Consider the following 113,935-nt stretch of genomic DNA (forward strand, 5'->3'; position numbering starts at 1 on the left):
GGCCGCCCGCAGGGTGCCGATGGCCTCGCGGGTCCAGCTCCGCACGACCTCGTGGCCGCGCGAGAGGGTCTCGGCGTCCGGGTCGTTGCCGTACAGGAACGGCGCCCACATGGCGAGCGGCCACTCGTTCACCAGGTCGACGAAGTAGATCGCGTCGCCGAGGCCGGCGCGCTCGATCGCCGAGAGCGTGACGTCCCAGACGCCGGCCAGGTCGGCCGCGGTCCGGATCCTCGAGCGGGCGTCGAGCTCGTCCTTCCTGAACCAGGAGGACAGCGCCACCCGCAGCCCCCGGGCCGCGCACGCCTGGATGAACTCCAGCAGCTCGGGCAGCACGCGTACGGAGACCGGCTCGGTGGCCCCCCACGCCTCGAAGTGCCACACGGGCAGCAGCCGCCAGGTCCGCTCCGGGCCGGCCGCGACCAGATGGGGGAAGGCGTCGATGCGCACCGCGTCGTAGCCCCGCTCGACCAGCTCGTCGAGCGCGCGGTCCCAGTCCTGGTAGCCGGCGCCGTCCCAGCGCCGTTCCAGCCAGGAGAAGTCCCACATGGTGATCGCTAAGGGGCTGTGGGTCAACGTCATAGTCTCAACATCCGTCCCGACGTTGGTCTTACCAGATTGCCCGAGCTTCCCTGGTGGATACGGTCTTGTCAAGCTCTTGTTAGTCGCTGGTCTGACCAGATATGGTCCTCGAATCATGAGCATCCGAGCCGCCGGCCTGGAAACCATCCGATGCCCGATTCAGCCCAACGTGCTCCTGGTACGGCTGCACACCGACGACGGCCGGACCGGCCTCGGTGAGTCGTTCTTCGGGGCCGAGGCGGTCGAGGCGTACCTGCACGAGACCGTCGCGCCGCAGCTCGTGGGCGCGCCGCTGCCCAGCCCGGAGCGGCTGCGCCGGCTGCTCACGGGACACGTGGGCTTCCAGGGCAGCGGCGTGGAGACCCGCGGCAACGGGGCGATCGACATGGCGGTGTGGGACCTGCTCGGCAAGGCCGCGGGCCTGCCGGTGGCCGCCCTGCTCGGCGGGCCCTACCAGGACAGCCTGCCGGTCTACAACACCTGCGCGGGGCCCTCGTACGTCAAGGACGAGCCGCGCCAGGCCGTGTCCAACTGGGGCCTGGCGGAGGCGTCCCGGTACGAGGACCTGCGCGGCTTCCTCGAACGGCCGGGCGAGCTGGCCAAGGACCTGTGGGACGAGGGACTGCGCGCCATGAAGGTGTGGCCGTTCGACGAAGCGGCCGAGCGCACCGGCGGCATGCGGCTGGAGCGGGACGACTTACGTGCCGGCCTGCGGGTTCTCGACGAGATCAAGAACGCCGTCCCCGAGATGGACGTCATGGTCGAACTGCACGGGCTCTGGAGCCTGCACGCCGCGCTCGGCCTGGTCGGAGAGCTCGAGCGCTTCGCCCCGTACTGGGTCGAGGACCCGTTGCGCTCCGACGGCCACGCCTCCTACGCCACGCTGCAGTCCGCGACGTCCGTGCCGCTCGCCACCGGCGAGACGCTGACCGGGCAGCGTTCGTTCCGCGCGCTGCTGGAGCGCTCGGCGATCCGCGTCGCGATCGTCGACATCGGCTGGACGGGCGGGCTGACCGAAGCCCGCAAGATCGCCGCGCTCGCCGACTCGTACGACCTGCCGTTCGCGCCGCACGACTGCACGGGGCCCGTCTCGTTCGCGGCCTGCGTACACCTCGCCCTGAGCCAGCCCAACGCGCTGGTGCAGGAGAGCGTGCGCGCGTTCCGCCACACCTGGTACGAGGAGCTGGCGACCGGCCTGCCGCCGGTGGAGAACGGCCGGGTGAGCCTGGACGGACGGCCCGGGCTGGGCGTCGAGCTCGCCGAGGGCCTCACCGGGCGTCCAGGCGTGACGACCCGGCTGACCGGGACGCGGGCATGAAGGCGCTGCGCTGGTACGGGCGCGGCGACGTCCGGCTGGACGACGTCGAGGTGCCCAGGCCCGGCCCCGGCGAGGTGCTGATCGCGGTCACGCTCTGCGGCATCTGCGGCAGCGACGTCGAGGAGTACCACGCGGGCCCGATCGTGGTGCCCGTGTCGCCGCACCCGCTGACCGGCCGGGCGGCGCCGCTCACCCTCGGGCACGAGATCGTCGGCGTGGTGGCGGAGCCGGGCGCGGGCGTCACCCTCGCGCCCGGCACCCCGGTCGTGCCCGACGTCGTGCTGGGCTGCGGCCGGTGCTGGTGGTGCGCTCGCGGGGAGTACCCGCTGTGCGAGCGCGGGGCGGCGCTCGGGCTGCAGGACGACGGCGGGCTGGCCGAGTACCTGGTGGCGCCGGCCGATCGCTGCGTCCCCCTGCCCGGCGGCATGCCGGCCGAGGTCGCCGTCTTCGCCGAGCCCGCCGCGGTCGCCGTACGAGCGCTCGACAAGGCCGGTGACGTGTCCGGCGCCGTGGTCGCGGTCGTGGGGGCCGGCGCGATCGGGCTGCTGGTCGCCCAGGTGGCCGGGTGCCGCGGCGCGGCGGCGATCGTCGCGGTCGACCCGGACCCGGGCCGCCGCGCGCTGGCCGGCTCATGCGGACTGGTCGTCGCCTCTCCCGGCGACGCCGCGGACGCGGCCGTGCGCGAGCTGACCGGCGGGCGTGGCGCCGACGTCGTGGTGGAGAGCGCGGGAACCGCCGCCGCTGTCACGGACGCGGTGTCGCTCTGCCGGCGCGGCGGCACCACCGTCCTGCTCGGCGTCACGCCGGAACCGGCTGCCCTTCCCGCGCTGGACGTGGTGCTGGGGGAGAAGCGCGTCGTCGGATCGGCCTCGCACCGCTGGGACACCGACGTGCGCGGGGCGGTCGCCCTGCTGCACGGCGGGCGCGTCCGCGTGGATCAGCTGCCGGTGCAGACGGTCCCGCTGGCGGAGGCCGTACGGCGGGGGCTGGCCGACCCGCCGCGGGGCCTGCTGAAGACCATCGTCGAGGTGGTGCCCGTGCGCGGCTGAGGGCACCGCCCGCCCGCCGCTGTCACGGGCGCCCTGCCGCCCCGCCCGCCGCTAGTGCTCGATGCTGGCGTTGAAGTGTGCCAGGCCCTCGGCGAAAGCGGCCAGCTCCTCCGGGGTCCAGTCCTTGAGGACCGTGGCCAGGCCGTTGAGCCGGTACTCGCGTTCCCCGGCGACCCGCCGCAGGCCCTCGTCGGTGATGCGGAGCTTGCGTGCCATCCCGCCCTCCGGGTCGGGGATGCGTTCGGCCAGGCCGTCGCGGAGCAGGACGGCGGTCTGCCGGTTGACGGTGGAGGTGTCTAGGCTGAAGGCCTGCGCGAGCTGGCCGATCGACATCGGCCCCTCGGCCTCGAGCCGGCTGAGCAGGATGTAGCTGCTGCCGCGCTCGAGCCGCCGTTCCTGGACAGGCGAGGCCGTCGCCGCCAGCTCCTTGTAGCGGCCGATGAGCATGAGCTCGCGCTCGATGTGAACGATCTCCTCGCGCACGAGTCCCTCCCCACCGCGTCTCGAAGATCCCTCTATATAGGGAACTGTAGGATACACACTGTATGCATCGTGCATATCCACGCGAAATTCGGAGAACTCATGAGTTCGACGCGCGCCGCCCAGCGCAGCGGAGCGATCATCAGTGTGCTGGCCGCGGCCGGCATCACGGTCTCGCTGATGCAGACCCTGATCGTCCCGCTCATCGCCACCCTGCCGGAGCTGCTGCACACCACCCCCGCCAACGCCTTCTGGGCCATCACCGCGACCCTGCTGGCCGGCGCGGTGGCCATGCCCGTCTCGGGACGGCTCGGCGACCTGTACGGCAAGCGCCGCGTCATGATGGCCAGCGCGCTCCTGCTGGCCGTCGGCTCCCTGGTGTGCGCGCCCGCCAACTCGCTGGCCCCCATGGTGATCGGCCGTACGCTGCAGGGGCTCGGCATGGGCGTGATCCCGCTGGGCATCGCCATCATGCGTGACGTGCTGCCGGCGGAGCGGCTCGGCTCGGCCATCGGGCTGATGAGCTCCTCGCTCGGTGTGGGCGGCGCGCTCGGCCTGCCCGCCGCCGCGCTCGTCGCCCAGTACGTCAGCTGGCACGCGCTGTTCTGGGCCGCGGCCGGGCTCGGCCTGCTGATGAGCGTCCTGATCATGCTGATCGTGCCGGAGTCGCCGGTCAAGTCGCCGGGACGCTTCGACTTCGTCGGGGCGGCGGGGCTGGCGGCCGGCCTGGTCCTGCTCCTGCTGCCGATCTCCAAGGGCAGCGACTGGGGCTGGACGAGCGGCACCACGCTCGGGATGTTCGCCGCCTCGGCGGTGATCCTGGTGCTGTGGGGATGGTGGGAGCTGCGCAGGCCCGCGCCGCTGATCGACCTGCGCACCAGCGTGCGCCGCCAGGTGCTGATGACCAACCTGGCCTCGATCGTCATCGGCTTCGCCATGTACGCGATGTCGCTGATCACGCCCCAGCTGCTGCAGCTGCCCGCCGCCACCGGGTACGGCCTGGGCCGTTCGATGGTCGAGGCCGGCCTGTGGATGGCGCCGTCCGGGCTCATGATGATGGCGATCTCGCCCGTGGCGGCGCGCCTGTCCGCCGCGCGGGGACCCAAGACGTCCCTGCTGCTCGGCACCGTCGTCATCGCCGCCGGCTACCTCATGGCACTCGGCCTCATGGGCCACGCGTGGGGGGTCCTGGTCTTCTCCGCGGTGGTCGCCGCGGGGATCGGCTTCGCGTACGCGGCCATGCCGTCCATCATCATGAGCGCCGTGCCGCTCACCGAGACGGCCGCCGCCAACGGGCTCAACAGCCTGATGCGCTCGATCGGCACGTCCTGCGCCAGCGCCGTGCTCGGGGCGGTGCTGGCCAACCTGACGATCAAGTTCGGCCCCGCGACGCTGCCGTCCGAGGCAGGCTTCCGCGCCGGCTTCATCATCGGCGGCGGCGTGGCCCTGCTGGCGGCGCTCATCGTCCTGGCCATCCCGGGCCGCCGCGCCGCCACCCACCCGGCGGCCCCGGGCCGACCCGCGGACGCCGGCCAGGAAGTCCGCGCGCACTAGCCAGCAGGCGCGCAGCGCGTACCGGCCCGCACTCCCTCAGCTCAGAGGCGCCGGTGCGGGCCGGCCGGTGCCGTTCCCGGCGCTCTCGGGCGGAGTCAGGAAGTCCTGGAGTTCGCGGTGCCGGAACTGGTACGTGGCGCCGGTGACGCGCAGCAGCCGGGCCTCGCAGGCCCAGTCGAGAAAGTCCCACAGCCGCAGCGGAAGCAGGCCGCGCATGACCGCGACGACCAGCCCGATCATGGTGCGGGTCCAGGCGAGCGCGCCGAACGACAGGCCGAAGGTCACGCCGCCGATGAGCGCGCACGCCAGTGACTCGACGACGTCCTGGTTCATGACGAACACCAGGAACGCGGCCACACCCCCGGTGAGGCCGAAGGCCAGCCCGATCGTCAGGTTGCGGTGAAGGGCCTCGCGCGGATGGGCGAGCTCCGCGTCCCTGCTCCAGCCCCCGGTGGTGATCTTGAACAGCACCCCGAGCGCGAAGGCCAGCACGAAGGCGCCGGTCACGCCAACGGCCAGCGGCACCGGGCCGGCGTGGGACAGCCGCAGCGGCGCCAGTCCGGTGAGCGCGCCGCACAGTCCGAAGCCCACCAGGGTGACGAGTTCGGCGCGGACCACCCCGGACACGGTCGTGCGCTCGGCCCCCCGCCGACCGGCGGCGGTCAGCCCGATGACCGCTCCGAGCGCCAGCCCGCCGGTTCCCCCCGCGGCGACGGCGAAGACGGGACCGAAGACGCGCCCTCCGGTCAGCAGCAGCCCGGCCAGGCCACCGAGCACTCCGACGGGGAGGCCCGCCAAGGCGCCGAGCAGACCGCCGGTGAGGCGCCGCCGCCGAGGGACATTGCTCCGCCCACCGGCGGCGGCCGGCCAGGGCGACAGCGACAGGCCGGTCGCGACGGCCACCCAGCCCGCCATGAGGGCCAGGGTGAGCAGCTGCTCCGGGTCGGGTCCGGCACGCAGGCCGCCAGGGCTGTCGACCGCCGAGCCCGTCCAGAACGCCAGCATGGCGATGACCGCGAAGATCGCACTGCACAGGCAGTGCAGCGCCCGGACCCGGCGCCGCCCGCCGATCGGCCAGAGCAGGTGGGGGACGATGTCGATCGCCGTCAGGCCGGGCGGCGGCCGATCCTCCTCGGCGGTGCGGGTGGCCTGCCACCGCAGGTGGGCCGCGAGGTGCACCAGCCACGACCGCACCTGACGAGGCTGGTACGGAGTGCCGTGGGCGGTGCGGGGCGTGAGGCCGGTCGCCGCCGGCACGTACGCCTCCAGCAACCTCCGGCCGATCGACACCGCTCCCTCACGCGGGCCGGTGCGCGAATCCACGCGGAGCAGCTCGACGGGGTCGGCGCCGGCCTCCACAGCGGTGGCGGTCAGCAGCAGCCGCCAGGGTGTGGCGAGAGCGGTGTGCACCGCCTTCCCCAGCGGTCCGGACAGTGCCGCACGGATGTCGTCGCGGTGCTTCTCGCATGGATGGCCGTCCGGCCAGCGGGCGCACAGGTACGTGCTGATCTGTTCGGTGGTCAGGCTGTGCAGGTGGATCCGGGCGGCGCCGTCCAGCTCGGCCCCGGCCGCGCGCAGCTCGGCGTGGCGATCGGCTCGGCAGGTCACGACGACGGCCCCCGGCCGCCGCCCGGACAGGTCGCTGTACCGGTTGAGCTCGGTCAGCAGTCCGATCGCCCGGCGCGGCGGGCCCATCGACGGCTCGGGGTCCAGTTCGTCCAGTCCGTCCACCACCGGCAGCACCCGGCGATCACGTACCAGCCGCAGCGCGTCCTGGAGCGCGAGCCCGAAGTCCTGCGCCAGCTGCTCGGCCAGCCATGGTTCGAACGGCCGCCCCAAGGTCCATCGGGCCGCGTTCAGGCGCACCGGCACCATCCGCGGATGGCCGGGCCGTCCGTCGGCGGTCACGAAGGGCTCCAGGAGTTGCAGCACCAGCTCGATGGCGAGCACCGTCTTGCCCGATCCCGACGCGCCCACGACCAGCAGGCGCTGCGGGCGCAGGCCGGTGAAGAGACGGCCGATCGAGTGCAGGTCGTCCGCCACCTCGCCGGGTGCGTCGTCGCGACGGATCGAGCCGGCGTGCAGCGCGAAGGAGACGGGCGCAAGGTTGTAGCCGCCCAGCAGCCCCTTCCGCGCCCTGTCCTCCTCCCGGAGCACCCGCCGCGTCAGCAGCTCGAGCGCGTGATCCGGCACCGGCTCCGGCATTCGCTCCTCGGCGCCGGACGGTGGGGGAGTGGCCGATCCGGCCAGGGCCGTCCTGGCGGCCCGCCAGCGTTCGAGCTCTCCGGGAATCAGCTCGGCCGGAAAGTCGCAGGAGCGTAAGCAGGCGGTGACGAAGGCTCGCACGAAATCCCACCGGGGCAGCCGGTCGGTCTGCCGCAGGACATGCGAGGTCGTGCTCTTCGGCAGCGCGTCGACCATGGCCCCGTCCGGGGTCACCGTCTGGCCGCCGAGAGAGCGCATCCTGCTCAGAGACGGCTGCCCCGCCCACTGTCTGAGCTGGACCAGTGATTGGACGAAGTCCGTCACGCTGCCGGCCTGGGCGGGATCGGGCTGGGAGGGACGGTCCGCGATCACGGGCGCCCCGTCCTCACCAGCGACCACTCGAAGCTCGCCCTGCCGCGGTGCGGCCACCGGCCGTCTAGGAACCGGCCCTCCAATGTCTGGACATGGCGTGACTCCATCAGGAAGTTACGTGCCTCGTCGGCCTCGACCAGCTCCCGGCCGACCGCGATCGGGACGAACCCGTGCCGGGGGATGTAGACCCACCGGCCGCGATCCCAGTCATAGGGGTCGAACCAGCGGTGGCGCACCGTTCCGGAGATCCGCACCTCCTGCCCGTCCCGGGTCAGGACGAACGAGCCCTGCGAGCGCAGCAGGCTCACCCTGCTGACGTAGAACAGCTCCGTACCGATGAACGCGTTGATCCGCGCGTCCCAGTGGTCGTGCAGCCACGTGGAGGCGCCGTCACGCAGCTGTCCCGCCTCCCGGGCGAGCTGTCGTTCGAATCGGCGCTGGTTCCTGCGCTCGGCCCTCTTGATCACTTTGAACGAGCGCAGCCAGCGCAGGGACATCGTCCTGGAGGCGCCCGCGCCGTCCATGAAGTGTTCCAGGAAGTCGGAGGCGAGCGGGTGGAACTGCCGGCCGCCGTCGATGATCGAACGGAACAGCGCGGCCAGTTCCGGGACGGGCCTGCCTGTCCGTCGCCGGAAACCTCGAAGGAACATGCTCGCTCTCTCCGTGGTGGGGGCCAGAGTCACGGACACGTCTCGCGATATTTCTCCTGCGGTACCAAATTCTCCCATTCCTCCCGGGTGAGGGAGCGGCCCGCGTTGGCGCACGCGGCGGCCACCAGATCGGGGGGCGTGCGGACGTTCCACAGCCGCGCTGTCCTGTCGTTCGACACCGTGGCGAGGGTCGTCCCGTCCCGGCTGTAGGAGAGCGCGGTCACGCCCTTGGTGTGGCCGGTCATCGGGGTGCCGAGCCGCCGGTAGGTCCGCAGGTCCCACAGCTGCACGTCCCTGTTGGACATGCCGGTGGCGAGGATCTCGCCGTCCGGGCTGAAGGCGAGCGTGTTCGTCGAGCCGTCCTCGGTGATCAGGCCGATGCCGACCGCACGGCGGCGCGGCACGTCCCACAGCCGGACGCTGGAGTCGGAGGCCGTGAAGGCCAGCCTCCGGCTGTCGGGGCTGAACGCCATGGTGTTGACCAACCCGGCCTGGGGCGCGTACGACGGGCCCTGGATCTCGCGGCGGGTGGCCACGTCGAAGAGCCGGACCCGGTTGTCGAAGCCCGCGGTCGCCACAGTCGCCCCGTCGGGGCTGATCGCCATCGCCGTGATGAGGTCGGTGTGGTCGGGGACGGTGATGCGCGGCCCGGTCTCAGCGCGGCGCGCGAAGTCCCAGAACACGATGGACTTGTCCTTCTGGGCGGCGATCAACCGGCCGTCGGCGCTGATCCTGACGAACGAGAACCCCCTTTCATGGACGATCTCGCGACGGCTCGCGACGTCCCAGAGCCGCAGGCCGTCCGCGCCTGCCGACAGGAGCGTCCGCCCGTCGGGGGCGAAGTCGAGCTGGTACACCGCAACGCGAGGGCTCTTGGGGTGCAGCGGGGGGCCGAGGCGACGCTGGGTGGCCACGTCCCAGAGCTGGATCGCGGGGTCCTTGTCGTCGGGCATGCCGGTGGCCAGAATCCGCCCGTCAGGGCTCAGCGCGACGGCGCCCAGTGCGGGCATCGTGGTCCCGAGCTGCAGGTGGGTCCGGGCGTCGGCCAGCCGTGCCACGCCGTCGGCGCCGGCGGCGGCGATCAGCTGCCCGTCCGGGCTGAACGCCACACTGTTGACGCTGCTGTAGTTGTCCCTGAGCACGAGCAACTGCTGCCGGCCGGCCGTGTCCCACAGGACGGTACGGCCGCCGCTTCCGCCGGTGACGATCCGGGTGCCGTCCGGGCTGAAGGCGATCGAGTAGTAGCCGTCGGTGTCCTTGAGCAGCCCTGTCTGCTTGTGCGTGGCCGTGCTCCACAGGCGCCCCGTCCGGTCCGCGCCCACGGTCGCGAGCATGGCGCCGTCCGGGCTGAGAGCGACCTTGCCGACGCCCCAGCGGTGTCCGATGAAGGGGGCGCCGATCTGGCGGGACGTGGCGGTGTCCCAGAGGCGTGCGGTCCTGTCCTCGCTCGCCGTGGCCAGGATCTTCCCGTCCCGGCTGAAGGCCACTCCGTGGATGATGCCGGCAAGGCCGGGCCTGTCGTCGCGGCGGCCCATGGGAGCGCCGTGCGGACGGTGCGTGGACACGTCCCACTGCTGGACGACGCCTCTGAAGTCGCCGGTCACGAAGGTCTTCCCGTCCGGGTTGTACGCGATCGCCGACACGACGTCCGTATGGTCCAGCGGGGGGCCCAGCTCGCGACGGGTGGCCACGTCGTAGAACCGGACGAGGTTGAGACACACCGCGGCCAGCGTACGGCCGTCGGGGCTGAGGGCCAGCTTGACGTCCTGGCACTCGTACTTCCGATGGGTGATCGGGGCGCCGAGCTGCCGCCGCGTCGCCGCGTCCCAGAACCGCACGATGCCGTCGTCGCTTCCCGTCACGATGGTGGAACCGTCGGGGGTGAACACCAGTGCCGTCAGAGGTCTTGCGTCCGCGCTGAGTTTCCCCCGGGCGGTGCGGGTCGCCGCGGACAGCACGCGGTTGCGGGCCTCGTCGGTCTCGGCGATCCGCCAGGCCGCCACGGCGAGCATCGAGGCGAGGGGGACGTCGCCGGTGACCTCGCTCTGCGCCGCGAGCTGGCGGGAGCTCGCCCGCCTGCGCTGCCAGTCGGCGTCGTTCGCGGCGTTGACGGCGGCCCCGGCCGCGATGAGGGCGAGCACCGACAGCATCGCGAGGCCGGCCATGACGAGACGACGGCGGCGGCCCGCTCGCCGCACCTCCCGCGTGGAGGCCGCGAGGAAGCGCTCCACGGTGGGGCCGGGCGGCGGAAAGCTGTCGGGGTCGCGCTCCCAGCGGTGCCGGGTGTCGTCCACGGCGAGCAGCCGGGCGCCCCGGTAGAGGAAGGCGGGGTCGCGGTGGTTGTCGGCCCACTGCGCGGCGTCCTCGACGAGCTGGTCGTACACCGCTTGCGCGGCGAGGTCGGGTTCGAGCCACTGCCGCAGGGTCGGCCAGGCGGTCAGCAGCGCGTCGTGGGAGATCTCGGCGGCGTCCTCGTGCAGGGTGAGCAGGCGCCGGCCGGCGAACGCGGACAGCAGCGCCTCGACCTGGTCCCGCCGCTCCGGGGAGTGTGCGGCCGCGGCGGCGTGGATCTCGGCCAGCGTCGCCCTGCGCCGCGCCACCCGCCCTCCCGCGGTGATCAACGTCATCCGCCGGAAGAGCCTGAGCGCGGTCTTGCGCTCCTCCGGCGGCAGCCGCCCGAGGACCTCGTCGGCGGTACGGCGCACGGAATCGAGGACCCGGCCGGATTCCTCGTAACCCCGGACGGTCAGGGTGCCGTCCTCGCGTCTCTCCCAGGTGTTGCGCAGAGCCTGCGAGAGCAGGGGCAGGGCCCCGGCCTCGTAGCGATCGCCGGCCGTCCGGTCGGCGCCCAGCTCGCCCAGGATGGTCTCCACCAGACCGGGCTCGATCTCCAGGCCGCCCGCGGCCGCGGGGCCCGTGATGGCCAGTCGCAGGTCCGACTCCGTCATCGGCTCGACGATGACCTGGCCGTCCTGGATGGCCTCGGCGAACTGCGGGTACGCGGCGCAGCGCTCCCAGTAGTCGGCGCGCACGCTGATGATCACTCCGGCGCCGCGCGGGCCCTCGGCCATGGTGTCCAGGGCCCTGACGAACGCCTGGCGCTCCTGCTCGTCGGCCACCAGGGTGAACAGCTCCTCGAACTGGTCGACCACCAGCACCAGACGGTCGTCGGGTGAGAGAGCTCCGGACAGGACCCGCCGTGGATCGTCCCGCAACTGCTCCTCGACAGTTCCGGCGCGCCCGCCGAACGCCTGCGTCCACGCTTCGGCAAGCGCGTGAAACGGCTTCGCGGTGGGTGTGACGATCAGGCGCGGCCAACGCCGTGATCCGGCGACCGGCAGCCTTCCTTCGGCCAGCGCCGGTATCAGCCCCGCCCGTAACAGCGACGACTTGCCCACACCGGAGGCGCCCGAGACCAGCAGGATGGATCCGTGCTCCGCCCAACGCCGTCCCAGGCGTTCGAGGAGGCTCAGCGTCGCCCGTGCGCGCCCGAAGAAGAGCCCGGCCTTCGCCGTGTCGAACGGCGCAAGGCCTTGGTAGGGGCACGCATCGTCCGGATGGCCGCCCTCCTCCCGCTCGTCCATGGCGCTCATTCTGGCCAACCGCGACCACGCCCATCAAACGTCTTCCGCGCCGCAAAGCCCGCCTGTACCGTCCGATTTCGTCCAATGCCGTCCGACCAGTGGCTTGAACGGCGCGAACCCGGATTCGATGGGCACCTGTCTTCGCCGCAGGGCGACGATGAGGACGGGGGTGTCGATCATCAACACAACGAGGGGACCGGCCCCGGCAATGGCGGGCTGCCGGCCCTGGGCAGGGTTGCCGGCCGTTTTCCCGCCGGCGGAAGTCGTGCGGGAGCCCGATGCGGAGCCGCCTGTGGAGCCGCCTGCGGGGGCGCTGCTGCGCGGGTGGCGGAAGCGGGCCTTGCTGACCCAGGAGCAACTCGCCGAAAGAGCCGGGCTCAACGTCCGGACGGTCCGCCGGCTGGAGAGCGGCAAGCCCTGGCAGCCTCGCACCAGGTCGATCCTGCTGCTGGCAGAGGCGCTGGAGCTGGACGGCGAAGAGCAGGCGACGCTGGTCGCCGTCACCCGCGGCCTGCCGGTGCCTGCCCACCGTGGTGATCCGGAGGAGACCGGCCCATCGTCGGTGGCGCGGACCGTTCCCCGGCAGTTGCCCGCCGATGCCGCGACGCTGGTGGGCCGGAGGCGCGAGCTGGCGATCCTGGAGACTGTGACTGCCGTCTCCATCGACGGTATGGCCGGAACGGGCAAGACGGCGCTGGCCGTGCGCGCCGCCCACCGGCTTGCGCCCCGATATCCCGACGGGCAGCTCTTCGTGAACCTGCACGGCCACGCGCGCTCGATGGCGCCGGTCGAGCCGGGCGAAGCCCTTGCCCGGCTGCTCCGCACGCTCGGCGTGCCCGGCGAGCACATCCCCCGGCACATCGATGACCGTGCCGCGCTGTACCGCAGCGTGCTGGCCGACCGCAAGACGCTGATCGTGCTGGACGACGCGGCCGACGAGCAGCAGATCCTTCCCCTGCTGCCCGCCGGCTCGAACTGCCGGTTGATCGTCACCAGCCGCCGCCGCCTCACCTGCCTGGACGGCGTCCGAAGCCTGTCACTGGAGACGCTGCTGCCGGTGGACGCGGTCGCCCTGTTCACCCGCATGGCCGGGCGGGAGCGGGTCACGGGCACTCCGGTGAACGTCCTGACCGAGGTCGTGCGGCGCTGTGGGTCGCTGCCCCTCGCCGTCCGCATCGCCGCCGCCCGGCTTCGGGCGCATCCCATCTGGAGCGTGCGGCACCTGCTGGACCGGCTGACGGACGACCCGCTGGCCGAACTGGAGGCCGGACGGCACAGCGTGACCGCCGCCCTGGACCTGTCCTACGAAAGGCTCTCCGCTGAACAGCGGCACGCGTACCGGGTGCTGGGCTCGCGCACCGGCACGGACTTCGGCGTCGACGCGGCCGCCGCGCTGCTGAACACGACCGCGCGACAGGCCAGGCGGCTGCTGGACCAGCTGGCGGACGCCCATCTCGTGCGGGAGGCCGCCCCCGGCCGATACAGGCTCCACGACCTGGTCCGCCGCCATGCCTCGGCCGTTCACGTGACGAGCCGATTCCCGCCTGTGCGGGCGGCCTCCGACACGATGACGGCGGGCACGTCGTCGCCGCGGTGATCGGCGGTCAGGCCGCCGACCAGCCGCCGTCCACCGGGACGAGCGCGCCGTTGATGAACGAGGCGGCGTCGGAGGCGAGGAAGACGGCGGCGTCGGCCATCTGCTCGGGCTGGGCGATGCGCTCGCCGAGCGAGAGCACGGGGCCGAGCCGGGTGGCGCCGACCGGGTCGAAGGACGCGTTCGTGGCGATGTTGGTCATGGTGGGACCGGGCAGGATGGCGTTGCAGCGGATGCCGTCGTTGGCGTACGCCCAGGCCACGCTGCGGGTGAGGCCGACCACGCCGTGCTTGGACGCGGTGTAGGCGGCACCGGCGGCGCCGCCGCGGATGCCGGCCTCCGACGCGGTGTTCACGATCGCGCCGCCGCCCTGGCGCAGCATGTGCGGCAGCACCGCGTGCGTGACCAGGAACGTGCCGGTCAGGTTGACCCGCAGCACCCGTTCCCACAGCTCGAGGGGGATGTCGGCGGGCAGGGCCATGGTGTCCATGATCCCGGCGTTGTTGCAGAGCACGTCGATGCGCCCGTACGCGCTGATCGCGGCCTGGACCAGTGCGGCGACCGAGGTCTCGTCGGCGATGTCGGCGCCCACCGCGACGGCCCGGTCACCGAGGTCGGCGGCGGTCTGCTCGGCGCTTTCGGGATTGACGTCACAGACCACGACCCGGGCGCCCGCCTTGGCGAACGCCACGGCCATGGCCCGGCCGATCCCGGACCCCGCTCCGGTGACCAGGGCCACCTTGTTGTCGAAGGTGCTCAACGAGTCCGTCCTTTCGATCGGCGGGTGCCGAGCCCCGCCCTTGTGCGGCGCAACCAACCGGACAACTTTGTCCGGTTGCTACCATAGCCGCTGTGCCGGACACCCGTCGATCGAACAGAGGGCCGAGCGCCGCCGCGGAGAACCGGGCGGCGCTGATCGCTGCGGCGCGCGAGGTGTTCGCCAGCTCTGGATACAACGCGCCGCTCAGCATGGTCGCCCGCGCGGCGGGGGTCGGTCAGGGCAGCCTCTACCGGCACTTCCCCGACCGCATCAGCCTCGCGATGGCCGTGTTCGAGGACGGTGTCACCCAGCTGGAGGCGCTGGCCGCCGAGCCCGGCGCCACGCTCGACGACGTGCTGACCCTGATGACCGAGCAGACCATCGCCTCGACCGCGTTCATCGACATGGTCACCACGCCCCCGGCCGACCCCGACCCCCGCATCCTCGAGGTGCGCGACCGCGTGGCGAACCTCCTGGCAGGCATGCTCCCCGCCGCCCGGCGCGCGGGCGCCGTCCGCGACGGCGTCACGGCCGAGGACCTCGTGCTGGTCGTCGGCATGCTCGCCGGAGTCCTCGCGAGGACCCCGGCGCCGCGCCGGCGCGTGGTCGCCGGACGGGCGTGGGCGCTGCTCCGCAAGGGGATGGAGCCCTGAGGGCGGGCCTCGGCTAGCATCCGCTGCGGAGACCGGCATCAGCGGAACGGTGGTGACCGATGACAAGCGTGCGGCGTCGATACGTGGACACCCGGTTGGGCCAGATGCACCTCGCCGAATGCGGGAGCGGCACACCGGTGCTCTTCCTGCACCAGACCCCGCGGTCGTGGAGCGAGTACATCCGCGTGCTGCCGATCGCGGGCGGCCGCGTGCACGCCATGGCCATGGACACGCTCGGCTTCGGGCAGTCGGCCCGTACCGGCGAGTTCAGCATCGAGCGCTTCGCCGACGGCGTCGAGGCGGTGCTCGACGCGCTCGGCCTCTCCCGGGTCGCCCTCGTCGGGCACCACACGGGCGCCGTGATCGCGCTGGAGGTGGCGGCCCGCGACCCGTCGCGGCTGTCGGCGCTGGTGCTCTCGGCGATGCCGCACGTCACGCCCGGACGCCGGGCCCGGCTGCGCGACCTGCCCCAGGTCGATCACGTGCGGCCGGCGGCCGACGGCGCGCACGTCACCGAGCTGTGGCGGCAGCGGCGCGGCTTCTACGACGCGGGTCAGGAGGACGACCTCACGCGGTTCGTGATCGACGCCCTGCAGGTGGTGGAGCGCCTCCAGGACGGTCACGCCGCCGTGGGCGCGTACGAGATGGCGTCGCGGCTGCCGCTCGTACGTACCCCGACCCTGCTGCTGTGCGGGGCGGACGACGCGTACTCGCTGCCCGACCAGCCGGCCCTGGCGCGGGCGCTGGGGTGCGAGCTGAAGGTGATCGACCGCGCCGGCGTCTGCCTGCCCGAGCAGCGGCCGGACGCGTTCGCCGAGGCCGTGCTGTCGTTCTTGGCTCAGTCCCGCGTCTAAGGGGCGCTACGGGGACAGGAAGTCGCGGACGAGCCGGTCGTAGCGGGCGCGATCCACGTTCCATGCCTCGGTGTGCCCGCCCTGCGCGAACGGCTCGAACTGGATCTTCCAGCCCAGGCGCCTGCCGGTGGCGACGAGGTCGTGCGCCTCCTGGATCGGGTGTTCGGTGTCGGGCACGGTGTGGATCAGCAGGAGGGGTGGCCTGATCTTCGGCGGGTAGCGGATCAGGCTGAGCCGGTCCGGGTCGACCCCGGTGCGCCACTCGGTGACCTGGTCCGACAACCGCGCCACGAAGGCGGGCAGATGGAAGTTCTTGGCGCCCTGTTCGCCGGTCATCCGCACGTCGATCATGGGCGCGTCCATGATGACCCGGTCGACCAGGTTCGCGAGCGATGACCTGCCCAGGAACTGCCCGATGATCTGGCCGCCCATCGAGGTGCCGTACAGGATGAACCGCCGCGCCCCCATCGTCTGTGCCTGGCGTAAGGCGGCCTCCAGGTCGCGCCACTCCGAGTCGCCCAGGTGCAGCAGCCCGTCGGGCGAGGGCGGCGCCCCTTCGTCGTTGCGATAGCTGATGTCCAGGAAGGGCAGCTCGAGCCCGTGCACGACGGGCAGGATCTTCAGCTCCGCCTTGCGCCGCCCGTTCTGCCCGTGGACGGCGACGACCCAGGTGGCGCCCTTGCCGGGCACGTACCAGGCGGGCGCGGGCCCGAGCTCCGTGGGGACCATGATCTCGGTGTAGCCGATCCCCCAGGCGACCTCGGGATCGCCGGGCGGAACGTCGCCGAACCAGCCGGGAGTGCCCACAGAGGGGGTCGGACCTCGCAGCACCTTGCGCGTCACCCGGCCCGGGACGCGGGACACGACGTCGCCGAGCATCGAGTACGCGCCGCTCCACTCCAGCCAGTACGTGCCGGGCTTGCCCGACTCGGGCGTCTGCTCCAGCGTCACCAGGTCGCCCTGCACGGTGAGCACCCTGGTGTTGCTCGTGCCGTAATGGATGACCTTGATCCCCTGGTCACTGCCGAACCAGGCCCCGTATCCCACCGCCGCGACCAGGAGGATCAGGACCGCCCCGCCCGCGATCCACGCCCTGCGCCGCCGGCGGGGCCGCCGCTCACTTTCGGACGCCATCGAGAACCCTCCGCGCCGTACGCTCGCACAACCCGCGAAAACCGTCTTCCTCCAGGCCGATGCGGCCACCGAGGTAGAGCTGGACGAGCCCTTGGATGGGCGACGTCAGCGCCAGCGTCACCTCCAGCGGATCGTCCTCGCGCAGCAGCCCCTCGCGCATGCCCTCCTCGACCAGCACGACGAGCATGCTGAACGGCGACCCGCCGCCTTCGAAGTCGTCGGGGAAGCGCCGAGCCCGCCGGCGGCGCTCAGTCATGAGGAACCCGTACAGATGCGGCCGCCCCAGGGCGAAGTCGAGAAAGTCCTGCAGGAGGCCGAGTGCCCGGTCCTCCCACGAGCCGCCCGTGACCCGGGTTCCCCAGCCTTCGGCCAGTTCGCGGAAGGCCCGGTCGGCCACCGCGTCGAGAAGCGCCTGGCGACTCGGATAGTGCTTGTAGGTGGCCATCGGGGACAGGCCGACCATGTCGGCCACCCGCCGCATGGTCACGGCCCGAGCGCCCTCGCTCACGAGAACGGACTGCGCGGCGACGGCGATCTTCTCCGCTGTGTTGGAAGCGCTCACGGTGTACACCGTAAACCCTGAAGGTGTACGTCGTACACCTCTCGGCGACGGCGAACTCGGAATCCGCTGCAGCGTCACCGAGAAGCCGGTCGGCGTTCAGGAGGCGACGTCGCGCCGGACGGCCTCCGCGGCTCGCTTGATGCCGGCCGTCCAGGACGTCAGTGCCGCCTGCAGCTTGGCCTCGCCGAAGAACAGGCCGAGCAGCGGCCCGGCCATGGACTCGCTCACCTCCAGGTCCGTGCCGCCGTCGGCCCGGCTCAGCAGCAGGTGCCGGTGGACGGCTCGGGCTCCGAAGCTCACGCCCGTCCACGTGAGCTCCTCATCCCGGCGGACCACCGCGAATCGGGACTGGATCTTCGCCTTGCCGTTGACCCACGAGAACGACGTGTCCGGCGCGACCGCGCCGCCCAACCGCACGTCGTGGATCGCCGGGTCGATACGGGACCAGGCGGCCGGGGTGGCCAGCACGTCCCAGACCGTCTCGACCGGCGCGTCGATGGCGACGTCGCAGCGGGCGCGCACCGCCGCCCGTTCGTCGATGCGGCCCTTCTTGGCGTACTGCTCGTGCAGGTCGTCGAGTGCCGGGCCGGTGTACAGCAGCGACTTGACCATGGTGTGACCTCCAGGGGAGTAACGGGGGGAATGTTCAGCCGGCGGTCAGCAGGCCGAGCGGGCGTAACAGGCGGTCGACCGCCGCGCGCCCGGCTTCGAGCGCGGCCTTGAGCGATTCGCCGTCGCGGGTGAGGCGACCGATGCGGGGGGTGCCGGGTCCGGGGCGTAGGGACAGGACCGCCGGATCCGCCTGGGCCTGGCCGCCGATGGGCAGGCGGGACACCGGCGGAGCCGACTGATCGTGTCGAGCGAGCACCGCGTCGTCGTGCAGCAGGCGGTGGGCGCGCGTGAGGTAACTCCGGTGCAGCTCCGCGGGATACCCCCGCAGAACGGTCGCGGCGATCAGGCGCGCTCCGTAGGACGGCCGCGCCCTGCGGCGGGCGGCCGTCCCGGGCGCGGCGGGACGCGACCGCAGGACCAGGACGTGGCTGGCGCCCTGCGCCAGGGCGGTGCGGTACGGGATGGACTCGGCGAGCCCCGCGTCGTAGTAGAACCGCCCGGCCAGCTCGACCGGCGGACCGGCGAGGAACGGCAGCGCGGCACTGGCCCGCAGCGCCAGCCGCAGTTCGACGGGACCGGTCAGATAGGGGCGCAGATCGGTGGACCGCCCGGTGTGGACGTCGGTGGCCAGCGGGTGGTACTCGACGGGATTGGCCAGGACGGCGCCGAAGTCCATCCGGGCCACCTCGCAGTACAGGTGCTCGACCAGGTTGCGCACGTCGACCATCGGGCGGCCGCGCAGGAGGTTGGACGGACGGATCATCGCCTTGGCGTAGCCGGGTTCGGCCCAGCCGGTCAGGTGTTCGGGGGTGCCGCTGAGCAGCCAGGCCCCGGTGATGGCTCCTGCCGACGCTCCGTAGACCCCGTCGAAGGCGTGCGCCACCCCGCTCTCGTGCAGGGCCAGGGCCATGCCGGCGGAGATCGTGCCACGCATGCCGCCGCCCTCGATGGCCAGGGCCACCCGGTAGCCGTCCTGCCGCTGCCCGGGACGGCTGCCGCGGCTGACCCGGTCGGCCAGGACGCGCAGCACCTCATGCCCGCCGGTCACGGTGTCCTGGTCTCTTCGGACAGGTAGGCCCGAGCCTTGGCCCAGATGCCGCGGTCGGACCGGGTGGTCGTCCACGCGGTGGACCTGAGCCGGCCTCGCCCGCGGTAGCGCCGCACGATGGCGACGTGCTCCGGTAGACCGACGAACCCGCGCAGGGCCTGCTCGTCCAGCCAGATCGACACCGAGCCGCACCTGCCGCGCAGCGGCTCCGTCCAGAGCCACATGCCGACCGCGCCGGGCAGTTCGGGCCAGGCCCGGCGCAGGGCGAGCCCGGCCCGGTAGACGCCGGGCAGGTCGCGCAGCCGGTCGGCCTGGAAGTCGGTGACGCTGACCAGCACCGACCCGGTGGTGTCGGCTGCCTCTCCAGGCGTCCAGCGGCTCGTCAGCATGGCGCTGCCCACGACGGGTCGCGGCCCAGCAGGCCGAGCAGCCGCTGGAAGTCGGGGGCGTCGTCGGGCACCGGAACCCTGGTGTCGAACGCGGCGCCCGGACCGCGGCTCTTCGGCGTGTCCGGCCACCGGGAGGCCATCGCCAGCGCGGCCGCGACCAGCTCGGGGTCGGGCCGGTAGAAGGTGTCGATGCTCGTGGCGACGTCCCATCCGTGCACGAGGCAGTCGACCAGATGCATGCTGATCGCGACCCGCCCGGGGAAGACGCCGAACTCGCCGATCTCGACCTGGCGGTCGTAGAAGTCAGGGGCGGCGAACGCCTTGGTGACCGCGGCCGCGGAGTCATGGAAGGCGCCGAACGGATCGCCGCCGAGGTCGCCGCCGTCCCGGACGGACCGCTGCGCCGGCGGGTCCGCGGCGGCGGCGAAGCCGTGGTTCTCGACCACCATGTGCCGCAGCAGGTCGCCCAGGTTCCATTCCGTGCACGGCGTCGGCCGGTCGAGGTCCGCGGCGGCGACCTGGGCGATCGCTCTTCCGGCGAGATCCAGCGCGCACCGATGCAGGTCCCGGAGGTCCACGGCGGGGAGTTCCGTCATCATCCACCTTTCTAAGTACGAACGTTCGTGCCGAGAATAGGAGCGTGCTTGGCCAATGGTCAAGCGGCTATCGTGAACCGAACGTTCGTGCACGGAGGGGTGGAGATGCCGGGAAGGCCACGGGACGAACGGACGCGCAGCGTGATCCTGCGCAGGGCGGCGGACATCGCCTCGCAGGACGGGCTGGAAGGGTTGTCGATCGGCCGGCTGGCCACGGACCTCGGCGTGAGCAAGAGCGGCCTGTTCGGTTACTTCGGCTCCAAGGAGGAGCTGCAGCTCGCCACGATCCGCGCCGCGACGGCCGTGTACGTCGAGGAGGTCGTCCAGCCCGCGCTGACCGTGCCGCCGGGCCTCGGCAGGGTGCGCCGGCTGTGCGAGAACTGGCTGAGCTACTCGCAGCGGCGGGTCTTCCCGGGCGGCTGCTTCTTCTTCGCCGTCAACGCGGAGTTCGACGCCCGCCCGGGCCGGGTGCGGGACGCCGCCGCCGCGGCGAGCCTGGAGTGGACCCGCTTCGTGGCGCGCGCCGTCGACGACGCCCGCCAGCTCGGTGAGCTCGCCGGCGACACGGATCCCGACCAGCTCGCGTTCGAGCTCATCGCGTTCATGGAGACGGCCAACGCCGTCTCCCTGCTGCACGACGACCCGAAGGCCTACGAGCGGGCCAGAACCGCCATCCGCCGGCACCTCGACACCGCGAGCACGAATCGGTGAGGCCCGCCGGCGGGTGCGGGCCGCCGTCATAGCCGCACGCGTGCTGATCGGGCCGGGCGGGCACCGCTGCCGCCGGCCGCGCGACGTCCTACACCGAGGCTGCCTTGGAGCGGGCGCGCCCGGTGAAGCGGGCGGCGTCGATGACGGCGCGTTCGTGGGTGCCGGTGCTGATCACGTCGTGCCCGTCGTCGGCGGCCACCTCGAACCGCAGCCGCCGCCCCTCCACCCCGGTCAGCCGCACGCGGCAGGTCACCTCGAGGCCCGGCGGCGTGGCGGCCGCGTGGCTGAGGTCGACGTGCGTGCCGACCGTCTGCTCGCGCGGCCAGTCCAGGTACGGCACGACGGCCTGGACGCACGTCCACTCGATCAACCCGACGAGGAACCCGGTGGCGAACACCGGCGGCATGACCGCGAACTCCGGCGACTCCGGATAGAGCGCCGCGACGATCTTGCTCTCCGGCACCCGGAACCGGAACGTGTGCTCGAGGCCCGGCTTCAGCTCATGCATGCTCTGCTCCGATCATCCTGGCCGCCACCTGCTTGGCCCTGCGCATCGCCGTACGATCCCCGTCGACCACCACCCGCGCGTTGGCCCCGTCGATGAGAAGGAGCAGCCCGAAGCCGACCTCCTCCGGCCGCGGCAGGCCGGCCTCGGCCGCCAGGCGGGTCAGCGTGGAGCGCAGCCAGTCCTTGTAGGCCGAGATGACCTCGCGCGCGGGATGGCCCGCGTCGGGCAGCTCCACCGCCGCGTTGGTGAACGGGCAGCCGCGGAAGCCCTCCTGGCCGTGCCCCTCCGCGAGCCAGTCGAAGACCGCCAGCAGCCGCTCCGCTCCGCGCGCCGCGCACTGCTGGAGGAACGCGGTCATGGCCGCCTGCCGCGCGGCCCGCCGCCGGTCCAGCACGGCCGCCACCAGCTGCTCCTTGGAGCCGAACTGGGCGTACAGCGTGGGCTTGGACACCTGGGCCCGGGCGACCAGCGTGTCGACGCCGGTCGCGCGGATGCCCTCGGCGTAGAAGACCTCCGTGGCCACCTCCAGCAGCCGCTGCCCGGCGGCGCTGAGCTCGCGTTGATCGCTCACGTCCCCGATACTGACAGGTCAGTAAAGTCGAGGCAAGGACTCTCAGAGCTGATCGAGGCGGCGGTTCAGGAACCGGCGCTCGGCCTCGGTCGTGGCCAGCGCGAGCGCCCTCTCGTACGCCGCCCGCGCCCCCTCGATGTCGTGCAGGCGCCGCAGGAGCTCGGCCCGGGTGGAGTGGAAATAGCGGTAGCCGTCGAGGGGGAGCGCGTCGACGATCGCCAGGGCCGCCTGCGGCCCCTCGACCTCGGCGATCGCCACCGCGCGGTTGAGCTCCACGACCGCGGAGCCCGTCAGCTCACGCAGCCGCTCGTAGAGCGCGGCCACGGCCGGCCAGTCGATGCGCTCCTCGGCCTGGAGCGCGGCGATGGCCGCCTGCACCGTGTAGGCGCCGCGAGCGCCGAGCGCGAGTGCGCGGTCCAGCAGCGCCTGGCCCTGCTCGATCTGCGCGGTGTCCCACAGGCCGCGATCCTGCTCGTGGAGCAGGACGATCTCGCCGTCCCGGACGCGGGCCGCCCGCCGCGAGTCGTGCAGCAGCATCAGTGCCAGCAGCCCGGCGGGCTCGGGTTCGCCGGGGATGAGGTCGAGGAGTGTCCGGGCCAGCCGGATGGCCTCGGCCGTCAGGTCGGCCCGGCCGTCGCCGTACCCCTGATTGAAGATCAGGTAGAGCACCGCGAGCACCGCGCCCAGCCGGGCGGGCAGGCGGTCCTCGCGGGGGATCGCGAACGGGATCCCGGCCGCCCGGATCTTGGTGCGGGCGCGGGAGAGCCGCCGCTTCATCGTCTCCTCGCTGACCAGGAACGCCCGGGCGATCTCCGGCGTCGACAGGCCGCCCAGCGCCCGCAGGGTGAGTGCGACCTGGGCCTCCGTCGCGAGCGCCGGATGGCAGCACATGAAGAAGAGCTCGAGCCGTTCGTCGGGAATCGACGTCCCGTCCATCGCCGCCTCCTCGCTGGGCTCCGGCCGTTCCAGCTGCCGGAGCTTGTCCGCATGGGTACGGTCGCGGCGCAGGCGGTCGATCGCCCGGTTGCGCGCCGTCACCGCGAGCCAGGCCCCCGGATTGTCCGGGAGCCCGTCGCGGCTCCAGCGCTCGGCGGCGACGGCGAACGCCTCCTGCGCGGCCTCCTCGGCGACGTCGATGTCGCCGGTGTAGCTCACCAGGGCGGCGAACACGCGTGCCCACTGGTCGCGGAAGATCTCCTCGAGCACCGGCTAGAGCTCCACCAGGGGCCGCACCTCGACCGAGCCGCCCAGGCGGGTGGCCGGGATCCGGGCGGCGAGCTCGAGCGCCTCGTCGAGGTCGCCGGCCTCGACGATGTAGAACCCGCCGAAGATCTCCTTGGTGTCGGCGAACGGCCCGTCGGTCACCAGCGTCTCGCCGTCCCGGACCCGTACGGTGGTCGCGGTCTCGGCCGGCTGCAGCTGTTCGCCTCCGAGCATGCGTTCGTCCTTCATCAGCGTGACGTACTCGGCGCTGATGGCGGCGCGCTCGTCCGCGCTGAGGCCCTCGTAGGCCTCGGGACGTTCGTTGATGAGCAGTGCGTATCTCATCGGTGGTCTCCTTGTGCTGGTTCGCGGCGGTAGACGAGGCGGACGGCCTGGCCCACCCGCTCGGCGGACTCGAGGCTCAGCCCGGCGGGCCGCCCCGGCCGCTCGAACAGCCGGCGTCCCTGGCCGAGCACCGCCGGGAACACCAGCAGGCGGTATTCGTCGATCAGGTCGTGGGCTCTCAGCAGGTCGACGACGCCGGCGCTGCCGGCCACCACGATATCTTGGTGCTTCTTCCGCTCGGCCACCTCCTCGACCAGGTCACCCCGCAGGAGGGCGGAGTTGCTCCACTCCTCGACGCGCTCCAGCGATCGCGAGACGACGAGCTTGGGAAGGGCGTTCAGCTTCTTGGAGAACTCGTCGTCCCTGGAAGGCCAGATGCGGGAGAAGAGCTCCCAGGTGACCCGGCCGAGCAGCATGGCGCCGGAGTCCAGCACCTCCCCGAGGGCGAACTTGTCGCCGGCCACGGACTCGGGCCCGTAGCGGAACGCCCATCCTCCCCACGGCGTCCCGCCGCTCCCGTCCGGGTCCTCGACGACCCCGTCGAGCGAGACGAACTCGATGACGATCACTTGGCTCATGGTCTCGAACCTTCCTTGTAGCCGGTCTTCGGCGACAGGACGAGCGAGACCGCCTCAGGGGGACAAGTCGTTGATGTGACTCCGGTCACAGATCATCCGGATGGCTTTACCCGGGAGCGGCTGCCCGGACGTTTAAGCACAAGGTAACGTGTCAACTACTGAGCGTATAAGTTTCCTGGTCAAACGGTAAAGGTCGCGCCGAAGGGCTCGGTGAAGCGCCGTCATGCACGTCAAGCACGAAGAACACGACCATCGCCTCCAGCTCCCGTTCAGTCACGCCGTCGGTGACGACTCCGGCGCGCTGCCGGTCCATGCGGCGGGCCCCGGCCAGCTCGCCCTGCTGACCCCAGCCGCCGTGCACCATCAGGTCTTCACCGTGGTCCGGCTGCGTGCCGGCTACGACCTGGCCGAGGTGGACGCGTTCCTGGCCAGCGTGGAGACGACGCTCGGCCTGCTCTGGCAGGACAACGCCCACCTGCGCGAGCGTCTCGCGAGCATCCCCGTCCCGCCCAGTCCCTCCGACGCGCTGGCCGAGGCGGAGCGGGCCGGGCGGGAGACGGTGGAGAGCGCGCGGCAGGAAGCCCGCCAGATCATCGCCGAGGCCCGCGCCGAGGCTCAGCGGCTGCGACGCGAGGCCGCCGCCGCGGCCGAGGCGCTGACCCGGACCGCCCGCCTGGCTTACCGCGAGGCCGTCGAGGAGCAACTCGACCAGTTCGACGCGGCACTGTCCCACCACGGCCGGCAACTGCAGGACAGCCTGCGCGCCCAACTCGGCCGGCTACGCGGCGCCCTGGAGGACCCCGCCCCGCCCGGCGCCGTCGCGCCTGGTGCCATCGCGCCTGGTGCCGTGACCTCTGGCGCCGCCGCGTCCGGCCCTGCCATGTCCGGCCCGGGCGCACACTCGGGCGGCGGCCCGCATGCCGGTTCCGTCGCGCACACGGGCGATGGGTTGCGCGGCGGTCGCGTGGCGCAGACTGACGCCGATGCACACACCGGTCCCGTGGCGCACGCGGATGCCGATGCACACACCGGTCCCGTCGCGCGCATCGTCGACGGCGCGCGTCCCGGCGACGGCCTGCACGGCGGTGTCGTCGTGCACGGCGGCCACGGCGCGCGCACCGGTCCCGTCGCCGCGCCCTGATCGAGCCGTCCGGTACGCGCCGCCGTCCGATATGCGCCGCCGCCCCGTACGCACCGCCGTTCCGTAGGCGCTGCCGTTCCATGTCGCATCGCCGTCCTGTACGTACTGCCGTTCCGTTATCGCATCGCCGTTCCGCACGCACTCTCGCCAGAAAGGCCGTGACATGTCCTTGCCGCTCGGGGGGCCGGCACTGCAGTCGGCGCTGCAAGACTCGGGCCTCGACGCCGCCATGCCCGCCTGGACGGTGTGGGCCGCCGTGGGCCTGGTGGCGCTGTCCACGCTGGCCGGAGCTCATCTGGCCCAGCGCAACGCCGCCAAGATCAGCATCTGGTTGGCCGTCGCCTCGGCGCTCATGCTCGTCACCGCCCTGACCGACGTGATGCCCGACGCATGGCGTGAGGCCCACGCCACCGAAGTGCCGCTGTGGCTCGTGGCGCTGGCCGGGGTGATGGGCTTTGCCATCATCACGTACTTCACCCGCCACGGCCACCCGCACGAGGCCGGGCAGCGCGGGCAGCACGCCCCCGGCCTGCACAGGCGCGTCAAGCAGGCCGTCAGCGCCGCGGTGTACGGAGGCGTGGGCACCGCCGTCGCGCTGAGCCTGCACCGCATGATCGAGGGCGCCACCCTGGTGCTGGCGGCCTCGGCCATCGTCGTGGCCGCGCTCATGATCCACTCGGCCGGCGAGGGGCTGGCCATGACGGCCATGCTCGACATGGCCAGCAAGCGACGCGCTCCCTGGCTGGCGCTCTCCTGCCTCAGCCCCGCGGCCGGTGTCGTGCTGGCCGCGGTGGCGCCGATCCCCCCACAGAGCGTGCCGATCCTGCTCGGGCTGCTCACCGGCGTGCTGGTGCGTACCGCGGTGATCGGGCTGAAGATCGCTCGTGTCAGCGGCCGGCTGGTGCGGCGCCACGTCGCCGTCGCCGCGGCGGGCGTGCTCTCCGTGGGCGGCCTGCTGGTCGCGGCGCAGACCGTTCTCGTCGAGGACCTGCCCGAGCTGGCCGTTCCCATCGCCGCCGCCGGTGAGACGGGCGGGCCGCTCGTCCAGCCGACCCGCACCCCGACTCCCCGGCCTGAACCCACGCGCGAGCCGGTGCCGATGACGGCCTCCGAGCTGCGCGCCGCCGTCGCGGGCGGGCAGCTCGGCGTGGAGGCACTGCTGTCACGCAGTGAGCTGACCACCATCAGCGCCGACGTCGAGTCGCTGCTGCGGGCGCTGCCGGGACGCAGCGCCGCCGAGATCACCAGAGTGCTGCGGAAGGGCGGGATCGGCAGCGGCGCCAGCATCGGCGACCTCACCCTGCGCCAGCGCCACTACCTGCTCGGCGCCCTCGGCGCCCGCCCCAGGACTCCGGCCACGAACGCCGGTCGCTAGCGCGCCAGCGCTGCTCGCGAACCAGAAGGTGCTCCCGGGCGATGCCGCCCCCGGTCGAATGTGGCGACCGGCGTCCTTTGGCTAGCTCTTCGCCTTCTGCCCGGTTTCCTCGATGCAGTACGGGCAGAAGGGCTCAGGGTCGACGCAGATCTTGACCCTGTCGGAGTCGTTGGCGGGATCGAGATCCAGCTCCTGGCCGTCGGCGGTGGCCGCGTTGGTCGTCTCTCCGACGGCTGTGGCCTTGGCATGGACGGTCAACGTGGCCGAGGCGCCACTGGCCAGCGCGCCGACCGTCCACATCCCGCTCGCCGGCGCGTATGTTCCGTTGGAGGCCGCGGCGGACACGAAGGCGAGGTTGGACGGCAGCACGTCCTTGACCGTGACGCCCGTCGCGTCGTTCGGGCCGGCGTTGCGTACGGTGACGCGGTAGATGACGGTCTGGCCCACGGTCACCCTGGTCGAATCGGCGGACTTGACCACGCTCAGGTCCACGGCCGGGTTGACCTCGGTAACGGCGTCGCCGCTGGTGGAGGTCAGCTGCTCCGGCTCCGGGCCGAGCCGGTTCTCGTAGCCGACCGTCCCCCGGTTGGTCACCTCCCTGCCCGCGGCGTCCCGACCGACCTTGACCTTGAACTCCACGGTGGTGCCGCCGGGCAAGCTCGCGGCGTCGGGCAGCGAGCCCCCGGCTGCGGGGGTGGCGCCGTTCCCCAAGGTGAAGGAGACCTTTCCGGCCGCGGCGTCGAACTCGCCCTGGTCGTCGCCCGCCTGATCGGTCTTGTCCCCGCTGCCCGGGCCGTCGACCACCCGGAGCGAGCCGGGCACGTAGGTGGTCCCTGCCGGGACGGTGTCGGTGAGGCGCGTGTTCTCTGCCGTGGCGCCGCCCTTGTTGACCGCGGTGACCCGGTAGGTGATGACATCGCCGACGTCGACCGGCCCCTGCGGGCTCGCGGTCTTGGTGACGACAACGCACGGCGCGGTCGCGAAGGAGATGTCATCGAGCAGGTTGCCGATGGCACGGTTCCCTCCGGCCGCCGAGACGGAACGGAAGCCGAACCTGGTGGTCGTCTGGCCCGCGGGCACGACGTAGGTGCCGGAGTAGGTGCCCCAGCTCCCGGTTCCGTCCGACATGACCCGCTGTTGCACCGGCGACGCCGGAGCGCCGATGTCCAAGGCCATCGTGTCGACCCCCAGCCGGCCGCGGTGGGACAGCCGCCAGTACAGCTTCGTGCCCGGTGTGGTCACGCGGTCCTGGTACAGGGTCGAGATCTGGTTGGCGTTCAGCTCGGCGAGCTGCCGGCCCTCCTTGGGCGGGGTGTTGGTCGGGTTCGGCGGGCTGGTCCACAGCTCGATCATGTGGTCGGTGGCGGTGGTGAGCCAGCCGGGCACGTGGTTCGGCGCGCCGGTCTGCGAGGCATCGGGGAACAAGGCCCACGTCCCGAGACTGACGACCGGCTGCTCGAAACCGCCGTTCACCAGCGACACCTGGTCGGGGCAGGAGGCGGGATCCGGCGCGGCCCGCAGAACTGCCGGGGCGGTGACGGCAAGTGCGGCGTCGGCCTGGACCGCGCCGGACAGCGTCAGCGGAAGGGCCACCGCCGCGAGGGCGGCGAACGGGTAACACATCCCTCGTATGTGCCTCATCGTGATGTTCCTCTCGTCGCAGGGGTCTGTGTTCATTCGCCGGGCCGAGGAAGCCGGTACCGGCACCGGACGGCAGGATCACCCGGCGAGGGCACGCGGTGGCACGCGACACATGCGGTCGCACCAACACTTGGCTTGATCTTTTTCAGCGCGTACACGGCCCTCGGCATCGCCGGCGGAATGAGGCGGACCTGCCCGTCTCCTGGGGGATGGGGCGGACCGCCGCCGTCGGCGCGCCCGGGTGATCGCCCCCGTCGAGTCGCGTGCCCGGGGCGTCCGGCAGGGCCGGCGAGGCGTGGTCGCCGGCCCGTCGAAAGGCGCGTGCTGCTGATCGGCACGTCCGATCGTGGCGCGTGGAGTGGGGCAGGGTGGGTCGGACAGAACCACCCTGGCGCCTGCCTGTTCCGACATACTTCGGAATATGGATCGACGTGCAGAATTGTCGACGTTCTTGCGTACCCGCCGTGCCCGCATCAGCCCCGACGAGGTCGGCCTGCGTTCGACGGGGCGGCGGCGGGTTCCCGGGCTGCGGCGCGAGGAGCTGGCCCAGCTCGCGGGGGTGAGCGTGGACTACTACGTACGGCTGGAGCAGGGGCGGGCGCCCGGTGTGTCGGCCGAGGTGCTGGACGCGGTCGCCAACGCGCTGCGGCTGGACGCGGCAGAGCGCGCGCACCTGCGCGATCTGAGCGGCTCGGGCCGGCGCGCGGCCCGGCACGCGCCGCCGCCGGAGCGGGTCAGGCCGGGGCTGCGGCGGCTGCTGGAGATGGCGCGTGACGTCCCCGCCTACATCGTGGGCAGGCGCTGCGACGTCCTGGCCTGGAACCACATGGCCTGCGCGCTGTTCACCGACTTCGGCGCGCTGCCCGCGGAGGAGCGCAACTGGGGCCGGATGATCTTCCTGAACCCCGGTATCCAGGCCCTGTACGCGGACTGGACCATCAAGGCCAAGGAGACGGTGTCGTACCTGCGGCTCAAGGCCGGCGCGTACCCCGGCGACCCGGTGCTGGCCGCGCTCGTCGGCGAGCTGTCGATGCGGAGTGAGGACTTCCGTCACTGGTGGGCCGAGCACGACGTCGTCGACAAGACCCACGGCCGCAAGACCTTCCACCACCCGCTGGTGGGGGAGCTGACCCTGGACCACGAGACGCTCCGCATCGCGGACGAACCCGACCAGGTGCTCATCACCTACACCGCCGAGGCCGGCTCCCCCTCGGAGACCGCCCTGCAGCTGATCGGCTCCTGGTCCACGCCGCTGACCGGCCGGGCGTGACCTTGATCCAATAATCGGATGCTGATGGTCGGGAGGCGCTGCTAGCGTCAGCGTCGTGACGGCTGTCGAGTTCCGATCCTCGGGACGGCGCCGCACGCCCGGAGCGTCCTGATGATCACATGGCGTAGGCTCGGCCAGGAGGACTTCCCCCTGTTGCGCTCGTGGCTGGAGCAGCCGCACGTGGCGCTGTGGTGGAACCACGAGACCTCGGCGGAGGCGGTGGCACGCGACTTCGGCCCCGCCACCAGGGGAGAGGAGCCGTCCGAGGACCTGCTCGTGCTCCTCGACGGGCGGCCGCTCGGCCTGGTCCAGCGGTCGCGGCTGGCGGACTACCCGCACTATCTGGCCGAGCTGGCGGCCGTCGTCCCCGTCCCCGACGGCACGATCTCCATCGACTACCTCATCGGCGATCCGGAACAGGTCGGCCGGGGGCTCGGGACGGCGATGATCCGTTCGGTCCTGGAGCGGACGTGGGAGGAACTGCCGGACGCCTCCTGCGTGATGGTGCCGGTCTCCGCGGCCAACCGCGCCTCGTGGCGGGCGCTGGAGAAGGCCGGGATGCGCCGGATCGCGGAGTGCGACCTCGAACCGGACAACCCGATCCACGGGCCCGCCCACTACCTCTACCGGATCGACCGGCCGGCCGCCTGACCGGTGCCGAGGGACCCGGAGTAGACCTATCGCTTGGTTGGGAAGTATCCTTGGCCCCCGTCAGCAGCGTCACTCCTGAGCCGGACGTGAGGTCACCGTGGTCGAGCAGCAGCCCAGTGGCGGAGTGAGGGCCCGGGTCAGCGCCGGGCTGCGCCCGTTCTTCCAGTGGCTCGCGGGCACCAAGGGCTTCGCCCGGGTCGCGCCCAAGATCGTCCCGCCTCTCGACCGCTTCGTCAACCGCGTGACCGGCGGGCGCGTACTCATGGGCGACCAGATGATCCCCCACCTGCTGCTCACCACGACGGGCAGCAAGTCGGGGCAGCCCCGCGAGAGCCCGCTGGCCTGCCTGCCCGAGGACGGCGGCACCTTCCTCGTGGTCGGCAGCAACTTCGGCCGGGAGCACCACCCCGCCTGGAGCGGCAACCTGCTCAAGACCCCGCAGGCCACGGTGACCTTCCGCGGGCGCGTCATCCCCGTGACGGCCAACCTGCTGGCCGGCGCCGAGCGCGAGGAGGCATGGCGGGCGCTCACCCGCTTCTGGCCGCTCTACCAGGGCTACACCGACCGCTCCGGCCGCGAGCTCCGCGTCTTCCGCCTCTCACCCCGCCCCTGACAGCTTCGCACCTGCCGCGCCTCAGGCGTCGGGCCTGGCGCCTCCCGCGTCCGGCGCGTCTCGCGCCCGCGTCTCGGGCTCACGCCTCGGGCCTGGCGCCTGCCGCGTCTGGCGTCTCGCGCCTGGCGGTCTCGCATCTGAGGGCCTCGCGCCTGGCCGCGGGGCTTCCGTGGGGAGGGGCGGGCTTACCTGCCCGGCCGTCCGGCGCGGGGCTGCGCGGTCCCGCCCAGCGCGTACGCCACGGCGCGTTCCGGGCTGAGCCTCGCCCCCTGGTGGAAGGCCGCCGCGAACCCCGGCCCGCCCAGCGTGCGGCGGGCCTGTCGCGTGCAGCGCTCGTGCCACTTCGTGTGATAGCTCGTCCACTCGGGTGAGGCCCCCACCGTCTGCCACATCGCGTGCGCCGCCCCCAGCAGCTGGGCGGCCCTGTCGTGCTGCTCCCGCGCGCCCGCGATCCACGCCAGCACCTCCAGGCACTGGGTGAGGCACCACCGGTCGTTGATGCCCCCGGTGAACTCGGTGGCCGTCGTCACCAGCGCCTCGGCCTGCGCGGTGCCTCCCAGGTTCCAGTGGGCGACGCCGAGCGCCAGCTGGGCGTACGCGCGGAAGACCAGGGCGCCCTGCCGTTCGCACAGGGCCAGCAGCTGCTGGCCGTACTCGGCGGCCTGGCGCGGGTCCTCGCTGGAGCCGTACGTGGCGCCGACGTAGAGGGCGAACATGACGCCGTCGAGGTCGTCGATGGAGTGGTGGATGTCGAGGGACTCCTGCAGCAGCGCGAGGCCGCGCCGGGCGTCGTGGACGAGGAACGCCGCGACGCCGTCGGTGCGGATGGCGTGCGCCAGCAGCCTCTGGTCCCCCGACTCGCGGGCCATGGCGATGGAAACGCGCAGTTTCGGAATGCCCGCCACGAGGTCGCACTGGCGGATGGCGAGCATGCTGTCGGCCCAGAGCGCGGAGGCCCGTACCGGGTGTTCGTCCGGCACGTGCCCCAGGGCGCGCTCCAGCCAGTAGCGGCCCTCGGTGAGGGAGCCGGCGAGCAGCCAGAAGCACCACATCGCCGTCGCGATCCCCGCTCCCACGGGAGCCAGCGCCGGATCGCTCACGCACGCCTCGAGGGCGACGCGGATGTTGGGCAGCTCTCGCTGCAGCGCGAGGTACCGAGTCACCTGCTCGGGGACCATCTCGTCGACCCGGTGCCGCTCCACGAGGTTCCGGTAATGATCGACGTAGCGCGTGCGCAGCTGCCCCAGCTCGTCGGGCGGCAGCTGCTCGCAGCCGTATTCGCGCAGGATCTCCGGCAGGTGGTAGCAGAGCCCGTCCCTGATCAGGACCGACTTGTCCACCAACCCGGCCAGGTGGTCGAGCACGTCGACGCGGTCGATGCCCTCGCCCGAGCACACCGCCTCCGCCGTCTCCAGGTCGGTCCCGCCCGGGAACATCCCCAGCCGGGCCCAGAGCCGCCGCTCGCCGGTCGAGCAGAGGCGGAAGCTCCAGTCGATGGTCGCGCGCAGCGTCTGGTGGCGGGGCGGCGCGGCGGGAGCCTTCGCGGCCAGCACGTCGAAGCGCTCGTCCAGCTCGCGCGCCAGCTCCTCGATCGGCTGGGTGCGCAGCCGTACCGCGGCCAGCTCGATCGCCAGCGGGATCCCTTCGAGGCGCTGCACCAGCCGGGCCGCGCACGCCATGTTGCCGGGGTGCAGCGTGAAGCCGGGCGCGACGCCTCCCGCGCGTTCCACGAACAGGCGCACGGAGTCCTGGCGGGCGATCTCCCGCAGGGTGGCTCCGGGGATCGGGGTCGGCATGGGCTCGACCCTCAGCACCTGCTCGCCGTAAACCCCCAGGCTCTGCCTGCTGGTCACGAGGATCTGCAGCCGCGGGGCGGCCCGCAGCAGCCGTTCCACGAACGGGGCGCAGGCCGCGCTCAGATGCTCGCAGTTGTCGAGGACCAGCAGCATCCGCCGGCCCGCCAGATAGTCCTGCAGCACGACCAGGAGGTCCGGACTGCCGTCGCGCAGCCCCAGCGCCGTGGCGACCGCCGGCTCGAGCAGGTCGCCGGTCTCCAGTGTGGCGAGCTCGACCACCTCGACGCCGTCCTGGTACGTGTCCCGCAGGAGCTCCGCGGCCCTGAGCGCCAGCCGGGTCTTGCCGACGCCGCCCACGCCGGTGAGGGTGAGCAGCCGGGACTTGCCCAGCATCTTCCGCACCGCGCACAGCTCCCGTGTCCGACCGACAAAGCTTGATTTGTCGCTCAGCAGGCCGGCCTTCATGGAGTCCCTCCCGGAAGCAGCTCGCCCTGCTCGCTGACCCAGGCCGCGATCTGGGCCCGGGAGTTGAACCCGAGCTTGTTCAGGATGTGCTCGACGTGCCCCTCGGCCGTGCGCTGCGCGATGACCAGCGCGGACGCGATCGCCTTGTTCGTCATGCCCTGGGCGACGAGCTGGGCGATCTCCATCTCCCTCCGCGTGAGCGGCGAGGCCGCCTTGCGCGCCGGCTCGGCCACCTGGGCGGTCTCGCACATGGCGTACGCGATCGCCTCGGGGGAGGTGAGGCCGGTGCCCTTGCGGAAGCCGGCCTCGAACGCGCGTCCGCCGAGGCGCTCCCGGGCCAGCGCCTCGGCGGCGTCGTGGTAGCCGGACAGGTACTCGAGCAGGGGAGCGCCGAACGAGCGCCAGCTCTCCTGAGAGGCGCCGAACAGCACCGCGGCCCGCTCGGACGTGCCGTCCGCGGCCATCCACGCCAGCGCCTCGATGCACAGGGCGATGCCCAGCCGGTCGTCGAAGGGCCGCTTGAGCCGGATGGCCTCCCGCTCCATCTCGACCGCCTGGGCCGTGTCGCCCTGCCGCCACAGCTCGATCCCGTACAGCCACAGCGTGTACGACCTGAACCAGTGGTCCTCGCGCGCCTCGCAGATCGCCAGGCACTCCTTGTACTGGCTCCGGGCCTGTTCGGAGTGGCCCAGCAGCGAGTGGGCGGTGGCGAGGTACTGCAGCGCGTTCACCATGCCCATGGCCTCGCCGGCCTCGCGGTGGGCTTCGACCGCCTCGCCGAGGTAGGTGACCGCGCCGGGGAAGTCACGCCGGATCAGGGCCGCGAGGCCGGAGACGTACGCGGCGCCGGCGAGGATGCGCGCGTCGCCGAGCCGCTTGGCCAGGTCGTGGCACTCCTCCAGCATCCGCGCGGCCGGCGCGAAGTCGCTCTGCAGGACCGCCAGCCGCGCGTTGAGGCACAGGCCGCCGGCGCGGGTCGAGGTCGGCTCGGCATGGGCGGCGAGCAGGCGGTCGAGCCAGCCGCGCCCCTCGCGCAGCGAGCCGGCCGCGATCCAGTAGAAGCGCAGCGCCGTGGCGATGGCCAGGCCGCGGTCCGCCTCGCCCGGGGCGGTGAGGCAGTGGTCGAGCGCCGTGCGGAGGTTGCCGTGCTCGACGCGCAGGCGCCTGAACCAGGCCACCTGGTCGGGGCCGAACCACTCGTGCTGCGCGCGCGTCACGAGATCGTGGCACCAGTCGCGGTGCCGGGCCTTCAGCTCCGCCTCCTCGCCGGACTCGCGCAGCCGTTCGCGGCCGTACTGGCGGATGGTCTCCAGCAACCGGTAGCGCACCGTCGGCCCGTGCTGCTCGCGGGCCAGCACCGACTTGCCCACCAGGCCGACCACCAGGTCGACGATCTCGTCGGCGGGTATGCCGTCCCCCGAGCACACCTGCTCGGCCGCCTCCAGGTCGAGACCGCCGGAGAAGACCGACAGCCGGGCCCACAGCAGCCGCTCCTGGTCGGTGCAGAGCCCGTAGCTCCACTCGATCAGCGCCCGCAGCGTCTGCTGGCGGGGCATGGCCGTCCGCGAGCCCGTCGTGAGCAGCCGGAACCGGTCGTCTAGCCGGGCCAGCAGCTGCTCCACGGAGATCGCCCGCAGCCGCACGGCCGCCAGCTCGATGGCCAGCGGGATGCCGTCGAGACGGCGGCAGATGCGCGCCACGACCTCCTGGTTGGCCTCGGACACCTCGAACCCCGGGAGCACGGCCTGGGCCCGCTCCTCGAACAGCCGGATCGCGTCGAACTGCTTCAGCGACTCGGTGGGGTACGAGCCGTCGCAGTCGGGAATGGGCAGCGTCGGCACGGGCATCGTCTGCTCTCCTGCGACGCCGAGAGACTGCCGGCTGGTCGCCAGGATCCGCAGGCCGGGCACCGAACTGATGAGCGTCTCCGCCATCACGGCGCACTCGTCCGACAGGTGCTCGCAGTTGTCCATGATGAGGAGCAGTTGCTTGTCACGCAGGTGGTCGACGAGCACCTCGAGGGTGGGCCGTACGGAACGGTCCTGGATCTCCAGGCACTCCGCCACGGTCTGCGCGAGCAGGTCGGGGCTCTCCAGTGCCGCGAGCTCGACCAGCCACACGCCGTCGCGGAAGCTGCGCCGCAGGTCGTACGCGGTCCGCAGGGCCAGCCGCGTCTTGCCGACGCCGCCCACGCCCACGAGCGTCACCAGCCTGGCTTCGGACAGCAGCCGCTTGACCTCGGCGATCTCGTGTCGCCGGCCGACGAAGGTGTTGAGCTCCGCGGGCAGCCGGCACGAAACAGTCGGTGCGGTCATGGTCATGAATGCTCCAACGATTCAGGCGCTCGGGTCACCGCGTTGCCGGTGGCCGAGCCTCCACAACCCACATTATTCGGTGAACGGTTTCCACTGCACTTTGTCGTTTTTCAAACGAATAGGTGGGCCAAGCGTGTCTACTTTTTTGGAAAAATTGGTAAAAAGCCGCTTAGGTGGATTTTGGGCCGCCTTTGCGCAGGTGGAGCCATAGCTTTGCCGAGGGGCATTGTTGCCTCCGGGCATTTCGGGCATGGATGCATCGCCCGGAGGTTTCCACTCACCGGGAAGGAGACGATCATGACGACGTCAACACCGTTCGGACGGGCCTTTCACCCTGGTGCCGGTTTCTCCGGCTGGCTCGGATTCGCCGGCACGCTCGCCATGGTGCTGGGCGTCTTCAACATCATCGAAGGCCTCATCGCCCTGTTCAAGACGTACTTCTTCGTCACGCCCGGCGGGCGGCTGCTGGTGTGGAACTACACCGCGTGGGGCTGGATCTGGCTGGCGCTCGGCGTGCTGCTGTTCGCCATCGGGCTCGGCGTGCTGGCCGGGCAGATGTGGGCCCGCGTGGCCGGGGTCATCCTGGCAGGGCTCGCCATGATCGGGCACTTCGCCTTCATGGCTGCCTTCCCCGTGTGGTCGGTGATCTCGATCGCGCTCTGCGCCCTGGTCATGTACGGCCTGATCGCGCCGCCGAGGGGGGCGATGGGCGTACGCGACTGATCCTCCGAGGCCGGGATCACGGTCCCGCCGGGAGGTGCCTCAGGTCGGCCGCCATCCTGGCGGCGGTCTCGGTCAGGGCGGGCAGCACGTCGCGGAGCAGCTCGTCCCGGCTCGCGCGGCTGGCGTGAGTGGCGACGTTGACGGCCGCGACCACCCGCCCGTCCCGGCCGCGGACCGGCACGGCGATCGACCGCACTCCCTCCTCCAGCTCCTGGTCGACCAGGGCGTAGCCGTCCTCGGCGGCCTGCCGGACGGCGGCCCGCAGCGCGGTGGGTGACGTGATGGTGTGGCGGGTCAGCCGCTCCGGCGTGATGGCGGCCACGCGCTCCTCGGGCTGGTCCGCCAGGAGCACCCGGCCCATGGAGGTGGCGTACGCCGGGAAGCGGGTGCCGACCGTGATGTCGACGGTCATGATGCTCACGGTGGGCACGCGGGCCACGTACAGGACGTCGTCGCCGGAGAGCACCGCGACCGAGGCCGACTGGTGGACCCGGGCCACCAAGTCGGCCAGGTGCGGCTGGACGACCTCGCCGAACGTGCGCTCCGACAGGGAGGCGTAGCCCAGCTCCATCACCTTGGGGAGCAGCGCGAAGCGGGAGCCCTGGGAGGCGACGTAGCCCATCCGCTCCAGGGCCTGCAGCGACCGCCGCGCGGTGGCCCTCGGCAGCCCGGTGGCCTTGGCGGCGTCGGCCAGGCTCAGGCCGCCGCGGGCGGTGCCGAGCGACACCAGCACGGCCAGCCCGCGGGCCAGCGACTGCAGGAACTCCGCACCGAGCTCCCGTTTGGTGGCGCGCGAGACGTCCAGGGCGGCGGGCCCCGGGCGGATCGAGGGCGGCGGCTCGGTCAGCGCCGCCTCCATGGCCGCGACCGTCTCGCGCAGCCGGGGGAGCACGCAGGCGCGCAGCCCGGCGGCGGTGTGCCGGCTGGTGTGGCTGACGACGCTCACCGCGCAGACCGCTCGCCCCTCCGGATCCCGTACGGGCACCGCGACCGCGATCAGGCCGGGCTCGATGAGCTGGTCGTCCTCGGCCCACGGGGCCGACGGATCGAGCAGCGCCAGGCCGGCCGCGCACCGGGTGGCGGGCAGCAGGTCGCCGACCCGGAAGGCGACCGACATGGTGCGCCGCCGGGTGAACTGGCCGATGAAACGCACCCCGTCACCGTCCTGGACGGCCAGCGACACGGACTCGTCCAGCTCCTGCGCGAGCCGCTCCGCAAGCGGCCCGAGCGGGTCACGCAGTCCGTCGCAGGCGAGATAGGCCTCGCCCAGCTCCATCAGCGGCGGCGCCGGCACCATGTCCCGCCCCTCGGCGCGGACGTAGCCGAGGCGGACCAGCGTGGCCAGCACGCGGTCGACGGCCGACCTGGCCAGGCCGGTGGCGCGTACGAGGTCGGTGGCGCGCGCCCGCCCGGCCGGGCCGGCGGTGAGTGCCCTGAGCACGGTCAGGCCGCGCTCCAGGGTGCCTGCGGCCTCCATCCGGCCCCCTCTCCGCCCGATCAAGGGCTTTGACACGAACGCGGCCCCGTACGCATACTCGACAGCACATTAGTGAACTAATGTTCACTATGCGAACACTCCGGATGAATGGAGCGTCGTGCGGAGAGACAAGGTGGTCGCGACCGCCGAGGAGGCGCTGGCGGGCGTGCGCGACGGCGCGTCGTTCGCGGTCGGCGGCTTCGGCCTCAGCGGCATCCCCAACGTGCTGATCCAGGCGCTGCACAACACCGGCGTGACCGGCATCGGCGTGGTGTCGAACAACTGCGGAGTGGACGGCGGCGGCCTGGGGGTGCTGCTGGCGGCCGGGCGCATCGCCCGCGTGACCGCCTCGTACATCGGCGACAACAAGGAGTTCGCCCGGCAGTACCTGGCGGGGGAGCTGGAGGTGGAGCTGACCCCGCAGGGGAGCCTGGCCGAGCGGCTGCGCGCGGGCGGCGCGGGCATCCCCGCCTTCTACACCCCGGCCGGGGTCGGCACGCCGGTCGCCGACGGCGGCCTGCCGCTGCGCCACCACCCGGACGGTACGGTCGCGGCGGCCTCCCCGCCGAAGGAGGTCCGCGAGTTCGACGGCCGCCAGTACGTGCTGGAGCGCAGCATCACCACCGACTTCGCCCTGGTCAGGGCGGCCAAGGGCGACCGGTACGGCAACCTCGTCTTCAACAAGGCCGCGCGCAACTTCAACCCCCTCGCCGCGATGGCCGGGCGGGTCACGATCGCCGAGGTCGAAGAGCTGACCGAGCTGGACCCGGACGAGGTCCACCTGCCCGGCGTGTTCGTCCAGCGGGTCCTCGTCCTCACCCCTGAGCAGGCGGCCGACAAAGGCATCGAGCGGAGGACCACCTCGTGAGCTGGTCAAGGGACGAGATGGTCGCGCGGGCCGCCGCCGAGTTGCGCGACGGCGACTACGTCAACCTCGGCATCGGGCTGCCCACCCGCATCCCGTCGTTCCTGCCGCCGGACGTGGACGTGATCCTGCACTCGGAGAACGGCATCCTCGGCGTCGGCCCCTACCCGGCCCCCGGCGCGCTGGACCCCGACCTGATCAACGCGGGCAAGGAGACGGTGACCGTGCTCCCCGGCGCGGCGTTCTTCGACTCGTCGCTGTCGTTCGGGATGATCCGCGGCGGGCACATCGACGTGGCGGTGCTGGGCGCGATGCAGGTCTCCGCACGCGGCGACCTGGCCAACTGGATGGTCCCCGGCAAGCTGGTCAAGGGCATGGGCGGGGCGATGGACCTGGTCCACGGCGCCCGGCGGGTCATCGTGATCATGGAGCACACCGCCAAGGACGGCACGCCGAAGATCGTCGAGGAGTGCTCGCTGCCCCTCACGGGGAAGGGGTGCGTACACCGGATCATCACCGACCTCGGCGTGCTCGACGTCACCGGCGACGGGCTGAGGCTGGTGGAGACCGCGCCCGGGGTGAGCGTGGCCGAGCTGCGCGACCGTACGGAGACGGAGGTTCTGGGATGAATACCGTGTACGTCGTGGACGCGCTCCGCACGCCGTTCGGCCGCCACGGCGGGGCGCTGGCCGGGATCCGGCCCGACGACCTGGCCGCGCACGTCGTCAGGGCCATCGCCGAGCGCAACGACGTCGAGGCCCCCGACGAGGTGATCCTCGGCAACGCCAACGGCGCGGGCGAGGAGAACCGCAACGTCGCCCGCATGGCCGCGCTGCTGGCCGGGCTGCCCGTGACCACGCCGGGCGCGACCGTGAACCGGCTGTGCGGGTCCGGCATGGAGGCCGTCATCCAGGCGTACCGGATGATCGCCCTCGGCGACGCCTCCACCGTGATCGCCGGTGGCGTGGAGTCGATGACGCGGGCCCCGTGGGTGCTGCCCAAACCGGACAGGGCCTTCCCCGCGGGCGGGCAGGAGCTGGTCTCGACCACGCTCGGCTGGCGGCTGGTCAACCCGAAGATGCCCGCCGAGCACACCGTGCCTCTGGGCGAGGGCGCCGAGCTGATCGCCGACAAGCACGGCGTCGCCAGGGCGGAGCAGGACGCGTACGCGCTGGCCAGCCACCAGAAGGCGGCCAAGGCGTCGTTCGAGCGCGAGATCGTCCCCATCGGCGGACTGAGCAGGGACGAGGGCATCCGCGAGGACACCGGCCTGGACAAGCTGGCCCGGCTCAAGCCCGTCTTCCGCGCGGACGGCACGGTCACCGCCGGCAACGCCTCGCCGCTCAACGACGGCGCGGCGGCGCTGCTGCTGACCGACGAGGCCGGGCTGCGCGGCCGCGAGCCGCTCGCGCGGATCACCGCGAGCGCCGCGAGCGCGCTCGAACCCCGCTACTTCGGGCTCGGCCCGGTCGAGGCGTCGCGGAAGGCCCTGGCCAAGGCGGGCAAGGAGTTCGGGGACCTCGCGACCGTCGAGCTGAACGAGGCGTTCGCCGCGCAGGTGCTCGGCTGCCTGGCCGAGCTGCCCGAGCTCGATCCCGCCATCGTCAACCCCGAGGGCGGCGCCATCGCCCTGGGCCATCCGCTCGGCGCCTCCGGCGCCCGCATCACCGGCGCCGTGGCCCACCGGCTCGCCGCCGCCGGCTCCGGCGCCGGGCTCGCCTCCCTCTGCATCGGCGTCGGCCAGGGCCTGGCCGTCGTCCTGGAAAGGTAGCCGCACATGAGCCCGGTCTTCCTCCTGGAAGTCCTGGAAAGGTAGCCGTACATGACCTCCCCCCTCACCCAAGCCGACATCGACCGCGAGATCGCCGAGGTGCACACCGCCCGCGCCGGAGCGGCGGCCGACCACCCCGATCGGGACTTCGCCCCCTACCGCAGCAGCGTGCTGCGCCACCCCAAGCAGCCGCTCGTCGCGCTGAAGGACCCGGAGGCGGCCGAGCTGGCCGGGCCGGTCTTCGGCGTCAGCGACGTCAGCCCGTTCGACGCGGACCTGACCAGGCAGCACCTCGGCGAGCCGCTGGGCGAGCGGATCACCGTGCAGGGGCGGGTGCTGGACCGCGACGGGCGCCCGGTGCGCGGCCAGCTGGTGGAGATCTGGCAGGCCAACGCCTCCGGCCGCTACCTGCACCAGCGCGACGACCATCCCGCGCCGCTCGACCCCAACTTCACCGGCGTGGGCCGCTGCCTGACCGACGACGAGGGCCGCTACACGTTCACCACGATCAAGCCCGGAGCGTACCCGTGGCGCAACCACGTCAACGCCTGGCGGCCCGCGCACATCCACTTCTCCGTGTTCGGCACGGCCTTCACGCAGCGGCTGGTGACGCAGATGTACTTCCCGAACGATCCGCTCTTCCGGTACGACCCGGTGCTCAACTCCGTCACCGACGAGCGGGCCAGGCAGCGGCTGGTCTGCGTCTACGACCACGACCTGTCCGTGCCGGAGTGGACGCTCGGCTACCGGTGGGACATCGTGCTGGACGGCCCCGCCGCGACCTGGATGGAGGAGGGCCGATCAACTACCACCGGCTGATGCCGGTGGTTTGCTCTCACGGGCCCGTCTGGCTGAAGGGAGGCCGGTAGCGTGTGGCTGGTTGACGGCAGCCCAGCCCGCAGCGCCGCGTTGGGCGATGTTGCGGGCCGCGATGTGGTCGGCGTGCCCAGCGAGGCCGCACCGGGTGCAGGCGAAGCGGCCCCGTGCCGGCCGGTTCGCCCTGCTGGTCCATCCGCATTCGGGGCAGGCTTGGCTGGTGGAGGCGGGATCGACGAGGGTGAAGGCGATCGCGGCCCGGGCGGCCTTGTAGCGGGTGAACTCGGTCATCTGGGCGAACGCCCAGCCGTGGAGGGTGCGCCGCTGGAGCCGGTGAGCCCTTACCCGGGAGCGGATGCCTTGGAGGTCCTCCAGGGCGATGCCGCGTCCGGTGCGTTCGGCTTCGCGCACCACATACTTGGAGATCTGGTGGTTGACGTCGGTTATCATCCGGTGCTCGCGCCCGGACAGACGGCGCAGCACCCGCCGCGCCGCAGCAGTGCCCTTCTTCTGCAACCGGCGGCGCTGGCGATGCCGCCGCTCCCGCAACGTTCGCACATGCCCGTTGCCGTCGATGGTGCCGGACAGGGCCGGGCCGGGCAGCACCGCCCCGTCAGAGGTGACCGTCAGGTTCGCCACCCCTTGATCCACGGCGAGGAAGCCGTTGACCAGCTCACGCGCCGGGGGCTTGGGCAGGGTGAGGGCGACCTGCAGCAGCCATACGCCGCGCCGGCCGATCAGGTCGGCCTCGCCGATCGGCAGGGTGTCGAGGGCTTTGAGGTCTTGCTCGCGTCCGGTGTAGGAGACGTGGACGCGGCCGCTGGGGGTCCACAACGACACGGTGCGGGCGTCCCGGTTCCAGCTCATCAGCCGCGCGTCGTAGGGGATCGCCCCGGACGGACGGAACACATGAGCCCGCTTCCTGGTGGCGCGGCGGTTGGCATAGGCGCCGGCGACCCGGGCGATGGCGCGCACGGCCGCCTGCGCGCCCAGCCCGGCGACCTCCGCGCGCACCGGGTGGTAGGCCAGGCGGTGCAGCTCCAGCACGGCGAAGGTGCGCTGCTGCCAGGCCAGCCGGGAGACGAAGGCGGCCGCCTGATTGCAGACCCGTATCGCCGCAGTCAGGGCGTCGGCCTGGGGCGGAGTGGGGGTAAGCCGGAGTTGCACCACCGAGGGCAGGCCGTGCCGCTTGGCGGTGGAGCGGCGGATCGCCATCGCACCTCCTACCCCTTCTGTCACGAGAGCCTCACTCACCGCACATGTTACTGATCGTGACCGAATTTTTCCATACTGTTTTCGAAAGGAGGATGGTGCTTCCTCCCGGCCCTGAAAGGACCGGGTCTCCGCGCCGCACTTCAGATGAACCCCACTCCCTCCCAGACCGTGGGCCCGTTCTACGGCTTCGCGCTCCCGATCCCCCGCGGGGGCGACCTCGCCCCACCGAGCGCCGGGGGCGGGATCATCGTCCACGGGTACGTGTACGACGGCGCGGGCGAGCCGGTGCCCGACGCGCTGCTGGAGTTCTGGCAGGCCGACCCGTCCGGCGGCCTGCGGGGGGCGCCGGGCACGCTCCGGCGCGATCCGGTGAGCGGCAGGCTGCTCGGCAGGCACGGCGTCGACTTCACCGGCTTCGGCCGGGTGCCCACCGATGGCGACGGCCGCTGGACCCTGCGCACGCTGCTGCCGGGCACCGGGTACATCAGCGTCTGCGTGTTCGCCCGCGGCCTGCTCCACCACCTCTACACCCGCATCTACTTCGGCCAGGACGCCTTCCTCGACTCGCTGCCCCCGGAGCGCCGGCGGACGCTGGTGCCGGCGGAGGAGCGCGAGGGCGTCTACCGGTTCGACATCCACCTGCAGGGCGAGAAGGAGACCGTCTTCCTCGACTTCGGGTGACGAGGGGGCGGGCCGGGGATCAGACCAGGCCGACCATGAAGCCCTCGTCGCGGATGCCCAGGTAGGCGGCCGGGCGGTACTGGCGCATCGCGTGCTCGATGACCGGGATGTACTTGGGGTTCGAGCCCAGCGGGAGCCGGTAGCCGTTCTTGACCGTGTGGAACTCCCACAGGTGCTCCATGTCCGGATGGCGCGCGCGGAAGCCCCGGTCGGCGGGGAAGAGGTCGAGGCGGACCATCGTCCTGCGGATCAGGTAGTCGGCCAGCTTGACGCGGCGCTGCTGCGTACGTGAGATGCCCACCCCGGACAGTTCGTTCCACGACACCGCCCACGGCCTGCCCTGGGGGTCGTCCCAGCGCACGCCGAAGCCGTCGAAGATCAGCCGGCGCGGCCGGCTGATCTTGCGCCAGGCGATGATCGGCAGCAGCCCGATGAACAGGAAGACCAGCCCGAGGATCAGCACCACGACCGCGGAGCCCGAGCCGCCCGTCGTCTGCCCGGTGAACGCGGAGACGATCGAGATGACGCCGATGACCCCCGCGACGGAGCCGCCGATCAGCGCCTTCACCTTGGCGTCACCGCCGACGTCGATCGCCACCGGAGGCGGCGCGAAGACAGGCGGCTGGTACGGGGGATACCACTGTGGCTGTTGGGGGCCGTACGTCATGGAACGGCAGGTTAGCCGCGATCGCCGCGCATACCGCCATGCTTCGGACTTTTACGAAATGTTCAGAGCCAGCCGGCTTCGGTGGCGATCCGGACCGCGTCCAGCCGGTTGCGGGCGTCGAGCTTGGTGACGATCGCCCCCAGGTAGTTGCGTACGGTGCCCTTCGTCAGGTGGAGCGCGGTCGCGATCTCCGCGAGGTCGTCGCCGCCGGCGGCCAGGCGCAGCACGTCCACCTCGCGCGGTGACAGCGGGTTCGCCCTGGCCGTGATGGTCGCCGCGGCGAGGGCGGGATCGATCACCGTCTCCCCGGCGTGGACGCGGCGCACGGCCGCGGCGAGGTCGGCGGGCGGGGCGTCCTTCAGCATGAAGCCCCCGACCCGGGCCGCCAGCGCCCTGCGCAGGACCTCGGGGCGGCCCAGCTGGGTGAGCATGAGCACGCGGCAGCCGGGGAGCCGTTCGCCGAGCCCGGCGGCGGCCTCGATCCCGTCCATGACGGGCATCTGCACGTCCAGCACCGCGACGTCGGGCCGGTGCTCCAGCGCCGCGGGCACCACCGCGTCCCCGGACGGCACCTCGGCGACGACCTCGATGTCGGGCTCCAGGCTCAGGAGCGAGGCCAGCGCGCCCCGGATGAGGTGCATGTCCTCGGCCAGCAGCACCCGGATCACCCTCGACTCCCCCCGAAGCAGAAAGGACCATGATATTTCCGGTGTCCGGTTCGTGTATTTCACCCACCGGATCGAGGTGCCAGGCACTGGTCCGCGACCGCCCGGCCTCGCGATCTTGGAGGTATGAAGAGAGCCCTGTTCCTCGGCCTGACGACCGCGCTGCTGGTGTCCGGTCTTTGCGGTACGGCCGCCGCCGCGACGGACCTCGCCACGGATCTGGAAGGCGTCGGGACGCTGGTCGACGAGGTGGTGCCGGCGCAGCTCGCCGAGCACCGCATCCCCGGCGCGGCGGTCTCGGTGGTGTCGGGCGGGCGGCAGGTGTTCGCCAAGGGGTACGGCTACGCCGACCTGGCCAGGCGCGTCCCCGTCGACGCTGCCCGCACGGGGTTCTTCACGGCCTCGACGGCCAAGACGTTCACCGCGATCGCCGCGCTCCAGCTGGTGGAGCAGGGCCGGCTCGACCTGCACGCGGACGTCAACACGTACCTGAGAAACTTCAAGATCAAGGACACCTTCCCCGGCCGGCCGGTCACCCTGGAGCACCTGCTGACCCACACGGCCGGGTTCGAGGACAACGTGCTCGGCTCCTCCTGGGAGGATCCCACCGCCGCCCCGCCCCTGGCGAAGGTGGTCGAGAGCGGTCAGCCCGAACGCGTGCGCCCGCCGGGGACCGTGCTCGCCTACGACAACTACGCCTACAACCTCGCCGGCCACCTGGTGGAGGTGGCCTCCGGCCGGCCGTTCGCCGAGTACGTACGGCAGCACATCCTGGCGCCGCTCGGCATGACGGGCACGTCGTTCGCCGCGCCGCTGCCCGGCCCGCTGACCGCCACCCTCGCCCAGGGGTACGACGGGGACGTTCCGTACAAGCGCTACTACGGGTCGCCCGCCTCCGGGACGGGCCCCGTCACCACCGCCGCCGACATGGGCCGCCTGATGGCCGCGCTGCTCGGCAACGACCCCCGGCTGGGCAGGGACATCGGCGCGACCATGATGCGCCGCCACTACACGCAGGACGAGCGGCTCCCCGGCATGGGGTACGGCCTGGAGGAGCTGTCCAGGAACGGCCACCGGATCTTCTCCAAGGGCGGCGACATCAACGGCTTCCACCACGTCCTCGCCCTGCTGCCCGACCAGAGGAGCGGCGTCTACGTCGTCTACAACGGCGAGGACTCCACGACGGCCGCCGACGAGCTGATCACCCGGATCGTCGACCGCTACTTCCCGGGCCGGGCGGACGAGCCGCGGCCGGTGCGCGGGGACACCTCGGGGTACGCGGGCACGTACACCTCGACCAGGATCCGCGGCGACCTGCTGCGGGCCGGCGCGCTGTTCAACACCGTGACCGTGGAGTCCACGGGCGACGGGACGATCACCACGACCGGCCTGTCCCGCGACCCCGCCAAGCCGGACCAGACGTGGCAGCTCATCGGCCCCGGCCTGTTCGCCGAGCGGGGCGGCCAGGAGCGCATCGCCTTCGACGGCCACGGCCTGCTCGCCGGGGGCCACCAGGAGGAGGCGGCCACCTTCCAGCGCTCCGGCGCCGCGCTCCACGTATGGGCGGTCTACGCGGGACTGGCCGCGTTCCTGGTCGCCGCGCTCGGGATGCCGGTCGCGGCGCTCGTACGGAGGCTCCGCGGGCGCCCGGCCCGGCACCGGGCCGCGTGGTGGCTCGCCTGGCTCACCAGCGCGCTCGTCCTGCTCTTCGCGTACGGCTTCGCCGCCACGATCGCCGTCGCGCCCACCGACGCCGTCTTCCTCGGCTCCCCGCTCCTCACGATCGCCCTGATCGCCTCCTCGACGGCGTTCGCCCTCAGCGGCGGGGTCGCGGCCTGCTCGGTGCGCGCCTGGTGGAAGGGGTGGTGGGGGCCGGCGGGACGGATCTCGTACACGGCGTTCGCGCTCGTCACGGTGGCCTTCATGGTGGTCGCGTACCTCTACGGCATGGTCGGAGGCTTCCTCGACTGAGCCCGTACGCAGGGGCGCGGCACGGCCTGTGGGATGCTTTGGCGGGAACGCTGAAGATCGTGTCGCGGTGGGGAACGGGTGTCGACGCTCATCATCCTGGTGGTGCTCGTTCTCCTCACGATTCCCTCGACGGCCGCCCTGCCGGGCGTGCCGGCCCTGCTCTCCCTCGGCCTGCAGGTCCTGTGCTCGTCACCGCGGACCAGGCGGCTGCGGGGCTGGTGGCTGGTGGCGGGACAGGCGGTGCTGTTCGCCTGGACGGGGCCGGTGCCGTTCGGCGGCCCGTCGGCGTTCTTCGCCGCCTCCGCGCTGCTGGTCGCGCGCGGCCCGCTCCGCTGGGCGATCTTCGCCTGCGTGGCCGCCGCCACGGGCCTGCTGAACCTCGGCGCCGACCCCTACGTCTGGGTCAACGCCGTCGGGAACACGGCCACGCAGGGACTGGTCGTCTTCGCCCTCACCAGGCTCAGCGATCTGCGCGACGAGCTGCACGCCACCCGGGCCGAACTGGCCGCCCAGACGGTGGCCGAGGAGCGCGAGCGAGCCGGTCACACCCTGGAGACCGTGCTCGGCTCCGCGCTGTCCGCCGTCATCGGGCTGGCCGCCGCCGGGCGCGCCGAGGAGATCCCGCCGCTGACCCGGCAGGCCGCGCAGCAGGCCAGGCGGCGCCCCGAACCGGCGCCCTTGCCGCCGGCCGGCGATCTGACCCCGCGCCTCGCGGTGCCCATCCTGACGGTCGTCTACCTGTGGTTCCCGGTCGCCGCGATCATCGTCGTGGCCCGCGCCCAGGTGCCGGCCGGGCTGCGGGTGGCGTACTGGGTCGCGGTCCTCGCGGTCGTCGCCCTGCAGGCGTACCACGCGCTGCCGCGGCCTCCCGGCACGTGGCCGCGGCACGCCGCCTGGACGCTGCCCGCCCAGCTGGTGATCGCGTGGCTGCCGCTGCTCGAGCCGCACCGCCCGTACTACCAGCTGGTCGGGTGGGCCGCCGCCGCGCTGCTGATCGTGATCCCCTCGTGGCGGCTCGGGTGGGCGCTCTACGCGGCCGTGGTGGGCAGCGTGCCGATCGTGCTCATGATCCGGTACGGCTCGCCCGCGGGCGTACCGGCCGCCCTGCTGGAGGTGGGCGGCATGTCGGCGATGTTCTACGGGCTGACCGCGGTGACCCGGCTGGTCTACCAGGTGCGCGAGTCGCGGCTGGCGCTCGCCGGGCTGGCCGCGGCCCGGGAGCGGCGCAGGATCGCCCAGGACGTGCACGACCTGATCGGCTACTGCCTGTCCGCGATCACCGTGAAGGCCGAGCTGGCCGCCCGCGACCCGGCCCGCGCCGAGGCCGAGCTGGCCGGCATCGTCGCCGTGGCCCGCGATGCCCTCGCCGACCTGCGCGCCATTCCCGGCGACCGGGAACCCGCGCTCCGGCTGCGGTCCGAGCTCGCCTCCGCGCGCGAGGTCCTCGAGGCGTCCGGCGCGACGGTCCGGATCGACGCCGGGCCTCCGCTGGAGGGAGCCGACGACGCCCTGCTCGCCGTCGTGGTGCGCGAGGCAGTCACCAACGTGCTGCGGCACAGCCGGGCACGCCACGTGACGATCGCCTTCTCCGCCGCCGACGGCCAGATACGCCTCCGCCTGACCAACGACGGCGTCATCGGCGATGGTGTGACCGGCGACGGCGTCATCGGCGATGCCGTGACCGGCGACGGCGTCATCGGCGACGGTGCCACCGGCCGTGCGGCGGAGACCGGCCGTGCGGCGGAGACCGGCCGCGCAGCCGATCCTGGCCAGGGGGTCGCCAACCTCGCCGAACGCCTCGCCGCCCGCGGCGGCCGCCTCACGACCGCGTCGCGGGACGGCCGCTACCAGCTGGAGGCGGCGCTGCCCGTGCGTCCGATGTGAGGCGCCGGTCAGCGCAGGCGCCGGCAGAGGTCCGGATGTCGTCGCCGGCGCGTGGCGGCCAGGCGCGAGTTCCTTCCGCTTCAACCCCGGCATGGCGGTGCCCTTGACGGGCAGGTGTGCGAGGTGCCGTCTCCTCGCGTCGCCCGGCCGGTGATGTACCACCGCTGGGCGGACATCACCTTCATCCATTGGCGCTACCCGCCGGACCTCGTGCGGCGCCTGGTGCCGGGCTGCCTCACGGTGGAGACCTATGACGGGGCGGCCTGGGTGGGGCTGACGCCGTTCCGCATGGAAGGGGTGCGCCTGCCCGGCACACCCACCGTGCCGGTGCTGTCCACGTTCCCGGAGACGAACGTGCGGACCTACGTCCGCGACGGCCGGGGGCGCAGCGGGATCTGGTTCCTGTCACTGGACGCCGGCCGGCTGGCCGCCGCGCTGGGAGGCCGCGCCGGCTACTGGCTGCCGTATTTCTGGTCCGACATGTCGGTACGCTCCGACGGCGCCCACACGCGGTACCGGTGCAGCCGGCTCTGGCCGGGGCGCGGCGAGGCGTGGTGCGACGTGGACGTGACGGCGGGACTGCCCGTGGAGAAGGAGGAGCGCGACGGGATCGCGAGCTTCCTGGCCGACCGTTTCCTGCTGTTCATCCGCGTGGCCGGCCGGCTGGCGGCCGCGCCGGTGGAGCACCCGCCGTGGCCGCTGCGCCGGGCCGGGCTGACCGACCTGGACCAGAGCCTGCTCCAGGCCGCCGGGCTGCCCGCGCCTTCCGGGCCGCCCCTTGTGCACGCCTCTCCCGGGGTTCCGGTACGGGTGGGGATGTGGCGGTGGTGACCGTCTCGGGGGCATTGCCATCTCCAGGGCCTTCGACGGTGTAGTGCGGAGATTGTCCCGGGTAGGCCGCAATCCGATGTCTGTCGGCCTGCCTCGAAGGAGCGCTGTTCACATGACCTTCAATCCACTCCGGGAGCGGGGCATCCCGCTGGACGACCAGCTGCGTAACTGGCGCGAGCTGAACGTCGAGCCCATCGACCCCGACCACGCCGACCCGTACACGCGGTGCCGGATCATCGCGATGAACGGGATCGAGACGGAGGCGATCTTCTTCAGCCACCATCTGGCCCGCCACTGCCCCAACATCGACCTCAAGCAGCAGCTGGCGCGGGTGCGCTACATCGAGGCGCAGCAGCAGAAAGTGGTGAACTGGCTGCTGCCGGGGGTGTCGTCGGTGCTGGAGACCACGCTCGCCTATGAGCAGGTGGCGGTGGATCTGACGGCGTGGGTGGCCCGGATGGAGCCGGACGGATATCTGAGGCAGGCCTACCAGTTCGGCGTGCTGGAGGACTTCGACCACCTGTACCGGTACGCGAACCTGTACGAGATGATCGAGCACCGCAAGGCCGAGAAGATCGTGGACGGGCTGACCGAGGTGATGCCGGGGCGGCCGACGTACCTGCATCACCGGGACCCGGTGGACAACGTGCGCGAGCCGTACGACCGGAGCACCACCGCGCCCATCTCCAAGCTGCACGCGCTCACGATCATGGCGGCCGAGCAGCAGACCATGAACTTCTACATGAACGTCGGCCCCATGTACATGGAGCCGATCGCGCGCCAGCTCTACCAGGAGATCGGCCTGATCGAGGAGGAGCACGTCACCCACTACGAGTCGCTGGTCGACCCGGGCGAGAGCTGGTGGGAGATGCTGCTCAACCACGAGTACAACGAGTGCTACATGTACTACTCGTTCATGGAGACCGAGTCCGACCCCAGGGTGAAGAACATCTGGGAGCTCCACCTCAACATGGAGCTGGAGCACCTGCGGCTGGCCGGCGAGCTGTTCAAGCGGCACGACGGACGCGACCCGGAGCAGGTGTGCGCTCCCGAGCTGCCCGCCCCGGTCACCTTCGAGCCGAACAAGGCGTACCTGCGCGAGCTGATCTCCACCCAGATCGACTACACCACCCTCGGCACCGGGTACGTCCAGGAGGCTCACGAGCGCTTCCAGAAGATGCAGGACGCGCTGATGGGCGACGGGAAGGCGCCGTCCGAGCGGGTCATCGAGGAGAACCGGGCCAGGTCGGGGCAGGAGTACCGCCTGCAGACCGAGGGCGAGCACCCCGTCCACAGCCTCGCGTTCCACCGCTGACCTGGTTGAGCTCCTGAAACGAGCTGAAACCCCAAAAGCATCGGCATTTTACTTCACAAATAAGGTTATTTCGGGATCCGGAGATACTCTGAAAACGTCGAGGACTTTCCGAACGTTGGCATTCAGGTCGGCGTCGGCCCCCGGCCCTGGGCCCTATCGGGACCGTGAAGATCCAGACAGGCCGACGATCATGACATCGACACTGCGTCCCGCACCGTCGAGCGCCGTCGCCGAGGCGCGCTCCACGGTCCGGTTCTGGGTGGATCCCGTCCTCGACCGGCGGGACGCCAGGGACGGAACGTGGTGGCCGTACTCCCGCGACGCCGCTGCCGAGTTGCCCGGCCTGGTCGCCGCGGCCGACCAGCGGCTGGGCCGGGCGACGCTCCGCGTCGGCCTGCATGCCGATGCCTGGGACGACATTCCGCGCCTCATCCCGGCCCGTGGCCGGCAGATCCGGGTGGACTGCCTGCGCGAGGGCGATCCGCAGCTGATCGTCCTCACCCTCGAGGGCGGCCAGACCGTCAGGCTGCTGGTCGTTCCGCACGGCGACGGGCCCGACCCGGCGGCGGGCGGCCCGCCCGGCCCTCCGAGGCCCGCCGAGCGGCCCGCCGAGCGGCCCACCGACCGGGCCACCGAGCGGGCCCCCGAGTCGGCCGCTGAGTCGGCTGCCGGGCCACCGGAGGCCGGCGACCTGGCCGGATGGGAGAACGAGGGTGGACACCTCGCCGACCAGGACACGGAAGGCGCGCCCCGCTTGGAGCCACCCGCGTCTCTTGGCCGATCGGAGCATCGCATGACCGTCGTCGACGCCTTCCCGCTCGGCAGAGCCGACCCGTCCGTGCCCACCACTGTCCGCCTGTACGGCGAGCTCGACATGTTCACCAGTCCGGCGCTGCGCTCGCGCCTGCTGGACATCCTGAAGTCCAGCACCAGCCTGCTCATCCTCGACCTGTCCGAGGTGTCCTTCTGCGACGCCTCCGGTCTGGCCGTGATGGTCGGCATCCAGCAGCGCGCCCGGCCGATGGGCATCACCGTGGCCCTGTCCTCGCCCCGCCCGTTCATGTCGAAGCTGCTGCGCATCACCGGTCTGGATCGCAGCCTGCCGATGGCGGGGTGATCCCCGGAACGTGTGCTAGGATTGAGGGAGTTGCAGTTGTGGTACCCATAAAAGACTTTATGCGCGCCTGACAGAGCATGATCGTCAGGCGCGTTTTTTCTTAACCGGTCATCTCCGGATGGGCTTATCAACGGCGACACGGGATTCGAGTCGCGAATCCGGCCCGTCAAGGTATGTATCTGAAGGAGATCGACATGGCTACCGGAACCGTTAAGTGGTTCAACTCCGAAAAGGGCTTCGGCTTCATCGCGCAGGACAACGGCGGCGCCGACGTCTTCGCTCACTACTCCAACATCGTCGCCAACGGCGGCTACCGCGAGCTGGTCGAGGGACAGAAGGTCTCCTTCGACGTCGTCCAGGGCCAGAAGGGCCTGCAGGCGGAGAACATCGTCGCCGCCTGACCTGACAGGCATCACGGGTCTGGGTCCGCATCGCGCGGGCTCAGGCCCGTTTTTCTGTGCCCGCACGGGCAACCGGGGCAAGGCGCGCCCTGAGCCCGGCCGGGTGGCCGGCCCGGTTTCAGGGTGTGGCACCACACCCTGAGCCCGGTCGGGTCGCGTCCGGTTTCAGGGTGTGGCACCGCGCCCTCAGGATTCGCCGCCGGAAACGGTCTCCGCGAGCCGGTCGGCCAGGTAGCGGCGCTCGGCCTCGGTGGGCGCCAGGTCGAGCGCCTCCCGGTAGGCGCGTGCGGCCTCGGCACGGCGGTCGAGGCGGCGGAGCAGGTCGGCGCGGGTGGCCGGCAGCAGGTGATAGCCGGTCAGCTCGCCGGCGGCGTGGAGGGTCTCCACCAGCTCGAGTCCCGCCGCGGGGCCGTCGGCCATGGCGACGGCGACTGCCTGGTTCAGCCGCACTATCGGCGACGGTACGACCCGTACCAGCTGCCGGTAGAGCTCGGCGATCCGCGTCCAGTCGGTGTCGGCCGCGTCGGCGGCGGTGGCGTGGCAGGCGGCGATGGCGGCCTGCAGCTGGTACGGCCCCGCCCGGTCATGCCGGAGGGCCGTCTCCAGGACGGCGACGCCCTCGTCGATCTCGTCCCGGTCCCATCGGGTACGGTCCTGGCGTTCCAAGGTCACCAGGCCGCCGGTGGCGTCGACGCGGGTGGCGCGGCGGGAGTGGTGGAGCAGCATGAGCGCGAGCAGACCGTACGCCTCGGGCTCGTCCGGCATGAGGCGCGTCAGCAGGCGGGCAAGGCGGACGGCCTCCGCGCACAGGTCCCACCGCACCAGGTCGCTGCCCGTACTGGCGGAATAGCCCTCGTTGAACAGCAGATACAGCACGGCCAGCACCGAGCCGGTCCGCTCCGGGAGCAGGTGAGCCGGCGGCACCCGGTACGGGATGCCGGCATTGCTGATCTTTCTCTTGGCCCGGACCAGGCGCTTGGCCATCGTCGCCTCGGTGACCAGGAAGGCTCGGGCGATCTCGGCCGTGGTCATGCCGGTCAGGGTCCGCAGGGTCAGCGCCACCCGTGCCTCCAGCGGCAGCGCCGGGTGGCAGCAGGTGAAGATGAGCCGTAGCCGGTCGTCCTCGATACCGCTGTCGTCGCCGGGGCTGAAGGGGTCATCACCGGAGTCCGTCGTGGCCACCTCCCGTAGTTTGGCCGCCTCGGTCGACCTGCGGCGCAACCGGTCCACGGCCCGGTTGCGCGCCGTCGTGGTGAGCCAGGCGCCGGGGCGGTGCGGGAGGCCGTCGCGCGGCCAGCGCTCCAGCGCCAGCGCGAAGGCCTCCTGCGCGCACTCCTCGGCGAGATCCCAGTCGCCGGTCACCCGGATCAGGGTCGCGACGACGCGGCCCCACTCCTGGCGGAACGCCTCGGCGACCGCCGCCTCGACCTCGGCGGTCACTCCCGCCAAAACAGCCTCATCTCCTGGTCCCCGGGCCAAGGCAGCCTCATCTCGTGGTCCCGAGGCCAAAGCGGCCTCATCTCGTGGTCCCGAGGCCAAAGCAGCCTCCCACGGCCTTCGCGCTCACTCCTCCCAAAGCGGTCTCACCTCGACCCAGCCGAACCTGGCGGAGGGATGCTTGGACGCGATCTCGATCGCCTCGTCCAGGTTGTCGCACTCGATCAGGTCGAAGCCGCCGATCTGCTCCTTCGTCTCAGCGAACGGCCCGTCGGACAGCAGCACCTCATCACCACGCACCCGGACGGTCGTGGCGTCACTGCCGGGCCGCAGGCGGGCACCCTGCAGACGTACTCCCCGGCCGTCCATCTCCCGCACCCATGAGGCGGGGTCGGCGTCCTCCATGGGCACCCCGACGGATTCGTTGTCGCAGACGAACATCACGTATCGCATGGCTCCTCCTAGCTGACCGGCTCGACGGTACGCCTGATCAGCACGCCGGCGAAAGCCAGCCGGAACCTCCTGGTCCTCCGCTGCCTGGCGGCCTTGACCGGGGAGCCGGGCAGCGCGGACCGGGCGAAGTCATTGCGCGGACCCATGAAATAGGTGGCTGCGAGGAAATCGGGCATGATGCGCCTTCCCGTCCAGCGCCCACTCGGGGGCGCTCCGTGTTCTTTCGTGACACCCTCACGACGAACGGGCAGGCCCCCGATGGACAGGCTCGGCGCCTTGGCGCGAAGATTTTTCCTAGCGGACCTCCACCTCCGTGATGCGGGTGTAGTCGTTGGCGCCGTTCGAGGCCAGGGCGACGATGCGGACCGCGTCCGCCGTCACCGGCGTGAAATCGGAGCGGGCGCTGCCCGCCGTGTTGCCGCGGACCTGCGCCACCGTCTGCCACTGGCCGTTCAGCCCCGCCTGGACGTCCCAGTCGCGCAGCCCGAAGATCGAGGCCGGGTAGCGCTCGGTGTGCAGGGTGTAGAGGTCCACGCGGGAGATCTGCTTGGGGCCGCCGAGCGCGATCGCCACGGTGTCGGGCCAGGCCCTGGCCGTGGCGTCGTTCCAGCCGTTGCCGCCGGCCCAGCCGTTGGAGCCGGAGTCGCCGTCCGCGACGCTGCACGGCGGGTAGTTGGCGTTGGTGTGCTGGGACGAGGCGGTGACGGGGCGGCGGAGCGCGAGATTGCCGCCGTTGTCGAGCTGGTCGAGGGTCACCACCTGCACCGGCACGGACAGCGTCTGGCTCGCGGTCTTGAGCCGCAGCGCGTACGAACCCTCGGAGGCGGTGGGCGGGACGGCGATCAGCAGCTTCGCCCCGAGCTCGTAGCCGGGCGGCAGGTAGCTGGTCAGCATCGAACGGGAGGCGGACAGCGGCTGGTCGACCTCCACGGACAGGTTCGCGTACGAGGGCGTCTTCGCGTCGCTGCGCATGCCGATCTCGATCTTGGCCGGGCAGGCCGGGTCCACGCCGAGCGGGGCGACCACCCGGTCGGAACCGGCGATCGGGGTGAGCTTGCCGGTGCCCTTGGAGGCCCCTGGCTTGATCCTGACCGAGGGGACCGACGGGGGGTCGGTGGGCTGCCAGGCCGCGGCCGTGGCGGTCAGGACGGTGGCGGCGGCCAGCGCGGCGGTGAGGAGTCGCATGATCGGTCCTTCCTGTCAGAGCGCGTGCAGGCCGGGCACGCCGTCGAGGGTCACGAGGCTGGCCCTGGTGGAGACGGGGGCGCCGGGCCGGTCCACGTACGGCACCACCTTGAAGTCCGCCCGCCACTGGCTCCTGGTGACCTCGCAGGACACGTAACCGCGCTGGTAGCTGGAGAAGCGGAGATGCGGGTTGACCGGGTCGCTGCCGCCGGGCGGCAGACCGGTGCTCGCGTTGCCGTTGCCGCCGCTGCTGACCGAGGTGCCGACGAACTCCACGCCGACCGTGCGTGACGAGGGGTCGTCGAAGTTCGCCTTGAGCTCGCCGGCCAGGTTGTAGTGGATGTCGCCGGTCAGCACGACGGGGTTGCTGACCTGCCGCTCCACCATGCCGTTCAGCACGCGGTCCTTGGCGGCCTTGTAGCCGTCCCAGAGGTCCATGCTGAGCTTCTGCGCGGGCCCCGCGTCGTAGTCGAGCTGGATCATGGCGACCTGCTGGGCCAGCACGTTCCACTTGGCGCGGGACGCGCCCAGGCCGTCGAGCAGCCACTTCTCCTGCTCGGGCCCGAGCATCTGGCGGGCCGGGTCGAGCCGCTCCGCGCAGTTGACCTGCTGCCCGTCGCCGCAGACCTGGTCGTCGCGGTACTGGCGGGTGTCCAGCACGTTGAACTCGGCCAGGTCCCCGAAGGAGAAGCGGCGGTAGATGCGCGCGTCGGGCCCCTGCACGGCGGGCACCCGGATGGGCATGTTCTCCCAGTACGCGCGGAAGGCGTTGGCCCGGATCACCAGGTAGTCCTGCTCGGTCACCTCGCCGCCGGGGCCGTACCGGCCCGCCCAGTTGTCGAGCACCTCGTGGTCGTCCCAGGTGACGATCCACGGCGCCGCATGGTGCGCGGCCTGCAGGTCGGGGTCGCTCTTGTAGAGGCCGTACTGGACGCGGTAGCGGTCGAGCGTGTCGCACTGCACCCGGAACTGCTCGGGCACCGGCGTGTTGCGGTTCCCGCCCGAGGGCACGATGCCGTACTCGTAGATGTAGTCCCCGAGGTGGAAGACCACGTCGGGCTGCTCCTCGGCGAGGTGGCGGTAGGCGGAGTAGTAGCCGTCCTGCCAGGACGCGCACGAGGCGAAGGCCAGCCGGAGCGACTCGGGGCTGCTTCTCGGCGCGGGCGCCGTCCTGGTCCTGCCCACCGGGCTGAGCTCGCCGCCGGTGCGGAAGCGGTAGAAGTAGTCGCGGCCCGGCCGCAGGCCCTTGGCGTCCACGTGGACCGAGTGGCCGTACTCGGGGGCGGCCCAGACGGAGCCATGCCCAACCCGCCGGGTGAAGCCCTCGTCCTCCGCGATCTCCCAATCGACCTTGATCTTGTTGTACGGCAGCCCGCCCAGCGGCTCGAGCGGCCTGACCGCCAGCCGGGTCCACAGGATCACCCGGTCGGGCAGCGGGTCTCCGGAGGCGACGCCGAGCTGGAAGGGATAGTCGCCCTTGACCGTGGCGCCGGCCGTCCACGGGTCGGCGAGGTCGGTGCTGAACGCCAGGGCTAAAGCGCTGAGGCCGAGGAATGAACGGCGCGTGTGCATGCTGCTTCCTCATGTGCGGGGGCGAAAGCCCTCACTTTGTAGCAAGCAGGCAAGGTCTTAACAAGACTTAAGTTACAAATCACAGATGATGCTGTTACAACTCGGCGACCTCCACCCGCCGGTGCCGGTCGCGCAGCCGCTGCAGCATCTCGGCGGGCGCGCCCGAGTCGACCACGACGACGTCGAAGTCGTCGAGCGGCGCGACCCGGTGCAGGGCCACCCTGGCCAGCTTGGAGCCGTCCACGGCCAGGATCCGCCGGGTCCCGGAGCGCAGCATCGCCCGCTTGACCAGCACGATCTCCTGCTCCTGATGGAAGGCGTACTCGTCGGAGACCGCCGAGGTGGAGACCACGACCACGTCGGTGCTGACCGCCTCGACCGCGTCCACGCAGCCGAGCCCCAGGAAGGAGTCGTGGGTGGCGTGGTACTCGCCGCCGAGCGCGATGAGCCGGATGTCGGGCGTATCGGCGAGCAGCCTGATCGCCTCGAGGAAGTTGGTCAAAACGGTCAGCGGCGCGAGCTCGCCCAGGTGGCGGGCGACGGCCAGCGCCGTGGTGGAGTCGTCGAGCATGACGGAGCTGCCCGGCTCGATCAGCCCGGCCACCACCCTGGCGATCGCGTCCTTCTCCGCGGTGTGCGCCTGGAGCCGGTAGGCGATGTTGCTCTCCCAGACGTTGGAGGCCTGGGCGGTGGCGCCGCCGCGGACCTTGCGCACCATGCCCTGACGCTCGAGCTCGTCGAGGTCGCGGTGCACGGTCATGACGCTCACCTCGAAGCTCTCCGCGAGCTCCGTCACCGTGGCCGAGCCCCGCCGGACGATGTGCTCGGCCATGTCCCGCCACCGGGCGGACTTGCCTGAGGTGTGCTGCCGCGACTTCACCAAAGCCCTCACCCTCGCTAGGACGGTTGCGGATCCTACTCTTGACACCCTCCTCGGGCGACTCGTAGCCTCCCGACATCCCTCAGATTTAACAAAGTTGGCTGTTAACTTAACAGGCCCGTCATTAAAACGTTCGTATCGGCTCCCCAGCGCCGGGCGAGGAGACATGACATGACCGATCTGCATGACGCCCGAATGAGCCGGGTCCAGTTCTTCCGCATGATGGGGGGCCTCGCGGTGGCGGCGGCGGCCACCGCCTGCTCGACCAAGCCCGAGACCACCGCCACGACCGGAGGAGGCGGCGCGGCGGCCGTCGACCTGAAGGTCGTGGGCGTGGCCGACCAGAAGGCGCCGCTGGACGAGCTGATCGCCGCCTACGGCAAGGTCAAGCCGGACGTGCGGCTCACCGCCTCGTACGCCCCCACCGACCAGGTGCAGACCTCCGTACGGACCCAGCTCGGCGCGGGCAACGGCCCCGACCTGCACGTGGTCTATCCGGGCAACGGCAGCGCCATGTCCATGAGCCAGATCGCCAAGGCCGGGCTGCTGGCCGACCTGTCCGCCCAGGCGTGGACGCAGACGATCCCGGCCGGCTTCAAGCCCGCCTTCCAGCTCGACGGCAAGACCTACATCTACTCCGCCGGCTCCTCCGTCATCGGCGCCGTCTACAACAAGAAGGCCTTCCAGAAGGCGGGCGTGGACGCGCCGCCGACCACGTGGACGGAGTTCCTCGCCGTCTGCGACAAGCTGAAGAAGGCCGGCATCGTCCCGATCGCGCTGGGCGCGCAGACGCCGTGGGTCACCCAGCTCATCACGTACGCGCTGGTGCCCTCCACCGTCTACGCCAAGGACCCGACGTTCGACGACAAGCAGCTCGCCGGGCAGGCCACGTTCGCCCAGTCGGGCTGGCGGCAGGCCATGGAGATGTACCTGGAGCTGCAGAAGCGCGGCTTCTTCAACGACAAGCCGAACGGCACCACGTTCGAGCAGCAGATCTCGATGGTGGCCACCGGCAAGGCCGGCATGGCGATCCAGGTGTCGGCCGTGCTGCCCGACTTCCGCAAGGCGGCCTCCTCGCCGGACGACCTGTCGATGTTCCCGGTGCCCGGCGCCGACGACGCCAACCAGGTCTGGATCCCGGCGGGCGTGGTCGTCGGGCTCGGCGCGAACGCCAAGGGCAAGAACGCCGAGCAGGCCAAGGCGTTCATCGACTTCCTCGGCAAGCAGAAGAACATCAACGCCTGGGCCAAGGCCATCGCCGCCATCCCGCTCACCCAGGACGCCTCGTCCACCATCGACCCGGCCGTGGAGTCGTTCCTGCCGTTCACCAAGGACCGGGCGGTGCCGTTCATGGACCAGCGCTGGCCCAACGCCGAGGTGCAGCCGGTGCACTTCGCGGTGATCCAGGAGCTGCTGGCCGGCAAGTCGAGCATCGACGAGGCACTGAAGAAGATGGACGAGGCATACAAGAAGTGACTTCCCTGACCATGCGGCGGCAGTCGGCGGTCTCGCGGCGGAGGCGGCGGTTCAGCGCCGCCTCCCCGTCCTGGCTGTTCGCCGCGCCCGCCCTCGTCGTCTACGCGCTGGTCGTGCTCTACCCGGCCGCGGCCGGCGTGGTGTACGCCTTCACGGACTGGAGCGGCATCGGCCAGGACATGGCCTTCGTCGGGCTGGCCAACTTCGGCACGCTCCTGCACGACGAGCAGGCCATGGGCTCGATCGGCAACACGCTGCTGCTCACGGTGGCCATCGTGGCCGTGCAGAACGGCGTCGGCCTGCTGCTGGCCCTGGGCGTCAACGCCAAGCTGAAGAGCAGGGCGCTGCTGCGGGTGATCTTCTTCGCGCCCGTCGTCGTCAGCCCCGTCATGGTGGCGTTCCTGTGGAAGTACGTCTACAACCCCGACCCGTCGGCCGGCCTCAACGGGCTGCTCGGCCTGCACGTGGACTGGCTGGGCGACCCCTCGGTCGCGCTCTGGTCGATCGCCGGCATGGTCGTCTGGCAGTACGCCGGCTACTCCATGGTCATCTTCCTGGCCGGGCTGGAGGGCGTGCCCAAGGAGCTGCACGAGGCGGCGATGATCGACGGGGCGGGCACGTTCCAGCGCTTCCGCTACGTCACCTGGCCGCTGCTCGCCCCCGCCGTCACGATCAACCTCATGCTCTCCACGATCGGCGGGCTCAAGCTCTTCGACCAGGTCTTCGCCGCCACGAACGGCGGCCCCGGCTACGCCACGGAGACCCTGTCCACGGTGCTGTACAAGCAGGCGTTCGTGTTCGGCAAGTTCGGCTACAGCACCGCCATCGCGCTGGTGCTGGCGCTGTTCGTGGCGGCCGTCTCCCTCGTCCAGGTCTACTATCTGCGCAGCCGCGAGGTGACCGCATGAGAAGGACGTTCCTGCTGGAGATCGTGATGATCGCGGTGGCGGTGGCGTTCCTGTTCCCCGTCTACACGCTGGTCTCCCTGTCGCTGAAGGACCCGGCGCAGATCTCCCAGTCGCCGCTGGCGCTGCCGGACCCGCCCACACTGGCCAACTTCGGCAAGGCGTGGACGGCCGCCGCGCTCGGCCCCTCGCTGGTGAACAGCACGGTCATCACGGTCGTCAGCCTGGTCGCGCTCATCGCGCTCGGCTCGTTCGCCGCCTACTTCCTGGCCCGCGTGCAGACCCGGCTCGGGTACGGCCTCTACATCCTCTTCCTGCTGGGCATCGTGCTGCCGTTCCAGCTCGGCATGATCCCGCTCTACGAGCTGGTGACCGACCTGGGGCTGATCGGCACGCACGCCGGGATGATCCTCTTCTACACCGGCATCCAGCTGCCCTTCACGGTCTTCCTCTACACCGGCTTCATCCGCGCGCTGCCCCGCGACTACGCCAGCGCCGCCCAGATCGACGGCGCCTCGCACCTGACCGCCTTCACCCGGGTGATCTTCCCGCTGCTGCGGCCCATCACCGGCACCGTGCTCATCCTCAACGCCGTCTTCATCTGGAACGACTTCTTCACCCCGCTGCTCTACCTGGGCGGCTCCGGGTTCGAGACGGTCCCGGTCAGCGTCTTCGCCTTCGTCGGCCAGTACGTCTCCGACCACGGCCTGGTCTTCGCCGGGCTCGTGCTGGGCGCGCTGCCGATCGTGCTGGTCTTCCTGGCCCTGCAGCGCTACGTCATCAAGGGCTTCGCCAGCGGGCTCAAGGGATGACCGTCTTCCAGGTGCTGCGCCACCCGCCGCGGGAGTTCTCCCCGGCGGCCATCTGGTGGTGGAGCGGCGAGCCGCTCCGCCGCGACCGGCTGCGCTGGCAGATGGAGCGCCTGGTCGCCGGGGGAGTGCGCAACCTCGTCATCCTCAACCTGGCGCCGTCGGGGCCGCTGTTCGGCTCCGACGCCGACGACCCGCCGTTCCTGTCCGAGGCGTGGTGGGAGCTGCTGGACGGGGTCTGCGCCGACGCCTTCGAGCTGGGCGCGTACCTGTGGTTCTACGACCAGCTCGGCTTCTCCGGCGCCGACCTGCAGGCCCGGCTCGTTCAGGAACATCCGGAGTTCGCCGGTCAGTGGCTGGCCGCCGACGGCTCCGTCTCGACGCGCGGCTTCGACTACCTGTCCCGCGACGCCTGCGCGGTGCTGCTCGACCGGGTGCACGGGGAGTTCGAGCGCCGGGTCGGCCACTGGTTCGGCAAGGTGATCGCCGGGTCGTTCCAGGATGAACTGCCCACCCTGCCCACCTGGTCGGCCACGTTCGCCGAGGAGTACGCGGCCCGGCGCGGCCGGCCCTTCTCGCTCGACGAGCCGGACTGGCACGCCTACCAGCTCACCCGCGCCGAACTGGCCGAGGAGGCGTTCTTCCGGCCGCTGGCCGCCTGGCACGAGCGCCACGGCCTGCTCAACGGCTGCGACCAGCAGGACCCGGCCCGCGCCGGGCATCCCGTGGACGGGGTGCGGCTGTACGGCGACTACGCGCGTACCCATCGCTGGTTCAGCGCGCCCGGCTCCGACCACCACGGCGACGCGCGCCTGCACTCCTCGCTCGCCCACCTGTACGGCCGGCCGCGCACCTGGATCGAGGCGTTCCACTCCAGCGGCTGGGGCGGCACGCTCGAGGAGACCTTCGACTGGCTGCTGCCCTGGCTGCGGGCCGGTGCCAACCTCTACAACCCGCACGCCGTCTACTACACGACCAGGCGCGGCTGGTGGGAGTGGGCGCCCCCGTCGACCGACTGGCGCCAGCCGTACTGGCGGCACCACCGCGTCTTCGCCGACGCGGTCACCCGCCTGTGCGCGGCGCTCTCCCTGGGCCGCCACGCCTGCGACGTCGCGGTTGTCCTGCCCTCCGCGACGTCGCAGGCTGGCACCTCGCTGGACGGAGTCTCTCCCGAGGCCGCGCGGGCGCAGGAGGTCTACCGCGAGATCGTGGGCGACATGGCCTGGTTCGCGACCGTGCCGGGCGTGCTCGACCGGCTCTGCCTCGACGCGGACGTGATCGACGAGGACTCGGTACGGCGGGCGAGCGTCGAGGGCGGCCGGCTGTCCGTCTCCACCGAGGCGTACCGGGCGATCGTGCTGCCCGCCGTCACCGTGCTCGACGATGACGTGGCCGCCCGGCTGACGGAGTTCGCCGCCGACGGCGGGCTGCTGGTCGCGGTCGGCACGCTGCCGGAAGGGCTGCCGGCCGCTTTGGTGGAGACGAGCGAGCAGCTGGGGGAGGCGCTGGCCGGGCTCGAACGGCGGGTCGAGGCGCCCGTGCCGCCGCTGGTGCGCGAGGTCGGCGAGACCACGCTGGTGTTCCTGACCGCCACGCATCCCATGGCCAGCAGGATCGGCGTCGGACGGCCCGAGGAGCGCGGCGTCGAGCTGGGCTGGCTGGACGCCGCCATTGACTTCGACCCAGGGCGCTACGCCAAGGAGATGCGGGTCAAGGTGCGGGGCGTGTCCGGGACGCCGCTGCTTGCCTCTCCGTTCAGCGGGGAGACCCGGGCGCTGCCGCACACCCGCGACGGCGACGCCGTGGAGGTGGTCGTGCCCTTCGACGACGGGCCCGCCGCGCTGCTGATCTTCGACGGGACCGCCGCCGAGGTGTCCACGCCTCCGTCGTACCCCCACGAGGTGGACCTCGGTGAGGAGTGGGACGTCGAGCTGGTGCCGACCCTGGACGACACGTGGGCGGACTTCGGCACGCAGGCCGTCGTCGAGCGATGGACGCTGCGCACGCCGGAGGGCGAGCCGGCGCACGCCACCTTCGCGCCGCGCGGGGAGCAGCGGGTGGGAGCCGGGCCGTGGACGCCCTCGGTGTGGTCGCCTTCGCGCGGGCTGCGCAAGGACCCGATCCACCGGGAGACCCTCGGGCCGAAGGGCCACGTGCCGGGCGAGTTCCTGGCGTTCGGGCAGGTGGAGGCGGGCGAGGAGGCGCGCTTCCGCAGCGTGCTCACCGTTCCGAGCGCCGGCTGGCTGGCGGTCGGAGCCGGGGCGGCCAAGACCGTGTGGCTGGACGGCGAGGAGCTGCCGCTGGACGACTCCGGGTACGCCGCGGTCTCGCGTTCGCCGGTCGCGCCCGGCGAACACCTGCTGGAGCTGCGACTGATCCCCGACGAGCGGCTCGACCTGCGGGCCTACGCCTGCCTGGTCGCCGACCCGGCGGACGCGGTCCGGCCCGAGTGGATCGGCGGCTCCATGGAGGCCACGGTGCGCGTCGGCGAGCCGCCGTACGAGCCGGTGCAGGTGGCCTCGACCGCGTTCTGCCGGGTGCTGGTCAACGGGGAGGAGGCGGGCAGGCAGGGCGGGTTCGACCCGTACGAGGAGGCGGACATCCCCCGGGTGCGCCGCTACGACGTGACCCGGCTGCTCCGGCCCGGCGACAACACGATCACCGTGGAGTCCGACGGCTGGGTGCTCGTGGACGGGCTCGCGGTCTCCGGCCCCGGCTGGACGTCGCGCCCGCGCGTACGGCGGCGCCAGCACGGCGACCCCGCCGCGCTCCACCTGCGTACCCGGCCGCACCCGCTGCCCGAGGCCGATTGGCTCGACGGTCTGCCCACCGCCCTGCCAGCGACGTTCACCGTGCCCGGCGGCCGTCCGGGCGTGGAGCGCTTCCTGCTGGACCCGCCGCCCGGCGTGACCGGCATCGAGGCGGACGCGACCGGTCCCGTACGGATCCGCGGAACGGAGCTGGAGGTCACCGGGGAGCTGACCGGCCCCGTCCGCTTCACCTGCGGCCCCGGCCGGATGCGGCTCGGCGACTGGGAGGAGCGCGGCCTGTCCGGCTACAGCGGCGGCGTCCGCTACCGCACCACCATCGCCGCCCCCGCCGGGCCGGGCGTGGTCGACCTCGGCAGGGTCCGGGGCACGGCCGAGGTGACGGTGAACGGGCGGCCCTGCGGCATCAGGGTCTGCTCGCCCTACACCTTCGACGTGCTGCTGGACGAGGGTGAGAACACCGTCGAGGTCCTCGTCCTCGGCACGCTCGCCCCGTACCTGGACGAGGTCAGCCCCACGCACTTCGTCTTCCCCGGCCAGCGCAGCACCGGCCTGTTCGGCCCGGTCCGCCTGCGCACGCCCTGACAGGGCGCTGGAGGCCAGGCGGCACCGGCTGAACGCCGACGACCTCCTCATCAGGAACACGCTGGCGCTGTCCTGCAGCATCCGGCTGACGGTGTGCTGGCTGCTCGGCCCCAAGACACCCGAGCAGCCGGACCCGTACAACTTCCTGGAACTTCGCTTCTCGAAGTTCCAGTGGATGGCCTTCGAGGGCGGCAGCGTCTTCGGCTCTCTGCGTTCACATGAGTAAAACGGACATCAGCCTGGCCTCGTCGCTTACCGGCCGAGGCCAGGATGTGATGCGGTGGAAGCTGATGCCGCGTCCGTCGGGGCCGGGCGCCAGTCAGGCACCCGGCTGTGACTCGTTGGTGCGCCACCCCTGCGCCGACGCGTTCGCCGAGCTGTCGTCGCGGCTGGCCGGAGCGGAGGACGTGCGCCGCGTGGAGGTGCCGGGACGGCCGCATGCCTACGTCTTCGAGCTGGTCGGCACGGGGGTGGAGGCGGCCTGGCTGCGCTCCTCGCCCCCCGGCCAGCCGGCTCTGGTCTGGAACGGCGCGACACTCACGTTCCGGCCTCAGTTCACATACGCCCAAAGGTCGTAGGTGGGGTACTGCGGGTTTTGCGGCTGGGTGGTGCTGCACCACCACGTGCTCCACCGGCCGTTCTGCTGGCCGGACCGGCCGAACGAGATGCAGATGTCGTAGGGCAGGGAGGAGTAGACCTTCTGCAGGGTCAGGTCGGCGTGGGCGGGGGCGGCCACGGCGAGGGCCGGGACCAGGACGGTGGCCGCGAGCAGCAACAGGGCGGCGAGTCGGTGACGCACCAGGTCTCCCATCTCAAAGGGGGCGGATCACCGTAAATTGCACGACGCGGTGATCCGCCGCCGCAACGGAGCCGCCCCCGTGCCCCTGGCGACCAGCGCGAACGCCGGTCGCGGCGTGAAAGTTTCAGAACTGCACGCGGCCGACGAGCGGCGGGTTGAGCCGGGCGAAGCCCTCCTGCCGCCGGTACGGGTAGTACGGGTACGGGACCGTGGTGGAGCTGGCCGCGTCCAGCCGGGCCACCTGGTCGGGCGTGAGGTTCCAGCCGATCGCCCCCAGGTTCTCGCGCAGCTGCGCCTCGTCGCGGGCCCCGATGATGACCGAGGAGACCGTCGGCCGCTGGAGCAGCCAGTTCAGGGCGACCTGGGGCACGGAGCGGCCGGTCTCCGCGGCGATCTCGTCCAGGGCGTCCACCACCGTGTACAGGTGCTCGTCCGCCACCGGCGGGCCGAAGGCGGCCGTCTTGTGCAGGCGGCTGCCCGCGGGGATGGGCCGCCCGCGTCGGACGCGTCCGGTGAGGCGGCCCCAGCCGAGCGGGCTCCACACCACCGCGCCGACGCCCTGATCGAGGCCGAGCGGCATCAGCTCCCACTCGTAGTCCCGCCCGACCAGGGAGTAGTACACCTGGTGCGCCACGTAACGCGGGTAGCCGTGCCGCTCGGCGGCGGCCAGCGACTTCATGAGCTGCCAGCCGGAGAAGTTCGAGACGCCCACGTAGCGCAGCTTGCCCGCCCTGACCAGGTCGTCCAGCGTGGACAGCACCTCCTCCACCGGGGTCGCGGCGTCGAAGGCGTGCAGCTGGAAGAGGTCGATGTGGTCGGTTTCGAGGCGGCGCAGCGCGTCGTCGACCGCCTTGATCAGCCGGGGCCGGGAGGTGCCCGCGTCGCCGGGGCCGTCGCCCGTGGGCAGGCCAGCCTTGGTGGAGATGAGGGCCCGGTCCCGCCGGCCCTTGAGCGCCTGGCCCAGCACCTCCTCCGAGGCGCCGTCGGAGTAGACGTCGGCCGTGTCGAACATCGTGACCCCCGCGTCCAGGGAGATGTCCACCAGCCGCCGGGCCTGCGCCACGTCGGTGTCGCCCCAGGCGCCGAAGAGCTCGCCCTTCCCGGCGAAGGTGCCGGCGCCGAAGCTCAACGCCGGCACCTTCAGCCCCGACGCCCCCAACTGCCGATATTCCATGAAAAATCGCTCCTTAATGGGTCATTCATTCCCTTAAGGAGTCAACGTAGCACATTAACGGGAAGTTTGTTCCGTTATGATGGCTCGCAAGACAGGGCCATGAGGGTGGAAGGAGAGCGCGGCCAGGCAGAGCAGCGCGGCCCACACCGCGCAGCAACCGCCGACGAGGGCGCCACCCCCGGCCGGTGAGCAGCGCGCCGCCGGTCATGCCTATCGCGCCTCTCGGGGCATGATCATCACTTCCCGCAGCAACCCGCAACCGGCCCCGACCAGCGCTGCCGCGACAAATGCCTGGCCAAGACCCACGCCCAGCACGTCCTGACAGCGGTAGGCGCCGACGGGATCGCCTGGCTGATCACTACACCCCGGCGTCTACCCCGACTGGCCGGCCCGGCTGACGCGGGCAACGCCGTCAGGATGGATGTGTCACAGGGCCATCGGGGCGCCAGCAGCTGGTCACCGCGTGTGGGCCGCTGTCGATCCACGCCTCCGCGCGCACGCACCCCGTACGGGTCGACAGGGCGTTGCCCCAGGAGTTGGGCGGGGCATCGCCCTGGAAGCTGGACGGCGCCTCTGCTTTGTCGTCCACGCGGTAGGCGCTGATGTGCACCCGCCACTGAGGCGAGTTGGGGCCGAGCACGTAGCCCCAGCCGGCCGAGCAGGAGGCCGAGTAGAACAGCACGACCCATCCGTACCGTTTTCCGTCGGCGCGGTGGTCCGGCGGCGCTCCAGTGGCTGCTGGTCGTCCCCGCAGCCGTTGACGTATGGGTCCTGGCCGTCGGTGATCGGATGTACGGCCGAAGCATGTGAGAGGGCTGATAAGGGGCCGACGCGGAACCCGAAGATCGCGGCGGCGGTCGCCGTGGCAGCCGCCACGCAGGACATGGTCATGATGATGATCCGTCTCGAACGAGCGCCTGACAGCGGCGGGCCCGGAGCCGGCGGCCCGGCCGGTGGGACCTCTCCGCCGAAGGAGGCCTCCGTTCGGCTGCGATCGGTGTGGACCTCTCCGCCAAGGGCGGCCTCGGTGCCACGGGCGGCCCGGTCGATCTCGGCGTGGACCTCCTCCCACCGTTCTCGCCACCGCTGCTCGGCCGCCTGGTCGCCGCCGCACCCGCGGACGAACGCCAACGTGACGTGCAGGCTGGGCAGCCGCCGGCCCTTGGAAGCCTGCGAGAGGACGGTGTGGGAGATCCCCACCATCCGCCCCATCGCCCGGTAGGTAGGCTCGCCGGCCTGACGGCGCAGGACCTGGAGATCATGCGCGAAACGCTGCAGTGGACCTGAGGTTGGATCGACCGGGCTCTCTGTCCGTCCCACAAGGCCACCTCGGCAGCTCTGACGAAGATTGTTCGGGCTTGTCAGTGATTGATTGTGATTGTTTGCGAGGCGGGACACCAGCCCTCGCGGCGCGTATGAACGAGGGCGGCGGCGCATCGGCCACGTGTCCTGGAGCGCATGGCCGGAGCCGACTTGGACCAAGCCAGACAAGCCAATTACCGCCCCAGCGGGCGGCCGACACCCCCCGGAGAGCACTCGTGGCCCGTCTCATCCACTTCCCCTGCCGGCGGCGGGGCGCACTGCTCATGAGCGTCCTGCTGGCGGCCTTATCGGTGATGTTCGGGCTCGACGCCACCGTCGCCATGGCGGACACCGCCCCACGCCTGCCAGTGCTGGTCGTGCACGGCTACAGTGACACCTGCTTCGGCATGAACGCGACGGCGAAGCAGTTCGGGCAGGCCGGCGACACGAGCATCAGCGCCTATCTCCGCTCCCACGGCTTCCCCGACGTGCGCAACGTCGGCTACTACGACCCGGCCGCCGGCATGAACTTCGCCTACGACGACGGCACGGGTGGCCCGTACGCCTACGACGAGGTGAGCAGCGGCCACTGCGACGTCAACGTCACCGACGAGACCAAGTGGTCGGGCCCCGGCAAGTGCAAGGGCACTGGCACCCCCGGCTTCGGAATGAGCGACCCGTTGGAGCACATAGCGTGCCTGTTCGCCTGGTACGTCCACGATGTGAACGTGGGTGACGCCAACCACGCGGGCACGGCTGTGGACGTGGTGGCGCACAGCATGGGCGGCCTCGTCGTACGGGCCGCGGAGTACTTCTCATCGTTCCCGGCCGACACGCACTTCACCTTCCCGCCGCCGATCTACATCCGCCGGGTCGTCACCGTCGCCACTCCGCACGACGGGCTTCAGGGCGCGGTCGCGTACTTCTACAACAAGCCGAAGTTCCAGGACCAGGAGGTCATGGACATGACGGTCTGCAAGGGCTACGCGGACACCTGCACGGTGACCGCCGCCAACGTCGGGGCCAACCAGAACGACCCGGACAACAAGCCCGAGAATCTCCGCACCTCTTGGATCATGAAGAAGCTGCACACCGTCACCTACAAGCCGGGCGGAGCGGACGGACGTACGTTCTGGGCGCTGATCGGCGCCTCGGTTGCGTGCGACAGCTGGCTCGACGGGCGCATGGCCAACACCTGCTGGGTGACCGATCCGGCCGGCCCGTACCACCCGTTCACCGGGACCGACTTCGTGGTGCAGTCTGACTCGATGCTCGCCATGCCGGCCGACGTCAAGATCATGTACGGCAAGGTAGAGCACTTCGACGAGGGCGCCCAGAAGATCATCGCCTACGACTCCGGCGGTCCGGCCTACACCCACGAGGCCAATACCTGCTTCAATCCGGGCCTGGGCTGGCCGATGCCCGAAAAGGTGTGCGCCACCGCGCCGTTCTACCTCAACGACGCCAGGTCCGGCTCGACCAAGGCCTTCGCCTGCACTGCCTCCTGTAACGGCAACACCGGCGACGCGGGCATGAACGACGTGAAGTACACCGGCTCCGCTGTCACCGAGCCGTACTCACTGGCCCAGATCGCCGCGCTGCTCCCGCCGCCACCTGCGTACGACACCACGGCGCTGGTGCTGCGCTCCGACTACAGCAAGAGCTACGTGAGCGCCGAACTCGGCTCCGACTACACCGGCAAGACTCCCGACCGTCTCGGCATGCTCCGGGCGCGGGCCGCGAGCCCGGGGTCGTGGGAGGCGTGGACCGAGGTCTTCCTCTCCAGTGGCCACATCGCGCTTCGCAACAACGCCAGCGGCAAATACGTCTCCGTGGAACTGAACTACCCCGGGGCCGACCAGAACGAGCTCAGAGCGCGCTCCGACACCATCGGCCCGTGGGAGACCTTCGACCTGGTGTGGAACTCCGACCACACCTACTCCCTGTGGTCGGTGGCGGTCCGCAAGTACGTCTCGGCCGAGATGAGCTACACGGGCTACAACCAGTACGAGTTACGGGCCCGCGCCGATTCGATCGGCCCCTGGGAGAGGTTCCTGAACGACAACGCGGGCGGCGCTTCCGGCTGCTTCCAATATGCGTGCGACAATCTCGACCCCACCCAGTCCTTCAGCACCCAGAACCGCGCGGCGTGCAACGCGGGCGCCTACCACCGTTTCAGGCGGCACCGTACAGGGCGACGACGGCACGCTGGAGCTCCGCTGGGGTCCCAACTGCCAGGTCAACTGGGCGCGCTTCACCCCATCCGGCAACGGCCAGACCTACTATCTATGGGTCGGACGTCAGGATCCCGGCTTCAACGTGCCAGGGTATGAGTTCACTGGCACCGCCGGGGTTAACTACTACTCGAACCAGGTGTATTCACCCGGAAAAGCGCAGGCCTGCATCCTGCAGTGGACTGGCAGCACCTGGGAAAAGCAGCTCTGCACCGACTGGTTGTGACCGGCACACCGACGGGGCCGTGGCCCGCACGGCGCCGTCGGCAGTTCGATGCGGTTGCTGACCTGCAAGATGTCAGGTTGTTCCGAATGATGCCGGCGCGTCACTCGATTTGGGCCGTGACAATCCATGCCGAGGCACGTAGTCGTACGGTGCTGTCGCGTTCATAACGGCGCAACGCTTCTGCCAGCGCGGCCCGGACTCGCGCCATGGCGGCCTCTTCAGCACCAGAGACGAAGCCGGCCAGTTGAACGTCGAGCAGGAAATCCGTAGCGTGGGCGGCATCGTCGCCCAACTCGGTGAGGTACTCCACGGGGGACGTCGCAATGGCCGTGAAGCCCGCGTCGTTGAGCACGTCGCGGATGTGCGTCGGGTCGGTGAAGTCTGCGACTCCTCCCAGGCGTCCTTGGAGATCCGGGGTGGGAAGATGCTGGGCCAGCGTGTCGAAGATCACGTCCGTCTGGTTCTTGCCGGCGCGGTGACACAGGAACGCCAGGCGGCCCTTGGGGCGGAGCGACCGTCTGACGTTGGCGAACGCGGCGACGGGGTCGTCGAAGAACATGACCCCGGCGCGGCTGATGGCCACCTCGAAGTGCGCGTCGCTCAGCGGGTGGACTTGGGCGTCGCCGCGCTCGAAGGTGATGTTGCCGATGGCTTGCTCTGCGGAGATGCGTCGGGCGATCTCCAGCAGCGGAGTCGACAGGTCGATCCCGACGGCATGCCCGCGGGCCGCGTGACGTGCGGCGATCCGAGTGGTTTCCCCCGTACCGCAGCCGATGTCCAGGACCCTGTCACGCTCGCCGATGCCTGCGGCGGCGAACAAGTGCTCGTTGGCGGGCGCGGCCATGCGATCCAGACGTTGATAGTGATCGGCCCAGCGCCTGCCTTCCTCACCGTTCCACGCCTCCTCCTGCCTGACATTGGCCACGAGCGTCATGAGGACGCCTCCGCATCGCTCAACTGCTTGACGAAGTGCCCGCGGCAGTGGGTGCAGCAGAAGCCGTAAGTCTTCCCGCCGCGCTCCAGGATGACAGCGTCCTGGAGCGGGACGGTGGCGCCGCAGACCGGATCGACGATCATGTCGTCCGGGACTGGAGCGGCAGGGCCGGTTTTGGCTTGCTCGATCAGTTGCAGGACGTCGGCGGAGCGCTGGGCGCGCCCGTGCAGTCCGTAGCCGCCCTCAGGAAGGCTGATCACGTGCACTATGGCCCGCGGCTCGGGATTGCCTTCCGCCTGCGCCAGTTCTGCGGTGATGCGGGCGATGAGGTGCTCGCTCATCTCCTTTCCCCACATCCCGGCGATCACGTTCACCACGTACCAGGTGCCCTGCGACGCGTCGAGCAGCCGCCCGGCGGCGTTCCATACCTCCTCCTCGCGCACCACCACATGGCTGAGCGAATCGAACAGGTCGATCACGCCGGGATCGGCAGCCACCGTCTCCCCATCCACGGCCGACAACAGGCGCCGCCCGGTCAGCCGCCCGGCGAGGCTTCGGCGCTCCTGCTCATCGAAAACACCCCTGGGCACCAGTAGCTCAACGAACAGCATCGTCTGATTCGTCCTTTTCGAAGAGGGTCCATCAGTGGAAATGCTTCCGCGCCGGATCCCTCTCCGTCATCGGCCCAGAGGCGACTCTCCCGGCTACCTCGCCAGTCGTAGCGGGCAGGCACTCTACGACTTGGGGAGTAGTGCGGTGGGCTCTCCTCCTCGTGGGGACCCGCGACGTCGCTGTCGGAGACGTCTTCGATGTTGCGTGGTAGTCGCCGGCACTCGGAAGGCGTGCCGTCGACGGTGAAGGAGTCGAAGGTCGCCATTTCGGTGCGTCCGATCCCGCGGTTGAGTTGGGGGATCGCCGTCGTTGGATCACCGTCTGAACTGATGGCCTTCTCAGCGAGCAGGCGCCGTGGGCGAGAAGAACAGCTCTGCCAGCCGGGACAGCTTCCAGGTAGTAGGGACGCAGGTTCATGGGACGGCAATCCACGACCACGCCTGTTCCGTCAGCGCCGTCACCAAGGTCGTGGCGGACGGTGGGGCAGGCGGCGTGTTCCTGGCGCGAAGCAGGGCTTGCAGGGTGGGCGTGTAGGAGGAGACGACATACTCGCCGGCCCACGTGGTGGTGCCGCCAGGACGGTGCCGGCCGGTGGCGTGCAGCGGCAACGTGGTCAGCGGTCCGGTCGGGCACCACCAGATCCTGGATCCTACGGGCAGTGCGAGCGCGTGGAGGACGGGTTGCGTCACGGCGTCCCACAGTCACTCCAGGGTGGCCAGCACGGTCTGTGTTGCGGCGGTCGAGGTCGCACGACCCTGGGGCGCCACGGCCAGGGCCCGCTGGAAGGCACGGGCTCGCCGGGTGGCCGCGTCCTTGCTGAGCCCGGGGAGCGGGAGCACGCACAGCCCACCGGTGGTGAGCAGCAGCGCGTCGCAGCGGAGGCGATCCACGTTGACGATCACGACGGGTCCCCGGTCCGCGGTCTGCAGCAGGTCAGTGAAGTCGGGGGGCCGCAGGAACGCCGCGAAGCCGGGCAGCTCCCGGACCTGGTCGCGCAGCTCGCTGAACCGGGTCGTGGCGTGGCGCCGCCGATCCGCCTCCTGATGTGAGGCAGCGAATCGCCGGCCGCAGGCCGTGAGCTCGGCGAGGGCGACGTGAATCTTGGACGCGACATGGAGCAGCGTCCACGCGGCCGCTGCCCAGGCGGTTCATCGTCCGCTCCACGTCGTCATGCCACGATCGTGCCGGTCGCCTGGGCAGCGGCGGCTCCCCGGAGGAGCGAAGGTTCTGGCTCCTGCGGGGGAGAGGATCTATGCCTCGATGCCCGCCTCCTTGGCGGCGCGGTCGATGGTCGCCAGCTCGTCCTCGGTGAAGTCGAGCCGGTCCACGGCGGCCACGTTCGCCTCCAGCTGCTCGGGGCTGGAGGCGCCGACCAGCACCGAGGTGATGCGCGGGTCCCTGAGCGCCCAGGCCAGGGAGAGCTGCGCCACCGTCTGGCCGCGGGACGAGGCCAGCTCCGCGAGCGCCCGCACGAACGCCAGCACCTCCGGCGTGACCCTGTCGGGCGTCAGGAAGCGGCCTTCCGCCGCCCGCGAGTCGGCGGGGATGCCGTCGAGGTAGCGGTCGGTGAGCAGGCCCTGGGCCAGCGGCGAGTAGACCACGCAGCCGACGCCCTCCTGCTCGAGCACGCCCAGCAGGCCGCGCTCGATCTGCCGGTTGAGCAGCGAGTAGGACGGCTGGTGGATCAGCAGCGGGGTGCCGAGGTCACGCAGCAGCCGGGCGATCTGCGCGGTGCGCTCCGGCGAGAAGTTGGACACGCCCACGTACAGGGCGCGCCCCGTGCGGACCATGTGGTCGAGCGTGGCCGCCTGCTCTTCCAGCGGCGTGTCCTCGTCGTCGCGGTGCAGGTAGAAGATGTCCACGTAGTCGAGGCCGAGCCGCCCCAGCGACCGGTCGAGCGTGGCGAGCAGGTGCTTGCGCGAGTTGCCCTTGCCGTACGGGCCGTCCCACATGGGGTTGCTGCCCTTGGTGGTGACGACCACCTCGTCCCGCAGCGACCTCGGCAGCAGCCGGCTGAACGTCTCCTCCGCGGCGCCGAGCGGCGGGCCGTAACGGTCGGCGATGTCGAAGTGCGTGATGCCCAGGTCGAGCGCCTTGGTGAAGATGGCGCGCTGGCTGTCGAGGGATTTGCCCCCGCCGAAGTTGTGCCACAGGCCGAGCGACACGGCGGGGAGAAGGAGACCACTGCGGCCGCACCTTCGGTACGGCTGACGTTCGTACTCCAACGATTACCTTCCTGCGATTCCGGTGAGCGTGACTCCCCGGATGAACGTCTTCTGTGCCAGGAAAAAGATGATAAGGATGGGCAGCATCGACACTAGCGCGACGGCCATCATCTGGTTGTACTGGGTCACGTACTGACCGTTGAACATGCCGAGCCCCTGCGCGAGGGTGATCTTCTCCATCGACCGCAGGTAGATGGAGTTCTCCAGGTACTGGTTCCAGTTGGCGACGAAGGAGAACAGGCAGATCGCCGCGATAGCGGGCTTGGCCAGCGGCAGCATGACGCTCCACAGGATGCGCAGCTCCGAGGCCCCGTCGATGCGGGCGGCGTCGATGAGCTCCTGCGGGATCGTGGTGAAGAACTGGCGCAGCAGGAAGATGTAGAGCGCGACGCCGAAGAACTCCGGCACGATCAGCGGCAGGTACGTGTCGACCCAGCCGAGCTTGGAGAACATCACGAACTTCGGCACCAGCGTGATCTCGCGCGGGATCATCATGGTCGCCAGCAGCGCCGTGAACATGACACCCGCCGCCCGCGCCCGCAGCCGGGCGAACGCGTACGCGGGCAGGATGCACGAGATGAGGTTGCCCGCCATGGAGAGCGCGGTGATCACGATCGTGTTCAGCAGGAAGCGGTTGAACGGCAGCGACCCGGTCCAGCCCTTGAGGTAGTTGTCGAAGTGGAAGGAGTCGGGCAGCCACTGCGGCGGGAAGGCCAGGTTCTCGGCGTCCGACTTGAGCGAGGTCGTCACCATCCACAGGAACGGCAGCAGGAACACCGCCGAGCTGATGGCCAGCAGGATGTACGCGCCGGAGCGCCGGATCCTCCTGACGCGCTCGGCCTGCTCCGAGGTCAGGGAGGTGCCCGGCCTGGTGGGGCGCGCGGTCTTGACCGCGGTCTCGACGAGCATCGGCGACCTCACTTGAACTCGTAGTGCACCCAGCGCCGGGCCAGGCTGAACTGAATCGCGGTCACGGCGATGACCAGCACGAACATCGCCCACGACAGCGTGGCCGCATAGCCCATGTCGAAGTAGACGAACGCGTGCCGGTAGATGTAGAGCCCCAGGACCATCGTCGCGTTGCCGGGACCGCCCTCGGTCATGACCAGGATGAGCACGTAGCTCTGCAGCGCCGCGATGAACCCCGTCACCACGTTGAAGAAGATGACCGGCGACATCATCGGCACGGTCACGCTCCAGAACCGGCGCCACCACCCCGCCCCGTCGATCTCGGCGGCCTCGTAGAGCGTCCTCGGGATGCCCTGCAGCCCGGCCAGGTAGATGACGATCGTGTTGCCCGCGCCCCACACGCTCATCAGCACGAGCCCGGGGATGGCCCACTCCTGCGAGGCCAGCCAGCCGGGACCCTCGATGCCGAACGACGCCAGCACCTTGTTGATCAGCCCGTAGTCGGGGTGCAGGATGTTCAGCCAGAGCAGCGCCGTGGCCAGGCCCGACACCACCGAGGGCAGGTACATCACGGTGCGGAACAGGCCCTGGAAGCGCAGCGGCTGGTTGAGCAGCAGCGCCAGCAGGAACGTGAACGTCACGCCGAGCGCCACCGAGCCGAGGCCGTACTCCACGGTGTTCCCGATCGACTCCCAGAACTCGGGGTCGTTGACCATGCGTACGTAGTTGGCGAAACCCACCCACTTCGGCGCCTGCAGGAGGTTCCACTGCATGAAGCTCAGCACGATGGCGGCGAGGATCGGGCCCGCGCTGAAGAGCACGAACCCGGCCACCCACGGCGAGACGAACAGGTGGAAGCGCCGCGCCTCGCGGCGCGCCAGCGGAGTGCGGACGCTGACGGCGGTCATGCGATCTTGTTCTCGGCCAGGATGGGGGTGACCTTGTCGGCGATCTCCTTCAGCGCGTCGTCCACGCTGACCTTGCCGAGCATCGCGCGTTCCCAGATGGGCTTGGCGGTGTCGACGACCTTCTTGTTGGCCGGCAGGCGCAGCACGCCGTCGTCGGAGGCGTAGTCGGCCAGGACGTCCTTGACCAGCTTCGCCGTCTCCTCGGGGATGCCGACGGCCTTGGCGTTGGCGTCCCAGGCGGACTGGCGGGCGGGCGAGGTGATCTGGCGGAACTTGTAGCCCGAGGACGACAGGAACTCGTGCATGTAGAGCCACGCGGCGTCCTTGTTCTTCGACGCGGCCGTCATCACCAGCGCGCTGCCCACGGCCGGGGTGAAGCGGCCGTCGGGGCCCTTGGGCACGTGCGTGGCGCCCCACTTGAACGCCTTCTGCTTGGACAGCTCCAGCATCAGCCAGGCGCCGTTGATCAGCATGGCCGCGTGCCCGGTCTTGAACGGGTCCACCTTCTCCAGCAGCTGCAGCTCGGCCAGGCTCGGCACCGCCTTGTCCTTGAGCAGCAGGTCGAGCCAGCGCCCCATGGCCTGCCTGGCCTTGGGCTCGTTGATCAGCACCGTGGACTCGGAGGCGTCCAGGAACCGGCCGCCGAACGGCATCAGGAAGACGGCGCTGAGGTCGGGGGCCGGCACCGGCATGGGGGAGAAGCCGTAGATCTTCCCCGCGCCCGACCCGCTGGTCATCTTCCTGGCCGTCTCGAAGAGCTTGTCGAACGTCCAGCTCTCGTCCGGGTAGTCGATGCCCGCCTTGTCGAACAGGTCCTTGTTGTAGAAGAGCAGCTTGGGCGCCATGTCGGTGGGCAGGCCGTACAGCTTGCCGTCGCGCTTGAAGTAGCCGAGCCCGCGCTGGGGGATGTCGTCCATGTCGAACTCGGGCGTCCTGGCGATGTACTCGTCCACGGGATGCAGCATCTGGTTGGCGATGAGGTTCTGCGTCCAGGAGTAGTGGTTGTAGAGCACGTCGGGCAGCGTGCCGCCGGCCGCCTGGGCCATGTACTTCGTCAGGAACTGGTCGAAGGGCGACGACTCGCGCTTGATCTCGATGTTCGGGTGGCGCTTCTTGAAGAAGAAGTCGAACTGGGCGTTGCGCACCTCGGTGACGGCGTCCGTGGTCATCGCCACCGTGATCGTCACCTTGGACGCCGGGTCGGGCACGTCCGTCTTCGGCCAGGTGAGCGAGTGGTCGAGCTGCTCGGCCGCCTCGAACGGCCAGGCGTCGCTGCCCGGCCGGTTGGGGTCGATCAGCTGGGCGCCGGACTGCACCGGAGCCGCGGCCTGCTTCTGCTGCCTGGTGTCCGCGCAGGCGGACAGCACGGGCGCGGTCGCGGCCGCCACCGCCAGGGCCAGCATCTGGCGACGGTTCATCTCCATGGAGGGCCTCTCAAAGGAAGAGCTCGATCACCGAGTGGATGAACAGCCCGAATCGTGGCTCACGGAACTCGGCCGGCCGGGCGGCAGAGGTCGGACGTATCGACAGGCTGGTGGGCTGTTCTGAGGGCAGTCCGTGAGGCATGGCCGTACCGTAGACCCGGTAATTAACTTCGTCAAGAATTGAATTGAAAGCGCTTTCCCCCTAGTGTCTAGCGCACTGTGAGGAGATTCGGGCGCCTTGAGCGACCGCCGCACCGCGCCTATGGGCGGCCAGTGCGGCGCGATCGACTCCTCCTATCTCTTCTCTCCTGGAGGCACCGTGCCGAACTGGACGCTCAGCGACGAGGACCTGGAAGCAGCGCTCGCCCTCTCCCCTTCGGGAGAGCTCACGCTCGAGGTGCGCCACGCCGGCCGGGTGGTGATCGAGCCCTCCCGGCTCGGGATCAGGACCGCGCACGAGGACCTGAGCCGGGGGCTCGTCCTGTCCGGGATGTCCGAGCGGCGGATCGAGGAGTCCTATCGGACGGTGATCGGCAAGCGGCGCGAGCACCACTACGAGGCCGGCGAGTGGACGCTGTCGTTCACCAAGGGCACGCACCGGCTCGACCTGCAGATCCGCGTCGGCGGGCACGGCGTGGCGTACCGGTACGTGGTGCCGTGGACGGGGCCGGTCACCGTCGTGGAGGAGGTCTCGGAGTACGTGGTGCCGGGCGCGGCCCGCGCGGTGCTGCTCCCGTACGAGAACGGCCGGTGCGACTACGAGGAGATCCACCGGCACGGCACCGTCGCCGACGCCGAGCCCATCCTGTACGGCTACCCCTCGCTCTTCGAGACCGGCGGCTCCTGGCTGCTGGTCACCGAGTCGAACCTGGACAGCGGCTACGCCGGCTCCCGCCTGCGCTTCGACGGCCACGCGTTCCGGCTCGACCTGCCCGACCCGTACGTGACCGCGGCCAGCCCGCTGACCACGCCCTGGCGCACGCTGATCGTCGGCGACCTGGCCACGATCGTGGAGAGCGACCTGGTCACCAGCCTCGCGGCGCCGTCCGAGGTCGAGGACACCTCCTGGATCAGGCCGGGCGCCGCCGCCTGGTCGTGGTGGTCCGACGGCCCCTCCACCCGCGACCTGGCCGCCCAGCAGCGCTGGGTCGACTTCGCCGCCCGCAACGGCTGGCCGTACGTGCTGGCCGACGCGGGCTGGAACAAGGAGTGGATGCCCGAGCTGATCTCCTACGCCACCGAGAAGGGCGTCGGCGTCTGGCTCTGGTCGCACTGGCAGCACGTGGACACCGAGCTGGAGCACCGCGAGAAGCTCGCGCTCTGGAAGGAGTGGGGCGCGGCCGGCGTGAAGATCGACTTCACCGAGTCCGACGGCCAGGACCGGATGCGCTGGTTCGACGCCATCCTGGCCGCCACCGCCCGGCTGAAGCTCATGGTGGTCTTCCACGGCGGCACCATCCCGCGCGGCACCGAGCGCACCTGGCCGCAGTTCATGACCGCAGAAGCGGTCAAGGGCGCCGAGTGGATCAAGCCGAAGCCCGGCAAGCAGCCGCTCTACCAGCCCGCTCACTACCTGTCGCTGGCCTTCACCCGCAACGTGCAGGGCCCGATGGACTTCACGCCGTGCACGTTCACCGGCGTGCGCACGATCTCGGCCGGGTTCGAGCTCGCGCTGTCGGTGCTCTTCGAATCCGGCGTCCAGCACTTCGCCGACGGCATCGAGGCCTACGAGGCCCGGCCGGAGGCCCTGCGGCTGCTGTCGGCCGTCCCCACCGCCTGGGACGAGACGCGGCTGCTCTCCGGCGACCCCGCCGACCACATCCTGCTGGCCAGGAGGAGCGGCGGCGAGTGGTACGTCGGCGCGGGCGTGTCTGGCGAGGCCCGCACGCTCACCGTGCCGCTCGACTTCCTCGACCAAGGGGAGTGGGCGGCCGAGATCTACCGGGACGCCCCGGGCGACCGGATCCTCGCCGAGACGGTCACCGTCTCCGCCGGGGGCAAGCTCGACCTCGCCGTTCCCCCCAACGGCGGGTTCACCCTCCATCTGAGGAGAGAGCTCTCTTGACTTCCGCCTCACGACTGATGCCGGGAGACTCCAACCCTCGCGAGTTGGACCTTCCTGCTTCACCGGCAGCCGCCGTCCCGGTCAAGGCGAGGGACGGGAAACCGTCCGACGGTCTTACACAGCCTCCACAGGCGTCACATCCCGCCAGCCCGGCGGTAGGTCCGGCGGCTTGGTTCTCGCCGCCGGACGAGCAGAACGATAACGCAGAGTCAGTGGTCGCATACGACGTTTCCAGAAGTTGGAACCTAGATCCTCACGGAGGACCGATGACTAAGCGAATCACAGGTGTCTTAGCCGCACTGGCGCTCGCCGCCGCCCTGCCCGCCGCCGCCCTGCCCGCCGCCGCCCTGCCCGCCGCCGCCCTGCCCGCCACCCCGGCCGCCGCGGCCGCGTGGACGCTGCGCTGGAGCCCGAACCCCGCGAACGACACGGTCGCCGAGGCGTTCGAGGGCATCGAGGACGACCGCTCCGACTCCCACCCCGGCGTGACGCACATCTACGTCTCCGGCGACGCGTACCGCTTCGACATGCACACCCGCGACCGCGACGGCGACGACCGCCAGCGCAACGAGGTCAAGGGCATGCGGACCGGCGGCAGCTCGTACCTCAAGATCCTCGAGAACGAGACCTGGCGCATCGGCTATCAGATGTACATCCCGGCCTCGCTCGACGCCACCAGCGGCTTCTCGCACATTGCGCAGATGAAGGTGCCCGGCTCCGGCGCGCCCCTCTACACGATGTCGCTGCCGGTCTCCGGCGGCACCCAGAAGATCAACGTACGGTACTGGGACGAGTCCGAGCAGACCCACGAGGTCGGCAGCACGAACCTGGAGCCGATCCAGGGCAAGTGGGTGGACACCACGTTCGAGTTCAAGGCGTCCGACAGCGGTTACCTGCGCTGGACGCTCAAGGACGGCTCGACCACGCTGGTCGACAAGCGATTGGACAACACCGACCTGTGGCGCGGCGACGACGAGTACCTGCGGCCCAAGTGGGGCATCTACCGCAGCATCAACAGCTCGGGCCTGCAGAACACCTACCTGCTGGTCAGGAACCTCAAGGCCTACCAGCTCACCGGCGCGAGCGAGTGAGCGGCCGGATGAGGCGAACGCACAACCTGCGCCGGGCGGGCGTCCTGGCAGCGCTCGCGCTGGTGGCGGCGTCCGCGGCGCAGCCGGTGAGCACGGCGGGGGCGGCCACCGCTCCCGCCGCGTCTCCCACCGGCCGCTGGGAGACGCGGTGGAGTCCCAGTCCGTGGCGCGACGGCGTCAACGCGTTCGAGGCGCTCGAGGACGACCGGCGCGGCTCGCACCCGGAGGGGCTGCCGCACGTCCACGCCGAGAGGAACTACTGGCGCTTCGACGCCCATCTGGAGGACCGCGACGGCTCCGACCGCATGCGCAACGAGGTGCGCGGCATGCGCGCCGCCGACGGCACGCCGCTGGAGATCCGCAAGGACGAGACCTGGCGGATCACGTACCAGATGTACATCCCGGACACCCTCGACGCGACCACCAACTTCACCCACATCTGGCAGCTGAAGAACTCCGACGTCGGCACCCCGATCGCGCAGATCTCGCTGCCGGTCGTGAACGGCGTGCAGAAGATCGCGGCCCGCTACTGGACGCCGGCGGACAACAAGTCGCACGACTTCGCGACCGCCGATCTCGAGCCGATCCAGAACAGGTGGGTCACCACCACCATCGAGTTCAAGTCGGGCGACGCCGGCTACATGCGGTGGGTGCTGCGCGACGGCCCGAAGAACGGCTCGCGGACGATCGTGGACCAGCGGGTCGACGGCATCGACCTCTGGTGGACGCAGGAGCAGTACAACCGGCCCAAGTGGGGCATCTACCGCAGCATCAAGAGCGCCGGGCTGCAGGAGACGTACCTGCTGGTCAAGGAGCTGAAGGCCGAGCAGCTCGGGCCCGCGACGCCGCCGGTGAAGCTGCCGCCGCCGGACCGGAGCCCGGGGACTTACGAGGCCGAGCGGGCCGGCAACGTCTTCGAGGGCGCGGCCGAGCCCGCGTACTGCGCCGTCTGCTCCGGCGGGCGGAAGGTGATCCTCATCGGCGGCAACGTCTACGACTACGCCGTCGTCAGAGGCGTGCTGTCGGAGACCACCGGGACCCGGCAGATGACCGTGTACGCGCTGGTGGACGGCTCGCAGTCGTTCTCGGTCAGCGTCAACGGCGGCGACGCTATCCAGGTGCCGATGACCGGGACCAAGGACACGGTGACGACCGCGACGGTGCCGGTGGACCTGGTGGCCGGGGTCAACACGATCCGCTTCTTCGGCCTCACGACGCGCGGCCCCGAACTCGACAAGATCGTCATCAGGTAGGTGGACATGGCACATGACCTCAGCAGGCGGGCGGTGCTCGCCGCGGGCGGCGCGCTCGCGCTCTCCGCAGCGGGCGCGGTACCGGCCGGCGCCTCGCCACTCTGGCAGTCCCGCCTGGTGCGCTACGACCGGCGGGGACGGCTCGTGTACGAGCAGGACGCGGAGGGCAACCGCATCCCGGACTTCAGCCACGCCGGCTACCGCAACGGCGAGCGCCCGATCCCCCACGTGCCGGTCGTCAAGACCATCCGCCCGGTGGAGGGCGACAACACGGCCCACGTCCAGGCGGCCCTGGACGAGGTGGCCGCGCTGCCCCGCGAGCGGCGCGGCGCCCTGCTCCTGCTGCCCGGCCGCTACCCGGTGGCGGGCACCCTGTACGTACGGGCGAGCGGCATGGTGCTGCGCGGCACGGGCGACGGCGAGGACCCGGCGAGCAACACGATCATCAAGGCCACCGGCAACACGCCACAGGACCGCGACGTGATCGTGGCCGGCGGGAGCGCGGGCGGCGGCTGGACCGGCGAGGTCCCTGGCACCCGCACCGAGATCACCACCGACCTCGTGCAGGTGGGATCGCGGGAGTTCGAGGTGGCGAGCCCCGGCTCGCTGCGGCCCGGCGACAACATCGTGATCACCCACCCCTGCACCGAGGAGTGGCTGAAGGCCATCGACTACGGCGGCCACGACGTGGGGCCCGCCTGGAAGGTGGGGGAGCATCCCATCATCTACAACCGGTACGTCCGCGAAGTCTCCGGCAACAGGGTGAAGATCGACGTACCGGTCTTCAACCACCTCAACCGCGCCTTGTCCCCGTCCTTCCTCTACAAGTGGGACAGGGCCGGGCTCGTCACCCAGGTGGGGGTGGAGCGGCTCCGCGTGGACATCGAGTATCACGGCGACCCCGAGCAGGACGAGGAGCACGCCTACAACGCGATCGTCCTGCTGCGCACCGAGGACTCCTGGGTGCGGGACTGCACCATGCTCCACTTCACCCAGGCCGGGGTCGCCACCCAGGAGACCACCCGCGCCACGGTCGAGAACTGCCGGGCCGTCGACCCGGTCAGCATCGTCACCGGGAGCAGGCGGTACAACTTCAACACCTACGTCTACTCCCAGCAGGTGCTCTTCCGCGACTGCTACGCGTACAAGGCCCGGCACGCGTTCGTCTCCAACGGGCACAGCACGGTCTCGGGAATCGTCTTCCTGCGGGGCACGTCGGAGTACGCGCTCAACTCCAGCGAGGGCCACCGGCGCTGGTCGCAGGGCCTGCTGTTCGACGGCCACCAGGACATCGACCCGCACTACGACTACACGCTCGGCCTCTACAACCGGGGCCGCTACGGCACCTCGCACGGATGGTCGGCGGCCCACTCGGTGGCCTGGAACTGCGACGTGTCGACCAGCAGGCTGATCGTGCAGAAGCCGCCGACCGCCCAGAACTACGCGATCGGCTGCCGCGGCACGATCACGGGCGACGGGCCGTTCCAGCAGCCGGCCGGGTACATCGAGGGCGCGAACCAGCCCGGGCTCGCCCCACCCTCGCTCTACCAGGCCCAGTTCCTGGACCGCCTCCGCCCCTGACGCGGACCGGGGCGCAGCCGCTGACTCACGGGCGCTGGAGCGGCTGCGCCCCCACGCGTTCGGACGCCGTGCGCTACGCCGCATGCGGCGCGCCCCCACGCGTTCGGGACGCTGTGCCTTACACCCCATACCGACGCGCCTCCATGCGACGCGCCCCCATGCGGGACGGCCCCCTCCGCGACGGCACCACGGCGCGTGACGCCCCTCGGCCTCCCTCGACGCCCCTCGAAGGGCCCTGCAGCGGGCGCGCTCCTGCAGCGGCGCATCCCCACCTCCGCGCGCCCGTGCGAGCCGGGCGCGCGGCGTTCCCCGTGGGCGGCGGGCGACCAGCGCCGTCAGCGCTCCAGGCGCAGCAGGCCACCCTCCGGCACGGTGACCTGGTTGATGCCGGGGCGCAACGCGAGGGCGCCCTCGTGGACGCTCCGCCCGCGGCAGTCGCGGACCGTGGCGCGCGCCGTACCCGACGCCGAGACCTCCAGCAGCACGTCGGAGGAGGAGTCGCCGTTGGCCAGCCACAGCGTGCCGGTGGCCGGGACCTCCACGGGCGCCGGCGCGTAGCGGGCGGTGACGACCGTGCCCTCCGAACGGGCCGTGACCTGCGGGTAGCCCAGGTCGGGCCGGGCCGGCCGGAAGGAGCCCCGCTGCAGCACCTCCGCGTGCTCGCGGAAGAACCCCAGCCAGAACCGGAGCACCTCGGCCTGCTCGGGCGTCTGAGCGGTCAGGTCCACCGAGATCTGCGGCACCGCGAAGAGCACGCTGATGAGCTGGGTGGCCACGCGCGCGGGCCGCTCCCCGGGGTGCCACATCAGCATGTCCGCGTGCACGGCCAGCGGCCCGGCGATCAGCCGCAGGTCCACCGTGCGCTGCCGGTTGTGCGCCGGGCTGAGCGGGCAGTCGGAGGCCCGCACCATCGTGGCGAACGGCCACAGCCCCGGGCTCACGTACGGCTGGCGCAGCTCGACCAGGCAGTCGCGGGGAAGCTGGGCCAGGAGCCTGCGCACGCCCTCGTTCACCGTCTCGCAGTCCGCCTCGGGGCCGGGCGGCGGCGGGTCCTCCACGGCGAACTGGTCGATGAAGTCGATCTTGAGCCCGTCCATGCCCCACTCCGTGACGGCGCGGGCGAGGTGGCCCGCCACGAGGTCGCGGACGTACGGGTAGCGGGGGTCCACGATGGCCGCGTTCATGTGCTCCTTGTACGCCAGCGTGTACGGCTCCACGCGCTCCCAGAGCGCGGTGTGCCGGCCCACGAACGGCAGGGCGTACCAGAGCAGGTAGGCCAGCCCTTCACCACGGACCTTGGCCACATGCCCGGAAATATCGGGAAAAGAGGTGGGGGACGGCTCCCACTCGCCGACGTACCCGTACCCGCGCCCCCGGTCGTCGCTGTGCCAGCCGTCGTCCACGATGATCGTTTCGCAGCCCAGCTCGGCCGCGGGTCCCGCCTGCCGCTCCACGCTCTCGGCGCTGACGTGCTGCTGCATGGCGTACCAGGTCGAGTAGGCGGGCATCCGCGCCACCTCCGGCACGTCGGCGACGGGGCCGTGCAGCGCGCGCCACCAGTCCGCCATGCCGGACAGCGTGGCCGCGAAGTGCCGCCGGGTGAGGTCGAGTCGCAGCAGCAGCCCCGCGTCCGGGGTGGCCTCGTGCTCCACCCAGAACCCGAACTCGCCGGTCTCCTCCACCACGCCGGTGCGCGTCCGCACGGGCCTGACGACCTCGCCCGCGGCGAACGTGCAGATGGCCACGTCACCGGCTCCCACCAGGCAGCCGACGGGCGCGTTCTTCTCCAGCGCCGCCGTGCGGGGACGGCGCCAGAACGGCGGCAGCCCCCGGTGCTCGCCGCCGTCGGCGGCCCAGAAGGCGGTCGCGTCCACGCACGGCACCCGCCAGGCGACCCGCACGCCGGCCGGTCTGTCAGGGGTGACGCGGAGCTCGAGAACGCCGCGGGACGGCTCGGCGACCGCCCAGGTGAGCGCGGCCGCCGCTGTGCACTGGAACTCCAGCCCGCCCGCCTCGACCCGCACCTCCTCCGGCTGCTCGAACGCTCGATCGTGGGGCTGCCAGATGCCGGGTGCCGCGGTCATTCACACTCCATCAAGGGTGAACTGCTGCTGGATGGCGACCGCGGCGGCGCCGCGGGCCCACTGCTCGAACGACCTCGGGCGCAGCAGCAGGCGGCAGTCGGCCGCCGCGCCGAACGCCTGGGCCGCGAACGACCGGTTGAGCTGCTCCTCGAACAGCCCGTACGACAGCAGCCCCGGCACGTCACCGGTCACGATGATCCGCTCCGGCCCGAACAGGTTGGCCATCGCCGCCATGGCCAGGCCGATCGCGTGCGCCGCCCGGGCGAACACCTCCCGCACGGCCGCGTCGCCCGCGTGGGCCGCGCCGATGGCGGCCTCGACGGTCAGCGACCCGTCGCCGGACGCGGCGCGGACGGCCGCCAGCAGGGGCGCGGTCCCGGCGATGGCCTCGACGCAGCCGCGCCCGCCGCAGTGGCACTCGGGCTCGTCGCCCCCGACGGGAACGTGGCCGATCTCCCCGGCCACGCCGTGCGAGCCGGCCATCACCCGGTCGTTCACCACCAGCCCGCAGCCGATCCCCACCCCCACGGTGACCAGCGCGAACGACGCCGCGCCGACCCCGTCGCCGAACCACTGCTCGGCCACGGCGAGCGACTTGACGTCGTTCTCGATGGTGACGGTCAGGCCCGTCGCCTCGGCGGCCAGCCGCGCCAGCGGCACCTGACGCCAGTGCAGGAAAGGCGAGTAACGCATCACCCCGTGGGCCTTGTCGACGTCTCCCGACACCGCCAGGCCCAGCGCGTGGCAGCGCTCGCCGTACGCGGGGTCGGCGGCCAGCAGTTCGGACACCAGCCCGGCCAGCGCCGACACCACGCCCTCGACCGAGGTCGTGTCCAGCGGGCGGTGCGCCGAGACGAGCGGCTCGGCCCGCAGATCGGTGACCACGCCGATCAGCTCCTCATGGGTGATCTTCACGCCGCAGAAGAACTCCCGGTCCGGCCGGATGGTCAGCGGACTGGCCGGCCGGCCCGCCCCCGGTGCCGTACGTTCGGTGGCCGCCAGCTCCTCCAGGTAGCCGGCCTCGATGAACGGGCGGGCGGCCTTGGTGACGGCGGCGGACGACAGCCCGCTCCGCCTGGCGATCTCCACCCGGGAGACCGGCCCCTGCGTCAGCACCATGGTGAACACGGTGGCCGCCGCCGGGGTCGTGGTGAGCCGAGGGTGCATGCGTGCAAGGGTAGCAGTAATTAACTTCGTCAAGAATTGAATTCGAGCAGGGGCCTGACCAGGCTCGCGGCACGAGGACAGCGACGTGATCGAGCGCTGGGCGGTGCTGTGCCCGCAGGTGCCGGTGACCGTGCTGCGGTGAGACTCGGCGGCCTGGAGCGGGAGCCGCCTGGGCGCCTGCTGAGACCTCGCCCGCTTGGGGAAGCAGGTAGAACAGGTGGGTGGGATTCGGCGTGCGGGAGTTCGAGCTGTCCTTGATGCACCGGATGCGCGACCTCAACCCGGAAAGGGTGGAGGAGGCGCTGGGCGACATGGGCGCGTCCAGGGCCGAGCTGCGTGCGGCCCACGCCCAGTGGACGAGGATGCTCCACTCGCCGCGCCCGCCGAAGGGGCTGCGCCGGCTTCTCGGTCCTCCCTCGTACGCCGGCGCCACCACCATGGGGAGCCTGACCTGCGGCGTGGCCCGCTGGGCGCTGCCCTCATGGCCGGGGCTGGAGTTCGAGGTCCTGACCGGCCCCGGCGGTGAGGTGTGGAACCAGTGGTTCGTCCGCCCCGCGGGCCCCAGGACGTTCTCCTTCGACGAGCTGGTCCCCTGGGGATGCGTCGTCGGCGACGTCGGCGCGAGCTTCCCCGGCGTCGTCCACCTCGAGGGCCAGGCCCCGCACCACTGGGCGGTCGATCTCACCCACGGGGGCACGACCTACCGTGCCCGCTTCGTCTACGGCCTCTGCCAGCGCATCGACGGCCCATAGACGCCGCCGGCGGGTGGCGGAGCCGGAAGATCGATCGCATGATGATGGTGCCATCCCGGCCCGCGGGTGCGGGACGGTTTCATGCCCCGGTCAGGAAAGGTGACATGCATGCCCCCGAACCCAGAGTCCCGTCTTCCGCGCCGCCTCGCCGTCGTGGCGGCCATGATCTCGGGAGTCCTCGCGTTCGGGGGATCGACCCCGGCCGCCACCGCGCAGGACGGCGGCGTCTGCGCGCCCGAGACGACGGTCTGCCAGGAGATCCGCGGAGTGCCCGGCGACTACCGCTACTGGTTCATGATCCGGCCCGCGCCGACCACGGCCGTCTTCTCCTTCACCGTCAACGGCGTCCCCACCCCCGGCTCCCTGGACACGTTCGTCGCCGGCACGGCGCTCGAAGGGGACTTCCACCCGGCTGTGGCGCTGGTCAGCGGTGACGAGGTGTGCATGCACCACAGCGGCGCCACCCAGGAGTACTGCGCCACCACTCCCCAGTAGTTCTTCACTGTCCTGTACCAAATCCGCTAGCCGTCTCCGCCGGCCCGTGCCCTACCGGCCGAAGATCATGCGGGTGCCGGTGCTGTCGAGCCAGTCCCAGTAGTCCTTGTGGTCGCTGACGACCCACTCCTTGAACGCCCAGGTGGCGACGGTGGGGTTGCCGGCGCCGTCGAGCAGGTCGAGGTCGAGCAGGTAGGCGTCATAGTCGGCGTGGCCGACGGAGTGGACGAACCGGTCAGGCGGCAGGCCGCCGAGCCTCCTGGCCGCGGCGTTCCAGCTGTCATCGTCGAAGAACTCCAGAGTGTTCATGGAGAGCGGGCCGCCGATGGTGTCGCCGTAGGCCGGCCGCAGGGAGTGGTGGATCGCCCAGAAGTCGCGGATCGGCCGGGGCACCGGCCCTGCCAGCAGCGGCACGAAGGCGGCCGGGTCAGTGAGATGCGGCGCGGCGCCGACCACAAGGGACAGGTGGTAGTCGAGAGCCGGGTCGGCGAACCGGTCGAGGCTGTCCGGAGCGGGGATGAGATGTCCGCTGCCGTCGTCGTCGCGGTGCCAGGCGAAGTAGCCGAGCGCGGGAGCGCCGTCGTCCTCGGTGAGCAGAGCCAGGGCGAGGGTGCGGTCGCGGACGGCCGCGACGAACCGCGGCGCGAGGTCGGCGACCGGACCCCACACGTGCTTGAGCGCGGCGGACAGCCCCGCGTCGGCCGAAATGCCCCACGGGTTGTCCGGAAACGGCACATCGCCGATGCCGTCCGGCAGGAACAGGCCGGTCACGGTCGTCTTCCCGGCCACGATCGCCTGGACCAGATCGAGACGTCGCCCGGCGAGCATCGCCCGTTTGAGCCGGCCCGCCCGCTGCCAGTCGTCTCCGGCGGCGCGGAGTTCGGCGATGAGCGCCGCCGCCTGCTCATCCGCCGGCCGACCGGTTGTGGTCGGCGGTGCACTGGTGTCGAACGGCGCCGGAGTCGGCGCGCCGACGCCTTCGAAGGTGACCCCGGGCACCTGGTCCGGCAGGTCGCCGAGATCGGTGATGCCGGTGCGTCCGACGTTGACGAACTCCAGCCCGGGCAGGGTGGTGACCACCGACAGATCCCGCACCGGGCAGCCGACCAGGCCCAGCACGCCCAGCGTCGCCATCCCGGCCAGCGGGGACAGGTCGCTCACCCGGGTCCGGTACACGAACAGCCGCTGCAGGCGGAGCCCGGCGAGAGGGGTGAGGTCATCGAGCGGTCCGTCGCAGATGGAGAGATCGCTCAGGTGTGTCGCGGCGGCCAGCGGCGAGATGTCGGTGACGCGTGTGCCGTCCAGCTTGAGACTGGAGAGCTGGGTCAGCCGGGCGAGCGGGCCGATGTCATCGACCGGAGCCTCGATCGTCAGGTCACGCAGCGCTCGCGCCGGGGCGAGGACCGTCGCGAGCGCCGCCATGTCGACGGGGACAGCGGAGTGCACCGCCAGCCACCGCAGATTCGGCAGCCACCTCAGCGGGGTCAGGTCGGCCGGCCGGTACAGGTCGAGCCGGAGCCCGTCCACCGCGTCGAGCGCGTTCTGCGGGATCGGGCCGTCGCTGACCCCGGTCTCTGAGCGGATCGCCAGCTCGACACCGCGCTCCGGGGGCAGGCTGACGTCGAGACGTGGCGCCCGCGCGTACGCGTACTGGCCGGGGTTGCCGCGTGACGGGCCGGTGCGTCGCTCCTCCTCGGACCGGTTGGCTTCCCACCGCTCGTAGTCCCGGTCCTCGGCCGCCATCCGCGCCCGGTCGAGACGTTCACCGGCCCGTTCGCAGGGCGAGTCCTCCTCGTCCCTCTCCTCCTCATCGGCCTGTTCGCCGAAGATGGCGGCGAGCAGACGCCGTTCGGGATCCGGCTTCGGGCGCTGTTCCCGCTGTTCTGCGACGGCTGCGGGACTCGGCAGCCAGTACGCGGGGTCGGCGTCGATCACCCGGCGGGCCTCGACGGCCGGCAACTCGGCGAGCTCGCGCTCGAACCGCTCCAGCGCCGCCCGCTTGCGCGCCTCGGCCCGCGCTCGTACCTCGTCGCGATGGACGATGTAGGCGTCCCACTCGGCGGCCAGGCCCGACTCGGGCGCGTCGACGCGGTCGAGGAAGAACGCGAACGCCTCCGCCTCGGCAAGCCTGTCATGCTCGGCGGCGATCCGATCACGCAGCGACGACAACGTCGCGGGGAGACCGGCGAACGGTCCGTCAATCACATCGACCTCGATCTCGTCCATGACCGGTCTCCCTTCGTGGTGAACAAGCGCCTGAACAGTTCAGCAGACAGGTGCGACAGACACGCGTGAGCGGAGATCGAGCGGCTCGCCAGCGCGGGGACCGCGTCAAGCCAGGGTACGCGTCCAGCGCTGTGATGGCGTCGAGGCGGTGCGCGCTCCGGCGGACCCGTCGTCCTGGGGGCGGTGACGCGCTGGTCCGACTGACGGTCGCCGTGACATCACTGATCGCATGCGAATGATCACTTTGAGTGAGGTAAGGTGGCGGCGTGGCTTACGAACCCCCCGCCGGCCCGCTCGCCCCGGGCGGCTTCGACACCCCGCGCGACGTCGCCCCTGGCCTGCCGTTGCTCCTCGTCGAGCAGTGGCGCGCCTCCGACCGCACCGACGGTGAGGCGCGCCGCCTGCTGAGCCGCCACGCGACGCGCGGATACTCCGTGGTGTCCGACTCGGCGGGGCTCACCCGGCTCAGCCAGCGGCTCGGGCTGCTGGAGGTGCTGGCGCTCATCGACCGGCCGAAGCGGATCCTGCACGCGTGCGCCAGGGCCGCCGGCGGACGCGCGGTGGGGGTGTGGGCGGCCGACAACGCGCAACTGTTCCATCCGGAGACAGTGGAGGCGTCCACGCTGCTGTCCGCCCTGCTGACGGCGCAGGACGAGATCCGGCGCCACTGCGAGGTCCGCATCGGGATCGGCGCGCACCTCGGCTCCTACTACGAGCTGTCGGGCGGGCTGTACGGGGCGGAGGCCGACGCGGTCGAGGAGTTCGCCGAGAACGACACCGAGGGTGGGGAGATCGCGGTGACGCAGGCCGTGGTGGACCGGCTGCCGCACGGGCATCCCTTCGTGCTGCGGCCCAAGGACGGCGTCGGCGGCCTGGTCGGGCCGGTCCACCAGGTGCTCGACGGTCCCCGCCTCGACATTCCCGGGCTGGGCGAGGCGTGGGCGGCTGAGGGGTGGCCGGGCGAGTCGGGGGTCACCGGCCAGGAGCATTACCCCATCCCCTACTCCGGCGCCTTCTACGCCGACCTGCTGCTGCTCGACGCCCGCCCCGGCGACGCCGAGCTGGCCGGCCGGCTCGCCGCCGAGCACCTGCGGGAGCGCACCGTCGTCCTGGTCGAGCGGAGCGCCGCCCCGACCGACACGCCGGAGGTGGAGCTGCTGAGAGGGCTGTCGCTGTCGGCGGCGATGCGCGAGGTGGGCCTGAGCCTCCTGCCGCCCGAGGGAGCCGTCGAGATCAAGGTCGCCGGGCCGCTGGGCATCTACCTGTTCGAGGAGCCCGCCCCGGCCGTGCACTTCGCGCTGGGGATGCGCGCGGGGCTGGCCGAGCGGGAGATCGTGGGCCGGATCGGGGTGGCCGCCGGGCCGGTGCTCGCCGGCCGCATCCCGGGCGGCGGCTGGGACGTCGCCGGGGCCCCGGTCAACCTCGCCTCCAAGATGGCCCAGGACCTCGGCACGCCCGGCCGCGTCCACCTGAGCGAGGCCGTGCGCGATGCCTTGGGCGATCGCCTCGACCTGACAGGCTTCGAGACGGTGCGGCGCACGGTGTCAGGGGTGGAGATGACGTACTACGTGGGTTGAGGTCTACCCGGACCGGGCGTGCTCTTCGCGGCCAGGATCGACACGGCGTCGGTGACGCCCACGTTCCTCGCGAACCGATCGTCATCGCGGTGTCCACCGCCGCACCGTGCAAGCGGGCGTCATGCCTGGTCGCGCGGCCAGGTGAGCTTCGGGCGGGTGGGCCTGCCCGAGGCTCTCATCTCGGGCATCATCCCGGGCAGGTGGTACTGGACCCGCACCTTGTACCAGTCGCTGTCTTGGCGCGGCCGGCCGCTCCTGTCGAGGACGGGGGTCTGCTCCACCTCGGAGTAGGCGGTCAGCAGCGAACGAGGCTCGATGTAGTAGACCACGTGGTAGCCGGTGCCCATCGCGCCGTTGTAGTAGTACGGATGCGACTGGGGATCCAGCCCCGACGCCTTGAACGACCACATGAGCGCCTGACCCCCGTAGTAGAAGCCGTCGGCACGCTCGACCGGCTTGAAGTCCACCACGAGCCGGAGATACTGCCTGCCCTTGACCTCGGCGAGCCGCGGCTCGCCCGGGTTGACGAACCCCTTGTAATCCTTCTGCAGGTCCCGGATCCACGCCTCGGCCTGGGCGTCCGTCATCCCTCCGGTGGACAGGCCGTCGGTGATGTACCGATAGGCGGCCTTCGCCTTGCAGAAGAGGTCGTCCGCCCCGGGCCCTTTCCACCTCTTCAGGTAGTAGCTGTAGAGGTACGACTTGCCGTCGATGCAGACCGAGATCGGGTCGTCCGCGCGGGTCGATCCCCACGCGATCCGCCACTGCTTGGTCCGGTAGTCGAACCCGCTCTCCCACACGTAACCGTCCGTGCCCTTCTCGTACGCGGACCGCTCGCGGTACGACTCCTCGGTGAGGTGCACGACAGGCTGCGTGGCCATCCGCTTGAAGGAGGCGTAGAAGAGCGCCACCGGGTCGACCCCTCGTAAATCCTGCGCCGCCAGGTGCCCCTTTTTCAGCACTTCCAGGGTGGATCCGCCGCCGCCGTCACCGTCGCCGCCGCGCGCGCTCCGCCACAGCAGCCACCCCCCGGCGCCCAGCCCCAGCACCACGACGAACGCCACCACCGTCGCGACGACGCCCACCCACGCGCTCCTCCGGCGCGGAGGCGGCGGGTAGCCCTGGTACGGGGCCGGGCCGCCGTGGCGACGCTGATCGTTGGGTCCCCCCGACCACTGCGCCATGCGGGCCTCCCCATCAGCTCTGCGCTTCCGGCTGGTCACGCTAGCAACACCGGGAACCGCTTCGAAAATGTTTCAAGCGTCGCGCGGTCGCGGCCGCCGGCCCCGACTTGGCCCGTTACCCCTGAGCCGAAGGCTCCTCCCAGAGGATCGAATGCCGGGTGACGCGCCACGTGCCGCCGGCGGCCGTGGCGCCGCGCAGCCCCTCCAGGGTGCCTGGAGCCGCCAGGGCCACCGTCTCGGCCGTGCCGACGGAGGCGAAGGCGAAGGTCCGCGCCGGGTCCCAGCCGGTGCTCAGGCGCAGCCGGCGGGCCATCTGCGCCCACCCCAGGGGCGCGGCCGCCACCACCCACGCGTCGGGCTCGCCCGCCGCGAACCGCCGCGCGTGCCGGAGCCAGGAGGCCGCGCTCTCCGGCCAATGAACGACGGCCAGCACCTGCCCGCCCCGGGTCCGCCACGCGCGCGCGAGGTCCTCGGCGGCGGCGACCGAGGCGGCGTCGCGGGCATGGCCGAGGGTGATCGTCTCGACGCGGGGCCGTCGCGCGGCCAGCAGGGCCACCAGCGCGTCCAGTTCGGCGGGGGTGTGGGCGGCGGGCGGGTGCGGGGTGCGCGCCGGCGCGCGGACCAGCGGTGAGCGGGAGCTGTGCATCGCCCTTGTGAGACCCATGTCGTCGGTCCTTTCGCTTGTGTCGCTGGATACAACACCGCGAAGGCCGCCGGCACCGGCCGTATTCGGACCTCGAAGTCCGGCCCGTCAGACCTCCAGCACGTGGTCCAGCAGCGACTGCAACGTGACCGCCCCGACCAGCCGCTCGCCGTCCACCACGGCCACCAGCGGGCTCCGCGTACGCGCCATCAACGCGGCCAGCTCCAGCACGGTGGCCTTCATGTCGGCCACCGGCAGCTCCCGAGGCTGCTCGGGCAGGCACTCCCGCACCGTCCTGCCCCCGAGCCGCCGCAGGAACAGGTCGGCGTGGGCCTCGTCCACCACCCGGGCCAGCGCCGGGTCGTCCTGGCAGTACGCCGGCACCGCCAGCCGCAGCACCTGGGTGCCGGGCAGGATGCTGCAGGGACGGCCGTTCTGGTCGACCAGGATGAGCCCCGGCAGGTCCTGCTCGGCCAGCAGCCTGGCCGCCTCCAGCGCCGGGGTGTCCAACGTGACCGTCGGGAACTCGACGGCGAGATCGCGTGCGCGCATCAGTGGCCTCCGTGATCCAGCCTACGTCGCCACCCTCCCGCCCTACTCAGGAGGAGATTCCTCGTGCGAAGGGCCGGTGCGCCGGCGTCGGCGGGCCTGTTACGGTAGTGCGCGGCGCGCCGGGAAGTCTGGTCGGCAGGGGTTGTCGGCTGGAGTTCGACGGGGGAGGCGTTCTCGATGCGTGACCTGTGTGGCGGAGCCCGGTGATGAGCCTCCTGCCGCCGTTCTTAACCCGCTTCCGGCACCCCGCCCAGGTCGTGGTCACCGGGTTCGTGCTGGCCATCGCGCTGGGCACCGTGCTCCTGGCCCTCCCGGTCGCCACCACCGAGCGCGATCCCGCCGACTGGGTGGTGGCCCTGTTCACCGCGACCTCGGCCGTCTGCGTCACCGGGCTGGTGATCGTGGACACCGAGTCGCACTGGTCGGTGTTCGGCGAGGTGGTGATCGCGGGGCTGGTGCAGGTGGGCGGGCTGGGCATCATGACGATGGCCACCCTGTTCACGCTGCTCGTCTCCGGCCGGCTGGGGCTGCGGGCGCGGATCGCGGCGCAGGCCGAGACCAAGACGCTGGTCATGAGCGACGTGCGCCGCGTCGTGCGCAAGGTGGTCCTGTTCAGCCTCGTCTGCGAGGCCGTCGTCGCCGCCGTGCTCGCCGCCCGCTTCGTGGTCGGGTACGGCGAGCCGCTGGGCCGTGCCGTCTACCTCGGCGCGTTCCACGCGGTCACCGCCTTCAACAACGCCGGCTTCGCCCTCTGGCCGGACAACCTCATGCGCTTCGTCACCGACCCGTGGATCTGCCTGACCGTCGCGATCGCGGTCATCGTCGGCGGGCTGGGCTTCCCCGTGATGTTCGAGCTGGCGCGCACCTGGCGGCACCCGCACAAGTGGACGGTGCTGACCCGGATCACCGTGGGCGTGACCGTGACCCTGCTGGTGCTGGGCACGCTCGTCTTCGTGATGACCGAATGGCGCAACCCCAGGACACTCGGCGCGCTCGACGATCCCGGCAAGCTGCTGGCGGCGTTCTTCACCGCGGTCATGCCGCGCTCGGCCGGGTTCAACACCCTGGACATCGCCCAGATGTACCCGTCGAGCTGGCTGGCCACCGACCTGCTGATGTTCGTCGGCGGCGGCAGCGCGGGCACGGCGGGCGGGCTCAAGGTCACCACGCTGGGGCTGCTGGCGTTCGTCGTCTGGGCCGAGATGCGCGGCGAGAGCCGGGTGAACATCGGCCACCGCAGGCTCCCGGAGGCCACGCAGCGCCAGGCCGTCACGATCACGGTGCTGGGGGTGGCGCTGGTCGCCTTCTCCACGTACGTACTGCTCGCCCTCACCCCGCACGGCCTGGACCAGGTGCTGTTCGAGGTGGTCGCGGCGTTCGGCACGGCGGGGCTGTCCACGGGCATCACCGCGAGCCTGGGCACGGCCGGTCACCTGCTGCTCGCGGTGCTGATGTTCATCGGCAGGATCGGCCCGCTCACCATGGGCTCCGCGCTGGCACTCAACCGGCGCTCCCGCCACTACGAGCTACCCGAGGAGCGAGTCATCGTTGGCTGAGTACAAGCGCGACCCCGTGGTGGTCATCGGCCTCGGCCGGTTCGGCACGTCGCTGGCGCTGGAGCTGACCCGGCGCGGCACCGAGGTGCTGGCCATCGACCACCGGCCCAAGATCACGCAGAGCCTGGCCGGGCAGATCACCCAGATCGCGACCGCGGACGCCACCGACATGGAGGCACTGCGCCAGCTCGGCGTGCCCGACTTCTACCAGGCGGTGGTGGCCGTCGGCAGCGACATCGAGGCCAGCATCCTGGCCACGTCGTTGCTGGTCGAGCTGGAGATCAACGACATTTGGGCCAAGGCGATCAGCACGCAGCACGGCCGCATCCTGAGCCGCATCGGCGCCCACCACGTGGTCTTCCCCGAGCACGACATGGGGGAGCGGGTGGCCCACCTGGTGAGCGGGCGGATGCTCGACTACATGCAGGTGGACGAGAACTTCGCGCTGGCCAAGACCAGCCCGCCCAAGGAGTACGTCGGCGTCCCCCTCGGCCGCTCCAACCTGCGCCGCAAATACGGCGTCACGATCGTGGCCGTCAAGCCGCCCGGCGAGGAGTTCACGTACGCCACCGCCGAGACCGAGCTGTCCTACGGCGACATCGTGCTGGTCTCCGGGCGGACCGAGGAGGTCGAACGCTTCGCAGAGCTGCCCTGAACAGCATCAGGCGAGGGATCGGAAGAACTCGCGCAGGTCGGCCACCAGCACCTCCGGCGTCTCCAGCGCCGGGAAGTGCCCGCCGTGGCCGAACTCCGACCAGCGCACCACGTTGTGCGCCCGCTCGGCCAGCGGCCGCACCGAGAAGTCCGTGGGGAAGACGGCCACCGCGGTGGGCACCGTGCCCCGCTCCCGCGGCCCCCACATGCTGAAGTCGTTGAACCGCTCGAAGTACGTGTGCGCCGTCGAGCCCGCCGTCTGCGTGAACCAGTAGATGCTGACGTCGGTCAGGATCCGGTCGCGGTCCACGGCGTCCTCGGGCAGCTTCGCCGCCGGATCCGTCCAGTCCTTGAACTTCTCCACGATCCAGGCGAGCTGCCCGGCCGGGGAGTCGTGCAGCGAGGCGGCGATGGTCTGCGGCCGGGTCCCGTGGAGCTGCATGTACGCCCCGAGCTTCTCCTGCCACTCCTTCATCCCGGCCAGCCGCGCCTGCTCGGCCTCCGTCAGCGACCCCGTCACCGCCGGATCCGGGAAGGTGAGCAGCGCGTTGACGTGCACGCCGATGACGTGGTCCGGCGCGGCCCGCCCCATGAGGGGCGCGATGAAGGCCGAGACGTCCCCGCCCTGGACGCCGTACCGGTCGTACCCGAGCCTGGACATCAGCTCGACGAGCGCGGCGGCCGTGCGGCCGTCCGTCCAGTCGGTGCCCGGCAGCGGACCGGAGAAGCCGTAGCCGGGCAGCGACGGGATCACCAGGTGGAAGGCGTCGGAGGCGGAGCCGCCGTGCGCCGCCGGGTCGGTGAGCGGGCCGATCAGGTCGAGGAACTCGACGACCGAACCGGGCCAGCCGTGCAGGAGCAGCAGCGGGGCGGCGTCCGGCTCGGCCGAGCGGACGTGCAGGAAGTGCACGTCCGCGCCGTCGATCGCGGTGGTGAACTGCGGGTACGCGTTCAGCGCCGCCTCCTGGGCGCGCCAGTCGAAGCTGCCGGCCCAGTACTCGGCGAGGTCGCGCAGGTAGCCGGTGGGCACGCCGCGCTCCCAGCCGGTGCCGGGCAGCTCGGGGGCCCAGCGCGTACGGCGGAGCCGGTCGCGCAGGTCGTCGAGGTCGGCCTGCGGGATGTCGATGCGGTACGGCGTGATGGGGGTGTTCGTCATGTCTCCGACGGTAGAAAGAATTGGTGACAGGGTCTGGCACCGATGGCGAGCAGAATGGCCTTCATGTTGGAGACCTCGGCGCGGCTGCTGCGCCTGCTGTCCCTGCTTCAGTCGCGCATGGACTGGACCGGCGCCGAGCTGGCCGAACGGCTCCACGTCGGCCTGCGTACCGTGCGGCGTGACATCGACCGGCTGCGCGAGCTCGGCTATCCCGTCGACGCGACGCCCGGCGTGGCCGGCGGCTACCGGCTCGGCGTGGGCGCCGCGCTGCCGCCGCTGCTCCTCGACGACGAGGAGGCGGTGGCCGTGGCGATCAGCCTGCGGACGGCCGCGACCGGCAGCGTGGCCGGGCTGGAGGAGGGTGCGGTGCGGGCGCTGGCCAAGCTGCAGCAGATGCTGCCGTCGCGGCTGCGGCACCGGGTGACCGCGTTCCAGGCGGCCACGGTGCCCCTGGCGGGCGCCGCGGCACCGCCGGTGAGCGCCGACGTCCTCGCCGGTCTCGCCGCCGCCTGCCGCGACCACCGCCGCCTGCGGCTGCGCTACCGGGGCCGGGACGGCGTCTCGGCGCGCGAGGTGGAGCCGCACCGGCTGGTGCACACGCCGCGGCTGTGGTACCTGCTGGCGTGGGACCTGGGCAGGGAGGACTGGCGGACGTTCCGGGTGGACCGGATCGAGGGCCCGCTGGGGGAGCCGGGGGCCCGGTTCTCGCCGCGTACGCCGCCCCGGGAGGACGCGGCCGCGTACGTGTCGCGCGCCATCACCTCCGCGCCCTACCGCTACCAGGCCCGCATCCTGTTCCACGCGCCCCTGGAGGCGGTCGCGCCCCGCACGTCGCCGGGAGCGGGACGGCTGGAGGCGGTGGACGCGGGGACGTGCCTGTTCCTGGCCGGGTCCAACTCGCTGGACGAGCTGGCGGTCCACGTGGCGGTCAAGGGCTTCGACTTCGAGGTCCTCGACCCGCCGGAACTGGTGCCGGTGCTGCGGGAAATCTCCGAGCGACTCGGAAGGGCCGCGTCATAGGGTGTGGGGGTGCTCCCCATGACCGTGGACGAGGCCGTCGCCGCCGAGGAGGCCGGCCGGCGCCTCAAATACCTGTATTTCTGGGGCCATCAGCCCGCCCGCGACGGCGGCGTCGGCGCCGGGTGCCTCAGCCAGTGGTGGCCGGTCACCTTCACCGAGGACGGCCACACCTACGCCTCGGCCGAGCACTACATGATGGCGCACAAGGCGTGGCTGTTCGGGGACGGGGAGAGCGCGGAGAAGATCCTCGCGGCCGGCCACCCGGGCGAGGCCAAGACGCTCGGCCGGACGGTGCGGGGCTTCGAAGAGGCGACGTGGGAGGCGCACCGCTTCGACATCGTCGTACGCGGGAGCGTCGCCAAGTTCGGGGCGCACGAGGAGCTGGCGGAGTTCCTGCTCGCGACGTCGGACCGGGTCCTGGTGGAGGCGAGCCCGGTGGACCGGGTGTGGGGCATCGGCCTGGCGGCCTCTGACCCGCGCGCCGCCTCGCCGGCCACGTGGCGGGGCGCCAACCTGCTCGGCTTCGCCCTGATGGCCGCCCGCGACACCCTCCTCGCCCGGCGTCAGGAGGGAAACCGCAGGTAGCCGGGTGGCACGTGGTCGACCAGCCACACCCCGTTGGCGCTGATGTGGAAGACGTGCCCGTCGGCGTGCATCGTCCCCGCGGCCACCACCAGGACCACGGGGACGCCGCGCCGTGCCCCCACGCGCGTCGCGGTCTGGCGGTCGGCCGACAGGTGCACGTGGTGCCGGTTCATCGGCCGCAGCCCCTCGGCCCTGATCGCCGCAAGGACCCGGCCCACCGTGCCGTGATAGAGCAGCTCGGGCGGCTCCACGGCCGGCAGGTCCAGGTCCACCGGCACCGTGTGCCCCTGGTTCGCCCGGATCCGGCCGTTGTCGAGGGTGTAGCGCCGCTTGTCGTTGGCGCGGACGACCTCCCACAGCTCCGCGGCCGTGATCGGGAACCCGTGCTCGGCGGCGGCCCGCAGCAGCGTGTCCACCGGCACCCATCCGTGGGCGTCCAGGGTCAGCCCGATCCGCTGCGGATCGTGCCGCAGGTGCCGGGAGAGGTACTTCGAGATGCGCACCAGGCGCCGTTCGTCCATCACCGCCATCATCGCGGCCCCGTCAACCGGTTTCCGCCGTGTGGGCGCGGACCAGGACGTCGCCGGTCTCCGTGCGGTAGTAGAGCACCGAGCGGCCCGAGCGCCTGCGGCCCACGAGGCGCGCGTCCAGCAGGACCTTCAGGTGGCGCCCCACCGAGCCCAGGCCCTGGCCGGTGAGGGCCACGAGCTGGGTCGTGCTCTTCGGGGAGTCCAGCAGCACCAGGACGCCGGCCCGGGCGTGGCCCATCAGGCGGCCCAGCGCCTCGGGCGGCCCGGCCGCGGTGTCGGCGAGCGCGCCCGAGCACGGGTACACCACCGCGGAGCGGTGGTCCGAGTCGTCCCATGCGGCCCAGGCCTGGCGGGGCGTGACCGGGACGAACATCAGCCGCGCGCCCTGGAGATCCCGCGGCGGGTAGTCGAAGGCGTTGACGCGCAGCCGCCCGTCCCCGAGCCAGCGCATCCCCGGGCGCAGGCCGTCCAGGGCGGCGGCCCAGCCGCCCTGGCTCAGTCGCGCCGTGCGGGCGACGACGTCGGCCTCGAGGACGCGGCGGCGCCGCGGCCAGTAGGGCAGCACCGTCTCCTGCCACACCCACTCCACGTGGGCGGCGAGACGTTCCGGCAGGTCGGAGCGGTGCAGGGCGGGCGGGAGCGGGCCGCCGAGCGACACGGTCAGGTCCTCGCGGGCCTGGCCGGGCGGTGTCTCGCGGATGCTCGCCAGCTCCTCCTCGAAGGAGCGGTCATCGCCGGTGGGCGTGGGGGTGAGGAAGTCGGCGTTCCACGTACGCCCCAGCGCGGCCCGTACGAGCAGCGCCGTGATCGGGTCGTCCGCCAGCCGCGCCCGGTACGCGGGCAGATGGGCGTCCAGCCACGCCCGCTCACCCGGATGCGCGGCCGTGCCCAGCTCCAGCGTCTTCAGGGTCGCGATGGCCTCCGCCAGCGGCGAGACGACGAAGCGGCCGTTCGCCAGCGTGTCCGCGCTGATCCGCCAGAACCCCAATGACGTTTCGCCTCCCCGCGAAACATTAGCGCCTCGCCCCGCCGCCATCGAGACTCCAGGCTCATGCGCACTTACCGGGAGCTGTTCGGCGCTCCGGAGTTCACACCCCTCTTCGTCTCCTCCTCGGCCCAGGTGGCGGCCCAGACGGTCAGCGGGCTCGGCCTCGGCACGCTCGTCTACGCCGCCACGGGAAATCCGCTGCTGTCGGGGCTGGCGATGTTCGGCCCCGCGCTGGCCCAGGTGGCCGGGGCGGCGACGCTCCTGTCGGCCGCCGACCGGTTACCCCCGCGCGCCGCGCTGGCCGGGATGGCGCTGCTCCTCGCGCTCGGCACCGCCGTGCTGGCGATCCCCGGCCTGCCGGTGTGGGCGCTGCTCGTGATCCTGCTGGCGGAGGGCCTGCTCGCGTCGCTGGGCGGCGGCGTCCGGTACGGCCTGCTCAACGAGATCCTCGCCTCCGGCGGGTACCTGCTGGGCCGCTCCGCGCTCAACATGGCCTCCGGGGCCATGCAGATCGGCGGCTTCGCCGTCGGCGGCGTGCTGGTCTCCGCCCTGTCGCCGCGCGGCGCGCTGCTCACCGGCGCCGCCCTCTACCTGGTGGCGGCCGTCGCCACGGCCGGGCTCAAGAAGCACCTGCCCCGCGCGGAGGGGCGGCCCTCGCCCGCCGAGACCTGGCGGAGCAACGTCCTGCTGTGGTCGTCCGCGCCGCGCCGCCGCGTCTACCTCGCCCTGTGGGTGCCGAACGGGCTGGTCGTCGGCTGCGAGTCGCTCTTCGTCCCGTACGCTCCCGAGCACGCCGGCCTCCTCTTCGCCTGCGCGGCGGCCGGGATGCTGGCCGGTGACGTGCTGGCCGGGCGGTTCCTCCCTCCGGAGTGGCGGACCCGGCTCGTCACCCCGCTGCACCTGCTGCTCGCGGTCCCGTACCTGATCTTCCTGCTGGGTCCCGCGACCCCGGTGGCGGCGGTGGCCGTCACGCTCGCCTCGGTCGGGTACGCGGCGAGCCTGCTGCTCCAGCAGCGCCTCATGGAGCTGACCCCGGACGAGCTGAGCGGGCACGCGCTCGGCCTGCACTCCTCCGGCATGATCGCCATGCAGGGCGTCGCCGCGGTCCTCGCGGGGGCGCTCGCGCTGCGGACCTCGCCCGCGGCGGCGATGGCCGTCCTCGCCGCCGCCTCCGTCGCCGTCACCGTGTTCTTCCCGGTGCGCCCGGAGCCGTCCCCGGGTGCCGCAGCCGATCCGCGGCGCCGCCCGAAGCTGGACGATGCTTGCAAGTGATCTATTCCAGCGCTTTTAAAGGGCGTCGCAAGGAATTCCGTTCATCTTTCAATCATGCGACGTCTAATCACCATTATTTCGCCCGTCATCGCGGTCCTGGTCGCCGCCGCCGGTTTCTCCGGCGCGGCGCGGGCCGCGGGGCCGGGCCGGCTCGAGGCGTATTACGGGCAGCGGGTGGCCTGGTCCTCCTGTGGCAACGGCTACCAATGCGGCAAATTACGAGTGCCGCTCGACTATTCACAGCCCGGCGGCAGACAGATCAAGATCAGCCTGGTTCGGTTGCCGGCCACCGGTAAAAAGATCGGTTCGATCGTGCTCAATTTCGGCGGCCCCGGAATATCCGGCGTCGATTCGTTGAAATCGAGCAAGGCGATCGTCTCCGCCGCCCTCCGGCAGCGGTTCGACGTGGTCAGCTTCGACCCCCGCGGCGTCGGCGGGTCGGCCCCCGTGCGCTGCATGAACACGCTCGGTCTTGACGCGTACTTCGCCACCGACCCGACGCCCGACAACGGCACCGAGGTCAAGCAGGCCAAGCAGTGGGCCAAGACGTTCGCCGGCGCCTGCAAGGCCAACTCGGGCACGCAGCTCCTCGCGCACGTCGGCACCGGCGAGGCCGCCCGGGACATGGACGTGATGCGGGCCGCGCTCGGCGAGGCGCGGCTGACGTACCTCGGCTGGTCGTACGGCACCTACCTGGGCGCCAGGTACGCCGACCTGTTCCCCGCGAGGATCCGCGCCATGGTGCTCGACGGCGCCGAGAACCCGAGCCAGACGGGCACCGAGTTCGCCCAGTCGCAGGCCCTGGGCTTCCGGGTGGCGACGGAGTCGTTCCTGCGCGACTGCTTCAGGGCCAAGGACTGCCCGTTCAGGCAGCACTCGATCGGCGCGGCGTTGAAGAAGCTCGAGGCGCTGTACAAGCGGGCCGACCGGGCGCCGCTGCGCAACGTCTACGACGGCCGGCAGGTCAGCGAGGCCGTCGCGCGGACCGGCGTGACCGCCTCGCTGTACTCCACGGCCGGCTGGCCCATGCTGCGCAAGGCGCTGGCGGCGGCGTTCAAGGGCGACGGCACGTACCTGCTGCTGCTCGCCGACGAGTACAACGGCCGCCGGTCCGACGGCAGCTACGACAACCGGTACGAGGCGCAGATGGCCATCAGCTGCGTCGACCATCCCGAGTCGCGCTGCCCGTACTGGCCGGTCAAGGGCACCCGGTTCGCCAAGAAGGTGCGGGCCGCGGGGTCGCCGCCGATCCTGGTGGTGGGCACGACCCGCGACCCCGCCACGCCGTACCGGCTGGCCCGGGAGCTGGCCTCCCAGCTGTCGAACGGCGTGCTGCTCACCAATGACGCCGACGGCCACACCGCCTACCGCGGCGGCTCCACCTGCGTGGAGCGGCAGATCGACCGGTACCTGATCACGGCCGCCGCGCCGCGCCCCGCCGCCTGCGCGGTCAAGGCCTGACCACGGCACCAGTCCCACACCACGGTGTGGGACTGGTGTCGTTCGGGTCAACCCTGGCCGTGCCTGCGCCCCGGCGGGCCTCCGGCGGGAGAGATTGGCGGACGTAGCCGGAAATGCCCTCCCGAGGAGCCCATGGAGTCGCTGCTGGTCCTGCACGCGGTGGCGGCGGTGTGCGCTCCCTGGCTGGTCAAGCGGGCGTCCCTGGCCCTGCTCGCGCTCCCGCCCGCCGCCGCCTTCCTCGCCACGGCGCTGGGGCGGCTGCCGGCGCGGGAGAGCCGGACCTGGGCGCCCCAGCTCGGGCTGGAGCTGGCCTTCCGCGTCGACGCGCTCGCCGTGCTCATGATCTCGCTGGTCACCGGCGTGGGCGCGCTGATCATGATCTACAGCACCCGCTACTTCTCGCGGGGCGACGAGGGGCTCGGGCGCTACGGCCTCTTCATGTCGGGCTTCGCCGGGTCGATGCTCGGGCTGGTGGCCGCCGACAACCTGCTCCTGCTCTACGTCTTCTGGGAGCTGACCACCGTCTGCTCCTACCTGCTCATCGGGTACGACTCCGAGAGCAGGCCGAGCAGGCGGGCCGCGATGAAGGCGCTGTGGGTCACCACGATCGGCGGTCTCGCCATGCTGGCCGGGTTCGTCCTGCTCGGGCAGGCCGCGGGCACGTACCGCGTCTCGGACATCGTCGGCCACCCGCCGCACGTGAGCCCCGCCGCCGTCGTGCTCATCCTGGCCGGGGCGCTGTCGAAGTCGGCGATCTTCCCGTTCAGCACGTGGCTGCCGGCCGCCATGGCCGCCCCCACCCCCGTCTCCGCCTATCTGCACGCGGCCGCCATGGTGAAGGCGGGCGTGTACCTGCTGGCCAGGCTCGGTCCCGCGCTCGGGGACGTGGCGCCCTGGCGCGAGGTGGCCGTGCCGCTCGGCGTGGTCACGATGCTGCTGGGCGGGTGGCGGGCGCTGCGCGAGACCGACCTCAAGCGACTGCTCGCCTACGGCACGGTCGGCCAGCTCGGCCTCCTCACGGTGCTGTTCGGCTCGGGGAACGGCGGCGCGGCGCTGGCCGGGGCGGCCATGCTGCCGGCGCACGCGCTGTTCAAGGCCGCGTTGTTCCTGGTGGTGGGCATCGTCGATCATGCGGCGGGCACCCGCGACCTGCGCGAGCTCAGCGGGGCCGGCCGGTCGATGCCGTGGGTGTGCGCGGTGGCGGTGCTGGCCGGGGCGTCGATGGCGGGGCTGCCGCCGCTCGTGGGGTTCGCCGGCAAGGAGGCCGCGCTGGAGACGCTCATGGGCGCGCCGCTGGTGCTGGCGGGGGTGGTGGCGGGGTCGGCGCTGACGGCGGCCTACACGCTGCGGTTGCTGTGGGGGGCGTTCGGCGACAAGCCGGGGGTGGCGGCGCGGGAGACGCATCGCGTGTCGGCGGCCATGTTCGGGCCCGCCGCGCTGCTGTCGGTGCTCGGCCTGGTGCTGGCGCCGTTCGTGTCCTGGTACGGCCACGCCCTGTCCGGATATATAGCGACCTTTCGTGATAAGGGGCATGAGACGCATGTAGTGCTGTGGGGAGGCTTCTCCCTGCCGCTCCTGCTCTCGGCCGCGTCGCTGGCGGCCGGGGTGGCGCTCTTCCTGGCCAGGGAGCCCGTGGCCAGGGCGGGAGCGGCGCTGCACGTGCTCGACTCCGGTCAGATCTTCTGGTCGGCGGTACGGCGGCTCGACCGCTTCGCCATCCAGCTCACCGGCCTCGTCCAGCGCGGATCCGTGCCCGACTACCTCATGCTCACCCTGTTCACCGCGATCGGCGTCGGCGTGTTCTCCCTCGCCTCCGGCGGCCCGCCCCGCCTCGACGTGCCCGTCGTCGCCTGGCAGCGTCCCGAGCAGCTCCTCGTCGCCGTCCTCATCGTGGCGTCGGCCGCGCTGGCGCTGTTCGCCCGCGCGTACATACTCCTGGGCGTCGTCGTCGGGATCACCGGGTACGGCACGGCGCTGCTCTTCCTCGTCCACGGCTCGCCCGACCTGGCGCTCACCCAGTTCCTGGCCGAGACGGTGAGCCTGGTCGTGTTCGCGCTCGTGCTGCGGCGGCTGCCGGTCGGACCGGTCAGGGGGCGGCTGCCGTTCTGGTTCAGGAGCGGGCTCGGGCTGGCCGTGGCCGTGGTGGTCACGGGCGCGGGCATGCTGGCGATGGGCGCGCGGACCGCCCAGCCGGTCGGCGCGCTCATGGGGGCGGCGGCCGAGCAGGCCGGAGCCAGGAACATCGTCAGCGCCCTCATCGTCGACATCCGCGCCTGGGACACCATGGGCGAGAGCACGGTGCTCGTCGTGCTGACGCTGGGCGTGACGAGCCTGGTGTTCCTGCGGCGCACGTCGTACCACATCGAGCCGGGGCCGCACGTGTCCGCCGAGCGCACCCGCTGGCTGGCGGCCACCCTCCCGCGCGGGCAGCGGGCTCTGGCGTTCGAGGTGGTGGCCAGGCTGACGTTCCACACCGTGCTGGTGCTCTCGGTGTTCCTGCTGTTCATCGGGCACAGCGCGGTCGGCGGCGGGTTCGCCGGCGGCATCGTGGCCGGGATGGCGATCACCGTGCGCTACCTGGCAGGCGGGCGGAACGAGCTGGCCGCCGCCGTCCCGATGCACGCGGGCGTCCTCATGGGCGTCGGGCTCACGCTGTCGACGGGCACGGCGCTGGCCGGGCTGCTGTTCGGGCGGGCGGCGCTGGACCTGATCTCCACCGACGTGACCCTCCCCCTGGCGGGCCACCTGCACGTGGGCACGGGGCTGCTGTTCGACCTCGGCGTGTACGTGTCCGTCGTCGGCATGGTCCAGGACATCCTGCGCGCCCTCGGCGCCGAACTCGACCGGCAGATCGACGCCGAGGAGAGCGCGTGACCGTCACCCTGCTGCCGTTCCTGGCCTGCGGCGCGATGATCGCCACCGGGGTCACGCTGCTGCTGGAGCGGAGCCTCGTACGCGTCCTGGCCGGCGTCATCGTCCTGGGCAACGGCGTGAACCTGCTGATCGTCACCGCGGGCGGCGACGCGGGCGCCCCGCCCTTCGTGGGCACCCGCGGGATCGCCGACCCGCTGCCGCAGGCCATGGTGCTGACCGCCATCGTGATCACCCTGGGGGTGACCGCGTTCCTGCTGGCCCTGGTGCACCGGTCGTGGCAGCTGTGCGGGAGCGACGAGGTCCAGGACGACACCGAGGACCGCCGCGTGCGCCTGCGCGCCCGCCGGGGCGAGCTGAGCGAGGCCGTACGCGCCCGGCAGGACGCCTACCGGCGGCTGGTCGCCGAGCAGCGGGCCGAGCTGGCCCGGCTGGAGGCCGAGCAGGCGGAGCGGGAGCGGCTGCAGGAGGCCGACCTGGAGCGGCGCATCGCCAGGGTGCACACCGAGCTCGAGCAGTGGATGCGCGCCAGCCGGGAGGAAGGGCTGTCGGAGGAGGACATGCACCGGCGCTTCGAGGAGGCGGGGCTCCGGGACGACACGCTCGCCATGGACAACCTCGAGCGCATCGACGAGCTCCGGGAGCAGTACGCGCGGGGGCGGGAGGAGCAGGCGGCCAGGGAACGGGCGCTGCGGCGCCGGCTCAAGGCCCGGCAGCGGGAGGCGCGCCGGCAGATGCGCGCGGCCATCAGGGAGGAGCGGGAGCGCCAGGCCCTCGCCCAGGATCCCGAACTGGAAGGCGAGGACTGACCCATGCGCCGTCCAGGCCCGGCCGCCCCCTGCCCGCCCGTCGGAGGACCGCGACGGGCGACGGTGGGGACGGGTGCATCCCGCCGTAGGGGGTTGAGGTCCCTTTGGGGGAGAGGAGCAGGGGCGTCGGTGGGGTGGATGCGCTCCCGCCGTTCGGGGCCGCGGCCCTGGAGGGAGAGCGCGCCGTCGAGGCCGGGGTGGGGGCGCGGGTGATCGAGCGCCTGGTGTGCCTGCCCGTGCTCCTGCCGCTGCTCGCCGCCGGGGTGAAGCTGGCGATCGGCGGCCGCCTGCGCCGGGTGCAGTCGTTCATCAGCCTGGCCACGCTGGCCGTCTCGGTCGCCGTGTCGGTGGTGCTGCTGAGAGCGGCCGACGCGCGTGGGCCGCTGGTCACCGACCTGGGCGGGTGGCCGGCGCCGATCGGCATCTCCCTGGTGGCCGACCGGCTCTCCGCGCTGGTGCTGCTGGTGTCGTCGGCGGTGACGTTCTGCGTCATGGTCTACTCGGTCGCCAACGCCTACGCCGAGCAGGAGCACGACGCCCCCATGGCGATCTTCCACCCGGCCTTCCTGGTGATGGTGGCCGGGGTCGCGGACGCGTTCCTGTCCGGCGACCTGTTCAACCTGTTCGTGGCGTTCGAGCTGCTGCTGAGCGGCTCGTACGTGCTCCTGACGTTCGGCGGCACGGAGCCGCGGATCCGGGCGGGCGCCACGTACACGCTGATGGCCCTGGCCTCGTCGATGCTCTTCCTGATCGCGCTGGCCATCACCTACGCCGCCACCGGCACCCTGTCGATGGCGCAGCTCGCCGAGCGGTTCGCCAGGCTGCCCGGCCAGGTGGCGATGCTGGTGGAGCTGACGCTGCTGCTGGCCTTCGCGATCAAGGCGGCGATCTTCCCCGTCGCGGCCTGGCTGCCCGACTCCTACCCCACCGCGCCCGCCCCGGCCACGGCCGTGTTCGCCGGGCTGCTCACCAAGGTGGGCGTCTACTCGATCATCCGGCTCGAGGCGCTGCTCTTCCCCGGCGGGCCGGTCTCCACGCTGCTCATGTGGGTGGCGCTGGCCACGATGCTGGCGGGCGTGCTCGGCGCGGTCGCGCAGACCGACCTCAAGCGCATGCTCTCGTTCACTCTGGTCAGCCACCTCGGGTACATGGTGTTCGGCGTGGCCCTGTCCACGGTGGCGGGGCTGACGGGAGCGATCTTCTACATGCTCCACCACATCACCGTGCAGACGAGCCTGTTCCTGGTGACCGGGCTGGTCGAGCGGCGTACCGGGACCACGTCGGTGTCCAGGATGGGCGGCCTGATGAGGACCGCGCCGCTGCTCGCCGTGCTCTTCTTCGTGCCCGCCATGAACCTGTCGGGCATCCCGCCCATGTCGGGTTTCCTCGGCAAGCTGCTGCTGGTGCAGGCGAGCCTGTCCCACGGCGGGCCCCTGCCCGTCGCGTTCGTGGTGGCGGGCCTGATGACGAGCCTGCTCACCCTGTACGCCGTCGCGAAGACGTGGAGCAAGGCGTTCTGGGGCGCCCCTCGGGCGGTACGGGCGGGCACGGTCATGGAGAGCGAGGAGTACACCGGCGAGGAGCCGACCGTCACGACGACCGTGCTCCCGGTGGCGCTGTCGGGCGCGGTGGCGGCGCTGGTGGCGATGGGACTGTCGTTCACGGTGCTGGCCGGGCCGCTGTCGGCGCTGGCGCACCGGGCGGCCGTCGAGCTGTCGGCCCGCGAGCCGTACATCGCGGCCGTGCTCGGGAGCCGGCCGTGATGCCCCGGCTGGCGCTGGTCGCCTGGCTGGCGGTGGTGTGGGTGACGTTGTGGGGCGACCTGACGGCCGGCAACGTGCTCGGCGGGCTGGTGGCCGGGCTGGTGGTGACGTCGCTGCTGCCGCTGCCCGTCCTGGACCCGGGCATCAGGATCCGTCCGGTGGCGCTGGCGCGCTTCCTGCTCTTGTTCGGCCTGGATCTGGTGGTCTCGACCGCGCGCGTGGTGCTCTGGGTGGTGCGGCCGGGCGCGCCGCCCACCCAGATCGTCCGGGTACGGCTGCGCACGTCGTCGGAGTCCATGACCGTGCTGATCATGGTCGCGATCTCGACCGTGCCGGGCAGCCTCGTGGTGGAGGCCTATCCCGACGAGCGCGAGCTGCTCCTGCACGTGCTGGGACGCCCGGGGGACGTCACCGAGGTCGTGCGGGAGGACGTGGCCGGGCTGGAGTCGCGCGTCGTGGCGGCCTTCGGCACCTCGCGGGACAGGCAGGAGCTGCCGTGACGGCGGGGCACGCGGGACAGGCGGGAGCTGTCATGACGGCGGGGCACGCGGGACAGGAGGAACTGCCATGGAGACGGTCTATCTGGTGGCGCTCGGGCTGCTCGGGTGCGCGGCGCTCGCCACGCTCTACCGGCTGGGGCGCGGGCCGACGATGCTGGACCGGTCGGTGGCGCTCGACGTGCTGACCTCGCTGTCGATGTGCGTGGTCGGCGCGTTCGCCGTGGTCATGGACGACTATTCGGACCTGCCGGTCCTGCTGGTGCTGTCGCTGCTGGGGTTCGTCGGATCCGTGGTGCTGGCCAGGTTCTTCTCGGGGAGGTCACGATGAGGCAGGTGCGGTGAGCGCGCTCGACGTGGCGGCGGCGGCCTGCCTGCTGCTGGGCGCGGCGCTGGCGCTGTCGGCCGGGGTGGGGCTCGTCCGCTTCCGGACCACCTTGGAGCGGATGCACGCCGGCACCAAACCGCAGGTGCTCGGCGTGCTGCTGGTGCTGCTGGCCATGTGGCTGCACCGGCCCACCTGGGCGAACTTCGGGCCGCTGCTGCTGGCGGGCGTCTCGCAGGTGATCACCGTGTCGGTGGCGGCGTACATGGTGGCGCGGGCGGCCTACTCGCGCGAGCGCGCGGACGACGACACCGAGCTCCCGCCCGAGGACTGATCGTCTCTGTCCGACCGGCTGAGCGCCGCCTGGCCGAACCAGGTCCACAGCGCCAGCGCCGCCAGGATGCCCGCCGTGGTCCAGCCCACGGCGGGGCCGAACAGGTAGTCGATCACCAGCATGGTGGCCGTCGTCATGGAGACCGTCAGCGCGAGCGCGCCCACGATGCCGTAGTGGTTGGAGCGCCGTACCAGGGTCTCCTTGTGCCCCTGCCTGAACAGCACGCGGTGCTGCGCGGTCGGCGCGATGTAGCAGATCGACGCGACGGCGGCGCTGACCAGCGCCACGTAGAACAGCCACCGGTCGGCCAGGTCCAGCTTGGCGAAGCCGGACGAGAAGGGCACGGTCAGCAGGAACGCGAAGAGCACCTGCACCCCCGTCACCGCCACGCGCGCGCCCTGCAGGAGCTCCACGAAATTGCGGTCCGCCCGCTCCTGCTCCGACTCGTTCTTCACGCCGCCTCCCGCCTTTGGAACGAGGAATCCTCCTTCCTTGGCAAAGCGGGCTAAAACATCAGGTCGATAATCTTCGGCGGGGTGATCGGGAGGTCGCGCACGCGGTGGCCGGTGGCGTGGTACACGGCGTTGCCGATGGCGGCCGCCGTGCCGACGATGCCGATCTCGCCGATGCCCTTGCTGCCCATGGGGTTGAGCTCGCCGTCCTCCTCGTCCAGCCAGACCGCCTCGATGTCCGTGACGTCCGCGCAGGCCGGCACGTGGTACTGGGCCAGGTCGCGCCGGAGGAAGCCGCCGAACTCCTCGTCGGTGAACGTCTCCTCCATCAGCGCCATCCCCATGCCCATCGTCATGCCCCCGATGAACTGCGACCTGGCCAGCCGGGCGTCCACGATGTGCCCCGCGGCGAACACGCCGAGCAGGCGGGAGACGCGGAGCTCGCCGGTCACGGAGTTCACCCGCACCTCGGCGAACTGGGCGCCGAAGGCGTGCCTGGCCAGCTCCGCGTCCCGCTTGACCTCCTCGGTGGTGTCGGCGCGGCCCACCGTGCCGTTCACCTTGAGCCCCTCGCAGGCGCGTACGACCGCCGACCCCCACGAGGCCGTGCCCATGGAGCCGCCGGCGAGCGGCGCGTCCGGCAGGTCGCTGTCGCCCAGCTCGACGTGGACCCGGTCGGGCGCGACGCCCAGCGCCTCCGCCGCGATCCTGGTCAGCGCGGTACGCGCGCCGGTCCCGATGTCGGCGGCGGCGATCTGGACCAGGAAGTCACCCTCCCGCATGGTGACGACGGCCTTGGACGGCCGGCGCCTGGACGGGTAGGTGGAGGCGGCCACGCCGGTGCCGATCAGCCACTCGCCGTCCCGCAGGCGCGCGGGCTCGGGGTCGCGCCGGTCCCAGTGGAAGCGGCGGGCTCCCTCACGCAGGCAGGCCACCAGGTTGCGGGAGCTGAACGGCAGGCCGCTCTCCGGCTCCACCTCCGGATCGTTGATGACGCGCAGCTCGATCGGGTCGATGCCGGCGGCGTAGGCCAGCTCGTCCATGGCGGACTCCAGCGCGTACATGCCGGGGCACTCGCCCGGGGCGCGCATCCACGACGGGGTGGCGACATCCAGCCGGACGAGCCGGTGCGCGGTGCGCAGCGCGGGCGTGGCGTACATGACGCGGCTCGGGGTCGCGGTCTGCTCGGCGAACTCCACCAGCGTCGAGCTCTGCTCGTACGCCACGTGCTCCAGCGCCGTCAGCCGGCCCTCCGCGTCGGCGCCGAGCCGCAGCCGCTGGATCGTCGGCGTCCGGTAACCGGTCACGTCGAACATCTGCTGCCTGGTCAGCACGGCCTTGACCGGGCGGCCGACGGCCCTGGCGGCCAGGGCGGCCAGCACGGCCTGCGGCCTGGTCGTGCCCTTCGAGCCGAACCCGCCGCCGACGTGCCGGGACACCACCCGGACCTCCTCCCTGGGCAGGCCCAGCGTCTTCGCGATGAGATCGCGGCTCGCGGAGGCGCCCTGCGCGGTGTCGTAGACCAGCAGCCGGTCCTCGGTGTCCCACAGCGCCAGGGCGGCGTGCGGCTCCATCGGGTTGTTGTGCTGGACGGGCGTCGTGTAGGTGACGTCGATGCCGGTCTCGGCCGCGTCCAGCCCGGCCTCGACGTCGCCCTTCACGGTGTCGCACGGGTAGCCGGGGTTGACGGTCTCCGGCTGGTAGAGGTTGGGGTGGTCGGCGCGCAGGGTCACGTCGTGGAGGTCCTGCTCGTACTCGACGACGATCGCGTCCGCGGCGGCGCGGGCGTTCTCGTACGTGTCGGCCACCGCGGCCGCCACGATCTGGCCGCGGTAGGCGACGTCGCGGCTCTGGAAGAGCGCCAGGTCGCCCTGGGCCTCCTCGCCGAGCCGGGGCGGGTCCTCGCTGGAGAGCACGGCCAGCACGCCGGGCATGGCGAGCGCCTCGCCGCCGTCGATCCGCTTGATGCGGCCCTTGGCGATCCGCGACTGCACGGGGTAGGCGTAGGTGACGCCCTCGGCCGGGTATTCGGCCGCGTACGTGGCCAGCCCGGTGACCTTGACGCGGCCCTCGACGCGGTTCACGATGCCAGCTCCTCGAGCGTGCGGACGATCAGATTGCGGGCCAGCGGCAGCTTGAAGGCGTTGCGCGGCAGGGGCCGGGCCTGCTCCAGCTCCGCCTCGGCGGCGGTGAGGAACGCCTCGCCCGTCGCCGGGCCGCCGATCAGCACCTGCTCGGCCCGCTCGGCCCGCCAGGGCGCGTGCGCGACGCCGCCGAGCGCGATGCGGCAGCCGGCGACCACGCCGTCGCGGACGTCGAGCACGGCCGCGATGGACACGAGCGCGAACGCGAACGAGGCCCGCTCGCGTACCTTGCGGTAGAGCGAGGCGCCCGGCGGCGGCGCGGGCAGCTCCACGGCGGTGATCAGATCGCCCGGCTCCAGCACGGTGTCCCGCTCGGGCGCGTCGCCCGGCAGCCGGTGCAGCCCGGGGATCGGCACGATCCGGTCACCACCCGGACCGGTGACGTGCACCTCGGCTCCTAGCGCTGCCAGCGCCACCGCCATGTCGGACGGGTGGGTGGCCACGCAGGCGTGCGAGGTGCCGAGGATGGCCAGGTTCGTGTGGTCGCCCTCGATGGCCGGGCAGCCGGAGCCGGGCTCGCGCTTGTTGCACGGCCTGCTCACGTCCTGGAAGTACGGGCAGCGGGTGCGTTGCAGCAGGTTGCCGGCGACCGTCGCCATGTTGCGCACCTGGCCGGACGCGCCGCTCAGCACCGCCCGCGCCAGCATCGGGTAGCGGGAGCGCACCAGGGGATCGGCCGCCAGATCGCTGTTGCGTACGGCGGCGCCGACGCGGAGCCGGTCGCCGGCCTCCTCGATCGCGTCGAGCGGCAGCCGGCTGACGTCCACCAGGTGGTCGGGCCGTGCCACGCCCAGCCGCATGAGGTCCACCAGGTTGGTGCCGCCGCCCAGGTACATGGCGCCGGGCCCGCACCTGCGCACCGCGTCCGAAGGGCTCTCCGCGCGGGCGTAGTCGAAGGTCTTCACGGCGCGACCTCGGCGATCGCGCTGACGATGTTGACGTACGCGCCGCACCGGCACAGGTTGCCGCTCATCCGTTCCCGGATCTCCTCCGGGGTCAGGTCGGGGTCGGCGGCCATGTCGCCGGTGATCGCGCTCGGGCCCGGCTCGCCCAGCATCCCGGCCGCCGAGCAGAGCTGGCCGGGCGTGCAGTAGCCGCACTGGAACGCGTCGTGCTCCATGAACGCCGTCTGCAGGGGATGCAGCTCGTCCTCGTGGCCCAGCCCCTCGACGGTGGTGATCTCACGGCCGTCCATCGCGACGGCCAGCGCCAGGCAGGAGTTGGCCCGCCGCCCGTCGATCAGTACCGTGCAGGCCCCGCACTGGCCGTGGTCGCAGCCCTTCTTCGCGCCGATCAGCGCCAGCCGTTCGCGCAGCAGGTCGAGCAGCGACATCCGGGGGTCCACTGTCACGGCGCGGGACACGCCGTTCACCATCAGGGTGATGTCCATGGCGCACGCCTACCCGAGGTCCAGACGAGACAACCCCGGAGGGCGGTAAAGCGGGAGCCCCAGAATTCCGTCCCGTTTTGTGGCGGTGTCGGCGGGTAGCCGAGCGGGCATGAGCCGGGCGATCGACGAGCAAGTGACCGAGTCGGCGGCGGTGCTCACCGTCAACGCCGGCTCGTCCAGCCTCCGACTGGATCTCGTGGAGGGCGGCTGCGTGCTGGACAGCGCGCACGCCGAGCGCGCCATCGACCCGGGCTCTGCCAGGGAGGAGCTGGCGGCGTTCCTCGGCGGGCACTTCGGCCGCGACATCCGTGCCGTGGCGCACCGCCTGGTGCACGGCGGCGACCTCGTACGCGCTCCGGTGGTGGCCGACGACGAGACAGCCGCGGCGCTGCGCGGCCTGACGAGCCTCGCGCCGCTGCACCTGCCGCCGGCGCTGGCCCTGCTGGAGGCGGCCCGCGAGGAGCTGCCCGCGGTGCCGCACGTGCTCTGCCCGGACACCGCTTTCCACGCGGGGCTGCCGGAGGAGGCCGCGCTCTACGCCCTGCCGCTGTCGTGGCGGGAGCGGTTCGGCCTGCGCCGCTACGGCTTCCACGGGCTGTCGTACGCGTGGGCGGCCGACCGGACGGCCGAACTGCTCGGCAAGCCGCTGACCGAGCTGGACCTGGTGCTGGCGCACCTGGGCGGCGGGTGCTCGGTGAGCGCGGTGTCGGGCGGGCGCAGCCTGGACACGTCCATGGGCTTCACGCCGCTGGACGGGCTGCCCATGAGCAAGCGCTCGGGCAGCGTGGACCCCGGGATGCTGCTGTGGCTGCTGTCCTGCGGCCATCTGACGCTGGAGGAGCTGGGGGAGGGGCTGGAGCGGCACTCCGGCCTGCTCGGGCTCTCGGGGAACCTGTCCGGGGACACGCGCGAGCTGGTGGCGGCCGCGCGGGAGGGCAACGCGGCGGCGGAGCTGGCCCTCGGCGTGTTCAGCCACCGGGTGAGCAGGGAGATCGCCGCCGCGGCCACCTCGCTGGGGCGGATCGACGCGCTGGTCTTCACGGGGGAGATCGGCTGGGACCAGCCA

The 113,935-nt window shown here is 71.7% G+C and carries 106 protein-coding genes (2 of these 106 only partly in view); 52 read left to right on the top strand and 54 right to left on the bottom strand.

What is annotated here, in order from left to right:
• On the bottom strand, positions 1-579 hold the 5' portion of the coding sequence (locus AB0H84_RS20350; protein ID WP_357605991.1) for a cellulase-like family protein. Its footprint begins 543 nt before the window's first position; 579 of the gene's 1,122 nt are visible here — the first part of the coding sequence; it begins with the start codon at positions 577-579; its stop codon lies off the left edge, out of view.
• Between the two features lie 115 nt (positions 580-694).
• On the opposite strand from AB0H84_RS20350, the gene AB0H84_RS20355 reads away from it, so the two are divergent.
• Positions 695-1,897 carry a mandelate racemase/muconate lactonizing enzyme family protein gene (locus AB0H84_RS20355; protein WP_357605994.1) on the top strand — a complete coding sequence of 401 codons (1,203 nt, stop codon included), beginning with the start codon at positions 695-697 and terminating at the stop codon, positions 1,895-1,897.
• Entirely contained in the window at positions 1,894-2,946 is a 1,053-nt protein-coding gene (locus AB0H84_RS20360) for an alcohol dehydrogenase catalytic domain-containing protein (RefSeq protein WP_357605997.1), read from the top strand. Before AB0H84_RS20355 ends, AB0H84_RS20360 begins: the two co-directional genes overlap by 4 nt.
• A gap of 51 nt (positions 2,947-2,997) precedes the next feature.
• On the opposite strand, the gene AB0H84_RS20365 is transcribed toward AB0H84_RS20360, so the two are convergent.
• Positions 2,998-3,429 carry a MarR family transcriptional regulator gene (locus AB0H84_RS20365; RefSeq protein WP_357605999.1) on the bottom strand — a complete coding sequence of 144 codons (432 nt, stop codon included), beginning with the start codon at positions 3,427-3,429 and terminating at the stop codon, positions 2,998-3,000.
• A gap of 99 nt (positions 3,430-3,528) precedes the next feature.
• Here AB0H84_RS20365 and AB0H84_RS20370 point away from each other — a divergent pair, with 99 nt between their 5' ends.
• The gene (locus AB0H84_RS20370) at positions 3,529-4,980 is read left to right on the top strand and encodes an MFS transporter (protein WP_357606002.1); all 1,452 of its coding nucleotides are present in this window, start codon (positions 3,529-3,531) and stop codon (positions 4,978-4,980) included.
• Positions 4,981-5,016: 36 nt separating this feature from the next.
• Here AB0H84_RS20370 and AB0H84_RS20375 read toward each other — a convergent pair whose 3' ends face one another.
• From AB0H84_RS20375 to AB0H84_RS20385, 3 genes are read right to left on the bottom strand one after another with little or no spacing between them, the layout of a single operon-like run.
• A complete protein-coding gene (locus AB0H84_RS20375) occupies positions 5,017-7,557 on the bottom strand; it encodes an NACHT domain-containing protein (protein ID WP_357606005.1) in 2,541 nt (846 codons plus the stop codon).
• Positions 7,554-8,207, bottom strand: coding sequence for a hypothetical protein (locus AB0H84_RS20380; RefSeq protein WP_357606008.1), 654 nt, complete (start codon positions 8,205-8,207; stop codon positions 7,554-7,556). The genes AB0H84_RS20375 and AB0H84_RS20380 overlap by 4 nt, the downstream gene beginning before the upstream one ends.
• Before the next feature lie 29 nt (positions 8,208-8,236).
• Complete coding sequence (locus tag AB0H84_RS20385; RefSeq protein WP_357606011.1) at positions 8,237-11,791, bottom strand: AAA family ATPase; 3,555 nt, start codon at positions 11,789-11,791, stop codon at positions 8,237-8,239.
• A gap of 292 nt (positions 11,792-12,083) precedes the next feature.
• On the opposite strand from AB0H84_RS20385, the gene AB0H84_RS20390 reads away from it, so the two are divergent.
• Positions 12,084-13,388 carry an NB-ARC domain-containing protein gene (locus AB0H84_RS20390; protein ID WP_357606014.1) on the top strand — a complete coding sequence of 435 codons (1,305 nt, stop codon included), beginning with the start codon at positions 12,084-12,086 and terminating at the stop codon, positions 13,386-13,388.
• A 7-nt stretch (positions 13,389-13,395) separates the two neighbouring features.
• Here AB0H84_RS20390 and AB0H84_RS20395 read toward each other — a convergent pair whose 3' ends face one another.
• The gene (locus AB0H84_RS20395; protein WP_357606017.1) at positions 13,396-14,145 is read right to left on the bottom strand and encodes a glucose 1-dehydrogenase; all 750 of its coding nucleotides are present in this window, start codon (positions 14,143-14,145) and stop codon (positions 13,396-13,398) included.
• 92 nt (positions 14,146-14,237) lie between these two features.
• Between AB0H84_RS20395 and AB0H84_RS20400 the strand changes: the two genes are divergently transcribed.
• Complete coding sequence (locus AB0H84_RS20400) at positions 14,238-14,798, top strand: helix-turn-helix domain-containing protein (RefSeq protein ID WP_357606020.1); 561 nt, start codon at positions 14,238-14,240, stop codon at positions 14,796-14,798.
• Between the two features lie 59 nt (positions 14,799-14,857).
• Positions 14,858-15,652, top strand: a complete 795-nt coding sequence (locus AB0H84_RS20405) for an alpha/beta hydrolase (protein ID WP_357606023.1) — start codon at positions 14,858-14,860, stop codon at positions 15,650-15,652.
• A 6-nt stretch (positions 15,653-15,658) separates the two neighbouring features.
• On the opposite strand, the gene AB0H84_RS20410 is transcribed toward AB0H84_RS20405, so the two are convergent.
• The 6 genes from AB0H84_RS20410 to AB0H84_RS20435 all read right to left on the bottom strand — a co-directional run bounded on the left by AB0H84_RS20410 (position 15,659) and on the right by AB0H84_RS20435 (position 19,993).
• Positions 15,659-16,786: a prolyl oligopeptidase family serine peptidase gene (locus tag AB0H84_RS20410; protein WP_357606026.1), complete on the bottom strand. Its 1,128-nt coding sequence runs from the start codon at positions 16,784-16,786 to the stop codon at positions 15,659-15,661.
• Positions 16,770-17,348 carry a TetR/AcrR family transcriptional regulator gene (locus AB0H84_RS20415; RefSeq protein ID WP_357606029.1) on the bottom strand — a complete coding sequence of 193 codons (579 nt, stop codon included), beginning with the start codon at positions 17,346-17,348 and terminating at the stop codon, positions 16,770-16,772. The genes AB0H84_RS20410 and AB0H84_RS20415 overlap by 17 nt, the downstream gene beginning before the upstream one ends.
• Positions 17,349-17,444: 96 nt before the next feature.
• Positions 17,445-17,960, bottom strand: a complete 516-nt coding sequence (locus tag AB0H84_RS20420; RefSeq protein ID WP_357606032.1) for an SRPBCC family protein — start codon at positions 17,958-17,960, stop codon at positions 17,445-17,447.
• 34 nt (positions 17,961-17,994) lie between these two features.
• Positions 17,995-19,008 carry a patatin-like phospholipase family protein gene (locus AB0H84_RS20425; protein ID WP_357606035.1) on the bottom strand — a complete coding sequence of 338 codons (1,014 nt, stop codon included), beginning with the start codon at positions 19,006-19,008 and terminating at the stop codon, positions 17,995-17,997.
• Positions 19,005-19,397, bottom strand: coding sequence for a hypothetical protein (locus AB0H84_RS20430; protein ID WP_357606038.1), 393 nt, complete (start codon positions 19,395-19,397; stop codon positions 19,005-19,007). Before AB0H84_RS20430 ends, AB0H84_RS20425 begins: the two co-directional genes overlap by 4 nt.
• Positions 19,391-19,993, bottom strand: a complete 603-nt coding sequence (locus AB0H84_RS20435) for a TIGR03086 family metal-binding protein (protein WP_357606041.1) — start codon at positions 19,991-19,993, stop codon at positions 19,391-19,393. Before AB0H84_RS20435 ends, AB0H84_RS20430 begins: the two co-directional genes overlap by 7 nt.
• A 72-nt stretch (positions 19,994-20,065) precedes the next feature.
• Between AB0H84_RS20435 and AB0H84_RS20440 the strand changes: the two genes are divergently transcribed.
• The gene (locus AB0H84_RS20440) at positions 20,066-20,704 is read left to right on the top strand and encodes a TetR/AcrR family transcriptional regulator (protein ID WP_357606044.1); all 639 of its coding nucleotides are present in this window, start codon (positions 20,066-20,068) and stop codon (positions 20,702-20,704) included.
• An 88-nt stretch (positions 20,705-20,792) separates the two neighbouring features.
• Here AB0H84_RS20440 and AB0H84_RS20445 read toward each other — a convergent pair whose 3' ends face one another.
• Genes AB0H84_RS20445 through AB0H84_RS20465 form a run of 5 tightly spaced genes read right to left on the bottom strand, consistent with a single transcriptional unit; the run spans position 20,793 to position 23,909 of the window.
• The gene (locus tag AB0H84_RS20445) at positions 20,793-21,212 is read right to left on the bottom strand and encodes a thioesterase family protein (RefSeq protein WP_357606047.1); all 420 of its coding nucleotides are present in this window, start codon (positions 21,210-21,212) and stop codon (positions 20,793-20,795) included.
• Entirely contained in the window at positions 21,205-21,783 is a 579-nt protein-coding gene (locus tag AB0H84_RS20450; protein ID WP_357606049.1) for a helix-turn-helix domain-containing protein, read from the bottom strand. The genes AB0H84_RS20445 and AB0H84_RS20450 overlap by 8 nt, the downstream gene beginning before the upstream one ends.
• A gap of 42 nt (positions 21,784-21,825) precedes the next feature.
• Positions 21,826-22,989 (bottom strand): sigma-70 family RNA polymerase sigma factor, encoded by a 1,164-nt coding sequence (locus AB0H84_RS20455; RefSeq protein ID WP_357606052.1) that lies wholly within the window; start codon positions 22,987-22,989, stop codon positions 21,826-21,828.
• Between the two features lie 3 nt (positions 22,990-22,992).
• Complete coding sequence (locus AB0H84_RS20460; RefSeq protein WP_357606055.1) at positions 22,993-23,331, bottom strand: YciI family protein; 339 nt, start codon at positions 23,329-23,331, stop codon at positions 22,993-22,995.
• A complete protein-coding gene (locus tag AB0H84_RS20465) occupies positions 23,328-23,909 on the bottom strand; it encodes a dihydrofolate reductase family protein (protein ID WP_357606058.1) in 582 nt (193 codons plus the stop codon). Before AB0H84_RS20465 ends, AB0H84_RS20460 begins: the two co-directional genes overlap by 4 nt.
• Before the next feature lie 223 nt (positions 23,910-24,132).
• Between AB0H84_RS20465 and AB0H84_RS20470 the strand changes: the two genes are divergently transcribed.
• Entirely contained in the window at positions 24,133-25,050 is a 918-nt protein-coding gene (locus AB0H84_RS20470) for a DivIVA domain-containing protein (RefSeq protein WP_357606061.1), read from the top strand.
• Positions 25,051-25,213: 163 nt separating this feature from the next.
• On the top strand, positions 25,214-26,425 hold the full coding sequence (locus AB0H84_RS20475) for a hypothetical protein (protein WP_357606063.1): 1,212 nt from the start codon (positions 25,214-25,216) through the stop codon (positions 26,423-26,425).
• Between the two features lie 81 nt (positions 26,426-26,506).
• On the opposite strand, the gene AB0H84_RS20480 is transcribed toward AB0H84_RS20475, so the two are convergent.
• Complete coding sequence (locus AB0H84_RS20480) at positions 26,507-28,066, bottom strand: CARDB domain-containing protein (RefSeq protein WP_357606066.1); 1,560 nt, start codon at positions 28,064-28,066, stop codon at positions 26,507-26,509.
• Between the two features lie 421 nt (positions 28,067-28,487).
• Between AB0H84_RS20480 and AB0H84_RS20485 the strand changes: the two genes are divergently transcribed.
• The 3 genes from AB0H84_RS20485 (at position 28,488) to AB0H84_RS20495 (ending at position 30,600) form a co-directional block, all read left to right on the top strand.
• Positions 28,488-29,336: a helix-turn-helix transcriptional regulator gene (locus AB0H84_RS20485; RefSeq protein ID WP_357606069.1), complete on the top strand. Its 849-nt coding sequence runs from the start codon at positions 28,488-28,490 to the stop codon at positions 29,334-29,336.
• A gap of 111 nt (positions 29,337-29,447) precedes the next feature.
• Positions 29,448-29,987, top strand: a complete 540-nt coding sequence (locus AB0H84_RS20490; RefSeq protein ID WP_357606072.1) for a GNAT family N-acetyltransferase — start codon at positions 29,448-29,450, stop codon at positions 29,985-29,987.
• 97 nt (positions 29,988-30,084) lie between these two features.
• A complete protein-coding gene (locus tag AB0H84_RS20495) occupies positions 30,085-30,600 on the top strand; it encodes a nitroreductase family deazaflavin-dependent oxidoreductase (RefSeq protein ID WP_357606075.1) in 516 nt (171 codons plus the stop codon).
• Positions 30,601-30,785: 185 nt separating this feature from the next.
• Here the strand turns inward: AB0H84_RS20495 and AB0H84_RS20500 are convergent, their stop codons facing one another.
• Entirely contained in the window at positions 30,786-32,789 is a 2,004-nt protein-coding gene (locus AB0H84_RS20500) for an AAA family ATPase (protein ID WP_357606569.1), read from the bottom strand.
• Between the two features lie 68 nt (positions 32,790-32,857).
• Entirely contained in the window at positions 32,858-35,182 is a 2,325-nt protein-coding gene (locus tag AB0H84_RS20505; protein WP_357606078.1) for a LuxR C-terminal-related transcriptional regulator, read from the bottom strand.
• A gap of 291 nt (positions 35,183-35,473) precedes the next feature.
• Between AB0H84_RS20505 and AB0H84_RS20510 the strand changes: the two genes are divergently transcribed.
• Positions 35,474-35,899: a hypothetical protein gene (locus tag AB0H84_RS20510; RefSeq protein WP_357606081.1), complete on the top strand. Its 426-nt coding sequence runs from the start codon at positions 35,474-35,476 to the stop codon at positions 35,897-35,899.
• Positions 35,900-35,915: 16 nt separating this feature from the next.
• Here the strand turns inward: AB0H84_RS20510 and AB0H84_RS20515 are convergent, their stop codons facing one another.
• Positions 35,916-37,376 (bottom strand): IclR family transcriptional regulator C-terminal domain-containing protein, encoded by a 1,461-nt coding sequence (locus AB0H84_RS20515; RefSeq protein WP_357606084.1) that lies wholly within the window; start codon positions 37,374-37,376, stop codon positions 35,916-35,918.
• A 118-nt stretch (positions 37,377-37,494) separates the two neighbouring features.
• Between AB0H84_RS20515 and AB0H84_RS20520 the strand changes: the two genes are divergently transcribed.
• From AB0H84_RS20520 to pcaH, 4 genes are read left to right on the top strand one after another with little or no spacing between them, the layout of a single operon-like run.
• On the top strand, positions 37,495-38,244 hold the full coding sequence (locus AB0H84_RS20520; protein ID WP_357606086.1) for a CoA transferase subunit A: 750 nt from the start codon (positions 37,495-37,497) through the stop codon (positions 38,242-38,244).
• Positions 38,241-38,870, top strand: coding sequence for a CoA transferase subunit B (locus AB0H84_RS20525; protein ID WP_357606089.1), 630 nt, complete (start codon positions 38,241-38,243; stop codon positions 38,868-38,870). Before AB0H84_RS20520 ends, AB0H84_RS20525 begins: the two co-directional genes overlap by 4 nt.
• Positions 38,867-40,012, top strand: coding sequence for a thiolase family protein (locus AB0H84_RS20530; RefSeq protein ID WP_357606092.1), 1,146 nt, complete (start codon positions 38,867-38,869; stop codon positions 40,010-40,012). The genes AB0H84_RS20525 and AB0H84_RS20530 overlap by 4 nt, the downstream gene beginning before the upstream one ends.
• A 51-nt stretch (positions 40,013-40,063) precedes the next feature.
• Positions 40,064-40,831 (top strand): protocatechuate 3,4-dioxygenase subunit beta, encoded by a 768-nt coding sequence (pcaH, locus tag AB0H84_RS20535; RefSeq protein ID WP_357606095.1) that lies wholly within the window; start codon positions 40,064-40,066, stop codon positions 40,829-40,831.
• Here pcaH and AB0H84_RS20540 read toward each other — a convergent pair.
• Complete coding sequence (locus tag AB0H84_RS20540) at positions 40,814-42,043, bottom strand: transposase (RefSeq protein ID WP_357606098.1); 1,230 nt, start codon at positions 42,041-42,043, stop codon at positions 40,814-40,816. The genes pcaH and AB0H84_RS20540 overlap by 18 nt on opposite strands.
• Positions 42,044-42,187: 144 nt before the next feature.
• Here AB0H84_RS20540 and pcaG point away from each other — a divergent pair, with 144 nt between their 5' ends.
• Positions 42,188-42,724, top strand: a complete 537-nt coding sequence (pcaG, locus tag AB0H84_RS20545; RefSeq protein ID WP_357606101.1) for a protocatechuate 3,4-dioxygenase subunit alpha — start codon at positions 42,188-42,190, stop codon at positions 42,722-42,724.
• Between the two features lie 19 nt (positions 42,725-42,743).
• Here pcaG and AB0H84_RS20550 read toward each other — a convergent pair whose 3' ends face one another.
• Together AB0H84_RS20550 and AB0H84_RS20555 are read right to left on the bottom strand one after the other, a co-directional pair.
• Positions 42,744-43,391: a hypothetical protein gene (locus AB0H84_RS20550; protein ID WP_357606104.1), complete on the bottom strand. Its 648-nt coding sequence runs from the start codon at positions 43,389-43,391 to the stop codon at positions 42,744-42,746.
• Positions 43,392-43,453: 62 nt separating this feature from the next.
• The gene (locus AB0H84_RS20555) at positions 43,454-44,059 is read right to left on the bottom strand and encodes a response regulator transcription factor (protein ID WP_357606107.1); all 606 of its coding nucleotides are present in this window, start codon (positions 44,057-44,059) and stop codon (positions 43,454-43,456) included.
• Between the two features lie 123 nt (positions 44,060-44,182).
• Here AB0H84_RS20555 and AB0H84_RS20560 point away from each other — a divergent pair, with 123 nt between their 5' ends.
• From AB0H84_RS20560 to AB0H84_RS20585, 6 genes are all read left to right on the top strand, one after another.
• Positions 44,183-46,027 carry a serine hydrolase gene (locus AB0H84_RS20560; protein WP_357606112.1) on the top strand — a complete coding sequence of 615 codons (1,845 nt, stop codon included), beginning with the start codon at positions 44,183-44,185 and terminating at the stop codon, positions 46,025-46,027.
• 78 nt (positions 46,028-46,105) lie between these two features.
• Positions 46,106-47,911 carry a histidine kinase gene (locus tag AB0H84_RS20565; RefSeq protein ID WP_357606115.1) on the top strand — a complete coding sequence of 602 codons (1,806 nt, stop codon included), beginning with the start codon at positions 46,106-46,108 and terminating at the stop codon, positions 47,909-47,911.
• Between the two features lie 123 nt (positions 47,912-48,034).
• Complete coding sequence (locus AB0H84_RS20570; RefSeq protein ID WP_357606118.1) at positions 48,035-48,742, top strand: DUF2071 domain-containing protein; 708 nt, start codon at positions 48,035-48,037, stop codon at positions 48,740-48,742.
• A 112-nt stretch (positions 48,743-48,854) separates the two neighbouring features.
• Positions 48,855-50,057: a hypothetical protein gene (locus AB0H84_RS20575; RefSeq protein WP_357606121.1), complete on the top strand. Its 1,203-nt coding sequence runs from the start codon at positions 48,855-48,857 to the stop codon at positions 50,055-50,057.
• Between the two features lie 190 nt (positions 50,058-50,247).
• Positions 50,248-51,174 (top strand): STAS domain-containing protein, encoded by a 927-nt coding sequence (locus AB0H84_RS20580; protein WP_357606124.1) that lies wholly within the window; start codon positions 50,248-50,250, stop codon positions 51,172-51,174.
• Between the two features lie 194 nt (positions 51,175-51,368).
• Positions 51,369-51,575 (top strand): cold-shock protein, encoded by a 207-nt coding sequence (locus AB0H84_RS20585; protein ID WP_357606127.1) that lies wholly within the window; start codon positions 51,369-51,371, stop codon positions 51,573-51,575.
• Positions 51,576-51,761: 186 nt separating this feature from the next.
• On the opposite strand, the gene AB0H84_RS20590 is transcribed toward AB0H84_RS20585, so the two are convergent.
• From AB0H84_RS20590 to AB0H84_RS20615, 6 genes are all read right to left on the bottom strand, one after another.
• Positions 51,762-53,015, bottom strand: a complete 1,254-nt coding sequence (locus AB0H84_RS20590) for an RNA polymerase sigma factor (RefSeq protein ID WP_357606572.1) — start codon at positions 53,013-53,015, stop codon at positions 51,762-51,764.
• A 123-nt stretch (positions 53,016-53,138) separates the two neighbouring features.
• A complete protein-coding gene (locus AB0H84_RS20595) occupies positions 53,139-53,465 on the bottom strand; it encodes a YciI family protein (RefSeq protein ID WP_357606130.1) in 327 nt (108 codons plus the stop codon).
• Between the two features lie 8 nt (positions 53,466-53,473).
• On the bottom strand, positions 53,474-53,641 hold the full coding sequence (locus AB0H84_RS20600; protein WP_357606133.1) for a hypothetical protein: 168 nt from the start codon (positions 53,639-53,641) through the stop codon (positions 53,474-53,476).
• 118 nt (positions 53,642-53,759) lie between these two features.
• The gene (locus AB0H84_RS20605) at positions 53,760-54,650 is read right to left on the bottom strand and encodes a discoidin domain-containing protein (protein ID WP_357606135.1); all 891 of its coding nucleotides are present in this window, start codon (positions 54,648-54,650) and stop codon (positions 53,760-53,762) included.
• 15 nt (positions 54,651-54,665) lie between these two features.
• Positions 54,666-56,222: an alkaline phosphatase D family protein gene (locus AB0H84_RS20610; RefSeq protein WP_357606138.1), complete on the bottom strand. Its 1,557-nt coding sequence runs from the start codon at positions 56,220-56,222 to the stop codon at positions 54,666-54,668.
• A gap of 94 nt (positions 56,223-56,316) precedes the next feature.
• Positions 56,317-57,102, bottom strand: a complete 786-nt coding sequence (locus AB0H84_RS20615; RefSeq protein WP_357606141.1) for a DeoR/GlpR family DNA-binding transcription regulator — start codon at positions 57,100-57,102, stop codon at positions 56,317-56,319.
• Positions 57,103-57,273: 171 nt separating this feature from the next.
• Here AB0H84_RS20615 and AB0H84_RS20620 point away from each other — a divergent pair, with 171 nt between their 5' ends.
• From AB0H84_RS20620 to AB0H84_RS20645, 6 genes are all read left to right on the top strand, one after another.
• Complete coding sequence (locus AB0H84_RS20620) at positions 57,274-58,578, top strand: extracellular solute-binding protein (RefSeq protein ID WP_357606144.1); 1,305 nt, start codon at positions 57,274-57,276, stop codon at positions 58,576-58,578.
• A complete protein-coding gene (locus tag AB0H84_RS20625; RefSeq protein ID WP_357606147.1) occupies positions 58,575-59,486 on the top strand; it encodes a sugar ABC transporter permease in 912 nt (303 codons plus the stop codon). Before AB0H84_RS20620 ends, AB0H84_RS20625 begins: the two co-directional genes overlap by 4 nt.
• The gene (locus AB0H84_RS20630; RefSeq protein ID WP_357606150.1) at positions 59,483-60,295 is read left to right on the top strand and encodes a carbohydrate ABC transporter permease; all 813 of its coding nucleotides are present in this window, start codon (positions 59,483-59,485) and stop codon (positions 60,293-60,295) included. The genes AB0H84_RS20625 and AB0H84_RS20630 overlap by 4 nt, the downstream gene beginning before the upstream one ends.
• On the top strand, positions 60,292-63,645 hold the full coding sequence (locus tag AB0H84_RS20635) for a hypothetical protein (protein WP_357606153.1): 3,354 nt from the start codon (positions 60,292-60,294) through the stop codon (positions 63,643-63,645). Before AB0H84_RS20630 ends, AB0H84_RS20635 begins: the two co-directional genes overlap by 4 nt.
• Before the next feature lie 91 nt (positions 63,646-63,736).
• A complete protein-coding gene (locus tag AB0H84_RS20640) occupies positions 63,737-63,871 on the top strand; it encodes a hypothetical protein (RefSeq protein ID WP_357606155.1) in 135 nt (44 codons plus the stop codon).
• A 118-nt stretch (positions 63,872-63,989) separates the two neighbouring features.
• Entirely contained in the window at positions 63,990-64,223 is a 234-nt protein-coding gene (locus AB0H84_RS20645) for a hypothetical protein (RefSeq protein ID WP_357606158.1), read from the top strand.
• Here AB0H84_RS20645 and AB0H84_RS20650 read toward each other — a convergent pair.
• From AB0H84_RS20650 to AB0H84_RS20660, 3 genes are all read right to left on the bottom strand, one after another.
• Positions 64,196-64,444 (bottom strand): hypothetical protein, encoded by a 249-nt coding sequence (locus tag AB0H84_RS20650; protein WP_357606161.1) that lies wholly within the window; start codon positions 64,442-64,444, stop codon positions 64,196-64,198. The two genes, AB0H84_RS20645 and AB0H84_RS20650, sit on opposite strands and share 28 nt — an antisense overlap.
• Before the next feature lie 124 nt (positions 64,445-64,568).
• Positions 64,569-65,618, bottom strand: coding sequence for an aldo/keto reductase (locus AB0H84_RS20655; protein WP_357606164.1), 1,050 nt, complete (start codon positions 65,616-65,618; stop codon positions 64,569-64,571).
• Between the two features lie 412 nt (positions 65,619-66,030).
• A complete protein-coding gene (locus tag AB0H84_RS20660) occupies positions 66,031-66,300 on the bottom strand; it encodes a hypothetical protein (protein ID WP_357606167.1) in 270 nt (89 codons plus the stop codon).
• 317 nt (positions 66,301-66,617) lie between these two features.
• On the opposite strand from AB0H84_RS20660, the gene AB0H84_RS20665 reads away from it, so the two are divergent.
• Positions 66,618-66,905, top strand: coding sequence for a hypothetical protein (locus tag AB0H84_RS20665; protein ID WP_357606170.1), 288 nt, complete (start codon positions 66,618-66,620; stop codon positions 66,903-66,905).
• A 251-nt stretch (positions 66,906-67,156) separates the two neighbouring features.
• Complete coding sequence (locus tag AB0H84_RS20670) at positions 67,157-69,253, top strand: hypothetical protein (protein ID WP_357606173.1); 2,097 nt, start codon at positions 67,157-67,159, stop codon at positions 69,251-69,253.
• 227 nt (positions 69,254-69,480) lie between these two features.
• Here the strand turns inward: AB0H84_RS20670 and AB0H84_RS20675 are convergent, their stop codons facing one another.
• The 8 genes from AB0H84_RS20675 to AB0H84_RS20710 all read right to left on the bottom strand — a co-directional run bounded on the left by AB0H84_RS20675 (position 69,481) and on the right by AB0H84_RS20710 (position 76,392).
• Complete coding sequence (locus AB0H84_RS20675; protein ID WP_357606176.1) at positions 69,481-70,314, bottom strand: methyltransferase domain-containing protein; 834 nt, start codon at positions 70,312-70,314, stop codon at positions 69,481-69,483.
• A complete protein-coding gene (locus AB0H84_RS20680) occupies positions 70,311-70,925 on the bottom strand; it encodes a hypothetical protein (RefSeq protein ID WP_357606179.1) in 615 nt (204 codons plus the stop codon). Before AB0H84_RS20680 ends, AB0H84_RS20675 begins: the two co-directional genes overlap by 4 nt.
• A gap of 414 nt (positions 70,926-71,339) precedes the next feature.
• The gene (locus AB0H84_RS20685; protein WP_357606182.1) at positions 71,340-71,615 is read right to left on the bottom strand and encodes a CHAT domain-containing protein; all 276 of its coding nucleotides are present in this window, start codon (positions 71,613-71,615) and stop codon (positions 71,340-71,342) included.
• Between the two features lie 12 nt (positions 71,616-71,627).
• A complete protein-coding gene (locus AB0H84_RS20690; RefSeq protein WP_357606185.1) occupies positions 71,628-71,828 on the bottom strand; it encodes a hypothetical protein in 201 nt (66 codons plus the stop codon).
• A 348-nt stretch (positions 71,829-72,176) separates the two neighbouring features.
• The gene (locus AB0H84_RS20695; RefSeq protein WP_357606188.1) at positions 72,177-73,151 is read right to left on the bottom strand and encodes an aldo/keto reductase; all 975 of its coding nucleotides are present in this window, start codon (positions 73,149-73,151) and stop codon (positions 72,177-72,179) included.
• A 3-nt stretch (positions 73,152-73,154) separates the two neighbouring features.
• The gene (locus tag AB0H84_RS20700) at positions 73,155-74,060 is read right to left on the bottom strand and encodes a carbohydrate ABC transporter permease (protein WP_357606191.1); all 906 of its coding nucleotides are present in this window, start codon (positions 74,058-74,060) and stop codon (positions 73,155-73,157) included.
• 8 nt (positions 74,061-74,068) lie between these two features.
• Positions 74,069-74,968 (bottom strand): sugar ABC transporter permease, encoded by a 900-nt coding sequence (locus tag AB0H84_RS20705; protein ID WP_357606194.1) that lies wholly within the window; start codon positions 74,966-74,968, stop codon positions 74,069-74,071.
• Positions 74,965-76,392, bottom strand: coding sequence for a sugar ABC transporter substrate-binding protein (locus AB0H84_RS20710; protein WP_357606197.1), 1,428 nt, complete (start codon positions 76,390-76,392; stop codon positions 74,965-74,967). The genes AB0H84_RS20705 and AB0H84_RS20710 overlap by 4 nt, the downstream gene beginning before the upstream one ends.
• 238 nt (positions 76,393-76,630) lie before the next feature.
• Here AB0H84_RS20710 and AB0H84_RS20715 point away from each other — a divergent pair, with 238 nt between their 5' ends.
• The 4 genes from AB0H84_RS20715 to AB0H84_RS20730 all read left to right on the top strand — a co-directional run bounded on the left by AB0H84_RS20715 (position 76,631) and on the right by AB0H84_RS20730 (position 82,382).
• Complete coding sequence (locus tag AB0H84_RS20715) at positions 76,631-78,457, top strand: glycoside hydrolase family 97 catalytic domain-containing protein (protein ID WP_357606200.1); 1,827 nt, start codon at positions 76,631-76,633, stop codon at positions 78,455-78,457.
• 266 nt (positions 78,458-78,723) lie between these two features.
• Positions 78,724-79,548 (top strand): hypothetical protein, encoded by an 825-nt coding sequence (locus AB0H84_RS20720; RefSeq protein ID WP_357606203.1) that lies wholly within the window; start codon positions 78,724-78,726, stop codon positions 79,546-79,548.
• A gap of 8 nt (positions 79,549-79,556) precedes the next feature.
• A complete protein-coding gene (locus tag AB0H84_RS20725; protein ID WP_357606205.1) occupies positions 79,557-80,801 on the top strand; it encodes a hypothetical protein in 1,245 nt (414 codons plus the stop codon).
• A 6-nt stretch (positions 80,802-80,807) separates the two neighbouring features.
• Complete coding sequence (locus AB0H84_RS20730; RefSeq protein ID WP_357606208.1) at positions 80,808-82,382, top strand: hypothetical protein; 1,575 nt, start codon at positions 80,808-80,810, stop codon at positions 82,380-82,382.
• 335 nt (positions 82,383-82,717) lie between these two features.
• Here the strand turns inward: AB0H84_RS20730 and AB0H84_RS20735 are convergent, their stop codons facing one another.
• Both AB0H84_RS20735 and AB0H84_RS20740 read right to left on the bottom strand, forming a co-directional pair.
• Complete coding sequence (locus tag AB0H84_RS20735; RefSeq protein WP_357606211.1) at positions 82,718-84,466, bottom strand: glycoside hydrolase family 36 protein; 1,749 nt, start codon at positions 84,464-84,466, stop codon at positions 82,718-82,720.
• Positions 84,467-85,633, bottom strand: a complete 1,167-nt coding sequence (locus AB0H84_RS20740) for an ROK family protein (protein WP_357606214.1) — start codon at positions 85,631-85,633, stop codon at positions 84,467-84,469.
• 221 nt (positions 85,634-85,854) lie between these two features.
• On the opposite strand from AB0H84_RS20740, the gene AB0H84_RS20745 reads away from it, so the two are divergent.
• Together AB0H84_RS20745 and AB0H84_RS20750 are read left to right on the top strand one after the other, a co-directional pair.
• Positions 85,855-86,385 carry a hypothetical protein gene (locus AB0H84_RS20745; RefSeq protein ID WP_357606217.1) on the top strand — a complete coding sequence of 177 codons (531 nt, stop codon included), beginning with the start codon at positions 85,855-85,857 and terminating at the stop codon, positions 86,383-86,385.
• A gap of 108 nt (positions 86,386-86,493) precedes the next feature.
• Complete coding sequence (locus AB0H84_RS20750; protein WP_357606220.1) at positions 86,494-86,880, top strand: hypothetical protein; 387 nt, start codon at positions 86,494-86,496, stop codon at positions 86,878-86,880.
• A 51-nt stretch (positions 86,881-86,931) separates the two neighbouring features.
• Here AB0H84_RS20750 and AB0H84_RS20755 read toward each other — a convergent pair whose 3' ends face one another.
• Positions 86,932-89,106 (bottom strand): hypothetical protein, encoded by a 2,175-nt coding sequence (locus tag AB0H84_RS20755; RefSeq protein WP_357606222.1) that lies wholly within the window; start codon positions 89,104-89,106, stop codon positions 86,932-86,934.
• Between the two features lie 266 nt (positions 89,107-89,372).
• Between AB0H84_RS20755 and AB0H84_RS20760 the strand changes: the two genes are divergently transcribed.
• Entirely contained in the window at positions 89,373-90,683 is a 1,311-nt protein-coding gene (locus AB0H84_RS20760; protein ID WP_357606225.1) for an adenylate/guanylate cyclase domain-containing protein, read from the top strand.
• Between the two features lie 119 nt (positions 90,684-90,802).
• Here the strand turns inward: AB0H84_RS20760 and AB0H84_RS20765 are convergent, their stop codons facing one another.
• The 3 genes from AB0H84_RS20765 to AB0H84_RS20775 form a co-directional block, all read right to left on the bottom strand.
• Positions 90,803-91,768: a hypothetical protein gene (locus AB0H84_RS20765; protein ID WP_357606228.1), complete on the bottom strand. Its 966-nt coding sequence runs from the start codon at positions 91,766-91,768 to the stop codon at positions 90,803-90,805.
• 214 nt (positions 91,769-91,982) lie between these two features.
• On the bottom strand, positions 91,983-92,531 hold the full coding sequence (locus AB0H84_RS20770; RefSeq protein ID WP_357606230.1) for a hypothetical protein: 549 nt from the start codon (positions 92,529-92,531) through the stop codon (positions 91,983-91,985).
• A gap of 87 nt (positions 92,532-92,618) precedes the next feature.
• On the bottom strand, positions 92,619-93,062 hold the full coding sequence (locus tag AB0H84_RS20775; RefSeq protein ID WP_357606233.1) for a CBS domain-containing protein: 444 nt from the start codon (positions 93,060-93,062) through the stop codon (positions 92,619-92,621).
• A gap of 206 nt (positions 93,063-93,268) precedes the next feature.
• Between AB0H84_RS20775 and AB0H84_RS20780 the strand changes: the two genes are divergently transcribed.
• Complete coding sequence (locus AB0H84_RS20780; RefSeq protein WP_357606235.1) at positions 93,269-94,618, top strand: potassium transporter TrkG; 1,350 nt, start codon at positions 93,269-93,271, stop codon at positions 94,616-94,618.
• Entirely contained in the window at positions 94,611-95,273 is a 663-nt protein-coding gene (locus tag AB0H84_RS20785; protein ID WP_357606238.1) for a TrkA family potassium uptake protein, read from the top strand. Before AB0H84_RS20780 ends, AB0H84_RS20785 begins: the two co-directional genes overlap by 8 nt.
• Before the next feature lie 6 nt (positions 95,274-95,279).
• On the opposite strand, the gene AB0H84_RS20790 is transcribed toward AB0H84_RS20785, so the two are convergent.
• The gene (locus AB0H84_RS20790) at positions 95,280-96,428 is read right to left on the bottom strand and encodes an epoxide hydrolase family protein (RefSeq protein WP_357606241.1); all 1,149 of its coding nucleotides are present in this window, start codon (positions 96,426-96,428) and stop codon (positions 95,280-95,282) included.
• 63 nt (positions 96,429-96,491) lie between these two features.
• Here AB0H84_RS20790 and AB0H84_RS20795 point away from each other — a divergent pair, with 63 nt between their 5' ends.
• On the top strand, positions 96,492-97,448 hold the full coding sequence (locus AB0H84_RS20795) for a WYL domain-containing protein (protein WP_357606244.1): 957 nt from the start codon (positions 96,492-96,494) through the stop codon (positions 97,446-97,448).
• An 18-nt stretch (positions 97,449-97,466) separates the two neighbouring features.
• Positions 97,467-98,033 (top strand): NADAR family protein, encoded by a 567-nt coding sequence (locus tag AB0H84_RS20800; RefSeq protein ID WP_357606247.1) that lies wholly within the window; start codon positions 97,467-97,469, stop codon positions 98,031-98,033.
• On the opposite strand, the gene AB0H84_RS20805 is transcribed toward AB0H84_RS20800, so the two are convergent.
• A complete protein-coding gene (locus AB0H84_RS20805; protein ID WP_357606250.1) occupies positions 98,012-98,554 on the bottom strand; it encodes an RNA 2'-phosphotransferase in 543 nt (180 codons plus the stop codon). The genes AB0H84_RS20800 and AB0H84_RS20805 overlap by 22 nt on opposite strands.
• Before the next feature lie 22 nt (positions 98,555-98,576).
• On the bottom strand, positions 98,577-99,551 hold the full coding sequence (locus AB0H84_RS20810; protein ID WP_357606253.1) for a helix-turn-helix domain-containing protein: 975 nt from the start codon (positions 99,549-99,551) through the stop codon (positions 98,577-98,579).
• A 63-nt stretch (positions 99,552-99,614) separates the two neighbouring features.
• Here AB0H84_RS20810 and AB0H84_RS20815 point away from each other — a divergent pair, with 63 nt between their 5' ends.
• The 8 genes from AB0H84_RS20815 to mnhG all read left to right on the top strand — a co-directional run bounded on the left by AB0H84_RS20815 (position 99,615) and on the right by mnhG (position 108,883).
• Positions 99,615-100,823 carry an MFS transporter gene (locus AB0H84_RS20815; RefSeq protein WP_357606256.1) on the top strand — a complete coding sequence of 403 codons (1,209 nt, stop codon included), beginning with the start codon at positions 99,615-99,617 and terminating at the stop codon, positions 100,821-100,823.
• 54 nt (positions 100,824-100,877) lie between these two features.
• Positions 100,878-102,284 (top strand): alpha/beta hydrolase, encoded by a 1,407-nt coding sequence (locus tag AB0H84_RS20820; protein ID WP_357606259.1) that lies wholly within the window; start codon positions 100,878-100,880, stop codon positions 102,282-102,284.
• 132 nt (positions 102,285-102,416) lie between these two features.
• Positions 102,417-105,158, top strand: a complete 2,742-nt coding sequence (locus AB0H84_RS20825; RefSeq protein ID WP_357606262.1) for a Na+/H+ antiporter subunit A — start codon at positions 102,417-102,419, stop codon at positions 105,156-105,158.
• The gene (locus AB0H84_RS20830) at positions 105,155-105,964 is read left to right on the top strand and encodes a Na(+)/H(+) antiporter subunit C (RefSeq protein ID WP_357606265.1); all 810 of its coding nucleotides are present in this window, start codon (positions 105,155-105,157) and stop codon (positions 105,962-105,964) included. Before AB0H84_RS20825 ends, AB0H84_RS20830 begins: the two co-directional genes overlap by 4 nt.
• Positions 105,965-106,176: 212 nt before the next feature.
• Entirely contained in the window at positions 106,177-107,727 is a 1,551-nt protein-coding gene (locus AB0H84_RS20835; protein WP_357606575.1) for a Na+/H+ antiporter subunit D, read from the top strand.
• Positions 107,727-108,227 carry a Na+/H+ antiporter subunit E gene (locus tag AB0H84_RS20840; RefSeq protein ID WP_357606578.1) on the top strand — a complete coding sequence of 167 codons (501 nt, stop codon included), beginning with the start codon at positions 107,727-107,729 and terminating at the stop codon, positions 108,225-108,227. The genes AB0H84_RS20835 and AB0H84_RS20840 overlap by 1 nt, the downstream gene beginning before the upstream one ends.
• Positions 108,228-108,294: 67 nt before the next feature.
• Positions 108,295-108,555, top strand: coding sequence for a monovalent cation/H+ antiporter complex subunit F (locus AB0H84_RS20845; RefSeq protein ID WP_357606268.1), 261 nt, complete (start codon positions 108,295-108,297; stop codon positions 108,553-108,555).
• Positions 108,556-108,565: 10 nt separating this feature from the next.
• Positions 108,566-108,883 (top strand): monovalent cation/H(+) antiporter subunit G, encoded by a 318-nt coding sequence (gene mnhG / locus AB0H84_RS20850; RefSeq protein ID WP_357606271.1) that lies wholly within the window; start codon positions 108,566-108,568, stop codon positions 108,881-108,883.
• On the opposite strand, the gene AB0H84_RS20855 is transcribed toward mnhG, so the two are convergent.
• From AB0H84_RS20855 to AB0H84_RS20870, 4 genes are read right to left on the bottom strand one after another with little or no spacing between them, the layout of a single operon-like run.
• Entirely contained in the window at positions 108,832-109,338 is a 507-nt protein-coding gene (locus AB0H84_RS20855) for a DUF6328 family protein (protein ID WP_357606274.1), read from the bottom strand. The genes mnhG and AB0H84_RS20855 overlap by 52 nt on opposite strands.
• Positions 109,339-109,388: 50 nt before the next feature.
• The gene (locus AB0H84_RS20860; RefSeq protein WP_357606277.1) at positions 109,389-111,419 is read right to left on the bottom strand and encodes a xanthine dehydrogenase family protein molybdopterin-binding subunit; all 2,031 of its coding nucleotides are present in this window, start codon (positions 111,417-111,419) and stop codon (positions 109,389-109,391) included.
• Entirely contained in the window at positions 111,416-112,384 is a 969-nt protein-coding gene (locus AB0H84_RS20865) for a xanthine dehydrogenase family protein subunit M (protein ID WP_357606279.1), read from the bottom strand. Before AB0H84_RS20865 ends, AB0H84_RS20860 begins: the two co-directional genes overlap by 4 nt.
• On the bottom strand, positions 112,381-112,869 hold the full coding sequence (locus AB0H84_RS20870; protein ID WP_357606282.1) for a 2Fe-2S iron-sulfur cluster-binding protein: 489 nt from the start codon (positions 112,867-112,869) through the stop codon (positions 112,381-112,383). The genes AB0H84_RS20865 and AB0H84_RS20870 overlap by 4 nt, the downstream gene beginning before the upstream one ends.
• A gap of 109 nt (positions 112,870-112,978) precedes the next feature.
• Here AB0H84_RS20870 and AB0H84_RS20875 point away from each other — a divergent pair, with 109 nt between their 5' ends.
• On the top strand, positions 112,979-113,935 hold the 5' portion of the coding sequence (locus tag AB0H84_RS20875; RefSeq protein WP_357606285.1) for an acetate/propionate family kinase. 189 nt of this gene lie beyond the right edge of the window; the window shows 957 of its 1,146 coding nt (coding positions 1-957); its start codon is at positions 112,979-112,981; its stop codon lies beyond the right edge, outside the window.

It is taken from the genome of Nonomuraea sp. NPDC050786 (genome assembly GCF_040654115.1).
Classification (GTDB): Bacteria; Actinomycetota; Actinomycetes; order Streptosporangiales; family Streptosporangiaceae; genus Nonomuraea.

Coding starts and splice junctions, on each gene's coding strand:
- AB0H84_RS20355 (WP_357605994.1), top strand. CDS start 695: ATGAGCATCCGAGCCGCCGGCCTGGAAACCATCCGATGCCCGATTCAG.
- AB0H84_RS20360 (WP_357605997.1), top strand. CDS start 1,894: ATGAAGGCGCTGCGCTGGTACGGGCGCGGCGACGTCCGGCTGGACGAC.
- AB0H84_RS20370 (WP_357606002.1), top strand. CDS start 3,529: ATGAGTTCGACGCGCGCCGCCCAGCGCAGCGGAGCGATCATCAGTGTG.
- AB0H84_RS20380 (WP_357606008.1), bottom strand. CDS start 8,207: ATGTTCCTTCGAGGTTTCCGGCGACGGACAGGCAGGCCCGTCCCGGAA.
- AB0H84_RS20385 (WP_357606011.1), bottom strand. CDS start 11,791: ATGGACGAGCGGGAGGAGGGCGGCCATCCGGACGATGCGTGCCCCTAC.
- AB0H84_RS20405 (WP_357606023.1), top strand. CDS start 14,858: ATGACAAGCGTGCGGCGTCGATACGTGGACACCCGGTTGGGCCAGATG.
- AB0H84_RS20410 (WP_357606026.1), bottom strand. CDS start 16,786: ATGGCGTCCGAAAGTGAGCGGCGGCCCCGCCGGCGGCGCAGGGCGTGG.
- AB0H84_RS20420 (WP_357606032.1), bottom strand. CDS start 17,960: ATGGTCAAGTCGCTGCTGTACACCGGCCCGGCACTCGACGACCTGCAC.
- AB0H84_RS20430 (WP_357606038.1), bottom strand. CDS start 19,397: ATGCTGACGAGCCGCTGGACGCCTGGAGAGGCAGCCGACACCACCGGG.
- AB0H84_RS20435 (WP_357606041.1), bottom strand. CDS start 19,993: ATGACGGAACTCCCCGCCGTGGACCTCCGGGACCTGCATCGGTGCGCG.
- AB0H84_RS20445 (WP_357606047.1), bottom strand. CDS start 21,212: ATGCATGAGCTGAAGCCGGGCCTCGAGCACACGTTCCGGTTCCGGGTG.
- AB0H84_RS20460 (WP_357606055.1), bottom strand. CDS start 23,331: ATGAGATACGCACTGCTCATCAACGAACGTCCCGAGGCCTACGAGGGC.
- AB0H84_RS20465 (WP_357606058.1), bottom strand. CDS start 23,909: ATGAGCCAAGTGATCGTCATCGAGTTCGTCTCGCTCGACGGGGTCGTC.
- AB0H84_RS20470 (WP_357606061.1), top strand. CDS start 24,133: ATGCACGTCAAGCACGAAGAACACGACCATCGCCTCCAGCTCCCGTTC.
- AB0H84_RS20475 (WP_357606063.1), top strand. CDS start 25,214: ATGTCCTTGCCGCTCGGGGGGCCGGCACTGCAGTCGGCGCTGCAAGAC.
- AB0H84_RS20480 (WP_357606066.1), bottom strand. CDS start 28,066: ATGAGGCACATACGAGGGATGTGTTACCCGTTCGCCGCCCTCGCGGCG.
- AB0H84_RS20485 (WP_357606069.1), top strand. CDS start 28,488: ATGGATCGACGTGCAGAATTGTCGACGTTCTTGCGTACCCGCCGTGCC.
- AB0H84_RS20490 (WP_357606072.1), top strand. CDS start 29,448: ATGATCACATGGCGTAGGCTCGGCCAGGAGGACTTCCCCCTGTTGCGC.
- AB0H84_RS20500 (WP_357606569.1), bottom strand. CDS start 32,789: ATGCTGGGCAAGTCCCGGCTGCTCACCCTCACCGGCGTGGGCGGCGTC.
- AB0H84_RS20505 (WP_357606078.1), bottom strand. CDS start 35,182: ATGACCATGACCGCACCGACTGTTTCGTGCCGGCTGCCCGCGGAGCTC.
- AB0H84_RS20510 (WP_357606081.1), top strand. CDS start 35,474: ATGACGACGTCAACACCGTTCGGACGGGCCTTTCACCCTGGTGCCGGT.
- AB0H84_RS20515 (WP_357606084.1), bottom strand. CDS start 37,376: ATGGAGGCCGCAGGCACCCTGGAGCGCGGCCTGACCGTGCTCAGGGCA.
- AB0H84_RS20530 (WP_357606092.1), top strand. CDS start 38,867: ATGAATACCGTGTACGTCGTGGACGCGCTCCGCACGCCGTTCGGCCGC.
- pcaH (WP_357606095.1), top strand. CDS start 40,064: ATGACCTCCCCCCTCACCCAAGCCGACATCGACCGCGAGATCGCCGAG.
- AB0H84_RS20540 (WP_357606098.1), bottom strand. CDS start 42,043: ATGGCGATCCGCCGCTCCACCGCCAAGCGGCACGGCCTGCCCTCGGTG.
- pcaG (WP_357606101.1), top strand. CDS start 42,188: ATGAACCCCACTCCCTCCCAGACCGTGGGCCCGTTCTACGGCTTCGCG.
- AB0H84_RS20550 (WP_357606104.1), bottom strand. CDS start 43,391: ATGACGTACGGCCCCCAACAGCCACAGTGGTATCCCCCGTACCAGCCG.
- AB0H84_RS20560 (WP_357606112.1), top strand. CDS start 44,183: ATGAAGAGAGCCCTGTTCCTCGGCCTGACGACCGCGCTGCTGGTGTCC.
- AB0H84_RS20575 (WP_357606121.1), top strand. CDS start 48,855: ATGACCTTCAATCCACTCCGGGAGCGGGGCATCCCGCTGGACGACCAG.
- AB0H84_RS20580 (WP_357606124.1), top strand. CDS start 50,248: ATGACATCGACACTGCGTCCCGCACCGTCGAGCGCCGTCGCCGAGGCG.
- AB0H84_RS20585 (WP_357606127.1), top strand. CDS start 51,369: ATGGCTACCGGAACCGTTAAGTGGTTCAACTCCGAAAAGGGCTTCGGC.
- AB0H84_RS20595 (WP_357606130.1), bottom strand. CDS start 53,465: ATGCGATACGTGATGTTCGTCTGCGACAACGAATCCGTCGGGGTGCCC.
- AB0H84_RS20600 (WP_357606133.1), bottom strand. CDS start 53,641: ATGCCCGATTTCCTCGCAGCCACCTATTTCATGGGTCCGCGCAATGAC.
- AB0H84_RS20605 (WP_357606135.1), bottom strand. CDS start 54,650: ATGCGACTCCTCACCGCCGCGCTGGCCGCCGCCACCGTCCTGACCGCC.
- AB0H84_RS20610 (WP_357606138.1), bottom strand. CDS start 56,222: ATGCACACGCGCCGTTCATTCCTCGGCCTCAGCGCTTTAGCCCTGGCG.
- AB0H84_RS20620 (WP_357606144.1), top strand. CDS start 57,274: ATGACCGATCTGCATGACGCCCGAATGAGCCGGGTCCAGTTCTTCCGC.
- AB0H84_RS20630 (WP_357606150.1), top strand. CDS start 59,483: ATGAGAAGGACGTTCCTGCTGGAGATCGTGATGATCGCGGTGGCGGTG.
- AB0H84_RS20635 (WP_357606153.1), top strand. CDS start 60,292: ATGACCGTCTTCCAGGTGCTGCGCCACCCGCCGCGGGAGTTCTCCCCG.
- AB0H84_RS20655 (WP_357606164.1), bottom strand. CDS start 65,618: ATGGAATATCGGCAGTTGGGGGCGTCGGGGCTGAAGGTGCCGGCGTTG.
- AB0H84_RS20675 (WP_357606176.1), bottom strand. CDS start 70,314: ATGACGCTCGTGGCCAATGTCAGGCAGGAGGAGGCGTGGAACGGTGAG.
- AB0H84_RS20680 (WP_357606179.1), bottom strand. CDS start 70,925: ATGCTGTTCGTTGAGCTACTGGTGCCCAGGGGTGTTTTCGATGAGCAG.
- AB0H84_RS20700 (WP_357606191.1), bottom strand. CDS start 74,060: ATGCTCGTCGAGACCGCGGTCAAGACCGCGCGCCCCACCAGGCCGGGC.
- AB0H84_RS20705 (WP_357606194.1), bottom strand. CDS start 74,968: ATGACCGCCGTCAGCGTCCGCACTCCGCTGGCGCGCCGCGAGGCGCGG.
- AB0H84_RS20710 (WP_357606197.1), bottom strand. CDS start 76,392: ATGGAGATGAACCGTCGCCAGATGCTGGCCCTGGCGGTGGCGGCCGCG.
- AB0H84_RS20720 (WP_357606203.1), top strand. CDS start 78,724: ATGACTAAGCGAATCACAGGTGTCTTAGCCGCACTGGCGCTCGCCGCC.
- AB0H84_RS20725 (WP_357606205.1), top strand. CDS start 79,557: ATGAGGCGAACGCACAACCTGCGCCGGGCGGGCGTCCTGGCAGCGCTC.
- AB0H84_RS20730 (WP_357606208.1), top strand. CDS start 80,808: ATGGCACATGACCTCAGCAGGCGGGCGGTGCTCGCCGCGGGCGGCGCG.
- AB0H84_RS20735 (WP_357606211.1), bottom strand. CDS start 84,466: ATGACCGCGGCACCCGGCATCTGGCAGCCCCACGATCGAGCGTTCGAG.
- AB0H84_RS20740 (WP_357606214.1), bottom strand. CDS start 85,633: ATGCACCCTCGGCTCACCACGACCCCGGCGGCGGCCACCGTGTTCACC.
- AB0H84_RS20750 (WP_357606220.1), top strand. CDS start 86,494: ATGCCCCCGAACCCAGAGTCCCGTCTTCCGCGCCGCCTCGCCGTCGTG.
- AB0H84_RS20755 (WP_357606222.1), bottom strand. CDS start 89,106: ATGGACGAGATCGAGGTCGATGTGATTGACGGACCGTTCGCCGGTCTC.
- AB0H84_RS20770 (WP_357606230.1), bottom strand. CDS start 92,531: ATGGGTCTCACAAGGGCGATGCACAGCTCCCGCTCACCGCTGGTCCGC.
- AB0H84_RS20775 (WP_357606233.1), bottom strand. CDS start 93,062: ATGCGCGCACGCGATCTCGCCGTCGAGTTCCCGACGGTCACGTTGGAC.
- AB0H84_RS20780 (WP_357606235.1), top strand. CDS start 93,269: ATGAGCCTCCTGCCGCCGTTCTTAACCCGCTTCCGGCACCCCGCCCAG.
- AB0H84_RS20790 (WP_357606241.1), bottom strand. CDS start 96,428: ATGACGAACACCCCCATCACGCCGTACCGCATCGACATCCCGCAGGCC.
- AB0H84_RS20795 (WP_357606244.1), top strand. CDS start 96,492: ATGTTGGAGACCTCGGCGCGGCTGCTGCGCCTGCTGTCCCTGCTTCAG.
- AB0H84_RS20800 (WP_357606247.1), top strand. CDS start 97,467: ATGACCGTGGACGAGGCCGTCGCCGCCGAGGAGGCCGGCCGGCGCCTC.
- AB0H84_RS20805 (WP_357606250.1), bottom strand. CDS start 98,554: ATGGACGAACGGCGCCTGGTGCGCATCTCGAAGTACCTCTCCCGGCAC.
- AB0H84_RS20815 (WP_357606256.1), top strand. CDS start 99,615: ATGCGCACTTACCGGGAGCTGTTCGGCGCTCCGGAGTTCACACCCCTC.
- AB0H84_RS20820 (WP_357606259.1), top strand. CDS start 100,878: ATGCGACGTCTAATCACCATTATTTCGCCCGTCATCGCGGTCCTGGTC.
- AB0H84_RS20825 (WP_357606262.1), top strand. CDS start 102,417: ATGGAGTCGCTGCTGGTCCTGCACGCGGTGGCGGCGGTGTGCGCTCCC.
- AB0H84_RS20840 (WP_357606578.1), top strand. CDS start 107,727: ATGCCCCGGCTGGCGCTGGTCGCCTGGCTGGCGGTGGTGTGGGTGACG.
- AB0H84_RS20845 (WP_357606268.1), top strand. CDS start 108,295: ATGGAGACGGTCTATCTGGTGGCGCTCGGGCTGCTCGGGTGCGCGGCG.
- AB0H84_RS20870 (WP_357606282.1), bottom strand. CDS start 112,869: ATGGACATCACCCTGATGGTGAACGGCGTGTCCCGCGCCGTGACAGTG.